Here is a 115343-nt window from a genome sequence, read left to right as displayed (position 1 = left end):
GGCCGAGGGTCAATTCTCCACCGTGCGCCGCGTCGCGTCGGCAACCACATCGGTGAAGGAACCCCCGCACTCGAGGATGCGACGTTGCCGGATCGCGCCGTTGCCTCGGTCCAGGGTCACCCCCAGCGCGTCGTGCACGGACGAATAGACGTCGAGTTCCTCGAGGACGGGCCGGAGCTGAACGAGCAGACGTCGGATCAGATCGACAGCCGGAACCAACTGCGCAGAGCCGAGATCGACACCGTGCCCGGCCAGACCGTCCCGGGCCGCTCTCCAGCACGCCGCGCGCAGCAGCTCCTGATCGACCGAAGGCGCCGACTCACCGCGTTCGATCGACGCCGTCGCCTGGGCGACCAATGCATACACCAAGGTGGCCAGCGTGACGGTCTCCTCGACGGTCGCGGGGACATCCGCGATGCGGATCTCGAGGGTCGGATGATGCGCGGAGAGCCGCACATCCCAATAGACCATTCGAGGGTCCAGGATCGTGCCGGTGGTGAGCAGCGATTCGACCGCCGCGTCGTAGTGCGCAGCCGAGGCACACTGCGGGGGCAGTCCCGCGCTCGGCCAGTGCCCCCATCGCAGGTATCGCCAGCTGGCATAACCGGTGTCCCGACCGTCGGCGATCGGGGAATTCGCGGTCAGCGCCAGCAGAGTGGGAAGCCACGGACGCAGATGGTTGATCAGCTGGGCCGCGCGGTCACGATCGTCGACACCGATATGCACGTGGCATCCGCAGATCACGCCGTCGGCGACGCCACCGTAGTGCTGGGCCATGCGTCGGTAGCGCGGCGTGGCAGTGACCGAGCCGCTCGGAGGTTCGAAGATCGGGGTTCCGACCGCGACGAGCCGGCATCCTGCGCGCGCTGCGGCGTCGGCGGCCGTCGCGCGGGAGCGGCGCAGCTGTTCGCGTAGATCCTGCGGGTGTGTACATACCGCAGTGGCGGTCTCGACCTGACATGGGGAGAGCTCGACCTCGAGCTCGATGCTGAGTGCGCGCCCGGCCTCGATCACGTCGAGACTGCGCAGGAGGGGACGACCGGTACGGGGATCGACCAGGACGAATTCCTCTTCGACGCCGATCGTTGCCGCCATCCCGCCGCGCACAGGAGAGGTGTTGATCGGTCCTGTGGCGGCCATGGCGTTCTCCCCACTCGAGGTCTTTCACTCTACGAAGGAAGTGCGGCCGGCGAGGGTGTACTGCAGCCGGGGATCTGACTTACCGGACGGTACGTGCGCGTTGCCGGTTGGCAGCGTGGCGGAGCTGCAAGATTCGCAGACCGCCGGCGAGTCCGACGATCACTGCTCCGGCGATCGCAGCAAACAGCAATGCCACCCCCAGCGGCAATGAGAAGTCCCACGCGAACAATTCGAGGGTGACGCTGTCCAGGTTCTGCAGGATGAACACCAACAGCAACAGCAGGATCAACATACCGACGATCAGAGCGGTCCACAACGCCCCGGTACGGGTGCCCCTGATGCCTTTCCCACGGGCGACGTCGGGATGCAGCCTGCTGGAAGCGTCCGGATCCGGTGTCACGCCGGATGGGGGGACCGGAGTATCGCTACGCCGCGCGGACGGAGAGAAGTCGGAGTTCGAATCACCGGGGCCCTTCGAGCTGGTCGTCATGCTCGGTGGAGTACCCCTATCCCGTTGCGGTTATCCCATCCGAACTGCATCACCTACAAGGCCGGCGTGGAATCGGCGACGCGGTGGTCGGAAGAACCCCTCCGACGAGGTGCAACAAAGAGCGGTCATCTACTCGATACGAGGTCGGCCGGATCGGTATTCGCTCCGCAAAGAACTGCGCCGGACGCGATCGTGACGCCGGCATCGGGCAGGGATCCCTGTTCACGGTGCGCCCGGATGAAGTCCTGCGCGCCGCGCGCTGTGAACGATCCGGTGTGCTGCATGACCTCCAGTGCGAAATACAGATCGTAGGAGGAACCTTCGGTATTCGTGTCCACAGTGATACGCGCGACCGTCGCACCCCACGCAAGTTTCGATGGCTTCAAACGGCGCGCAGATACGCGAGAGGTAGCTGTCGAAGACGGGACGTTGGGCTCTTCCTCGATCCGCAAAGTGCGCTTATCGTCGTGTAATGGACATCACCTCCGCTCTGGAGGGGAAGGTCGCACTGGTCACGGGAGCGGCCAGGGGAATCGGTGCGCATACGGCGCGCGCTCTGGCCCGCCAACGCGTCCACCTCGTACTGGTTGATCGCGATGCCGAACCGTTGCGCGAACTCGAAGCCGAACTCGGTGCGGAGAAGGTGGTCGCCGCGGTTGCCGACGTCTGCGATCTCGACGCTGTCGAGCGGGTGGTGTCCGCCGGCGTGGATCGCTTCGGGGGCATTGATCTGGTGTTGGCAAACGCCGGTATGACCAGTTACGGCTCGGTGGCCCAAATCGATCCGGCCACTTTCGCTCGCGTGATCGAGGTCAACCTGATCGGGGTCTTCAACACCATTCGCGCTGTGCTTCCATCGGTAGTCGAGCGTCGAGGCTACATCCTGGTCGTGTCGTCCGCCGCTGCTTTTCTGCCTGCTCCAGGAATGGCCGCGTACGACGCGAGCAAGGCCGGAAACGAGCACTTCGTCTCAGCGCTTCGTCTCGAGGTCGCGCCGTACGGTGTCGAGGTCGGCTCGGCACATATGGGGTGGATCGACACTCCGATGATCCAGGACATACGAGCAGACTTGCCGGTCTTCTCCTCGATGCTCGCGGGCTTGCCTGCTCTTCTTTCCAAGACTCTGCCCGTCGAAGTGTGTGCGGACGCGTTCGTGTCAGCGTTGGCGACACGCAAGCGGCGCGTGTACGTGCCGCGGTGGATCGCGACGATGCGTTGGCTCAAACCGATCGTGTCGTCCCGCCCCGCCGAGCGAGTGATGCTGGCAAGGTACGGATCGTTCCTGGCGACCATGGACCATCAGGTCTCCGAACTCGGTCGCAGCACCAGTGCTCGCACTACCCCGCCCGGATCCGCTTCTCCCGCCGGAGGCGAATCCCGGATGGACGGGACGCGCTGACCTTCGAATCGCCGTCGCGTCCTCGGGTGACACGACGTCACCGAATGTCCCACCACGGGCGCCGCTTCTGCAGGAACGCCGTCATCCCCTCCGCGGCTTCCTCGGAACCGAACATCCGTGCCGAACGTGCTGCCAGGTCGTCTCCGTAACGATCGAAGTCCTCGAGGATCCGCTGCGTGACCAGACGTTTCGATTCGGCCAGACCCTGCGGTGAGCATGCACGGATCTCCGCGAGCAACTCCACCAGGACAGCTCCGGTATCGGCCACCGACAGGGTGACGAGACCCTCGGAGCACGCCTCCTCGGGACCGAACCGTTCGCCGGTCAAGAAGTACCGTGCCGCCGCGCGCGGCGACAATCGCGGGAGCACGGTCAAAGAGATGATCGACGCGGCCAGACCGAGCCGTGCCTCGGTAAGTGCGAACGTCGACGCCGGCCCGGCGACGACGATGTCGCAGGCCCCGATCAGACCCATACCGCCGGCGCGGACGTGCCCGTCGATGCGGGCCAGGACCGGCTTGGGGAGCTCCAGGATCTGCCGGAGCAAGGCCGTCATGTCGCGGGTACGTGCGGCAGCCGTCTCCTGCGCGGATCCGGAAGATCCGCTCAGATCCGCTCCGGCGCAGAATGTTCCACCGGTATGGGTGAGGACGACCGCGCGGACGTCGGGATCGGCGGCCGCGTCGACGAGTCCGCGGCTCAGTTGGGTCAGCAGCGGTACCGATAGAGCGTTGCGGTTGTGCGGTGAGTCGAGGGTCAGTGTCGCAGCGCCGTGGTCGACGGCGTAGCGCACCACCACCGGATCGGGTTCGGTCATGACAACTCCTCGATGTGGTGTCCCCCTTTACCGTCGGGGCTCTCGACCGGTGCGGACTCGCCGTGGGGCATGACGACAGCGAGGACGGCACCGACGGCGACCTGATCGCCGACCTCGACGGCGAGCGTCGTGACGGTGCCGCCGGTGGGTGCGGTGACGGTGTGCTCCATCTTCATCGCTTCGAGCCATACGAGAGGTTGGCCCGCGTCCACCACATCGCCGACGGCAGCGCCGAGCCTGATCACCGATCCCGGCATGGGCGCGAGTAGTGATCCGGCAGCGATCCGGGCGGTGGGGTCGACGAAGCGCGGCGCCGCGGTCAGGCGCACCGGTCCGAGCGACGAGTCGACGTACACCGCGTCGCCGTACCGCGCCACAGCGAAATGCAGGCGGACACCGTCGACGTCCAGAACCACCCGGTCCGGTGTGAAGCCGACGACGCCGAGGTCGTCACCGCCGTCGACGTGGACACCGTCGCGCGTGATCCGGTAGCGCACCTCATGGTCGCCGTGCACGCCGGAGAATCGTTTGACCTGCGGCTGCGAGGGCAGATTCCGCCATCCCGAGGGCAGTCTCGCATTCACCGCGGCAGCGGCGCGGTTGGCAGCCGACTCCGCCAGAGCAGCGGCGATCGCAGACACCGCTTCCGCGTGCGCGGAGGCGAGCGGGGCCGACAGTTCCGCGAATCCGTGGGTGTCGAAGAAGGCGGTGTCGGTCTCCCCTGCACCGAAAGCGGGATGCCTGAGCACCGCGACGAGGAGATCGCGGTTGGTGACGATGCCGTGGATCTCGGTGCGCGTCAACGTCGACGCCAGCAGACGCACAGCGCGGTCGCGGGTCGGCGCGTACGAGATGACCTTGGCAAGCATGGCGTCGTAGTGGACCCCGACCTCCGATCCCGCGATGACACCGGAATCGACGCGCACACCGGTGTGCCGGAGCACGTCGAATTCACGTGCCTCTTGCGGCAGCGCGAAACGGTGCACGGTGCCGGACTGCGGTTGCCAATCCCGGGCCGGATCCTCGGCGTAGAGCCTGGCCTCGACGGAGTGACCGTGCACGGGTGGTGGTTCGGGGTCGAGAGGGTCACCGTCGGCGATTCGGAACTGGAGGTCGACGAGATCGAGCCCGGTCGTGCATTCGGTGACGGGATGTTCGACCTGCAGCCGCGTGTTCATCTCCAGGAAGTGGAACTTGCCCGAGCGGTCCGCGAGGAACTCGACGGTGCCGGCGCCTTCGTACCCGATGGCCTGAGCGGCGCGCCGCGCGGCGTCGAACAGGCGTGGACGCATCCCCTCGATCCTGTCGACGAGTGGCGAGGGTGCCTCCTCGATCACCTTCTGGTGGCGACGTTGGATCGAGCATTCGCGTTCGCCCACCGCCCACACCGTGCCGTAGCGGTCCGCGAGGATCTGGACCTCGATGTGCCGCCCGTTCTCGAGATACCGCTCGCAGAACACCGTCGGGTCGCCGAACGCCGACCCGGCTTCCCGGCGGGCCGCGTCGAGTTGCCTCTGCAGGTCGGCCAATGTCCGCACCACCCGCATTCCGCGCCCTCCACCACCTGCGGATGCCTTGACGAGCACCGGGAGGTCGGCGTCGGTGATGTCGGCGGGGTCGAGTTCGGCGAGAACAGGGACACCGGCGTCGGCCATGATCTTCTTGGCTTCGACCTTCGAGCCCATCCGTTCGATCGACTCGGGAAGCGGTCCGATCCAGATCAATCCCGCCTCGAGCACTGCGCGCGCGAATCGTGCGTTCTCGGAAAGGAATCCGTAACCCGGATGGACCGCGTCGGCACCCGTCGCCAACGCAGCGGCGACGATCTTCTTCCCGTCGAGGTAGGTCTCGGCGGGAGTGACTCCCGGAAGTCGCACGGCGGCATCGGCGTCGCCGACGTGCGGACTGTTGGCGTCGGCATCGGAGAACACGGCGATCGCCCCGAGTCCGGCCCGACGGCACGACGCGAACACGCGGCGGGCGATCTCGCCGCGATTCGCCACGAGCACCGTGGTGATGGTCGATTCGGTCACGGGAACCTCACATCCGGAAGACGCCGAAGGATTCGGCACCACTGATCGGGGCGGTGGCAACGACCGACAAGCACAGTCCCAGCACGGTGCGGGTATCGCGGGGGTCGATGATGCCGTCGTCGTAGAGACGACCGGACAGGAACATCGGCAGCGATTCGGCTTCGATCTGGTTCTCGACGGCCGCTCGCATCGCCTCGTCGGCGGCTTCGTCGAAGGCCTGGCCGCGCGCCTGCGCAGCTGCACGGCCCACGAGGGAGATGACCCCGGCCAATTGGGCACCGCCCATGACCGCAGATTTGGCGCTGGGCCACGCGAACAGGAACCGCGGATCGAAAGCCCGTCCGCACATGCCGTAGTGACCGGCACCGTAGGATGCGCCGATCAGTATGGAGATGTGCGGCACCGTCGAGTTGGCGACCGCGTTGATCATCATCGCCCCGTGCTTGATCATGCCGCGCTCCTCGTATTCTCGGCCCACCATGTATCCGGTGGTGTTGTGCAGGAACAACAGCGGCGTATCGGCACGGTTGGCGAGTTGGATGAACTGGGCTGCCTTCTGGGATTCCTCGTTGAACAGCACGCCGCGCGCGTTGGCGAGGATCCCGATCGGATAGCCGTGCACCTGTGCCCACCCGGTCACGAGCGACGACCCGTAGAGCGGTTTGAACTCGTCGAAGTCGGAATCGTCGACGACGCGAGCGATGACCTCCCGCGGATCGAAGGGCTGCCGAAGATCCTCGGGGACGATCCCGAGCAGCTCCTCGGCGTCGTACCGGGGTTCGCGTACGTCCGCCTGGGGCGCCGGGCCGGCCTTGCGGTGGTTGAGGCGTCGCACGATGCTGCGACCGATACGCACCGCGTCCTGTTCGTCGACCGCGAAGTGGTCGGCCAGACCCGAGATACGGGCGTGCATCTCGGCGCCGCCGAGTGACTCGTCGTCCGATTCTTCTCCGGTGGCCATCTTCACCAGCGGCGGACCGGCGAGGAACACCTTCGACCGCATCTCTATCATCACCACGTGGTCGGACATACCGGGGATGTATGCGCCGCCCGCGGTCGAATTGCCGAACACCACCGCGATGGTGGATATGCCTGCCGCCGACAACCGGGTCAGATCGCGGAAGAGCCGGCCACCGGGGATGAACACTTCCTTCTGCGTGGGCAGATCCGCGCCGCCGGATTCGACGAGGGAGATCAGCGGCATCCGGTTCTGCAGGGCGATGTCGTCGGCACGCAACGTCTTGCGGAGCGTCCACGGATTGCTGGTTCCCCCGCGCACGGTGGGGTCGGTGGCCACGATGACACATTCGACGCCTTCGACCACACCGATGCCTGTGACGACGCTGCCGCCGACGGGAAACTCGGTGCCCCAGGCCGCGAGCGGTGACAGTTCGAGGAACGGCGAGTCGGGGTCGAGGAGCAGTTCGATCCTCTCCCGCGCAAGCAGCTTGCCCCGGTCGTGGTGGCGCCGGACGTACTTCTCTCCCCCGCCGGCAAGGGCCTTGCCGTGTTCGATGTCGAGTTCGGCCAGACGAGCACGCATCGTCTCGGCGGCCGCGGCGTATTCGGTGGAGCCGGGATCGAGGGTCGAGATCAAGGTGCTCACGAATGCTTCTCCAGCAGGACGGTGGGGATGTCGATGTATCGGGCGCGCAACCATTCACCGAGGCCCTTGGCCTGCGGGTCGAAGCGGGCACGGGAGGCGACGCCACGACCGAGAATTCCCTCGATCACGAAGTTCACCGCCCACAGATTCGGAAGCAGATGACGCGTGACGGACAAAGGTTCGATTTCGGGGAGCAGTTCCTTCAGTGTGTCGACGGTGAGAGTGTTTGCAAGCCATTGCCATTCGTCGTCGGATCGGACCCACACCCCGATATTGGCGTCACCGCCCTTGTCGCCGCTTCGGGCACCGGCGATCGTGCCGAGCGGAACGCGGCGAGTCTGTCCGGGCGACAGCGGCGCGGGCACACTCGGGTCCGGCAATGGTTCGAGGGCCCGGGTGGTCGCCGCGGCCGGGATGTCGACGCGGGTGCCGTCGGACAGCACCGCGATGTGCGGCACACGCGTCGCCTCGACGTACTCGGCCGTGTAGACACCGTAGGCGGTGCCTGAGCCGGGCGGAGCGGTGACGAAGAACCCGGGGTAGCTTGCAAGGGCGAACTCGACCGCCGTGGAGGTGAATGCGCGTCCGACGACGTCGGGATCGGGATCGCGCGCAGTGCAGCGCAGCAGAGCACTCGCGGTTTCCTCCGTATCGGCATCGGCACGGTCGGTGCGAGCGAGAGCCCATTCGAGTTCGGCAGGCCGTCTCGGCAGACTCGATTCCATCTGAGATCGCACCAACTGGGCCTTTGCGTCGATATCCAGTCCGGTCAGGACGAAGACGACCTCGTTGTAGAACCCGGCAAGGGCGTTGAGACACACCTTCAGAGTCGGTGGGGGCGACTCGCCCTTCACACCGGTGATACGGACACGATCGAGTGCTTCCCGGCTCAGCGTGACGGTGTCGAGGCGCGCGGTGACGTCGGGGTTCGCGTAGCGTCCGCCCGTCACCTCGTACAGCAGTTGTGCGGTGACCGTACCGACGGTGACGGCTCCTCCGGTGCCCGTGTGCTTCGTGATCGTGGCCGCGCCATCGGCCTCGATCTCGGCGATGGGAAATCCCGGGCGGACGAGATCGTCGAGTTCGGTGAAGAACGCATAGTTTCCGCCGGTCGCCTGGGTACCGCATTCGATGACGTGCCCGGCGACAACAGCACCCGCGAGTGCATCGACGTCTTCAGGAGCCCAACCGAAGTGGGCGGCGGCGGGACCGACGATCACCGATGCGTCGGTGACTCGCCCGGTCACGACGATATCGGCTCCGGCGTCGAGGCACCGCGTAATGCCCCACGCACCGAGATACGCGTTGGCGGTCAGCGGGCGCGGGTCGGCCTCGAAACCGAACTCGTCGATGCGAGCGAGGAGATCGTCGCCTTCGACATGGGCGATGCGTGGTGACAGACCGAGCCGATCCGCAACCGTGCGCAGCGCCGCGGCCAGACCCGCAGGGTTGAGACCACCGGCGTTCGCGACGATCCGCACCCCCTTGTCGAGGGCGAGCCCCATGCAGTCCTCGGCCTGCCGCAGGAACGTCTTGGCGTAACCGAGTTCCGGATTCTTCAGACGGTCACGACCGAGGATGAGCATCGTCAGTTCGGCGAGGTAGTCGCCGGTCACATAGTCGAGTTCGCCGCCTTCGAGCATCTCGCGCATCGCCGACAGACGGTCGCCGTAGAAACCGGAGCAGTTGCCGATTCGCACGACGCGGTTCACGCGATCCCTTCCTGGACCGGTTTGCCTGCCCGTTGAGGAACGAGCGGAGAGAGACCGTCGAGAAGTGCACGCGACTCCACCATGTGGTCAGCGTCACATGCCGCTGCTCTCGGAGCAAGCACTCATGACTGTTTCGCGCGGCCCTGGCCGTAACCCGGCGGGCCAAGAGTGGAATCACCGTCGTGTGCGGTGACGACGCCTCCCATCCGGCACGTCGGATCGCCCGGCCGGCTCTGCGGCTCCTCGCCTGCTCCCGAACTCGACGGCATCTGCGTCCGCACATCGGCCGATCCGTGCCTGCACCACCATCTCGAGGTCGCGCAGCGTCACCTCATCGGCCAGCGAATGGTCTTCTTCATCTCGAACGGAACGGGCCATGACAACTCCTGACAGAAGAACCACCGACCGCACCGTCGACCGTCACAACACGAACAGAACCATCGCCCCACGAACCGGCACCGGCAAGGCACCGGGCCCGACATCATCGGCAGGCCTGCGACACCGCAAGTCCAAGCCCGCCCGGAGGTACTCTTCGCCGCGATCGGTCGCGCGCACGTAACTTGCCAGGACGACGAACCTCGAAATCGTCACGACTCCTCGTTCACGACTCCTGCCTACCTCGCGGCAGATACCGTGGATGCATACTTCACCGAGGTCAGGAGTTGCCGTGCCGAAGCTGGAGATCAAGCAGAAGGCCGAACTTTCCCGCAAGCAGGCGTCCGAGCGGTTGATCGCACTCGGCCGCGCCTTGGCGACGGGATCCGAAGTGGAACTGGACTCGGGCGGTGACACCATTTCGCTCGTCGTCGCCGACCGACTCGAATGGGAACTCGAGATCGAGGTGGACGGCGACCAGGTCGAGATTGAAGTCGAATTCAGTTGGCGCGACGCCCCATCCGACAGTCCACAAGCCGATGCGGACGAGGAGGAGGACGAGGAAGCGGACACCACCGAAGGTTCGGATGAGGACTCGGATGAGGATGAGGATGAGGGCGAGGACGAGGACGAGGACGAGCCTCAGCAAACCGAGCCGCGACGGAGAGCCCCGGTCAAGAAGACGGCGCGGCGTGGTCGGCCGCGTAAGCGCGCCGCCGACTGATCGATACCCCGAATGAGGGGCTTCCATATGGGTCACGTAGAAGTGGCAGGACTTGATGTCGGCCCTTCCTCAACACTCTGACATCGGCAGAGTTCCGTTAGTACCTTTCCTGTTTCAGAGAATGTCTCATTCGGCGAGTTTCTCGAAGCAGGTCGACGCCGCGGCGAGTCGGAGGAAGGCAGCGAAGTTCTCGCCGTGGTGCTCGTAGCGGATGGTCAGTCGGCAACGCCGCGGCGGGCGATGCGTGGGACGCGGCGGACCAGTCCAGGTCCCCGCCGGCACCGAGCCGATCGAGGACCCGGCGGTGCAGCTCGTCGAACACCCCATCCTTGACTCAGGGCGTGAACCGACTATGCGCGTTCGGAGCACTGCCCCCGAATGACGGCGGCAGGTGCCGCCAGGCACAGCCCCTGGTGAGCACGCAGACGATAGCGGTGAACAACGGCGAGATGTACAGATCCTTCGCCGCCGCCGGCACGTCCGGCTTCGACTTCACAGGTGATCAGCACCAGATCGACATCAGCGGCTTGCTCCGAGCGTTCGGTCACCGTCTTCAGTTCCGCTCTGCTGGGCACCTCGACCACAAGTCGCGCGTTCTTATCCGTGACGGCGCGAGAGAAGGTGACCGTCTCCCCCAACTGAAGCTCACTGAGGGTGAAGCCGGCCGCTCGCCACGCGTCGACTTGGGGCCGGTCTCCCGACCACCAGATGCCCACTCGAGACGGCTGAGGACGCCGGTAGCTCCGAGCACCGCACCAACCACGCCGAAAATCGCCAGTGCACATACCGCCGGGGACCTGTGGTGTCGCCGCGCCTTGGCGCAGTGGTCGGTATGGCCGGTCGAACTGTCGCTGGTTGCGAAATGCGGCGAGAAACCCGGCGACACCGAGCGTGCCAGACCACCCACACCCTCCCCGGTGAGCAAAACTGGGTGCCAACGATCGACCTTGCCCCGATTCGAAGGAGTCCGATGTCTCGCCATGTGCCAACCTGGATGACGATTGTGGTGCTGTCACTGTGCGGCATGGTCTCAGCGTTGCAGTTCACCCTGGTCATTCCGCTGCTGCCGGAGTTCCCCGGGCTACTGGACATCTCCACCTCGAACTCCTCGTGGCTGGTCACCGCCACCCTGCTCACCGCCGCCGTGAGTACCCCGGTCGTGGCCCGGATGGCCGACATGTACGGCAAGCGGCGGATGTTGTCGGTCGCATTGGGGGCGATGATCGTCGGCTCGGTGATCTGCGCCATGGAGGTCTCCTTCCTGACGATGATCGCCGGGAGAGCGCTGCAGGGCTTCGGTGCCTCGCTGATCGCAGTGGGGATCAGCCTGCTGCGCGACAAGCTCCCACCAGAGCGCATCGGCAGTGCGGTAGCGTTGATGAGCGCGACGATGGGCATCGGTTCGGCGCTCGGGCTCCCCCTGGCGGGCGTGTTGACCGACTGGCTGGGTTGGCACTCGATCTTCTGGTTCAGCGCCGTCATCGGAACGGTGCTGGTCGTGGCGTTGCTCGTGGTGGTCGAGGAGTCACCGGTGCGCACACCGGGCCGCTTCGACGCAGTCGGGGCGCTGGTGCTCTCGGCGGCACTGGTATGCCTGCTGCTGCCGATCTCCAAGGGCAACACCTGGGGATGGGGCCAGCCGCTGACCCTCGGCCTGTTTGCCTCCTCGGTGCTGCTGTTCGCAATCTGGACGCCGCTGGAGCTGCGCGTCAACGAGCCCCTGGTCGACCTGCGCACCAGTGCGCAACGACCGGTGCTGATGACCAACCTCGCCTCCATCTTCGCCGGGACAGCGATGTTCGTGAACATGCTGGTCACCGTCCAGGTTCTCCAGCAGCCCAGTGTCAGCGGCACCGGGTTCGACCTGGGCGTCAGCGCTGCCGGTCTGGCGATGGTGCCCTCGGGGTTGGCGATGGTGGCCATGTCACCGCTGTCCGGGTGGTTGCTGGGCCGATGGGGCGGCCGCCTGGTGCTCCTGTCCGGCGCGGCACTCATGGCACTGGCCTACGCCGGCCGCCTCGTCTACGCCGAGTCCGTGACCGCGGTCGTGATCGGCTCGACCCTGGTCGGAATCGGCACCGCGCTGGCCTTCGCCGCGATGCCGACACTGATCATGTCCTCGGTACCGATCACCAAGACCGCATCGGCCAACGGCCTGAACTCACTGGTGCGCTCGGTCGGCACCTCGTTGGCCAGCACCCTGGTCGCGGTCATCATGGCGACCCACCAGGTCGAGATCGCCGGTAACTTCTACGCCACCGACACGGCATTCCAGCTCGTACTCGGCCTCGGCGCCCTGGCAGCAGCGACCTGTGCCGCGGTGGCGGCCCTGATCCCCAGAGACCGCCGCACCCACCGCGAACTGGAACTCGCCCGCGCCCAAGGCCAGGAGAAACACGAAGCGGTCGTGCGGGGCCAGATCCGGCTGGCCCGCTCCGACAACAACGCCCGCGGGATGATGCTGGTATCAGTGCTCGACATGCACGGCGAACAGCTGGACTGGAGCCGGGCCGACAACGACGGCCGCTATGCGGTGGTGCTGCCCGGCCCGGGCACCTACGTGGTGGTCGCGAACACCCTCGGCTGGGCACCGTCCGCCACCGTGATCGACTTCGCCGGCGGCGAGATCGTCCAGGACATCACCCTCGACGACGAACTCACCGTCTCCGGCACCGTCACCTGCGACGGCCGACTCGCCCCCGGCGCACTGGTTGCGCTCAGCGAGGCGATGGGAAAACATATCGACTCCACCCACTGCGACGACCGCGGCCGCTACTCCTTCCAGCTGCCTCCGACCGGTCGCTATGTATTGATCGCGTACGACGCCCCCACCGGGCGCGCCCACGCCCGCAAAGTGTCGTTGACCATCGAGTCCGAGGTCGTCGACATCGCCATCCCACTCGCCGGCACCAACCGGTCGGCTGACCGTCGTGACTCCGACGCTGTCGCGGTGTTGCCCTGGGAGGCACCGGCAACGCACACATGAACAACCCGACTGCAGCTGAACTCAGCGCCGACAGGTGCGAGAGCATCTGAAAGCTCAGTGTCCGTCGGCTCGACATATAACGAACCCCGTAACAGCGATGCCAAGCACCACTGCGACCGCGAACCGAATCCGCGCTCGGCGTCCCCGCCCACTAGGCGGTCGGCGCGTAGGTCGAAAGCGACGATGTCCTCCTTGCCTTCACCGACACGCGGTACATCACAGGTGGCGTCTGCCGGTCGACCGCGGGATGATCGAAGTACTCCGACACTTCAACCGAGGTTCGACCTGACGCACAGAGGAGAGAACTGTGAGATTGAGTCATCTTCCCCTCCGTCTGACAACCGGCGCGTTCATTCTCAACTCGGGCCTTGGAAAGCGAGCATTGTCCTCCGAAGCTGCCGCCGGGTTACAGGGCATGGCCGCCAACGCTGTTCCCGCTGTACGCACGATGCGGCCGGAGACTTTCGGAAAGACGGTCTCTGCAGCCGAAACGACCCTCGGTGTAGCACTGCTCGCGCCGTTCGTGCCCTCTGCGCTTGTTGGGGCCGCACTCGCGGCCTTCAGCGGTGGATTGTTGACCATGTACTGGAAAACCCCGGGCATGCACGAGCACGGCTCGATCCGACCCACCCAGGATGGCACCGCCGTGGCCAAGGACGTGTGGATGTTCGGCATCGGTGCAGCCCTCGTGATCGACGCACTGGATCGCAGACGGCAGACAGCGGTCGTAACTCCGTAGAAACCTACATGGCGCGCGGGAACCGCGCCGCTTTTCGATGAAGTGATCGGCGTCGGCGGGTTCACCCGAGAGCGCAAAACCGCGCCGCCCTCGGCGCGCGGCACCGGGCCCGACGCCTTCTACGAACTCGCGCTCAGGTTGCGCGCCGCATTCGAAGATCTGAGGTACGAGATCCACCACGCCGTTACCGAGTGGAATCTCGTCACGGTGAACTCGACGATGCACGGACACCACACCGCACCGATCGCCTTCTACACCGAAGACGGCACGCTCGACACCGTCTTCCCTCCCACGGGTCGAACATTCGCGATCACTCGATCTCATCGGTGCCGAATCGAAAACGGCAAGATCGTCGAGCATTGGGCGAACCGGGACGATCTGGGGCTCGCCAAGCAACTCGGGTGAGTCCCGCCGACGCCGGCCTATCTGACCCGGATGGCGCGCGCCGAGCGCCACGCCCAGCGCATCCGCCGCCGGGTAGCGGGGGAATCCGAGATGTCGAGGCACACGACCGACCGCGCAATACCGTCGATGCGGTTCTCGCACCGCTGATCGCCTGCTCCCTCCGCAAGGACCTGAAGACGGTTGCGAGCCGTCGTCGACGTCGAGTATCTCGGATCGGAAATGCTCATCGGCATCCGCCTCGACGCCCCCGGTGGTGCAGTCCCCGAACGGGTCACCGTGCGCCGCTTCGGTGTCACCACTCTCGATCCGGGCGACCGCGTCGGCATCCGGGTACTCGGCGCCGGCGTGGCATACCCGGTTCAGTCCTTCGAAGCGTCCTCAGGCCCGAGGTAGCCACCGCCGCGCAAGGACAGTGGGCCGCCGAGTGGGGGTGAACGCGGAACACGCCCCACACGGGTTGCACGGCGATGACCGAAAGTCTTTCCCGATCCCTATACAGGTAGCGACTCGACGAAGCCGATTCGTACGAGGTGACGTGCAGCCGGCGATCAGAGAGCCGACATGCTCGCGGAGTCGGATTCCGCTGCTGCGGATTTCGGTTGGAGAACGACGACAGCATGCACTCGTTCGCCCTGAACGATGGTCGGGAACGCCGATGCCGATCAGCGGACGCTCACGACACCGTCTTCGAAGTAGATCGAGCCGCGCTCGAACGTACTCACCTTCACCCCGTCGACGTCGATCTCATCACTGACCGGGTAGCCCAATGCGCCCTGGCTACCGCCGAGCTCGTTCCACTTGTTGCGAATCTCCCCCACACGATGTACGGAGGATGACCGGTCTTCTGGATGACCACACCACCGACGAACCACCGATACCCGAGCACTCGTCAGCGGCGGACGTTCCCTGACCGGTGTCTGCCACGGGTGATCCCACTCGACGCTACCGCCCGCCTTCGTTCTCGGCGCAGTCACCTTGATGGCGTCTCCGTCGATCCGCCCCGTCGGCAGGGCTCCCCACTTCAGATGTAGTCGGTGCACCCATTCTCCGGGGCGTACCAGCGTTCCTACCGTGAACCGTCCGCCGTCGCGGATACATACCTCCGTCGACGAAAGAGTTCGGCATCGCCGTCGGCGCCGACAGAATGAATCAGGGGGTGAAATCGAAACACAGGTACCGACAGGGGCGTAACAGTAGCGAGCCGGACGGCAACCCACGATGCACTCCGCACCCCGACGGGGTTTCGAGTGGAAAAGCCCTCGTCCGACAACCTCATGCCATCAGGCCGGCCGCGAAACGCCGGGGATTTCGGCCGATTCATCCGGCGGCGTCTTCTCCCGTGGCTCGCGGGCGTAGACCACAGATGCCGGGAAGTCGGCTGAAATGTTCGGATACGCTCTCGATGCTGCTCCTCGGGGGGTCCGAAAGAGCAGCACGCGTCGATACGGTGGGGCACGCCGCTGCCGAGCGCGAGTGCTCGGGCGTGCCGTATGCAAGGAAAACGATGACGCACGAAATACATCATTTCGATTTGGGTCTGTGGGTGCTCTTCGTCGCCTACGGGACATCGATTGCCGGGTCCTATGTCGGGCTGTCCTGCGTCCGGCAGGCCCACACCCGTTCCTCACGGACGGCTCGGTGGGCGTGGTTGTTGTTGGGTGCGTTGTCCCTCGGAGGCGTCGGTATCTGGATTACGCATTTCATTGCCATGATGGGCTTCGCAGTGCCCGGTTCGTTGATCCGTTACGATCCCGTATTGACGGCGCTGTCCGCGGCAGTGGCAGTAGCTGCAACTTTGTTCGGGTTGTGGCTCATCGATATTCGGGCCTTGTCGGCGGGCCCCCTCGGACGGGCAATCGCATTGTCCGTAGGCGGAGTAGTGATGGGACTGGCGGTCAGTCTGATGCACTACAGCGGTATGGCCGCGATTCGGATCAGTGGCACACTCACCCATGATTCGCTCTTCGTCATGGTCTCGATACTCATCGGCATCGGCGCTTCCACAGCTGCATTGTGGCTGGCCCGCAGAGCTGCACGGCTTGCCACGCGCGTGCTGGGAGCGGTGATCATGGGCGGTGCCGTGGCAGCGTTGCATTACACCGGCATGGCCGGTCTGCACGTCGACATGTCCACGGAAGCACCGGTTCCTGACGGTGTGCCGATCATGACGCTGCTGCTCGCTGCCTTCGCCGTTGGCACGCTCGTGCTCAGCGCACCGTTGATTCTGTTGGTGTTCGCCTCACGAGCTGGCGAGGCGCACCTCGATGAGGCGGTCGAGCAGTGGGTGACCGATCGTCACGGTGACCCCGCTACGTCGTGGAGACATCTCGACGGAGAGGCCGGTGTTCGTCAAGGGCGGCGGGGTGGGCACTACCGCTTTCCCACCGCGCCACCGCGGATGCGCAGCACGCCCTCGTACTCCGAGGATCGCCACTAGAGCGACCCGCGGCAGCAGGACCGAAGGACAACCCTGTCCGTAGTAGACACCGTCGAGAGGACCGTAGCGGTCGACAAGGGTCTCGACGCCGGCGAGGTCACCGATGAACAGGCGACCTCGTGCACTGTCGACGACGGATCGCCAGAAAATCGGCGAGTCGGTGACGCCCACCCCGCGCGTTGCCGAAATATACTCTCGCACTTATTTCTTGCCGAGATCGATCGTCGATCTCGTCAACGTTCGTTCGTTGCAGATCGCACACGGTAGAGCTCCTGCTCACCGCTGAACCCCTTCAGCTGGTACGACCCCGCGAAATCGACCTCCAAGAGGGATGCATCCAGACGACTCATCGTCTCGCTGTCGGCCAGTATCTCCAGTGGCTCCGCAACCGCAACGATCCTGCTGGCGCGATTCAATGATTGCCCCACCCAGTCACCCGCACTGTGCACTACCGCACCCCATGCGATGCCGACATGAAGCGGCGGAAGTCCCTGGTGCCGAGCGGAATCCACAAGTCGCACAGCCGCCCGAGCGAGCGCGGTCGGATCGGGCGAGATCAACATGACCGCGTCACCGATCGTTTTCACGAACCGAACCGGTTCCTCCACCAGATCGGTGGTAAGACTGTCCAACCGGTCGGCCAAGCCTCCGAGCTCGGTCGGCGAGAGCTGTTCACCCAACGGGGTGAATCCGACGAGATCCGCGAAACACACGGCCACGTCGTAGACGTCCGGCGAAGGGCGATCGGTCCCGCTGATACGGACCTGATGGCTGAGATGCTGACGAAGCCGCGTCGTCACAGCCTGACTGAGCAGGCGGGACTGAACGGCAGCGAACTGCCTCAGGTCCTGAGCAAGCATCAGAGCAGCCTCGGGCCGCTCCCGATACACCTCCAACTGCTTCTCCAGGAACGGCCTGCTGACATCTGCGAACATCGAGGCATTTCTGCCGACCACCCGAGCAAACGCAAACAAGGTGGCATCGTCACTCCCGAGCGCACGGTACTCCGTCAACAACCGCGCCAGACGCAGATCATCTTCACTGTAATCTGCCGCCTCCGTCGTGGACACACCCCGACCCATCGACCGAAACCATCGCTCCACATCGGCCGACCGAACGCCGGTCTGCTGCGCAATCTGTTCCAAGGTGTACATCTCCCCGCGCGGCGCCAACGCATCATCGAACACCAGATAGGCCAATTGACCGGCGCTGGTCGCCCGACCCAACTCGGTCATGCTCACTCCATGATCGACAAGTTGGTGCAGGACCGCGATCCGGGAACGTCTGGCTGCCCCCGTCAAGCCGTCCAACAGTCCGGCCCGAGCGAACGCACGCACACGACGGGGACGCGAAAGTACACGGGTGAGCCGGGACACCAGCTGTTCGACGGTGGGAATCTGCACTCGGAAATTGTCGCAGGTACCCGAGCCACCCGAATTCGATCCAAGGCAAGCTCGCGAGGACTGTAGCGGTGATTGTCGGCACCGGGCGAGGCAGAAGGTGACATGATGCGGATGCCCCGAGAAGAGGCGCCGCTCGGATCGGGACACAACGGACCTCAACATGCGAAAGTCGAGAATGCCACCCGGTACCGTCTCGTGAATGACGAACTCGGATCATGGAAACCCCGGCGACGCCCCCACGGTGCCGCCGCCACTGACAGAGATCGTGAACGCGACACGACCCTCTGCCGCCGAAGAAGCACGGACGGTCGCAGCGTCGACGAACACCGGCACTCTCGCGACCCTCACCAAGGACGGAGACCCCTGGGCTTCCTTCGTGACGTACGGACTGGTCGGAGGCTCTCCGGTGTTGTGCGTGTCGCACATGGCAGAGCACGGCCGTAATCTTGCGCGCGATCCACGCGCGAGCATCGCGGTCGTCGCTCCTGCCCCGCAGTCCGACCCGCTCGCCAGCACCCGCATCACCCTCGCGGGATATGTCGAGCGGCCCGAGGGCGAGGAGTTGGCGGCGGCACGGGAAGCGCACTTGGCCGCTGTCCCCGCGGCACGCGTGTACATCGATTTCAGCGACTTCTCGCTCTGGATTCTGCGGGTGCAGCGCGTGCGCTGGGTCGGGGGGTACGGGCGGATGGATTCGGCCACCGCCGAGGACTACGCCGAAGCACTGCCGGATCCGGTTACCCCGTCGGCCGCTCGTGCGATCGCGCATCTCAACGACGATCACGCCGATTCGTTGCTGGCAATGGCCCGGAAGCTCGGCGGATTCCCGGATGCCACAGCAGCAACCTGTGTCGGAGCCGACCGCTACGGCCTGGACCTCGATGTCACCACGCCGCGCGGTCGAGCCATGACGCGCGCCGGTTATCTGTCGCCACTCGATTCGCCCGACGAATTACGAGCAGCAACAGTCGCTTTGGCTCGCATGGCACAATTACCGTAACCACGGTCCACGAAGACGAGGCACTCTGCCGACCCCGAACACCAGGTTGTTCGACCAGTGCGGACGCAGGACGAAGACATCATCGCTATCGGTACCATCCGAACCGTGAGCATCCGAACGGTGACCTCCGCGCTGGTCCTTGCTGCCGCCCTGACCGGCTGCTCGAGCACGGACACCGGAGCCGGCACCGACCCGCTCGACACGGCCACGAGCACGCCTGTACCGAGCGCACAATCACAGATCTATTCGGCTGCCCTGCACCACCTCATCCTCGTGGACAACCCCTTCGCGAAAGCACCGACTCCCGTCGGGTACATCTACATCGTCGACGGTCCCGCATCACGCAGCTCGGAAATGTCCATCGCCGCCGATGGACCGCAGTTCGACACCGATCTGAAGAACGAGATCACCGCACGAGCCGCCGATCTGCCGCCCGTCGAGTTCGTCGCAGACCCTCAGCTGCATACGGAGCCCGCACGACAGGGCTTGACCGGGGTCGACAACGACGGCGTCCTGGTCGGACTGTCCCCCCTCGGACGGCAGGACGACGGAACGGTCCACGTCGGCGCCGGACTGTGGTGCGGCAGGGACTGCGGACTCGGCCTCACCTACGTCCTCGATCATGTCGACGGACGGTGGGCAGTGACAGGAACAACTGGGCCGGTCGTCATTTCGTAACAGGACGACTCTGTAGGAGAAACTTCCAGGATCGGACCCCACCGCGATCCGGTGCGTCCCGCTACACGCGAGCCGACATCGGTGAAAGCGACCGTCGACGACGGATGGTGACCGATCTTTCTCGCCGACGCCGACGGCAGCGTGTCACAGCAGCTCACCGACCCCAACGGTCGACAGCACCGATGACCGATACAGCACCATCCTGGGCCCCTACTTCGACAACTTCGTGTACCCGGAGGGGTTGGTCGTGCACACGGTCGAGGTCTCGAATAGTCTGTGCTGTGCCCCCGTGCTCCCTGACGGAGGCACAGTTCGCGCGCTCTCCCCCCCAGCGCGTGGACGAAGGTCCGTCGGCGCCGTATGCCGACGGAACCTCGCAGGCCGGTGATGGTGAGCACCCCTCGTAACTCTCACCATCACCGGCCTGTCAGCAACTCGATGCACATCACCCGCCGATGCGTTCGAACACTCCCCATATTCATCCACATCGATGCCAGGCCGGGCAAACAATACCATTCGACCGGTATTGCAGCCGAATAGAGAGTACCTCATGTCCAGCGCACAGGGAACGTCTTACCGATACATACCCGCTGCACGGTCGGTACGCCCGGAGAACCCGGCGAACGCCATCCACTTCGGGACGTCCAGAGCACCCCTACGGTGAGTGGGGACTCAAGACCTCCGGCGAGGGATCGAGTGCAGTATCAGCCCAGACTCGGGTGCTGACGTAGTGATGATCGTGCCCGATCAGATCGATATGACGTGCGGACAGTCCCCGCTTCCGACCTATCCGCAGTGCCTCTTCGAAGTCGACGGAGTCGATCGGTGGGGTGAGAAGTCCTTCTGCGGCGGCGGCGTGCACGAGCTCGCGGACGGTCACCGCGTTCGGATGAGCGAGATGACGCATGCCCCCACGCCACGCAGTGTGTAGCGGCCGCGCCGCAACCGCGGCGGTAAGTCTGCCGACGTCCCCGCGCGAAATCACCGATTGCCGTGCGACGCCGTCGTCGATCCATACCCCGAGAGTCGCAACGAGGTGCGCCAACCCGGGTAGGAACCACCGGTCGCCGGGTCCGTGCACGAATCCGGAACGCAGCACCAGACCGCCATATCGGCGTACATGGTTTTCGGCGGTCAGCCGACTGGCGCTCAGCGCAGTCACCGGAGCCGGAGCAAGTTCACCCTCCATGACGTTGCGATGCGGTCCAGGTCCGTAGACGCCGATCGTGCTCAGATACACGATGGGCTCGATACGGTGGTGGGCAGCGGCCGTCACCAGATTCTCGGTACCGAGAGCGTTGACCTCCTCACATCGGGCTGTGTCGGAGCCCGTATACGAGGCCGCGTGCACAATCACGTCGACACCGGCCAGCGCGTCGGTCAACGATTCCACATCGAGTAGATCTGCCGCCACCACCCGCATCGCCGGTCTCGAGGATGCGAGCGGACGGCGCGCTATCGACGTGCATGCCACCCCCATGTTCCGGAGAGCGTCGAGCACCGCCCCGCCGAGGAAACCGCTCGAACCCACGACCGCGACGTGCAACGAGGATGTCGACGGCGCCGAGGCGTGGTCCGCAATGTCGTTCCGGTCCGGTGGTACGGTTCGCCTCAGAGGAGGCAGAGGGCCGAGATGCTCCACGACTCGCCTTTCGGTAGATCATCGAGTAAAGGACACGGGGTGTGGCCAAACAAGCTCGGGCAGTAGAGACCCGGCAGCAGATCGTGGCAGCAGCGGCCGCTACGTTCGATCGGCTGGGATTCGACGGTGCCAGCCTCGGGGCGATCGTCGACGCGAGCAGTGGGCTCACCAAAGGTGCCCTGTACTTCCACTTCAAATCGAAGGACGAACTCGCACACGCCGTCGTAGAACAACAACACGCCATCTCCATCGCCGCAGTCGGCGCGATCGCCGCCATACAGGCCTCGGCGCTCGAGCAGATCGTGATGCTCTGCCACGAGATGGGACGGCAGATCGTCGAGGATCCGATCGTCCGCGCCGGCATCCGGTTGACCCTCGAATTCAGCGCCGGCGCCGAACCGAACCAACCGGGACCGTACCAGGACTGGATCGAAGCCTGCCGGCACCTCGTCGAAACCGCGATCGACGAGGGCGACCTCCTCCCCACAATCGACCCCCCCGACCTGGCACGGTTCGTCATCTCTGCGTTCACCGGGGTCCAGATGGTCTCGAATGTCCTCGATCGGCGCATCGATCTCGAACAACGCATCGACCAGATGCTTCAGTTCCTGTTCAACGGCATCCTGACCTCCGACTGCCGCCCAGACAGCGACAGGATCCGCCACGCCCGCTGGAGCAACACACACCAACCGGCCTGACACGCCGCTACCCGCCGCATCCCGGTCCCGGCACACGAGTTGCACGAGCGGCCCACCTCAGCGTGGCGGTAGCCATTGCCCTCCCCTGCTGCTCGAGCACGACATGGGCACCTGCGCTCCCCTCTTCGAGTCCCGAGACCACCATCTCCGCCGGAACGTCGAGTTCGACGAATTGGTGAAACTGCACGCTCATCGACACCGGATCCCCCTCCGGGTCCCCGAGCTCCGCTCGTGCCGCCTGACGGGCAGCCTCGAGGACGAGCATGCCCGGCAAGTGATCGGACGGATGGTCGAACAACACCGGATGCGACAGGTCCGGCAGCACTCGCCAGCGACCCGGCCGTACCGTCGCACCCACCACCACATCCCCGACGACCGGCACCCCGATCACGTCCGGATCGACCGGCACCCCCCTCGGTACAGAGCCGAGCGCACGTGGCCCGCCCTCACCCCAACGAACGATGTCGTACTCCTCGGCCGCGAGAACCACGGTTCGGCCCCTTCCGGACCCGACACAGCGACCAGCGATCGCGAACTCGAGTGCGGCGCTCAAGGCGGTGACCTGCGAGCCACGACGTCGCACATCCGATACCACCGCAGTGACGGCGACCTCGGCGGCACCGGCACCGATCACCAGGCGCTCGAACTCGGCGCTGATGTCGATCTCCTGCATCACGAACCGTTGACCGAGAGAGACCCGATACCGGGTGTGTGCCAGATAGATCACGCATTGCCGCAGCGTCTCTGCGAGCAGCATCGGGTCGTAACGACCGGACCGGCTGCGATAAAAACCGTGCAGACGCGGCCACTGCGCACCCAGAACGAACCGGTCCGGTCCGGGACCGCGAACGCAATCGGTGAGGAAGACCTCGGATACCGCCTGGCGGTGGACATGCCTGCGCGGGACCGTCGACTCGAACGACAACACCGCGACATCATCCCCCGAACCGGACGAACCGTTCACTACCTCCATACCGCAAGTATCGCCTCACGGGTAGGACGTGACCGCACCCGCTGTCATCGAGACGTCAGATGTCGCTTGCAGGGCATGAGCGCAGCAGTCTGCGCTCACCCGCGCCGGCGAACACATTTCCGGAGGCGACAGGCACGAACCGCCCGGTGCCGGTCCACAAGACGACTGCTCGACTCCGAAAACGACTTCCGACAAGAGACTCGACGACAAAAGAACTCATCGACAGTGCGGCCTGCACACCGACCGGACCTCACGGGCCTGGCGGGGCAATCACGCTCCAGAACCGGTCGGACATCGGTGGCCATTTGTTGTTCCGTTGCCTGCTCTCGTCCGCTCGCACGTCCTCGAGCAGCGCCACCAGGTGCGGTCCACCGTCGAGCAGGACACGCACGATACCGAGCGCGACACACTGGACAGTGATCGTTGCGAGCAGCGCTTCGGCCTCGTCGGTGCGGTCGGCCGTGGCCAGGCTGTCTACCAGCAGACACCGTGCCTGCAACAACGCCCGCGGACGGCCGGCATCGACGAGGAGGTCCACCCATTCCTGCGCCCACCTGCACGCCGTTTCCAGCGAGTCCGGTGTGCCGTCGTCGAGGAGGGTCCGAATGCCGACGGACTCGTCGAATTGAGCAATGGTCGCGTCGATCCCGTGCACGGGTCGGCGCCGTTCCGCATACGTGGGCGGCAGGCGGACGGGAATGCCGATCGTCGCAGGTAGCCGCAGTCGCGCACGTTCGTCCTCGATCTGGGCTCGCAACCTGAGCAGCTTCAATGCGTGCGCCGCCCGGGCGCCCGCGTCGAGGCGTTGTGCGGCGGCGGCACGATTGCCGCGCGCCGCCTTGATTCGAACACCGGCCGTATACCGGACCGTCTTCGAGTCCACTGCACCGGCTTCATATCCCAACAGGAAGCTCTCGTCGAGAAGCCGATCTGCCTCATCGAGACGGTTCTGCTCGTAGAGCAACCCACCGAGCAATGCACCGACGAGTCGCACAGCGGTCGAGTTCCCATTGCTTCCGTTACGTGCCGTTCGCAAAGCTTGTCGGAACTGCTCTTCCGCAGTCGAGATCTCCAGTCGTTCGTGCGCGATGATGCCCAGGCAGCAAGAACTGTGCATCCGGGCATACGGTCCGCGATTTCGACTGTGGTAAGGAGCGGCCCATTCCTGAAGTTGCTCGGCGGCAGGGAAATCGAAGCGGTGGATTGCAGCCATACTCGCGAGGTTGGTCGCTGCCGACACGACCCACGGAGAAAGCGCATCGGCTCGAGCCAGAGCCGGACGAACGAGTTCGTCCGTCGAGTCGTAACGGTCGGAACGGGCTGCGACGAGGGCGCGGATCACACCGATCTCCGCGTTGACTTCCTCGGTGTCGTCGACAGTGACGGTCGCATCCGCCAGAAGAGCTTCGGCAGCGGCAAGGGCTCGTTCGGCGGGTCGAAGGCGATGGAGGAGAATGTTGCTCCACGCCACCATGAGCTGCAGGCGGGGCCGGCCGGCAAGCGCCGACTGCGGCAGCTTGTCGAGCAGTACCAGTGCCGAGGCGGCCTGAGAGAGCTCGAGCAAGTTCGTGCCGTGCCGTTCCACCAGGTCCACGGCCATCTCCTCGTCCCCTGCTGCCTCGGCATAGGTGACCGCCTCTCGGATGAACCCGTGGTCGGCGAACCATTGTGCTGCGATGCGATGCAACCGGCTCAGGCGTTCGGGGCTCTCGCGTTCGATCCAGCGATGGAGGAACTCGCGGAACAGATGGTGGTAGCGAAACCAGGTGCGGTCCTGATCCAGTCGACGAAGGAACAACCCTCGGTCTTCGATCTCCTCGAGCAGAGCCTGGCTTCGGGTCGTTCCGGTGAGCGCGCCGGCCAGGTCCGCGCAGATGTACTCGCAGATGCTGGTAGCGAGCAAGAAGTCCAGAGTCGGGGCTTCGATGGAACTGAGGACGTTCTCGGCGAGATAGTCCTCGATGGCGTGGTGGCGACCGGTGATTCCGCGGATCAACCCTGCGGGGTCGTCGCTGGCGCGTAGTGACAGTGAAACCAGGTGGAGCGCGGCCACCCAGCCTCCGGTCGCGCGGGTCAGCGCGGCGATGTCCTCCTCGGTCGGACGTAGCCCGGCGACATCGACCAGCAGTGCTCGCGCTTCCGAAAGGTCGAACCTCAGTGTGGCGGCGTCCACGTCGATCAATTCGTCGCGAACGCGCATACGGCTCAACGCCATTCCGGTGCGTGCCTGACTGGTGACGACAACTCTCAAGTTCGCTGCGTCGGCATTGTCCAACAGGAACGCCATCGCAGCGAGGGCGTCGGGGTGGGAGATCCGTGCCAGTCGTCGATGATCAGGACGACTTGTTCGGCGGATTGCTGAACGTCGTTGATCAGCGTGGCAAGCATGTAGTGCATGGCATCGTCGCCGTGCTCGTCGAGCACCGCGACGAGTTCGCGAGCCAACATCGGTCGCACCTGTCGAAGGGCCTGGATCAGATGCGACAGAAACCATACGATTTCATTGTCGTCGGTATCGACGGACAACCACGCCACATGGATGCCTGTCGCGGTCAACTCGCGCGACCATTGCGCGGCAAGGGTGGTCTTGCCGAAGCCCGGTGGAGCAGTGATCGCCGTCAGGATGCGCGGCCCGCCCTCTCGCAGTATCTGCAGGAGGCGCTCGCGCACCACCAATGGTCGGGTCGTCGTCGGCGGGCGTAACCGTGTGGCGGGTATCGGAAGGAGCAACCGACCGGATCCACTACGTCGTCGAGGGCCGAGATCACCGGTCGTGGTCCGGGCAGGCACGGCGGTGTCGGCGGTGTCGGCGGCGTCGGGCATCGGAAGTCGGTCCACCGGCAAGTCGTGGTATTCCGCGACGGCACGTAGTTGTTCACCGAATTCGACGGCGGTACCGGTACGCGAGACAGGGTCTCGGTTCATCGCGCGTTCGATCACTTCGCCGAGGTCGTCCGGTATGCGGGCATCCTCACAGAGGTCCGGCACCGGACCGCGGGTGATCCGCAGGAACTGTGCAACCACCGATTCACCGCGCTGTCGCTCGTACACCGCGTGTCCGGTGATTGCGCAGAACACGGTTGCACCGAGTCCGTACACGTCGGCCGAAGGGGTGGGGGCCTGCCCGGCGAGTACTTCGGGTGCGGTGAATGCCGGAGATCCCGTTACCTCGCCGCTGGTGGTTTCGAAGGCTCCGGCGACGCGCGCGATTCCGAAGTCGGTCAGTTGCGGCTCACCGTAATCGGTGAGCAGGATATTGGCCGGCTTGACGTCCCGGTGCAGCATGCCCATCCGGTGCGCGGTCTCCAGAGCGCCGGCAATCTTGACGCCGACTTCGAGTGCGTCCTCCCAACGCAGTGGGCCCTGCGTCCGAATCCGAACTTCGAGTGAGTTGCGTCGGTGATACTCCATCACGATGTAGGGCTGACCGGATGCAGTGGTACCGACCCCGTACACGGTGACGATGTTCGGGTGGCCGGAGAGACGACCCATCGCACGCTGTTCGCGCAGAAAACGCTCGACGTTGTCGGGATCCGGTCGCGCGGTCAACAGTTTGATCGCCACGGTGCGATCCAGCTCGGGCTGCCGACCTCGAAAGACGACGCCGAAACCACCGCTGCCGATCTCGTGGAGGTCCTCGAATCCCACCGCGCTCAATTCGGCCACAAGGTGGGACCGATCGTCCCGCTGTGTCGCCATCGGATCGATGTCAACCATCGGCGGCCTCGTCCATAGCCGGGTGGAGTCGAACACCTTGATCATATCTCCGTGGGAGCGGAGGCGGGGTGGGCACCGTAGGGATCGACCGCAACGGTCGTCCGACCCCGCGTCATCGTGTCCGACGTCGTGCGTCGGTCAGGTGCTCGCTTCCGGTCGTGTCTCGGCCTCTACCGCCCGGGCAGACCGGTCTTCTCGAGAATGGTGCGCACTTCGGCTTGCACGATTGTGTGGTCGCGCTGGGGGTGATCGGCGTGTGCCAGGTACAACATCGCCCCTTCGACTGCAGCCACCAGTAGACGGGCGAGTATCGACGTGCGAATCGACGGTCCTCGCTCAACCGTTTCGACCGGCTCGAGCATGGTCGCGATACTGTGCAGGAGCGGTTCCTGAGCTTTCCGGATATCGATCCACCCGAGGACGGCAGGTGCTTCGATCAGCAGCAATCGACGCGTCGCCGGGTCCTGAGCGGAGGCGAGAGCAGTGAGCACCCCACCGATGAACGCCTCCCACGAAGCATCGACCGGCTCTGGGGGCACAAGAGCTTCCGCGACCTCCCGTTGCGCGCGCTCGATCACGGCTCGGAACAATTCGTGCTTGTTCGCGAAGTGATGGTAGAGAGCTCCTCGGGTGACCCCCGCCAGTGCCACGATCTCCTCGGTCGTAGCTTTGCTGTACCCGTCTCTGAGAAAGACCTGGAGCGCTGCATCCAGCAACGCGGTCTGTGTCCGAGCCGCATTCCGAACGTGTCCGACTGTCTCTGTCGTTCTCTTCACCAGTGCCCCTCGGGATTACGATTGTATGCAGAAAAGTTCATGCGGTTCGAGATGTCCACGCTGCCGAGGCCCCACTCGATCCCGAGAGGGACAGCGCAGCTGGAGAATCCGGGAGCGGCTGCCTCTCTCTACCCCGGCTACGACGTACCGGGTCCATGGGCCGGCCGGATAACTCGGATACCGCACGAGGCATCCACGGTGTCACTTGTCGCACTACACAGCGCAGCCCTACGGGCGCGTTGTGCTTCACGGACCGGTGCACAGCGAAAGCTGTGCGGCGGTCAACGGTTCCGCCATAGGGGCGGTCGTTTCTCGGTGAATGCCGCGGCACCTTCCAACGCGTCCTCGCTGGCGCACACGGCATCGGACTCGGCTGAATTGACTTTCCAGACAACGTCTTCGAATCCGACTGCGTGTGCGTGCGACATGACCTTCTTGCTCGCGCGTACCGCGAGGGGTGCGTTGTCTGCGATGACGTGAGCCAGACGTAATGCTTCGGGCAGTACCTCCGAGGGCGGAACTACCGAATTGACCAGCCCCCAACGCAGGGCCACCTCGGCCGAAAGAGGTTCTCCGGTAAAGACCGCGTGCGCAGCGATTTTCGGTGGAATCTGCCCCGGAAGACGTACGAGACCCCCGCCTCCAGCGATGAGACCGCGTTTGACCTCCGGCAATCCGAGCGTGGCCTCGGAGCTGAGCACGGCGAGATCACATGCCAGCACGATCTCGGTGCCACCGCCGACCGCCACACCGTTGACAGCGGCGATGAGCGGCTTGGACACGTAGTGCTGGACCAGGCCGGCAAAACCCCACTCCGGATGGTTCGTCGGCAGAACGGATCCACCAGCGGCGAAGGCCCCGAGATCGGCGCCGGCGCAGAACGCCCGTCCCGCTCCCGTCAAGACACCGACCCGCAGATCGGGATCACGATCGATCTCGTCGAGGGCGGCGCCCAATGCATCGGACACAGCGGCGTCGACGGCGTTGAGAACGTGAGGCCGGTTGAGGGTGATCACTCCTACGGGCCCGTCTCGGTGGAGCAGTACGACCTTCTTCTCTTCGTCTTGCATCGTCGTGTGCGCACCTTCGGACGCAGGAGTTCGAGCACTGTCCCGCCCGACTCCGCGCCCAGCGCCGGTCACCGAAGCACCTGTGCCGTCCGCCGCACTCATCCGATCGTGTCCCTCCCTCGGCATCGAATCTCGTCACGACATCAGGGGGCACGTTCGGGTGGCAACCCCACTCTTGAAGACCGGGACCGACACGACCGCAGCACGGTCGCTGCAACGTTCTCCCCGGAACGGACAATTCCGGCGAGACTCGCTCGCTACGGGACCTGGGCACCTACGCGTCGCGATCCGTTCACATCCAGCTCGGCAGCACCCCAGGAGGCATGCGGCCGCATCCCCCGAGAGCGGCAGCCCTACCGCCTCACGTGTCCCGCTTCGGGTGGAAGTCGACTGGGCACGACAAACGGTCCGACATCGAGACCATGTGGATTGCCCGAGTCGGAAATGCTGCAAACCGGTAGGCATACCCCTCCGGCCCGGATACAGTGGACAGCGAAGACCCCGGAGCGGCCTCTGCACCCTCGGTGCACGTCCCCGGGGTTTTAGCATTCGTCGCCCGCACCTGCGCGCCCAGAACCGGCTCCGCGCCCATCTCGAAGCACACATCTCCGATACGTACGGTCCCGAACAACTCCTGTCGGCCCGACTCGTCCCCCACGCGAAGGAGGAGCGATGAGCGACCCTCGCGACTCGGATTCGGCGCGCCCCCTCTGTCCGGAGGCGCGGGGACGTCGAGGACCGCACCGACCGCGCTCGTTGTTGCCGACGGTCTCGGCCTGGATGGGCGTGCTGTCCCTTGCCTTCTTCTGGCTTTTCGAACTCGGCTTCATCCTCGGGATGATCGCGGCCGTCTGCGGGGCGCTGGCCGGCTCGCGGCCGACGGTCGCCGAGGACGAAGCCGCTTCCCTGCGAGCCCTGCTCGCAATCGTCACCGGAATCGCGGGAATCATCGCCGCCTGCGCGATCGCCGTGTTCCCTACCATCCAAGCTCTGTGACCCCGCCTCCCCCATTTCCCTCCATCTTCAATCCGGACCACTTTCCGGTGTCGTCGGCCGGGGAACCCACCTGCGGGTGCGGAAGGGCCGCGACGGGGTCGGCAGTCCCACCGAGTTCGACGACACTGCGATGAGCCTTTAGTTGACATTTCAACCATCTGCACTACAGTGGCAACTAGTTGACATCGCAACTAGTTGCGTGTTTCGGAAGAAGTCCCGACCGAGCGGGTCGCGACTCGACGAAGTGCGGTGTCCGCCGACGCGTGCGCGGGAGAACCGCCCAGATCCTGCCCTGCGCACAGGCACATGAGCATCGATCAGGAAAGGACCGATATGACCAATCTGTCGATCATCTACTACTCCGCCACCGGCCACGGCACCGCGATGGCCGAGCGACTGCGCAAGGCCGCCGAGGCCGCCGGCGCCGAGGTCCGGGTGCGCCACATCGCCGAGACCCGCGACCCGCGACCCGGCTACCTTCGCCGAAAACCCCGCCTGGACTGCAAACTACGAGGCCACCAAGAATCTGCCGGCCGCCACCGGTGAGGACATCGTGTGGGCCGACGCCGTCATCTTCGGCTCACCGACCCGCTTCGCCAGCACCGCCGCACCCTTCCAGACGTTCATCGACTCTCTCGGCGGTCTGTGGGCACAGGGCGAACTCGCCGACAAGGTCTACGCCGCCTACACCTCGAGCCAGACCGCGCACGGCGGACAAGAGACCACCCTCACCGGGCTGTACACCTCGTTGATGCACTTCGGCGGCATCATCGTGCCACCCGGCTACACTGATCCGCTCAAGTTCGCCGATGGCAACCCCTACGGAGTCGGGCACGTCACCGGACCGAACAACCAGAACGAACTCGACGACGCCACGATCGCGGCCCTCGACCACATGGCCCACCGCGTCGTGACCGTGGCCTCCAAATTCGCGAACTGACATCGCCCTTCCCACCACAGAGCGGAAGGACGACCGAACCTGGCGACGGGGGTCGTCCCGTCGAGATCGACTGCAGTCCTGACGAGTACATTCGGTTCTTCCCGCCGATCGGCAACGGAAGGACCTCACGGCTGCGGTCGATATCGGATCATCGCCTGGGATGCACACCACGATCGTGCAACAACACACGTCGAGGCGACACCCGAGACTCGAGGACGCGACCGCGCGAGTGCCCCGAGCCGGGCACACCACGTATATCGATGCTGCGCGGGCTTCTGGGCACGCTCCGCCTCCGCTCGGATCGGCGCTGCCGTTCGGACATCACAGAGAAACGTCAATCTTGTTGATTTGACAGTCAATACGGTATTCGCGCTTGCACGACGAAGGCGCACCGAAAACTGAAAGGTTGGAGGATCATGATCGGTAATTCGACTCGGTTCACCGGCTCCATCGGGACGGTATCCCAGAACGGCATCCCGCAGGAAGTGGACGTCGCGGTCGTCGGCTCCGGCGGAGCCGGCCTGATGGCAGCGCTCACCGCGGCCAAGGAGGGCGCACGAGTGCTCGTGGTCGAATCCCGCGAACTCGTCGGCGGCGCCACCGGCATCTCCGCAGGCGCCACATGGATACCCAATCACGGCTTCTCCACCGACGACCTGAAGATCGACGACGATCTCGACCAGGCCCGTCGTTACATCTACGGCGAGGGACGCGACAAGGTTCTCGACCACGACATGATCGAGAAGTTCCTGGAAAGCGGCCCCCACGTTGCCCGGTACATCGAAGAGCACACCTCGTTCGGGTGGATCCCGACGATCTGGCCCGACTACCGCTCGGACATCGACGGTGCGTCCGTCGGCCGCGCCTTGTTCCCCGGTCCGTATTCACCCCAGGGACTCGGCGAGGCTGCGAAGTACGTCCGGCCTGCCCTGACCACCGGCATGGCCAAGAACCCACTGCCCTTCTGGCTGCTGGGCGGCATCGGCATCGATGAGATCTGGCTCGCCGGCCCCGCCCTGATCGGCGCGCTACTCGAAGCGAACCTGCGCAACGGCGTCGACGTGCGCGTCGAAGCGCCCGCCACCCGGCTCGTGATCGAGGACTCCGCGGTCACGGGCGTCGTCGTGACGTCCGACGGGGTCGAACACACCGTCCGCGCCACCCAGGGTGTTCTGCTGGCCAGCGGCGGATACGAAAGCTCCCCCGAGCTGACGACGACCCATCTCGGCGCTCCGTTCGGCGTGCAGGTCTCCCCCAAGGGCCACGACGGCATCGCCGTGCAACTGGCCGAGGACGTCGGCGCAGACCTGACCGGCATGGAAGACGCCTGGTGGATGCCCGGCGTGCAACTGCCCGGCGAAGAGCTCGAAGGCCGACCCCTCAGCCGCGTCTTCCTCGGCGAGCGTGCACTGCCGCACAGCATCATGGTCAACAGCACGGGCCGGCGGTTCGCGAACGAAGCTCTGGCCTACGACCAGTTCGGGCAGATCATGCGTGAGGTGGACCCCCAGACCGGCACCATGCCCAACGCCACCGCCTGGCTGATCTTCGACCACCAGTACTGGACGAAGTTCGGCATCTTCGGCGTCACCCCCGGCGGTGAGGTTCCCGAATACCTCCACCAGGCCGAGACTCTCGCCGAGTTGGCGAACAAGATCGGGGTCGACGAGGTCGGATTGCTCCGCACCGTCGACCGGTTCAACCCCGACGCCGCCCGCGGCCGCGACCCGCAGTTCCACCGCGGCGACACCCTGTTCGACCGCTACTTCGGCGCGTACTACCCCCGACTGGGCAGATACTCCCCCGACAATCGCTTCCCCGCCGCCACCGCCAAGGCCCGCACGATCCTCGCCAAGGCCATCGGTCCGGTGGTCGACAAACTCGCAGGACGAGTCGCACGGAAGAACGATCCGGAACGTCTGCGTTCCCTGATCGTCGGCCCGCTGGCCAAGATCATCCGACCGGTATTGAACAGTCCGAAGTCGAGTGTTCTCGGCCCCATCGACACTGCGCCGTATTACGCACTGAAGGTCGAAGCCAGCGCACTCGGCACCGTCGGCGGCCCGAAGACCGACGCCGACGGGCGGGCACTGGACACCGAAGGCAAGGTCATCCCCGGCCTGTACGCGGCGGGCAATTCCGGTGGCGCGCCCACGAAGGGCTTCTACGGCGGCGCCGGCGGAACCATCTCGCTCGGACTCGTGTTCGGTTACCTGGCCGGACGTGCCGCTGCTACGCCGCAGAACAACGCATAAGTCCGGTCGTTCGACCGTGCCGCAGCCGAGCGCGACGTCTTCGACACCGACGCCCGATCCCCCTCCACGAGGTTCCGGCATTCGACCCGTCGGCTCCGCACGGTCGAACACCCGTGTCCCCGGCCCGGACCGCACACCGTGCGGCGTATGTGCACGTGCCGGGGCGCTGGACCGGGAACCGTGACCGCGGACGCGGTCGGTCTGAGACCCCTCCGGCCGGTAGTCGACGTGACGATGTCTCACACCCGAATTTTGACTGATCACCGCCAGTATTGAACACTGTTCAAGTGATCGACACCGAAGTACTCGTCGTCGGCGGCGGACTCGCCGGACTCGGCGCCGCCCACTACCTCACCCACCGCGGACGGACCGTCCACGTCCTCGAACGCAGCAGCGGCCCCGGTGGCACCTGGCGCGAGAACACCTATCCCGGTTGCGAATGCGACATCCACCCGGCTCTGTACTCCTACTCGTTCACCCGGCTTCCCAGCTGGATCAGTGGACAGGCCGATCATCACCAGATCCTCCGCCACAGCCGACTCCTGGCGGACCGGATACACCGCACCGCTCGCGTCGACTACGACACCGAGGTCACCGCCTGCCGTTGGAACGACACCGACGCGCGTTGGTACGTCCACACCCGCACCGGAGCACTCCACCGCGCCCGCTTCCTCCTCCTGGCGACCGGCGCACTGAACGTCCCACGCATCCCCCGTTTTGCCGGCTCCTTCGCCGGTCCGGTCCTGCACACCGCCCGCTGGAACCACGACCTCGACCTGAGGGGCGCCCGCGTCGGCGTCATCGGCACCGGCGCCAGCGCCGCCCAACTCGTCCCCGCCCTCACCGACCACGCCTGCAGGGTCACGGTGTTCCAACGCACCCCCGCCTGGGTCCTGCCCCGGCCACGCACCCGAGTGCCGCTGCCCTACCGTGCACGCCGGACCGTCGAATACTGGCGCAACGAAACACTTCTCCCCGCCCTGATCGGATCGCAGCGTCTCCGCACCGCCCTCGAGGCGCGGGCCCTGCGTCACCTGCACGCCCAGATACCCGACCCCGTCCTGCGCCGAGCACTGACACCCTCGTACCGGATCGGTTGCAAACGCATCATCTTCTCCGACACGTTCTATCCCGCCCTGCGCCGACCCACCACCATCCTCAAGACTTCCCCCATCACAGAACTCGCAGCAGACGCCGTGCACACCGCAGACGGCCGCCGGCACGAGATCGACGTGCTCGTCCACGCCACCGGATTCCACGTCTCCGCCGCCTTGATGCGCATGCCCGTCCACGGCCGAAACGGAATCAGCCTGCAGGAGATCTGGGCGCGTGACGGTGCCGCAGCGCACTTGGGAACCACCATGGCCGGCATACCCAACGCATTCGTTCTCGGAGGACCGAACACCGGCGTGGGACACACCTCGGTGCTGTTCATGCTCGAAAGCCAATTCCGCTACATCGCTGCCGCGCTCGAGGAAACCGACCGCATCGGCGCCGATGCACTCGTCGTCCGCGAACAAGCACAACACCGATTCACCACACGCATCCACCACGACTCGGCTGCGACGACCTGGACCCGAGGCGGCTGCCACAGTTGGTATCTCGACCGCGAAGGAATCAACCGCTCCCTGTGGCCTGGCCCCACATGGCGATATCGGTTACACACCCGCACATTCGATCTCCACAACTACACATCGATCCGGGCGTCCGCCGGGGGCAGCGACGGCGTCGATCCAGTCGAGCCCGGTCACCAAAGGACCGGAACATCGACGGCGACCACCTTCGACTGAGACGACGAGGTTCGGTATGTCTCGTCGATCAGAGTCGAGCACGAGGTCGTGCTCGAACACCACAAATGCCGGACCATCACCGAAAACATGCCAACCGGTCGCATTTACAGCAAGATCACATAGGTACTCCCTTCATTCGACTGTCAGGAACCTCGATGCGATCGATCATTCGTACTGCGGTACTCACCACCGCCGTTGCTGCCTTCACCGTGACCGCCCCTGCCCTCGGGTCGGCTGCCACCGCCGACGAAGTCGGTTACGCCTTCGGCGTCGACGGCACCAGCGTGACCAACACGATCATCAACACCACCGACGGCGTGCTGACATGTACGACCTCGCTCGCCACTGCGCCCGGCGGGGTGTTGCCTCCCATTTGGGAGGTCACCGGCCCCGGTCAGACGCTGTACGCCTCGGACCAGGTCCAGCCCGGGACCACCACGCAGACCATCACCGAAGTACCGGACGGCTCCTATGTGGCGCTGGCAACCTGCGTCAACGCCGACAACACCGCGATGTGGGCCTCGGACTACCCCGGGATCGGCGACATTCTTGCCTTGTTCCCCTTGACCGCCTTCGCGGTCCAGCAGTCCTCCACCGTCCTCACCGTGCCCACAGATGCTCCCGCTCCCCCGGTTCCGGGACTCGGACTTCCAGCCTTCGGCAGCAGCAACTGACGCACCCGATCGAGACGCAGCTCGTGGGCCTGCATCGCCATCGGTACAGGCCCTCGAGTCGGCCGACAATTCCTCGACGCCAACGGACCGGGCCTGCGGGGACAGTTCGTCAGGGGTAGGTGCACCGTTGGCAGGCGGCTGCCCGTGCGCGCAGAACGCAGGTGTAAACGTGCAGGTGAAGCACTCGAAGTGACATCCACCCGAGCGTCGGCGGTCTCGTCGCGGTCGAAAATCCTGGGGCGCACGTCAACGCCCCTCGGTAGTCGACCAGCTACGCGATCGCGCGCCACCATCGATCTTCTTCCTCCTGCTTCTCCAGTGCGACAGAATATTCTGCGGCACAGTCAGCCGAGCACAAGCCATCGTGCCCGCCAGCGGTGATGTACTGCCGACATACTGCACATCGGGGAAACGGATCACCAGCAGGAAATCGGGTGATTCTCAGCGTCGCTCCGACGACGATCAGCACTGCCCCAGCGCAGCCGAACGCGACGGCGACACTGTGATCCCGGAACAGGACGGCAGCCACTACACACATGACGGCCGCGAACACGACGGCGGCCGGCGCTTGGTGAAGGTTCACGAATCATGGGTCGAATCAGCGGTCCCGCCTGTTACCTGTAAGCAGATGGGACGCGAAGTCGGGGCGCACGGCGGGTGGTTCGACCCACGGATCCGGTTACGCACGGCGTATGTGCAGCTGTTCGCGGTGTCGCCGTCTTCGGTGTCGAGAGCTCGGCATTTCTGCCGGGACATCAACTTCAGAGACCCCCCGTCGGCGCGGCGACGGCCTCAGCCGCGCCGACAGAGGGGGGTCCGACGCGCCAGGGGCAGCATCGGGACCCATGCCGATGCGGGGCGGGCATCGACATATCCGCGCCCCGGCATGGTGTCGACGTCGGCCGGGAAATGGACCGGCGACACGGCGGGGCGCGCATTCGGGTGACTCGTGCACTCCCCTGCAGGAGACCACACCGAATGTTCAAGACATTACCTTGACTAGGCAAAGAACAGCAATAGGACTCGGGGTGCCGAGCGCGAGACCTCCACCAGCTCATCCCCGCGACCCGAAGGAACAGGGTCGGCGACATCTGATTCCATGAAAGATGCTGGTATCCAAGGTATTCGGAGTTCAGAGGATAGAATCGAACGACGTGCCCCTCCCCGCCCTGCGACCGTGCGTCGTATGCGCGGAGGGGCTCATCCCCCGTCGGTGATCGTCGAGAACTCGGCCGAGGATTCCCGCAAGAGTTGCGCCACTTTCCGACTGTTGCACCACACGAGCCTTGAACCCCGAGATAAAATGTGTATTGCGTTTTGCATTAGACAGATGGGTCTGTGCGGGTTGTCGGGGTCCTGCGCGCATCCACCGGACGGAAGTCGAGGTTCCCGACAGTGCTGGACAGCCACACGTCCCCGCGCGCTCGGTTGTTCGCCACCTTGTCGAGCACGACACTTCTGGTCGTCCTGCAAGACAACCGGTTCGCGGGAAAAACGGTTCTGGCACGGTCGTGGCTGCTCAACGGAGCAGAGCCCGACGCGATCGTCGTACCCATGACTGCTCCCGCGGGCACAAGCACCCCGGACGAGTACTGGACGGACGTCCTTTCGGCGGTACACGCCCGAACCGGCGCCACAAGACCGGAGCGCGGCCCGCCCCGTTCCAGACACTGTGCTCCCTCTTCTCCGCACTGCAGCACCAGATCGTGTTGATCCTCGACGCAGTCGATCGCATCCACGGCATCGAACCACACGTCGCCGCTCTGCTCGACCTCTGCCCCCACCTGCGGATCCTCGTCACCACCCGCACGACCGGAAAGTGGCAACAGGTGGCCGACACGGCCGCCGACCGCGCCATCCTCTCTGCGACCGAGCTTGCATGCACCGACGTCGAGACCGCCACCATCCTGAACGCAGAGCATCAACTCTCGCAGAACCGCCGATAGAGTTTGGCTAGAACTTGTTCCTCTGCAATGGAATACAGCGATTATGAACCAATCCGGCGGGCATCCCGAACCTCGGTCCGCCCACCGCGACGGGTGCGACGACAGCAGCGACCGCGTCGGGCACGACGTGGGTCACCAGGTAGTGCAGCGACAGCGTGTCGTTCTGGACGACGTGCTTGACCTGCCCGAAGTCGGGCGGTGAACCAGCCGAGCGGGACGGTCGACAGCGTGCCGAGCAGACGGAGGTCCACAACCGAAGAATGAGGCTCACAACCCTGGTGGTCGACCCTGTGGGTTGCGAGCCGCACTTCTGCGTTGTGAGCCCCTGCCGAACACGCTCTGCGCGGTCAGTCAGCGGAAGTGGTCTCGCACACCGACCCCGGCGACCGGCGACCTGCACCCTCCTCGCTACGCTCCAGCTCATGAGTGAGCCGACTTCGACCTACGCCAACGTGACGCTCGACCCGCGTGCCAACGTCTACTTCGACGGCAAGTGCGTCAGCCACAACTTCCATCTGGCGGATGGAACCCGCAAGTCGGCCGGCGTGATCCTGCCCGCGACCCTCAACTTCGGCACGGCCGCTCCGGAGGTCATGGAACTGCACAGCGGCGCGTGCCGCGTCCGGTTGGCCGGCGGCGAGGACTGGACCTCCTACGGTGCAGGCGACTCCTTCTCGGTGCCCGGCGACTCGTCGTTCGACATCGAGGTCACCGAAGCCGTCAGCTACGTCTGCCACTACGGCTGACCGCACTCCTGAGCGAACGAGAACGCTCCCACCGAGCCAAGCTCGGTGGGAGCGTTCTTTCGTTCGTGGCGACCAGGCCACTGACGCGAACCCGGCTCAGCTGGTGACCTCTGCGCGATCGGCCGAAGTGCCGGCCTGCGCCTTCCGCTGCGACGAGGCGTGGCCGACGAACATCGCCGACGCCACGATCCCGATGATCAGGACCGAGGCGGGCAAAAGCATCGATTGGCTCAGCGCGGTGCTGAACTTCTCGGCGATCTGCTCCGGGAGAGCGGTTCCCATTGCTGCTCCGCCGCCCTCGCCCGCCTGCACCTCACCGAGTCCCTGCGCGGCCATCAAGGACGAGATCAAGGCACCGATCGCGGCGCTGCCCAGCACCGAACCGACCTGCCGGGTCGTGTTGTAGATGCCGGCACCGGCGCCCGCCTGGCGGATGGGCAGGTTGTGCGTGGCGGTGGAGGCCAGCGGTGCCCAGATGCACGAATTGGACACGCCGGCGATACCGGCGATGAGCAGGAACAGCACGATGGGGCTGTCCGGCGTCATGAGCACCGCGAACCCGAAGATCGACGCGGAGAAGAGTGTGAAGCCGACGGTGGGCAGCACCCGGGGCGGCATCCGGTCGGAGAACTTGCCGATGAGCGGCGCCGTGAGACCGGTGACGATCGCCATCGGGGCGAAGATCAGGGCAGCGCGCGTGGGTGAGAATCCGCGGACCGTCTCGAGATAGAAGTAGGCCGGAACCATCAGTGCGGTCATGGCTGCGCCCATCGACGAGATCGCGATGTTCGACATCGAGAAGTTCCGGTCGCGGAACAGGGCCAATGGCACGAGGGGTTCACCTTTGTTACGCGCCTGGTTGAACACGAACAGCACCATCACCGCGATACCCGCGACGATCATCGTCCAGGTCCAGACGTCCCAGTCGCGGCTGGAACCTTCCTGGATTCCGAAGACCAGCAGGAACAATCCGACGCCACTGAGGATCACGCCGACGACGTCGAACTTGTGCGGTTGGGTCTCGAGGCTGGGCACGAGCCATGCCGCCAGCATGAAGGCGATGATGCCGACCGGGACGTTGATGTAGAAGATCCAGTTCCAGCCCTGCCAATCGACCAGTACACCGCCGACGAGAGGGCCGAGCAGCGAGGCCAGACCGGCGACGGCGCCCCACAGACCCATGGCCGCGCCTCGCTTGTCGGGCGCGAAGGTGCGGGTGATGATCGCCATCGTCTGCGGCGTCATCAGCGCCGCGCCGAGTCCCTGGACGGCGCGGGCGGCGATGAGCATCTCGATGGTGCCGGAGGTCGCGCACCACAGCGACGCCGCGGTGAACACCACCAGGCCCGCGAGATAGACGTGCTTGGGGCCGAACCGGTCGCCGAGACGACCGGTGAACAGCAGGGGCACCGCATAGGTGAGCAGATAGGCGCTGGTCACCCAGACGACCTGATTGATGTCGGCCTGCAGGTCGGCCATGATCGCCGGGTTGGCCACCGCGACGATGGTCAGATCCAGCAGGATCATGAAGAACCCGACCACCAGGGCCGACAGGCCCCACCACGGATTACGTTCAGTTTTCATCGATTTCGTTCCTGTTCGTACCGGTCGAGCGCGACCGGCGATCTATTGGGTCAAGGTGTCCCGGTTCGGTCGATGCACTACGGCCGACCGGGACCACTACTTCCCGCACCGCTCCTCCGCAGTTCGGCGAGAGTCTCGTCCGTCAGCGCAGCACCCCAGTCGCGACCGAGATCATGGGGCGGGTCCGGAAGTTGTCGATCGGCGGCATCGACGCTCTGCCACACCAAGGACCCGTCGCGGATCTCCTCGATCAGTCCACGAAGCCACTCCGCTTCGTGGGCGGTCCTGTCCCGGAGGAAGTCGACGGCCACCCAGTAGCGACGCGGCACGCCGTTGTCCGCGGCCCACGTGCGGATCGCGTCGAATTCGACGAGCTCTTCCTCGAGCCGGTCGATGCGTTCTCCGAGAAGGACGACGACCTCGTCTGCCGGAAGGTTGTGCGATTCGGCGAGACCGAGAGGGAAGATCGGATACTCACGGACGGGCCGTCGGATGATCTCGGCGAGGCGGGCCCGCACGGCCGCCTCGCCGGCCGCGGTGATGCTGTAGGTTGTCCGCTCGGGCCGATTACCTGCGCGTTCGGTGCCTTCCTGCCGGATCAGTCCGCTTTCCGCGAGGCGGGAAACGATGTGGTACAGCGAGCTCGGTCGCAGCTTGATGAGGTTGTCCTCGCGACGCTTGAGCAGAAGCTGGTGCATCTCCTAGGGATGCATCGGCCGTTCCTCGAGCAGCCCGAGTACCGCGACGGCCATAGGCGTCAGGACGGGGATGCGGGGCTGATCGGACACCGGTCTCGATTTCCTTCGATCGTCGGGAGGCGTTGCGATTCTGCGACTGGTTCGCTTCGAATAGTCGGCGCCGAATATACGGCGTCGAATAGCAGACGGACAAGCGCGTGAGGTCGCTCGACATCGCAGATCCGCACACTCGGGCATCCCCGGAATCGGTCCGTCCGGGTGGCAGACTCCCCTCGTGGATAGTTGCGTCGGATTCGGTGTCATCCGAAAGGAGGGTTTCGAGTGGTCGACTACGCATGATTCCGCAGCACCCGAGCGTGATGCTTCATTCGAAGCTGTTTCCGGCTCAGGAAAGGATCCGTCATGGCCGACCTGGACTCCCCGTCGACCCGCGAGGTCTGCGGAACGATGGCTGTGCACCACAAACTGCTGTTGCAGAGCCCCAGCTACAAGCAGCGCTGCGAGATGTTCGAGAACCGGGTGTTCGCCTACCGGACAGGACGGCGCGCACCGGCCCCGACAGGTGTCGTGACCGTTCCGGTCGTCGTTCACGTCGTGCACGATCCCGCGTCGCCCTCCCAGAACATCGGTGAAGACCAGATTCGGAGCCAGATCGACGCCCTCAACCGAGACTTCCGCGCCACCAACCCCGACCGCACGAAGGTGCCGGAGGTCTGGAAGGACCTCGTCGCCGACATCCACGTCGAGTTCCGACTGGCGACAGTCGATCCGGACGGCGCCCCGACCGACGGGATCACCAGGACCCCGACGACGAAGGAGTTCTTCACGGCGGACGAGGACGACATCAAGTCGTCCGACACGGGCGGCGCCGACCCCTGGCCGAGCGACGACTACCTCAACATCTGGCTGTGCAACGACCTTCGCGATTCGATCGGTCGCCAGATCCTCGGCTACGCCCAGTTCCCCGGCGGACCGGCAGCAACCGACGGTGTCGTCATCGTCCATTCGTGTTTCGGGACCACCGGCACGGCGCGACCTCCCTTCCATCTCGGTCGCACCGCGACACACGAGATCGGTCACTGGCTGAGCCTGCGCCACATCTGGGGCGACGACGGCGACGGATGCTCGGGCACCGATTTCGTCGACGACACCCCCAACCAGGCGGGCCACAACTTCGGCAAGCCGAGGTATCCACGAGTGACCTGCAACAACGGTCCACACGGCGACATGTTCATGAACTACATGGACTACACCGACGACGAGGCGATGTTCATGTTCACCGCCGGGCAGGCGCTCCGTATGCGGGCGTGCCTGGAGGGACCGCGGGCGTCGTTCCTGCTCGGGGCGCTGGAACCGGCCCGGACGGAATCGCTCGCACTCGGCCCGACCGGCAACGGTGAGACGCGAACCGACACCTCGGCGCTTGTGTCGCTCGACCGCGAGGTGGACGAGCTGCGACGTCAGATCGCGTCGCTCCGGTCGCTCCTCGACCGCATCGGCGGAATCCTGGACCGTGTCGGTTGACCACCCACCACGGACTCGTCAGGACGCACTGTGAACGACCCGTCTTCGATCATCGGTACCTGGTTCCATTCGTACGAGGAGGACACCGACACCGCGAGGGTCTACCGCCCTCGCGGGTTTCCGTTTCCTCGCTCGCGCGGACGACCCGGATTCGAGTTCCGGCAGGACGGCACCTACGTCGAATACGACGGCGGTCCCGACGATCGTGGTCGCGCGCGTGTCGGACAGTGGCAGGACCTGGGCCACGGTCGTGTCCGCACCGTCCTTCCCGAGACGGACCCGAATCCACATGTGCACACGGTGCTCTCCGTCGACGACGAGATCCTCACGTTCGAATCGGGGCAACCATGACTGACGTGACACGAGAAACAGGCGGCACGATGCCGCACCTCCTCGACACGGTCGTGTTCGAGGGCGCTACGAGCTCGAACGTGATCGCCGAGCGACCGGGTCGCGGCCCCTCGCCCAGGAGCGTCGTGGTGGTCACCGCTCACCTCGACTCCATCAACATCGCGGGCGGCCCCGCTGCTGCCGCCCCCGGAGCCGACGACAACGGTTCGGGCAGCGCGGGACTGCTGACGATCGCCGAGACGCTCGAACACCATGTGGCAGAGCACGATCTGCGTCTGATCCTGTTCGGAGGTGAAGAGCAGGGACTGGTCGGCAGCCTCGCCTACGTCGCCGGCCTGTCGACTGCAGAACGGGAGCGCATCCGAGGCGTCGTCAACATGGACATGATCGCCTCGCTCAATGCCCCGCAGCCCACCGTTCTTTTCGAAGGCGCGAGCCTGTCGCAGCACCTGATCGACGAACTTGCCCGGGCCGCCGCGACCTACACGACGCTGGCTGTGCAGACCAGCCTGCATCCGCTCAACAGCGATCACGTGCCGTTCCTCGAGAAGGGCATCCCCGCGGTGCTGACCATCGAAGGAGCCGACAGCACGAACGCGAACATCCATAGTGCGCGCGACACGCTCGATTCCATCGACTACGACCTCGCACTCGAGATCCTGCGCATGAACGTTGCTGCTACAGCACGCCTGCTGGGATCGGCATAGACGTGGATGAGGGGTTCCGGCCGGTGCGTCGCATCGGCCGGAACTCCTCGCTCGAGTACGGTCACGATCTGTGCAGCCACACTCCGGCGCTGCCGAACCCGATGATGTCGGCGCGACCGTCACCTGTGGTGTCCGCCAGGAACCGCGGATGCTGGTCGACCCGCCACCCACCGGCGTCGTAACCGAAGTTGGTGACGATCAATCCGGGCGCGTCGAACCCGCCGTTGCCCAGTGCCCGCGACACGTAGACGCCGGCATTGCCGAATCCGACGATGTCCGCCCGGCCGTCCCCGGTGGTGTCGGCCAGGAACCGCGGGTGCCGATCGATCCGCCATCCTCCGGCGCTGTAGGCGAAGTTGTCGACGACGCGCGTGACCGGCCCGTACGTCCCATCGGCTCGCGCCAGGGAGACATACACGCCCGCCTCGCCGAATCCGACGATGTCGGCCCGGCCGTCCCCGGTCGTGTCCGCGAGGAACCGTAGATGCCGCTCCACGCGCCATCCACCCGCGTTGTATCCGAAGTCGTCGACGACGCGCGTGACCGGCCCGAACGACCCGTCCGCCTGTGCCCGGGACACGTACACCCCCGCATCACCGAAACCGACGATGTCCGCACGACCGTCACCCGTGGTGTCGGCCAGGAACCGCGGATGCCGCTCCACCCGCCAACCACCCGCGACGTACCCGAAATCGGCGACCACCCGGGTCACCGGCCCGAACGACCCATCGGCCTGCGCTCGAGACACATACACCCCCGCATCACCGAAACCGACGATGTCCGCACGACCGTCACCCGTGGTGTCGGCCAGGAACCGCGGATGCCGCTCCACCCGCCAGCCACCGGCCTGGTACGCGAAGTCCTTGACGACGAGGCGCGGTGTCTCGAAGCGTCCGTTGGGCTGAGCGCGCGACACGTACACACCGGCATCACCGAATCCGACGATGTCGGCCCGGCGGTTGCCCGTGGTGTCGGCGAGGAACCGCGGATGCCGATCGGTGCGCCACGATCCGGCGTTGTACCCGAAATTGTTGACGGCGAGCTGCGGCGCCCATCCGAGGTGCCCGGGAGTGAAGCCGCAGACGGTGAACGTGTTGCCCTTCATCAGGCACGGGACGCCACCTTCGGCCGCGCAGTTCTCGCAGTTGCCGTTGGCGAGTCCGTATCGTCCGAAGGCACCGCCGCACGTGCATCTGCTGTCCGCGTACTCGTCCGGGCAGCCGAAGATGTGCCCGGTCTCGTGCGCGAACACCCGGTCGATGTTGTCCGGGCCCCAGCCGTCGTTGTTGTAGTCCATGACGACCCGTGGCGCACCCGCGTACGCGAAGTGACCGAGTGGATACTTCGTGAAGAAGGCGCAGTAGGTCCAGCGGGTTCCGTAACGGCTGCGGATGTCCTCGACATAAGCACCCACGCCGTTCCAGTCGGCACTGTATCCCAGCGCGCCCATCGCCGGATCACGCCAGTGCGCCTCGAGGTCGGCGGCGGACGGATCCGCCGGCACACTCAGGTTCACGTTCTGGATGTCGTACGAGAAGGAAATGCCCGCCAAGGGGTTTGCGGTGGCGAGCCAACCCAGACCGTTCTGGACCTCGGCGACCACCTTCACCACCTCGGCCTCGGAGAAGCTCAATGCCGCAGTCGGTCCCTGAACGATGACGATGCCGACCGCCACCGACCCCTCGAGATAGGAACTCGTCGGTCCCGCTTCCTGCTGACTGTCGCGCTCTGCCACCTGGGGCGGGACGGGCACAACCGACGTGCAATCCCCCATGTCCCACTCTTGACCGTCGCGGGGTCGGTTCTCCTTCGCACGACGGTAGTCGGCGGATTGGCGCAGCCGTTGCGCCGCGAGGCCCAGTGTCTCGACCTCGGTGGGGTCGTCGACGAGGTCCCGCATGTCTCCGATCTCCGGGACGGATTCCTCCGCGGACTCCCCCGGAGCGGCAAGGATGGCCATCCGCCCGTAGCGGTGGATCGTTCGTTCCTGTGCCTCGTCGCTCGGATCGGCTGCGCGTACGTCGTCTGCACGCACGACGCGTTCCGTGATGTTCAGGTCGCCGGCCATGTCATGCTCCTGATGTCGAAAATGGTGTGCAAACCGGTCCGGTAAGTCACCGGCCGGGGATATCCGGCGGTTCGAACCCGGGAGTGTCCCAGTTCGAGCCCTCGCCGGGGCGCGTCTTCGGCGCGCATCGGGCGACCCAGGCGTCCACGAACAACTGTTCCTCGGGCGACAAACCGAGTGGTTCCCTGTCGGGGGCGGTGCCGTAGACACCGAGGACGCCGGGGATTCTTCGAATGTTCTCCCTCGCATCGGGATCCGTGAGGACGAGGAGCAGCCGTGGCCGGAGCAATTGGGTCACCGGGGCCGCTGCCTCGATGCCGGCAAGGGCCGCCTCGGCCTGCGCGGAGGCAAGGACGACCAGGTGCTCTCGGGGTGTTTCCACCATGGATGTCTCCCCGTCCTCCGAGGTGCCCCCTCGTTGCGGATTCGTGGCGTCGTGCGAGCAGGCCGTCACCGACACCAGGACTACGACCGACAACACCGCCAGGACGACGGAGGCCTTGCGCATCGGGTACCGACTCACGGTGCGGTGGCCAACCCCGCGCCCGCATCGGTCTGCGGCAACGGCAGCACCTCGGCCCCGTCGACCAGCGTCTTCCAGAGTTCCTTCCCGGTCTTCGCTGTGCTCTGCACGATGAGCGCCGCCAATCCGGCCACGTGCGGCGTGGCCATGGACGTGCCGCTGATCGTGTTGTAGCGGTCCGGCATCGGCCACGACGAGTACACATCGACACCGGGTGCGGCGATGTCGATCGCGCCGCCCGGGACCACGGTGGCCCTGGCCGAGAACGCCGCCATCCTCAGGTCGGACGCCAGTGCCGCGACCGCCATGATCGACGGCGAGTTCGCGGGACTTCCGACGAATCCGGGGTCCGCCGGCCGACGAGCGTTGTTTCCCGCAGCAGCGATGATCAGCGTCCCGGCGGCCAGTGCGCGCTGGCCGACGGCCTCGTAGGCCATCACCGGTTGAGGAACGTTGGCGCCCAGCGACATCGAGACGACCTGGCATCCGTTGGCCAACGCCCACTCGATCCCGGCAAGGATCGTGGAGTCGGACCCACTGCCCTGATTGCTCAGCACCTTCCCGACGAAGATCGACGCCTTCGGCGCGACGCCGTAACCCCGCGCGTTCGGTAGATTCCTCGGTCCACAGGACGTGCCGACACAGTGGGTGCCGTGCCCGTTTCCGTCCTGGACCGCCTGGCCTGCAATGAACGATTTGCTGATGATCGTCCGGCCCGCGAAGTCGGGATGGTTCAGGTCGAATCCGGTGTCGAGCACGGCCACTCGAACACCGGAGCCGTCGAACTGCGACGCGAGCGCACGGGTGGCCTGCAGACCCCAGGTGTGCCTGCGGCCGTCCGCCAGATGTGTCTCCATGGCGAGTGGTGCCGCCAGGGTATGGATGACATGTTCGGGTTCCACGGCCACGATCGCCGGATCCTGCCGCGCGACTTCCTCGAGCGATTCGACCTGCGACCCGTCGACCGCGGCGACAGCCACCCCGAGTCGTTCGAAGATGGTCGCGTCGGCGGATTCGAGTTCGTCGGCGGGTACCGCTTCCGGTCCCGTCTCGTCGCTGGACGCGATCGAGGTCACGCCGCCGATCGATTCGAGTGCGGCCACCCGTTCCTCATGGGTGCTGTCCTCGGTGAAAGTGATGATCTGCCGGCCCGTGGTCTCGGCTTCGACGGGGCCGTCGACATCGTCCGTCATCATGATGGTTTCCTCTGATCCGAAGGGTGACAAGAGATGCGGGAGAACCCCGCGGGATCAGTATGGGAACCGGCCGATACCGGCGCCTGCGTAGACGACTACCCCATTTCGACGGGGTGGGCCGCGCCGGCCGTGCGTAGCCGTTCTCGATTTCGGTGTTCCCGACCGCGCTCAGCGATGTCGGAAACACCGAAGATTGCGTGCGCTCAACGTTTCAGGTGTTGCAGCCGTTCGTGTTCCGACAGTCCACCCCACACTCCGTGCGGTTCGCCGCTGAGCATCGCGTGGGTGCGGCACTCGACCAGCACCGGGCAGTTCGCGCAGATGCGTTTCGCGACGACCTCGCGCCGCCTGCGGATGCTCGGTGGCTCGCCCTCCGGGGCGAAGAAGAAGTACTCGTCAGAGGTCCGGCAGTTGGCATGCTGTTGCCATCCGAGTCGTGGCCGGACACGCTCGGTCAGCACGGTCATCCGATCATCACCACCTCCAGGGTGCGGGGGCCGTGCACGCCCTCGACGCGTTCGAGTTCGATGTCCGACGTCGCGGACGGTCCACTGATCATGGTGATAGGCCGTTCCGGGACGAGCCGGGCCAGCGCTTCGGGCACTCCCACCTCGACGTCGCTCATCGCCACGACGCACACGTGCAGGTCGGGCACCAGCGTGAGCGCGCGTCGCCCCTGGTCGGGGCTGCCGTCGAGGAAGATCGTGCCCGTCTCGGCGCAGGTGACGGCCGAAGCGGTGACGACCCCGTCGAGATCACCGAGGTCGGCTGCGGGCCGGTCGATGGAGTCGACCACCACCTCGCCACCGAATTCCGCCAGCCACGACCGATCCAGGCCCTCCGGGATCCCGACGCGGCGCACCCCACGAGCCGTGAGGATCTTCGCCAGCACAACATGCAGATCCTCCGGTGTGCTTTCGTGCACGTGGGCCTTGTAGTCGACCAGCCGGTCGACCAGCAGCTCACGGCGTTCGGCGTCCGGCAGGGTGCGTCCGAGACGGTAGTCACGCGGTACCTCGACCGGTGTCGGCGGTGCCAGAGTCTGCGCCGAACGGATCCGGCCGAGAATCGCGTCGCGGCTGCTCATCGCTGCTGTCCTTCCTCGCGTGCCTTCGCGAGTGCGGCACGTCCTTCGTCGGAGGCCCACCATTGCCGGAAGGTCTGTTTCGGCGGGGCCGGCATGTCGCGAGCGTCGGTCCAGCCGGCGAGCGGACCGGGCAGATTGGTGATTCTCCCCTTCTTGCCGGCGAGGACGCGGCCGAGTCCGGCGGCCTTCTGCGCGGCCGTCCAGCGTCGAGAGGACGACATGGCCAGCGACGCGGCCTTCATCGCCGCGGCCTCGGGTCCGAAGCGGGCGTGTTCGACCTTCTGGTGGCGCAGTTCCACCAGCAACGAGGGGATGTCGATCTTGACGGGACAGGCGTCGTAGCAGGCACCGCACAGGCTCGATGCGAACGGCAGGCTGGCGTTGGGGTCGTCGGGTTGGTCCATCCCGGCCAACTGCGGGCTGAGGACGGCGCCGATCGGGCCCGGATAGGTCGAGCCGTAGGCGTGGCCTCCGGTGCGCTCGTAGACCGGGCACACGTTCAGGCACGCCGAGCACCGGATGCAGTGCAGCGCTTCGCGTCCGATATCGTCGGCGAGCGCGGCGGTGCGGCCGTTGTCGAGCAGCACGAGGTGGAATTCCTGCGGGCCGTCGCCGGGGGTGACACCGGTCCACATCGAGGTGTAGGGGTTCATGCGCTCCCCAGTCGACGAGCGCGGCAGCAGCTGCAGGAACACCTCGAGGTCGCGGAAGATGGGCAGCAGCTTCTCGATGCCCATGACGGTGATGAGTGTCTGCGGCAGCGTCAGGCACATGCGGCCGTTGCCCTCGGATTCGACGACGGCGAGGGTGCCGGTCTCGGCGATGCCGAAGTTCGCGCCCGACACCGCCACCGGCACCGTCATGAACTTGTGTCGCAGGAACTTTCGTGCCGCGGCGGCGAGATGGCGGGGGTTGTCGTCGAGGTCGGGGTCGACGTCCGGCATCTCACGTAGGAAGATCTCGCGGATCTCGGCGCGGTTGCGGTGGATGGCGGGCACGAGGATGTGCGAGGGCTTGTCGTGGCCGAGTTGGACGATGAGCTCGGCGAGGTCGGTCTCGTAGGCCGCGATCCCCTGTTCCTCGAGGTACTCGTTGAGCCCGATCTCCTGGGTGGCCATCGATTTGACCTTGATGACCTCGTCGGATCCCGTCTTCCGGATCAGCTCGGTGACGATGGCGTTGGCCTCGGCGGCGTCGGCCGCCCAGTGCACCACGCCGCCCCGCGCGGTCACCGCCTCCTCGAGCTGGGTGAGCAGTTCCGGGAGGCGGTTGAGCACGTCGGTCTTGATGGCGGCGCCGGCGTCGCGCAGTTGTTCCCAGTCGGGCAGTTCCCCGGTGACGTTCAGTCGCTTGGCGCGGATGGTGTGGGTGGCCTTGCCGATGTTGCGCCGCAACTGGGGGTTCGCGAGTTCCTGGTGCGCCGCGTCGGGAAACGCCTTGATACCGCGCAGATTTCCGGATCCTCGTGGCGGGACGACGGGCATACCGAGTGCGGTCACGCGGGCACTCCCTTGGGGGCGACGGCCGGTTCCACGGAGGCGAGGATCTCGGCGAGGTGGATGGTGCGGGTACCGGTGCGCAGTCGTGTGAGACCGCCACCTATGTGCATCAGGCACGACGAGTCGCCGGCGCTGCAGTATTCGGCGCCGGTGGCGGCGACATTGCTCAGCTTGTCGGCGAGCATCGCGGTGGAGGTCTCGGCGTTCTTGATCGCGAAGGTGCCGCCGAAGCCGCAGCACGAGTCGGCCTCGGGCAGTTCGACGAGGTCGATCTCGCGCACGGCACGCAACAGCTGGAGCGGCTTCTCCCCCACCCGCAGCATCCGCAACGAGTGGCAGGTGGGGTGATAGGTCACCCGGTGAGGGAAATACGCACCGACGTCGGTGACGCCGAGGACGTCGACGAGGAATTCGGACAACTCGTACGTCTTGGCCTTGACGGTGTCGACCCGCCCGCACAACGACGCGGAACCGTAACGGGAGGCGACGATTTCGTGCTGGTGACGGACGGATCCGACGCACGATCCGGAAGGGGCGACGACGGCGTCGATGCTGCTGTCGTCGAAGGCGTCGACGTAGTTCTCGACGAGCGGCAGCGCGTCGGGTTGGTAGCCGGTGTTGACGTGCATCTGGCCGCAGCAGGTCTGGCGTTCGGGGAAGACGACGTCGTGCCCGAGCCGGGTGAGGAGCAGGGCGGTGGCCGAAACGGCCTTCGGGAACATCGTGTCGCCGAGGCACGTCGCGAACAGGGCGATTCGCATGGAGATCTCCGCATCGGGGGTGTGGTCTGACCACATTGAACCACACGTTCCGGAGATCCGCCGCACATTTTCGGACAGTGACCGCAAATTCCGTCACGGGTCGACTGTGACGCGGACCATGGTGTACTTTCACGTGGTCTGACCACATCGGTCGAAATCAGATCCGCCGCCAACAGCGGCGCAACCACAGGAGTTTCGTGTGGCAACCCGGATATCGGCGGTGACATTCACACCCGCCACTGACGCCATCGCAGGCAGCCTCACCGCATCGGCTCTCGTGGGCCTTGCGCCGCTGCTGACCTTCTTCGTCCTGCTCGCCGGCTTCAAACTCAAGGCCTGGTATTCCGGACTCGGCGCCCTCGTCGTCGCTCTCGTCGTCGCGATCATCGGCTTCGACATGCCCGCGCCGCTGGCCGGCCTGTCCGCCCTGCAGGGTATTACCTTCGGGCTCTTCCCGGTGATGTGGATCGTGATCACTGCGATCTGGTTCTACGAACTCACCGTCGTCAGCGGCCGGTTCGAGGATCTGCGGCGCATCTTCAACTCGATCGGTCACGGCGACATGCGGATCCAGGCGATGCTCATCGCCTTCTGCTTCGGCGGCATGCTCGAAGCACTCGCCGGATTCGGCGCGCCCGTCGCTATCACCGGCGCCATGCTCGTCACCCTCGGCATGCCCGCCCTGCGGGCCGCGGTCACGGTCCTGATCGCCAACACCGCACCGGTCGCCTTCGGCGCCATGGCCATCCCGATCACCACCGCCGGCGCCCTGACCGACATCCCCGCCACCGAGATCGCCGCCGTCGTCGGCCGTCAGACACCGATCCTGGCTCTCTTCGTGCCGTTGTTGCTGCTCTTCCTCGTCGACGGTCGTCGCGGTGTCCGGCAGGCCTGGCCGATCGCACTGGTCACCGGCACGACCTTCGCGCTCGCCCAGTTCTGGTGCTCGAGCCACTTCTCGTACGAACTCACCGATGTCGTCGCCTCGCTCGCCGGTCTCACCGCCGCCGTACTGATGCTGCAGGTCTGGAAGCCGCGGACCCCCGAGGGCCAGCTCTCGCGCACCCGCACCGATACCATCGCGGTCCAGGCCGGCAAGGAGGGCCCCGGAGCCGCTCGTGCTCCGCAGCGTCCCGTCGCCGACGAGTCGCTGACCACCTCGCGCGTCGTCATGGCCCTGTTCCCGTACCTGCTGGTCATCACCGTGTTCGGTATTGCGAAGCTGTGGACCGTCGGTGTCGATCTGCCGGAGCGTCTCGCCGCCACCGATGTCAAGATCGAGTGGCCCGGCCTGTACGGCAATCTGCTCACAGGCAACGGCGACGCGTCGAGCAGCGCGGTCTACACCTTCTCGTGGTTGTCGTCGCCGGGAACACTGCTGCTGCTCAGCGGCGCGATCGTCACCCTCGTCTACGCGCGGTGGGACAGCGGCGGCATGTTCCCGCTGACCGTCCGCCAGGCCGTGGCCACCTTCGGCACCACCGTCGTGCGGATGAAGCTCGCCATCGCCACGGTGGCCACCGTCCTGGGCCTGAGCTACGTGATGAACCAGTCCGGCCAGACCGTCGCGATCGGCACGTGGCTCGCCGGCACCGGCGCGATCTTCGCCCTGTTCTCCCCGATCCTCGGCTGGCTCGGCACCGCCGTCACCGGCTCGGACACATCCGCCAACGCCCTGTTCGCCCGCCTGCAGCAGGCCGCCGGGCAGACCGCCGGCATCGACCCGACCCTGCTGGTCGCGGCGAACACCTCCGGTGGTGTGGTCGGCAAGCTGATCAGCCCGCAGAACCTCACCATCGCCGCCACCGCCGTCGATCAGCCGGGCAGCGAATCGGTGTTGTTGCGCAAGGTGATCGGCTACAGCGTCGCGATGCTCGTCATCCTCTGTGTGCTGGTCTACCTGCAGTCCACGCTGGTGTTGTCCTGGATGCTCCCCTGATCCGGAATCGACTAGGCTCTGAAGTCATGTCGTCGTCCGAGGGTCGTGCGTGGGAGCAGGTACTGAACCACTTGGAGCAGATGCTGGTCTCGGGAGAACTCGGCCCGGGCCAGCGTCTGCCCCCGGAGCGCACGCTCGCCGCACAACTCGGCGTCGGCCGGTCTTCGGTTCGTGAGGCACTGCGGGTGATGGAGGCCCTCGGGCTGCTCAGCACCCACACGGGGTCCGGGCCGAACGCCGGCGCGATGATCGTCTCGCGACCCACCGGCGGGATGTCTATGCTCATGCGTCTGCAGGTCGCGGCGCAGAACTTCCCGGTCTCCGACATCGTCCGCACACGTCTGGTACTCGAGACGGAAGTGATGCAGACGCTGGCCAACCGGACCCCGGCACCGGAACTCACCCCGGCCGAGGAACTGCTGGACGCGATGGACGATCCGGAGTTGGCTGCACCCGAGTTCCTCGTTCTCGACGCCCAGTTCCATGTCGCGATGGCCGACGCGGCGGGCAACCTCGTCGTCGCGGCGATGATGGCCGGTCTGCGCGACTCCATCGAGAGCTACGTCCTCGCGGGCGCACCACACACCGATTGGCCCGCGACCTGCGTGCGGCTGCGTCACGAGCACCGCGGTCTCGTCGACGCGGTCCGCGCCGGCGATGCCACGCTCGCCCGCAAGCGCATCGTCGAGCACATCCGCGGTTACTATGCTCAGAGTTTCGGCGCCGACGCGTTCTGACGCCCTGTCCGAGCGATGTCCACCGAAGGGTCTGTGACCGGTTCGGGGACGCGTGCGGATCGTCGGCGATCGACCAGCACCGCGAATATCACGATGAGCAGCAGCGACCAGCCCAGTGTCGGGCGCATGTACTCGGCGTACCGGCCCGCCTGCACCCATCTGCCCGAATACCATTCGTCGGCGCTGAGGAAGCCGTACACCGCCAGCCATGCCGGCCAGTTCCGCATCACGGACTGCGGCAGGACCACGCTCATGAGCAACGGGAACAGCAGCATCGAGTAGTACATCTGCCCGAGCGAACCGAGCAGAAACGATGCGGTCATCAGCACACCGGCACCGGTGACGACGAAGAACACCTCCTCGTGCCGGTGGTAGCGGTGGAGCAGATACAGCGTGGCCGCGGCGAGGAACGCGAAACCGATGCGCAACGCGAGGATCAGGGGTTCGGGCAGACCGTAAAGGTGCCGTTGCCGGTGATCGAACTGTTGAAGTAGTCGCGGGACTGCAACAGATACGGAACGGTGCGTTCGACGAACTGCCACGGATCCGCAGCCCACGGCCACGCGAGTGCGGTGAGCCCGACCGGCACCGCTGCGGCGGTCAGGAGAGTCTTGCTCTGGCGGCGCAGCACGGGAAGCAACAGCAACGGCGCGAGAATCGGTTTGATCGCGAAGGTCACCCCGATCGCGGCGCCGGCCCAGAGGTCCCGCCGCGCCAGCAACAACGTCAGGAACGCCATCTGACCGAGTAGGACCACACCGTTGATGTTGGTGAACACCAGGGTGTTGATCACCGATTCGGACGCGAAGGCGACCGCCACCGCGATCGGGAACGCCGCCGATCGTGCCATGTACCCGAACATCCGCACGACCAGGTACACGGCAACGAGGACGGCCGCCGCGTTGACCCCGATGAACGCCCATCGTGAGACTTCGTGTTCGAGGGCCGCGAACGGTGCGATCAGCAGCGAACCCGACGGCGGGTAGAGGTAGTGCGGGTCGACGTGTTCGTACGTCGCTGTGTAGACCGGTTCACGGTTCCAGAAGGCGACGGCTGCGCGGTAGACACCGGTGAAGTCGTCCGTGCGTGCACCGTCGACAGCGAGGATCACCGTGCGATGGACGACGAGCATCACGGCGACCGGCCAGAAGACGCACTTCAGCAGGGCCTGCGGTGACCGCACGGTCGGCTGGACCCACCACGGCCGACCGTCCCGACCGCGATCCGAGGTATCGATCATCGCTGATAGACGTCGGGAATCCCGTCGCCGTCCTCGTCGACCTGCTCGGCCGCCCTGATCGTGCGGTAGGCACGGTTACGGGCGACGAGAACAGTCGAGGCCAGAGCGGCGCTGAGCAACGATCCGCACAGCACGGCGACCTTCACGTGATCGGCCGCGACGGTTCCTGCACCGTAGGCGAGATCGCCGATGAGCAGGGACACCGTGAAGCCGATACCGCCGAGCAGGGACACACCCAGCACGTCCACCCAACTCAGCTCGTCGTCGAGATGTGCTCGGGTGAAGCGCGCCACCAGGTAGCTGACCCCGAAGATCCCGACGACCTTGCCGACGACCAGACCGGCGATCACCCCGGCGGAGATGGGATCGGTGAGGGCGTTCGCCAGGCCGGTGAATCCTCCGACGGTGACGCCGGCGGCGAAGAAGGCGAAGACCGGCACGGCAATACCGGCGGACAGCGGCCGGATCCGGTGTTCGACGTGCTCGGCGACCGGAATCGTGCGGTCCCCCACCTGCCGGGCGACGGGAACCGCGAAGCCGAGCAGTACACCGGCGATGGTCGCGTGCACACCGGATTCGTGGACCAGCCACCAGGTCACTGCAGCCAACGGCACCAGGAGCCACCAGGAACCGAAGCCGCGTCGGAGCGCGATGCCGAACAGCGCCAACGGGATCAGCGCCCCGCCCAGGTAGAGCAGGTTCACCTCGTCGGTGTAGAAGACCGCGATCACGGTCACGGCGAGCAGGTCGTCGACCACGGCGAGGGTGAGCAGGAACGTTCGCAGCGCCGACGGGAGATGACTACCGATGACGGCGAGAATCGCTACGGCGAACGCGATGTCGGTCGCCGTCGGGACCGCCCATCCGTTCAACGCGTCGGCGCCACCACGAAGATTGATGACGGCGAAGATCACGGCCGGGACGATCATGCCGCCCAGGGCGGCGGTCACCGGCATGGCGGCACGCCGCAGATCCCGCAGACTGCCTTCGACGAATTCCCGTTTGAGTTCGACGCCGACGACGAAGAAGAACACGGCGAGCAGGCCGTCGGCCGCCCAGGTGCCCAGGGTCAGGTCCAGGTGCCACGATGCCGGACCGATCCGGGTCTCCCGCAGGGCATGGTAGGAATCCGACCATCCTGTGTTCGCCCATATCAATGCGATGACGGCGCCGATGAGCAGCAGGACACCGCCGACGGTCTCCTTGCGGAGGATCTCCGTCACACGGCGTGTGTCCTGCCATGTTCCGCGCGAGAGGAAGGGGACTCCGGAGAAGATGTTCGGCATCACAGGTCCTCGGAATTCTCGACGGCACGCGGTGCGCGAACGGGGACCGGCCGGGGCGGATGCAGCCGATCCGCATGGGCGGCAGGACGTTCCGATCCCCGGAGTGGGATCGGGTACCGAAAACTATGGCATCCCTGCGATTTCGGTGTCGGACGCCGACACGCGGCCGGGAGGCCGATGCGACCTTCGGCGCTGCGGTGGACGTGCTCCGCGAGGGTGCCGGTCACTGCGCCGGCTGCAGGGCTCGGGCGGGACGGGTGGCGACGGGACATATGGGTACAGACACGGGTCCTCCGGTTCGACGACGTAATTACTTCTGCCGACCAGACTTCCCGGCGCACCGAGATCGACCATACCGTATCGGGTCAGGTCGACGCGGTGCCCGTCACATTCTCCTCGGGAGCGACCCGAACTGCGACCGTGGGTTCGTTCGCACCCGCGTCCGGCGAGACGACGGTGGGATCGACGACGAGCACAGGCACATGAGAGTGTCCGATGAGGTATTCGGCGACGCTACCGAGCATTCGGGAGGACATGCCTCGTCCGCGGCGTCCCACGACGAGAACGTCGGCGTGGTGTTCCTCGGCGAACCAACCCAGGCATCGACCGGCCGGGCCGGCGAGGACGGCATATCCCACCGAAATATCACCCATCGATTCGACGGCCTGCTCGAGTCGTCGTCGCACCGTGGCGAGGAGCTCGGAGTCGGGATCGCCGGCGTCGTCGTAGGAGATCACGACAACGAGTTCGAGCACTCCTCCGGCCGGGCCGAACAGTCGTCGCGCCGCGTCCAGCGCATGCTTGGCCTCGGTGGATCCGTCGTAGCCGACCATCACGCGGAGTCCGCCTTCATCGGCCTCTCCGGCGTGCTGCCGGGCCACCGTCGTCACTTCGACGGGCCGGGGAACACGCTCGATGCGCTCGAAGGCGATGGGGACGAACAGCGGTCCGAGGATGACGGCGATGATCGTCCAGCGAGGGTCGTGGCCTCGACGTGCCATCCACAGACCGGTCACGAGTCCTGACAGCACCCATACGACGAGGAAGGCAACGAAGACGGCCCAGTTCATGGCGTACCCCCAGGTGCGTGGGCCGAGAAGAGGTGTACCGCTGCGTTCATGTCCCCTCCGGGGTCGTCGAAGAAAGCTGTTCCCGCCGACCAGACTTCCCGGCACACCAGGGGAGACGATACCCGACCCGGCCGCGTGATCTCACCTGTTCCGAGAGGTCTGCGCGCGGAGGACGTCGCCGCGAGATGGCCCCGTCAGCGTCGTTCCGGGCCCCCTGCGGCATCCGGCCGATCACCGTCCTGCAACTGCCGGATGGCGTCGACCAGCGGCGCGAGGACGGGTTCGGCCGCGGCTTCGTCGAGCGCCTCCCGCAAGGCGGCGTTGCGGGTGGGCCGGGCCTCCTCGAGCAGGCGCCGGCCGGCGTCGGTGACGTCGGTGTAGATGCCGCGGCGATCGGTGGGACACAGATAGCGCGACAGCAACCCGCGGTCCTTGCAGAAGCACGTCCTCGACCATGCGCACGGCGCCCCGACCCTGGCGTCCGCCGCCAACATCGGTGCCTTCAATCTCGGCAACGCTCTGGCCGCCTGGCTCGGCGGCATGGTGATATCCGCCGGATTCGGGTACACGGCACCCAACGCCGTCGGGGCCGTCCTGGCCGCGTCCGCTCTGATCCCGAACTACGCGAACACCCCCGAAGGAGCACCACCTCGTGACATCGTCCACGATCCCCACCGTCACCCTGAACAACGGCGTCGAGATCCCCCAGCTCGGCTTCGGCGTCTTCCAGATCCCCGAGGACGAGACCACCGCGGCCGTCAGCGCCGCACTCGAGACCGGTTATCGCCACATCGACACCGCCGCGGCCTACGGCAACGAGGCCGGCGTCGGCCGCGCGCTGGCGGATTCCGGACTGTCCCGCGACGAGCTGTTCATCACGACGAAGGTGTGGAACTCCGATCAGGGTTACGACGCCACCCTCCGCGCCTTCGACACCAGCCTTGCCGCGCTCGGCCTCGATCGTCTCGACCTCTACCTGATCCACTGGCCGACTCCGGCCCGCGATCTCTATGCCGACACCTGGCGTGCGCTCGAACGCCTCGTCGTGGAAGGACGCCTCCGCGCTGCGGGCGTGTCGAACTTCCAGCCCGCCCATCTCCAGCGCCTGCTGGACGGCAGCTCGCTCGTCCCGACGATCAACCAGATCGAACTGCACCCCGGTCTGCAGCAGAGCGAACTGCGCGCCTTCCACGCCGAGCACGGCATCGCCACCGAGGCATGGAGCCCGCTCGCCCAGGGCGCCGTGCTGGACGACGAGGCGATCACGTCGATCGCCGGACGCACCGGCAAGTCGCCGGCCCAGGTGGTGCTGCGCTGGCATCTGCAGCTCGGCAACGTCGTCATCCCCAAGTCCGTCACGCCGTCCCGGATCCGGGAGAACTTCGAGGTCTTCGACTTCGAGCTGACCGACGAGGACATGTCGACCATCGCCGGTGCCGATCGCGATCTGCGCACCGGACCTCATCCGGACGAGTTCAACTGACAGACCTCGCGGCTCCGGGCGGATCCACCGCCCGGAGTCGGTAAGGCGCTCGAAGAGCTGCGTTCAGGTGTATTCGACGGTCATCCTGTCGATGCTCCCGTCGAACGGGAACGGTGCGCGGTCGAAGTAGTCGAGCGAGACCGGTGAACCCAGGCAGGTGCCGATGTCCAGGCAGTCGTTCGCCGTGAACAGCAACGGCGCACTGACCGGTACGACGGTCTCCCCCACCGACTGCCCGTCGACGGACATCCGGACGTTCAACGGACCACCGGGGCGCGCTTCGGCGTACTTGGTGACCACCTCGACGAGGTGGTGTCCGGGCGCGACGCGGCTCTCCGAGCGCATCTTCGTCCGCATCAGGATGAACAGGTTGTACTCGTAGCAGAGGTAACCGTCGTCCGCGAAGCACGTCAGACCACCACCGTTGGCCCCCAGCGCGTACAGGACGCCGTGCGCCCGCTCCGGGAAGGTCACCTCGATGCAGACCCGGTTGTTCTTGTTTCCCAGTGCAGGAGCACAGAATTCGGGCATACGGGTGACGTCGCCGGTGAAATCCCAACTCGTGTACGGCGTGGTGATGCGTTGCTCCGGATGGATCGCCGCGACCCAGAGCCCCCCACCGATGGGAAGAGCGTTGTTCTTGGCTGCTTCGATCGCGAACATCTCCCGCATCTGGGCCAACTTCTCGGGGTACTGCTCGGCGAGGTCGCGGTTCTGCGTCCAGTCCTCGTCGAGGTTGTAGAGCTCCCAGGTGTCGTCGTCCGGGCTCCAATCGCGGATCCCGCCGGGCAGACCGGGCAACCACGGTGCGCGGGGACCGAAAGCCGACGCCATCCATCCGTCGTGGTAGATCGCTCGGCTGCCCATGACCTCGAAGTACTGGGTGAGTTTACCCGCCGGCGCGTCACGGTCCACGAAGGTCCGGGCGAAACCCGCGCCGTCGATCGGATCCTGCGGAATCCCGTCGACGATCCGCGGCGGTGCGATGCCCAGCAGCTCGTAGAAGGTAGGCACCAGGTCGTTGCAGTGCAGGAACTGGGTGCGAGGGGCGCGATCCGGCGTGATGCGCGCAGGCCAGCGCACCACCATGGGATTGCGGGTTCCCCCGAGATGGGACGCGAGAAGCTTCATGCCCTTGTAGGGCGTGCTGCCCGCCCAGGCCCACCCTGCGTGATACATGTTGTCGGTCTTCGGCGAGCCGAGAACATCGAGTCCGCCGAGCTCGTCGAGCGCCGCGATGTGCTGGGCCGTGGTCGTGGGGATCCCGTTCTGCGCGAGCAGTTCGCTGATGGTGCCGTTCTGGCCTTCACCGGACGACCCGTTGTCGCCCCAGATGTAGAAGACCAGGGTGTTGTCGCGGTAGCCCAGCCGGTCGAGTTCGTCGAACAGCCGCCCCACCTGGACGTCGCAGTGTTCGGCGTATCCGGCCGCGACCTCCATGAGACGACGCTGGAAGGGCTTCTCGTCGTCGGGGATGTCGTCCCACGCCGTCATGGTGGGGTGCCGCTCGGTGAGTTCGGCCTCCGGCGGGATCCAGCCCTTCTCCTTGGCCCGCTCGAACACGCGCTCGCGGTAGGCGTCCCATCCGTCGTCGAATTTGCCCGCATACCGGTCGGCCCACGGCTTCATGATGTGGTGCGGCCCGTGCAGGCACCCGCTGGCCCAGTACATGAAGAACGGCCGGGACGGATCGAGTGCCTTGTGGCGGCGCAACCAGCCGATCGCGTCGTCGGCGAGGTCCTCACTGAGGTGGTAGCCCTCCTCGGGACTCTTCGGGGGCAGGACGACGGTGGTGTTGCGGACGAGATTCGGCTCGTACTGCGACGCCTCGCCGGCGAGGAAACCGTAGAAGTAGTCGAAACCGACTCCGGTGGGCCAGTTGTCGAAGGGACCCGCTGCGGTGGTCTCCTCCGCAGGAGTGTTGTGCCACTTGCCGAAAGCCGCTGTGGTGTAACCGTAGTGGCGCAGCACCTCGGCCCCGGTGGCGCTCGATTTCGGGATGTGCCCGGAATATCCGTCCCAGTCGTTGGCGAGTTCGGCGATCTGCCCGTTTCCGACGCGGTGATGATTGCGTCCGGTCAACAACGATGCGCGGGTGGGCGAGCACATCGCCGTGGTGTGGAAGCGGTTGTAGCTGATGCCTTCGTCGAGCAGGCGATCGAGGGTCGGTGTGCTCACCTCGCCGCCGAATGCGCTCGGCAGACCGGGGCCCGCGTCGTCGATGAGGACGACCAGGATATTCGGGGCGTCGTCGGGAAGGCGACGGTGTTGTGCGCGTGGGCTGTAGACCGATTCCTGCATGGTCCGTCCTGCGATGCTTCCTGACGGCACCGGTGGGAACGGCAGAGTTTCTCCGCCCGGGATCGGATCCGGACGCAGATCCTGGCTCATGGTGGATGCCTCTTCTCACCCCATCCGTTCCCAGTACACCACCGGTATCGGGCCGCACACACCCCTGATCAGGGTGAAACCTGCCCTGTTACGGGCGAATGATGCAGCGGAATCCGATATGGCACGTCGCGGTCTCCTCGGTGTCACCCTGGCGGGCCGCGGGTCGGTACCGCAGGCAGTAGTTCGGGGCGCACAGATGCGATCCGCCCTTGATGACACGGCGCGGATACGCCTCGCGCGGATCGTGTTCGGCCTTGTCGACACGGGGATTCGTCGGGATGCAGCACGACGACGCCGGCGCGACGTTCTTACTGCTCGAAGCATGGTTCGCGGTGAAGTAGTCGGCGGTCCACTCCCACACGTTGCCCGCCATGTCGTGGAGCCCGTATCCGTTCGGCCGGAAGTGTCCGACAGGTGAGGTTCCGGCGAATCCGTCCGTTTCGAGGTTCTGCCACGGGAACTCGCCCTGCCAGACGTTCCCGCCGGGTCGGCCTTTCGGTTCGTGTTCGTCCCCCCATGTGAAGGCCGTGCGGTCGAGTCCGCCGCGGGCGGCGAACTCCCATTCCGCCTCCGTCGGCAGCTCCTTGCCGGCCCACTCGGCGTAGGCGCGGGCATCGAACCACGAGACGTGGGTGACGGGATGGCGTTCCCGCCCGCCGACGGTGCTGCCCGGCCCCTCGGGATGGCGCCAGTCGGCACCCGGGACGAACGACCACCAGCGCGTGTAATCGTCGAGCGGTACCGGTCCCGGCGGAGGCGTGAACACGAGCGATCCGGGCACGAGCAGGGACGGATCGGCGCCCGGATAATCGGCGGGGTCCGGCGCGACTTCCGCGGTGGTGACGTATCCGGTGTCCTTCACGAAGCGCCGGAACTCGGCGACGGTCACCGGGTGCGTGTCCATCCAGAACCCGTCGACCGTCACCTGGTGGACCGGTCGCTCCTCCGGATAGAAGTCCTCGGACCCCATCCAGAACGTGCCTCCGGGAACGAGGGTCATGTTCTGCGTCGCGGCACGCGTCATGACGTCAGCCTCGCACGGCCCGGGTCGCGGCGCGAGGGACGCACCGACGGACGAGACCGCGCATTCTCCGGTCCCGTCCCGGCCCCGTACCGCAGACTCGGGACATGCCCTCCACGACGACGGAACTGTCCCCGATGCTGGCGACCCTCGGTCCGCCGCCGACCGGGAACTGGGCGTTCGAGATGAAATGGGACGGCCAGCGCACCCTCGCCACGGTGGCCGACGGGCAGTGCCGGCTGACCAGCCGCACCGGCAACGACATCACCCGGAGCTTCCCCGAACTCCCCCGCCCGCTCACCACTGCGACGGACGGCCGGGACTGCATCGTCGACGGTGAGATCGTCACCCTCGACGCCGAGGGTCGGCCCTCCTTCGCCCGGTTGCAGCGCCGCATGCACGTCCACCGCCCCACCGAGGAGCTACGTGCCGAGCTACCGGTCCTGATCTACCTGTTCGACGTCCTCGCTCTCGACGGACAACCCACGACGGAGTTGTCCTATCTGGAGCGCCGCGCCGTCCTCGAAGATCTGATCGTCCCCGGACCGCGGGTTCAGCTGTCGCCTTACTGGACCGATGTCGACGCACCGACCATGCTCACGGTCGCGCGCGAACACGGCCTCGAAGGGATCGTCGCCAAGGACCCGGACGCACCGTATCTACCCGGGACCCGCAGCGACGGCTGGATCAAGACGCCGCTGCGTCGGAACACCGAGGTGGTCGTCGTCGGGTGGCTCCCCGGTTCCGGCAAGGCCGCCGGCGGTATCGGTTCACTGCTGCTCGGCGCCCACGACGACGAGGAACGGTTGGTGTTCATCGGCCGGGTCGGGACGGGATTCACCGCCGCGACCCGACGTGAGCTGCGATCGCAGCTGCGTCCCTTGGAGCGGCCCACCACCCCACTGGCGGTTGCGCCGCCGGCACGGGAGACCCACGGCGCCCACTGGGTGGAGCCCATCCTCGTCGGAGAGGTCGAGTACCGGGAGTACGCAGGCGGAAGCCTCCGGCATCCGAGCTGGCGAGGACTACGCACCGACAAGACGGTGCCGGAGGTCGATCTGCCCGGCCGACACTGACCGTCCGGTTACCGTGAGGCGCATGGATGTCCGTCGCAGTGTCGCCGATGCCCGAGTGGCCCGCCTCGCCACCGCCGACGGGTCCGGCGAGCCGCATCTCGTCCCGATCGTGTTCGCCCTCGACGGCGACGTGATCCACACCTGCGTCGACGACAAGCCGAAATCCACCCGGCGCCTCCGTCGACTCGCCGATATCGCCGAGAACCCGCGGGTGTGCGTGCTCGTCGACCACTACAGCGACGACTGGTCGCAGCTGTGGTGGGTCCGCATCGAGGGCATCGCCACGGTCCACGACGCCGATACTCCCGAGGGAACTGCGGGCATCGACGCGCTCGTCCGTAAATACTCGCAGTACCAGGCGAAACGACCACCGGGACCGGTGATCACCATCGACAGGCTGCGCTGGCGGTCCTGGTCCGCCTGAGCAACTACCGATCCAGCGTGAGCATCGCCTCGGCGATCCCGTCGACCGCCGCCACGGGGACCGCGGTGCCGGCATCGCCCAGGACGAGCAACCGCGCTCCCGGGATCTCGCGTGCGATGGCTTCTCCGTTGCCGACGGGGAAGAACGCATCCCGGCGACCGTGCACGACGAGGGCCGGGATACCGACCTCGGGCAAGCGTTCTCGCCAACGGGGCGTGCAATCGAGCCTGGAGAAGACCATCCCGAGCTGATTCGCGGAGTGGGCCGACGGTTGATCGTTCGGGGTGCGGTCCCAGATGCGCTCGGCGACCGCGCGCGCGGCGACCGGATCGTCGCCGAGGATTGCTGCGCGGGCAGCGGCGAACTCTGCCACGGCCGTGCGATCGGCCCACTCGGGCATCGGAAGTGCGAACATGCGCTTCATCGTCGCTGCGTCGTGATCGGGAAGGTCGCGGTCGCACGGGCCCGGGGCGACCGGACGCGTCCCGACCAGAGTCAGGGCCCGGAACGTGGCGGGATGGTCGAGCGCAGCGACCTGGGCGACCATGCCGCCGACACCGATGCCCGCGATATGCGCCGGCCTGCCATCGAGCGCATCGACGAGGGCTGCCGCGTCGTCGGCGAGGTCGCGCAGGGTGTAGCCGGGCGCGTCCGGGTCCTTCGTCGTCGACTCTCCGCAATCCCGCAGGTCGTACCGCACGACATGACGCCCACCCGCCGCGAGCCGCTCACACAGTTCGTCGGGCCACGAGAGCATCGTCGTCCCGCCGACGAGCAGGACGAGTGGAGCGTCGTCGTCGCCGAAGAACTCGACGCCGAGGTCGACCCCGTTGGCGCTGACGGTGGTCACTGCCGCTCAACCTCCAGTGCGGCGACGGTCGGTGCGGTCTTCGAGTAGCGGAACGCCCGGTCGAACCGGTCGATCACGTCCTCGGTGGCCCTTGTGGTGTGTTGTGCCTGTCCCATGATCTCGGCTCCTTCTCGATCGGGATTCGGTCCCGGCCGCTTCGGTGACGCGGATCGGTGTTACTCGGACAGACCGGTGCAACTCCCCGATCTCATCGGTCCCGACTGTTGACCTCGAGTCGACTCGAGGTGCTGTGCTGTCCGCACAACGACACTCGCGGAGGGAACCATGATCGCTTTCGGACCCCAGCTCATCGGCCGCACCGAGAAGGCTCTCAACGCCCTGCTGGCCGTAGCTCTTACTGACGAGGACCTGGTCGAGACACAGTGGGTCGCACTGCGTATCGCCGAACGTTCCGACGGTTCGCGGGCGCTCGCCGCGCTGCTCCACGACACCACCTACGCACCGGACACTGCGGAGGTCGTCGATTCCCTGATCGCTCGCGGGCTGGTCCGCGACGACCGGCTCAGCGCATCTGGACGAGATACCGTGTGGCGAGGATCGAACATCACATCGAGGTGCTGACGTCCGGTATCTGGGATGCTGTCGACCCGGCCGATCGTGCCGCCGCCGAACGCGCCTTGAACATCGTGCTGGCCCGCGCTCGATCGGTCCTCACGACTCGGTAGTTGCCGGCGCATCCGTACTGGCGGCCGCGTGACGCTGATCGGTAAGGCCGTCGGCGCACTGGGCTGACGTCCGCGACGGATTCCGATACCGCTTTCCTCGAAGGATGATTCACCCTGGCACCGTACTTACCTTAGCGCTAAGATAAATGACACCGTGCCCCGCAACCAGGAGTGATCACGATGTCCCTGACCACCGTCAGCGCCCACCATCCCTACAGCCCCGCCTTCGTCGCCGGCGATCTCGTCTTCGTCTCCGGCGCCCTGTCCGTCGACCCCGAAGGCGTGGCGGTCGAGGGGCGCGACGAAGCCCTCGACGCCGCGATCGACCGCATGACCGACCGGCTCGCCGTGGTCGGCGGCAAGCTGGAGGACGTCGCCAAGCTCACCTACTACGTCACCGACCTGTCGCTGCGCGAGGAGGCGAACCGCCAGTTCGAGCGACTGTTCGCCGAGCCGCGACCGGCCCGCACCTTCGTCGAGGTCAGCGCCCTGCCCTACGGTGCGACCGTCGAGATCGACGCGATCGCCACCGCGACGCGCTGAGACCCGAACTCCCCACACGCCCCGCGTTGCCCGTATCGTGAAGGATGTCTTGGCGCTCAACCACTGAGCCCGGATATTTCCGACAGCACGAGGAGGGCAACGTGGGGCGCGACAGGGTTCCCGACCGTGACGCCGTCGACGACATCGTCGACCAGTGGGCCCGCGAGTGGCCCGGACTGGACGTCACTCCCCTCGAAGTGCTCGGACGCCTCCACCGCACATATCTGCGGTATCAGAGCGCGATCGGCCGCGTCTTCGACGAATACGGCATCAACATGGCCTCGTTCGACGTCCTGGCCGCACTGCGCCGCGCCGGAAAGCCGTACCGCATGACCTCGGGACAGCTCGCGGAGAGTTCACTGGTCACCACCGGCGGGATCACGCTGCGCATCGATCGCCTCGAGAAGGCCGGACTGGTGCGGCGCGAACGCGACGCGGAGGATCGGCGCATCGTCTACGCCGAACTCACTCCTGCCGGAAAGAAACTCATCGACGAGATCGCTGTCGCGCACTTCGAGAACGAGACGCGCATGCTCGCCGAGCTGTCGAAGAACGATCAGGCCGAACTCGTGCAGTTGCTGCGCAAGCTCGAGCACTCCCTCGTCCGGCACCAGGGCAGCTGACCACGGATCGTCGATACCGTTGCATGCCAACGGATCACACACCCCACATATGCGAGAGCGGCGGAGACCGAAGTCTCCGCCGCTCTTCCGTTCGTCAGCCGGCCATCTCCTTGGCGAGTTCGTCGGCACGGGAACGGTACAGGCGACGCAGGCGCATCACCCCGAGGTCGTGCTGGTAGAGGTTCTCGGCCTGATCGGCGTCGGGAGCCATGCCCTCGAGCATGATGCGGTCCTGTTCGAGGACCTCCCAGTGACGTTCCTCGAGCACCGTGCGGTACAAGAACCGCCACACGTCGCGTTCCCAACCCTGCACCCGGCGGTAACGCCAGAAGAAGACCGCGGTGGTCTCGGCGTCGATGGGGGTTCCCATGCCGACGATTCCGAACGGTCCGCCCGGGCCGGCCGTGGGCGGATACGGGATCTCGAGGTCCACCCAGTCGACTCCGGTGCGGCAGTACTCGACCCAGTCGAAGTTGACGCCGCGCTGATCGGTTTTCTCGAAGAAGAAACCGCGATCGGTCTCGCGGATACGGAACCGCGCGGAGGTCTCGCCACCGAACATCGAGTGCGATTCGTGGTGCAGGAACGCACCGTGCATGGGGTCGAGGAGGTTCTCGAGGGCGAACCGCCACGGTGCTTCCCATTCGGCGTAGCAGAGGAATGCCGAGACATCCTCGTCCACCAGTGGATCCGGAAGCTCCAGCGGTGCGGGTTCGACGTCGGGGTCGGTGCCGAACCACGCGAGGATCGCGCCACCCACCTCGCGCACGGGCAGGGAGGTCACCAGCTTCTTGCCTTCGAGGTTGCAGCCGGGCATACCCGGAACCTTCGCGACGGTACCGGTGCCGTCGACCTCGACGCCGTGGTACTTGCAGGCGATGCGGTCGCCGAGGTGCACACCCTGCGAGAGCGGTGCGCCGCGGTGCGGGCATCGGTCTGCGAGCATGCGGACGGTGCCGTCGGAGCCGCGGTAGAGGACCCAGTCCTCTCCCAACCGGCGCAGCTTGCGGATGCTACCGCGTTCCACGAAGTCGGAGGGGCACACGGCGTGCCACTGCTTGCGCATGCCGGTCGCGAAGATCTCGTCGGCGGTGAGGGTGCGGTGCAGTCGATTGACCATGGTCAGGCTCCGATCCGGCGCATCTCGGCGGTGAACGATTGGGCGGTCCATTCCTGCGCGTCGGGCGCGTGGATACCGGAGGCGTTGAGTCCGCGGACGAGTCCGTCGAGGTCGTGGACGCCGGATCCGAAAACGGCTTCGATGGCCTTGGCGAGTTTGATCTCGTAGGGGGTGGGGTCGGCCGTGCGGGCCTGATTGATCACCAGGTACCGATCCATCGGGAGGTCCTTTCTACAGATCCAGCACCAGCTCGGCGGAGCGGGCGCGGGAGACACAGATCATCATGGTGGCGCCGGACTCCTGTTCGGCGGCCGAGAGCAGCGAGTCGCGGTGGTCGGGGGTCCCACACAGGACGCGGGTCTCACAGGTGCCGCAGATTCCTTCGCGGCACGAGTTCGGTACGTCCACACCGGCTTCCTCGAGGGTGTCGAGGACGGTCTTCTCGGGTGTGACGGTGGCGGAGATTCCGGAGCGTTCGCACACCACTGTGAACGACGCGTCGGCGGCAGCGTCGGTCTCGCGTTCTTTTGCTTTGAACCGTTCGAGCCGGACGGCCTCGGCCGGCCAGCGGTCCGCGAACGACTCGACGGCGGTGAGCAACCCGTCGGGTCCGCAGGCGTAGACGAGGGTGTCGGGCTGGGCGTCGCCGAGGATCGACGGCAGGTCGAGCATTCCGTCGGCGTCCTCGGCGACGAGGTGCACCCGGTCGCCGTAGGGGGCGAGTTCGTCGAGGAAGGCCATCGTCTCCTTCGAGCGGCCGCCGTAGTGCAGCTCCCAGTCGGCGCCGGCGCGGTCGGCTTCGCGGACCATCGCAAGGATGGGGGTGATACCGATGCCGCCGGCGAGGAAGATGTAGCGCGGCGAGGACAGCAGTTCGAAGTTGTTGCGCGGGGCGCTGACGGTGACGACATCGCCCGGCCGGATGGTTTCGTGGACACGACGGGATCCGCCGCGGCCGGCCTTCTCGTGCAGTACGGCGACGCGGTAGCCGGTCTTGTCGTCGGGGTCGCCGCACAGGGAGTACTGCCGGATGTGACCACCGCCGAGGTGCAGGTCGAGGTGGGCGCCGGGGGTCCAGTGGTCCACGGCCGCTCCGTCGGGTCGCTCCAGGCGGAGCGAGAGGACTCCGGTGGATTCGACCCGCATCTGACGGACCATGAGGTCGACGGTCTCAGCAGTCATGATCACCCTCCGAGTAATTGATTCAGTGCTCATTATCTTAGCGCTAAGATATGACTCGCGCCACAGTCGAGCCGAGATTTCTTTTCCGGCTCGGCTACATGCCCGGCACCGTCACCGGCGGCGTGAACGGCGCCGGCATCTCCCCGTACGAGGCCAGGTCGACCTCGACGATCACCGGGGCCTGCAGCGACACTGCGCCGTCGAGCACCGGGTGCGCCTCCGCCGCCGATCCGATGCGGCGGTATTCGACCCCGATGGCCCGCGCGAGCAGCGCGAAGTCCGGGGTGGTCAGGTCGACGGCGTATGGCTGTTGCCCCGAGCCGGTCTGCATGTTGCGCAGCACCCCGTAGCCGCCATCGTTACAGACGAGCAGCACCAGCCACGGCTTCTCCTGCGCCATCGTCAGGACTTCACCGAGGTGCACCGCCAGTCCCCCGTCTCCGACGAGCGCCAGGGTCGGCCGGGTCTCGTCGGCCAGGGCCGCGCCGATCGCCATGCCGAGGCCCTGCCCGATGCCGCCGCCGCGCGGGAAGATGTTGCTACGCGGGTCGTAGACGGACAGGAGTCGGTTGCCCCACGAACTCGACGCGATCGTCACGTCCCGGGCTATGACGGCATCGTCGGGCAGCACGGCGCGCACCGCGTCGCACAACGCGGCATGGTCACCGAGACCGGTGCGCTGATTCTCCCGCACACGCTCGCGGGTTTCGCGCGCACGTTCCGTCCACGCCGCCTCGACGACATCGCCGAGTCCATCGAGTTCCAGTGCTGCCGCGAGGAATTCACCGACCTCACCGACGACCGGCAGATCCGCGGCGAACACGCGGCCGGGCGCGGCCGGATCCAGGTCCACCTGCACGTGCCGCGGAGGCATCGGGATCGAATAGTCGCCGGTCTCGTTGGAGCGGAAGTGGGTGCCCAGCGAGACCACGAGGTCGGCGTCGGCGAGCAGTGCCCGGCCGAGCGGCGAGGAGCCGTAGTTACCGATGCACAGCGGATGACTCTCCGGCACGGCGCCGCGACCGGAGTTGCTGGTCAGCAGCGGCACACCCCAGCGGTCGACGAGGGCGGTCAGCGCGTCCCCTGCCCGCGCTGCTCCGCCGCCCGCCCAGATCACCGGACGCCGAGCCTGCGCGATCGCAGCGAGCGCCGCCTCCACCTGGGTGCGGTCCGCGCTGCGCGGCGTCCCAAGCGTCACCGGTGCCGGTTCGAGGGTGTAGTCGTCTGCGTACTGCAGGTCGATCGGCCATTCGATGCTGGCCGGTCCACCGGGCGTCGACAACGCGTGGGCGACGGCTTCGCGCAGTACTTTTCCGGCGCTGCCGGTGTCGAGGATCGTCGCGGCGTGCGCCGAGACCGCCTCGAGCATGCCGAGCTGATCCTTCGTCTCGTGGATGAACCCGCGGCCCGAGCCGAGGAAGCGCGACTCGATCTGGCCCGTCACGTGGAGCACCGACGTTCCGGCACTGAGGGATTCGATGAGGGAGCCAGCGGCGTTGCCGGCCCCCGTGCCGGTGCTGGTGAGGGCACAGCCGAGTCCTCCGGTGGCACGGGCATATCCGTCGGCGGCGTTGACGGCGGTCGCCTCGTGCCGCACGGGCACGAACCGCAGGTGGCGGCTCACCGCTTCCACGAGCGGCTGGTTGTGCACGCTGACGATGCCGAAGACGGTGTCGACACCGGCCTCGCGCAGCACCTGGACCAGCAGATCCCCACCGTTACCCGAGCGTGCGGTCATGACATTCCTTTCAGACATAGCGCGCGACACCGCCGCACACGTCGATGCTGGTGCCCGTCACGTACGACGAGCGGGGCGAGAGCAGGCCGACGATGTGGAAGGCCACCTCGTCGGCGGTGCCGAAGCGTCCGAGTCCGATACCGCGGTCGGTGGCGATCTCGGCCTCCCACTCGTCGAAACTCCCGGCGTAGCCGGAGTTCTCGTAGCGTTGACGCCACTGTCCCGTATCCACGAGACCGAGGGCGACCGAATTGACGCGGATCCCGTCGCGGGCCAGTTCCAGCGACAGCGACTTGCTCAGGTTCAGCAGTCCGGCCCGTGCGGCGCTGGTGGTGACCAGTCGGGTCTCGGGCTGACGCGCGAGCACCGCGGAGATGTTGACGATCGACGGCGCATCCGATTTCCGCAGCAGCGGCAGCGCCGCGTCGACGGTGTTGAGCACGCTCGAGAACTTCAGGTCGAACTCGTCGCGCCAGTCGTCGAGGGTGGTGTCGGCGCGGGCCTTCATCCGCGAGTTGCCGGCGTTGTTGACCAGGCCGTCGAGTCCGCCGAACCGCTCGTATCCGCCCTGGACGAGGGCCCCCACCGCGGCGGGGTCGCGGACGTCGCAGGCCGCGGCGTGCACCCGGTCGCGGCCGGGCAACGCGTCGAGCGCGGTGTTCAGTCGCTCGAGGTCGCGGGCGCAGGTGACGACATTGGCACCTTCCGCGAGCAACATGGCGACAGTCGCGAGGCCGATACCGGAGCTTCCGCCGGTGATGAGGTAGGTGCGGTTGTTCAGAAGCAGGTCCACGACCCGGTCCTTCCGTGAGATCAGTGCAGGACTCGAAGAGTCAGTGCAGGACGAAGCCGCCGTCGACGACCAGTTCCTGCCCGGTGATGTACGACGCCTCGTCGCCCATGAGGAAGGCGACGGCGCCGACGAGATCGGCGGGTTGCTGCGGCCGGGTCAGCGCCCGGTTCAGCCGGTACAGATCGTGCCGGTGTTGCGGAACGAACTGTGCCGATTCGCTTTCCGTCAGGCCGGGCGAGACGGTGTTGACGGTGACCCCGTACGGGCCGAGGTCGCGGGCCATGGTGCGGGTCAGCGCCGACACTCCGCCCTTGGAGGCGATGTAGTGCGTCAGGCGCGGCGATCCGTATAGCGCGGCGTCGGAACCGATGGCAACGACCCGGCCGGTGCCGTGCTGCTCGGCGTAGTCGAGGATCGACGGGACGAGGGCGCGGCTGACGAGGAAGGTGCCCCGCAGGTTCACGTTCAGTACCCGGTCCCAGTCCTCGACGGCCAGTTCGTGCACGGCCTTGCCGCCGACGCCGTCGGCGAGTGCGGCGTTGTTGACCAGTCCGTAGATCGGCCCGTCGGCGGTGACCCGCGCAGCGAAGGTGTCGACGGAGTCGGCGTCGGCGAGGTCGACGTGCACGAACCGCGCGGAGATGCCGTCGGCGCGCAGTTTCGCGGCGGCGTCCTCACCGTGGGGGTTGATGTCGGCGATCCAGACCGCGGCGCCGGCGTCGCCGAGGCGGCGCGCGATGGCCAGTCCGAGGCCGCGCGCCGCTCCGGTGACGACGATCGTGCGGTCGTCGAGGGTGCCCACGCTCAGTCCCGGGAGATGCCGAAGACGGCGGAGGTCTCCGGGTAGGTCGGGACCTGCGGCTTCTGCGTGCCGATGATGACGCAGAACAGGGCGTCGGTGGTGCCGGTGTTCTTCAGGCTGCGCGGCACCCCGGCGGGGACGACGATCATGTCGCGGTAGCCGAGAGTGCGCTTCTCGACGACGCCGTCGCGGTGGATGCCGACCTCGACCTCGCCTTCGAGGACGAAGAACGCTTCCTCGGCGTCGTGGTGGGTGTGCTCGGGGCCTTCGGCGCCGGCGGGCAACAGCATGTTGGAGAAGGTGAAGCCGCGCGACGGGATGGTGCGGTTGTCGTTCTCGTGGTTGCCGGTGGCGCCGGAGCCGACGTAGCGGATCTGGGCGCGGCGGAACCGGTCGCCGGCCTTGGCCTGGAATCCGAGGGTGTCCCAGTCCTCGTGGCGGGTGCCGCGGGTGAGGATGAGCGAGTCGGTGAATTCCTTCAGGTCCGAGGTGGTGTAGTCGAGTGCCATGGTGATGCTCCGTTCCGGAATCGATGCGGGTGGGGTCAGACGTGCGCGGGGGTGTGTTCGCGCAGGCGTTCGGTGATGTAGACGAAGGATTCGGTCCACGCGTTGAAGGCGTCGGGGCGTTCCTGGTTGGCGAGGTGCCCGGCGCCGCGGAGGGTTACGAAGACCGCGCCGGGGATGCCGCCGGCGAGTACCTGACTCGCGGGGACACCGGTGACGGTGTCGGCGTCGCCGCACAACACGAGAGTGGGGACGTCGATGTTCGCGAGGTCGCCGGTGTGGTCGGTCGCGGCCATCGACGCGGCGGCGTGGCCGTAGCCGGGCAGCCGGATCGAGCCGGCCATGATGGTCGTTGCGCGGTCGACGAGGTCGGCGGGTGCCTCGGGTGAGAGCAGGCGCGGTGCGCGCCGCGCAGCAAAGTCGGTAGGGCCGTTCGCTGCGAGGTCGGTGGCCCGGGATCGCATCGCCGACGCGGTGTCGGCGTCCGTGCCCGAACCGACGGTGGAGTCTCCGAGGATCAGGCTGCGCACGAGGTCCGGATGGCGCAGGGCCAGGCGGGTCGCAACGACGCCTCCCCACGACATGCCGAGGACATGGGCGCCGTCGTCGCCGCAGTGTGCGCGGATGACGTCGGCGGCGGCGTCGGCGTAGTCGTCGAGGTCGAGCGGGCGATCGGGATCGTCGCTGCGGGCGTAACCGGGCGCGTCCCAGGCCAGGATGCGCAGGGAGTCCCCGAGGCCGGAGAACTGCGGGGCGAAGCTGTCGGAGCTGCCGCCGATGCCGTGCAGCATCAGCACGGCCGGTCCGGTGCCGTAGTCCGCGACGTGGATCATGACGCCTGCCCGAGGTCGTAGCGTTCGAAGGCACCGGGGTCGGGGATGCCGGCCATGTGCTCACGCACTTGACGCGAGGGCGGTCCGGCGGTGCCCCACAGGTCGGACAGTTCCGGGACGCGTCGCCACACCCGGCACAGCCAGCGGTCCTCGTCGACCTGCGCGATGCCGGAGGTGTACTCGCACACCAGGCCGGCGGGGTCGGCGAAATAGGAGAAGGTGTTGTCACCGGGGCCGTGCTTGCCCGGTCCCCACAAGGGCAGTTGGCCGTGGTGGCGCAGCCGGCCGATGCCGCGCATGAAGTGGTCGACGGTGGGCATCTCGTAGGCAACATGATTGACCGAGGTCCACTGCGCCTGGTTGAAGGCGATGCTGTGGTGGTCGGAGTTGCAGCGCAGGAACGCCATCTGGTGTTCGGACCAGTCGGAGACCCGCATGCCGAGCACGTCGCAGTAGAAGCGGACGGCGGCGTCGATGTCGACGGTGTTGAGCACGACGTGAGTGACACCGACCGGGACGGCGTCCTCACGCCCGAGGGCGGGGACGGCGAGGGTGTCGGCGACGAGCTCGAGGACGCGTCCCTCGGGGTCGACGATGCGCAGTCCGTATCCCCCGCCGACGTCGTCCAGGGGTCCGGGACCGAAGACGACGGGGATGCCGCGGGCGGCGACGCGTCGTGCGGCCTCGTCGACCTCGGCGGGAGTGGAAACCGCGAAGCTGATACGGCCCAGCCCGTTCCGCTCGGCCTGGGTGAGCTGCAGGGCGTGGTGCTGGTCGCCGGTGCCGCGCAGCCAAGCGCCTTCGCGGCCCTGTTCGACGACACGCAGGCCCCACACCTGGGAGTAGAAGTCGGTGGATTCGGCGGCGGCGTGGGTGCGGAGCTCGACGGAGCGTAGGCGCCGCAGTCGGGCGATCGGTTCGTTCATGACGATCCCTCCAATGTCTTACAGGTCACTATCTTAGCGCTAAGATATTTAGGTGTACAGAGGCGATTCCGGCCGGGTGGCCGGGGATCAGTCCGCCCAGGCGTCGGGGCCGTCGTCGAGACCGAAATACACGCTCTTGCATCGCGAATAGGCGGCGATGCCGTCGCGGCCCTTCTCGACACCGAGACCGCTCTCCTTCACCCCACCGAAGGGGGTGGAGATGCTGAACCGCTTGTAGGTGTTGATCCACACCGTGCCGGCGTCGAGGCGCCGCGCGAGCCGCCACGCACGGCGGTAGTCGCGGGTCCAGATCCCGGCGGCCAGGCCGAACACCGAATCGTTGGCCTGCGCGACGAGATCGTCCACACCGTCGAACGGCAGGGCCACGAGCACCGGGCCGAAGATCTCCTCGCGGCACACGCGGGCGTCGTTGTTCAACCCGTCGACGATCGTCGGGAGATAGTAGGCGCCGTCCGCGAGGGTAGGATCGTCGGGAGCCGCTCCCCCGCACAGGACGCGTCCACCTTCACCGCGGGCCAGGTCGACATACGAGGCGACCGAATCGCGGTGGGCGTGGTGCACGAGCGGGCCGACCTGGGTGCGCGGATCGCGCCCGTTGCCGATGCGCAGGGCGCGGGTGCGGTCGACGAGCCGCGCGACGAACGGTTCGTACAGGGACCGATCGACGAACAGCCGCGACCCGGCGATGCAGCTCTGTCCGCTCGACGAGAAGATCCCGTACATCACGCCCGCGACGGCCTGGTCGATGTCGGCGTCGTCGAGCACGATCGTCGGCGACTTGCCACCGAGTTCGAGGGAGACGGGCATGAGCTTATCGGCCGCGGCGTGGGCGATCGTGCGTCCGGTGCGGGTGCCGCCGGTGAAGGTGACCTTGCCGATGCCCGGGTGCTGCACGATCGCATCGCCGACGATCGAGCCCTTGCCCGGCAGCACCGACAGCAATCCTGGGGGCAGACCGCTGTCGTCGATGATCCGTCCCAGCGCAAGCGATACGAGTGGTGTCCATTCGGCCGGCTTGAGGACGACGGCGTTGCCGGCGGCAAGAGCGGGTGCGATCTTTTGGGCGTCGCTCGCGACGGGCGAGTTCCACGGGGCGATCGCCCCGATCACACCGATCGGTTCGTGCACGCTCATCGACAGGTAGTTGCCGCGCGGCACGGTCAGGTCGTCGTCGCCGGATTCGAGGACGGCCGCGAAGTACCGGAAGGTTCCCGCCGCACTGCCGACGAGGGCGGTGGTCTCGGCGAGCGTCTTGCCGGTGTTGTAGCTCTGCAGCAGTGCCAGTCGCGCGGAGTCCTCTTCGATGCCGTCGGCGATGCGGTGCAGGTAGCGGGCGCGCTGGTGCGGAAGCAGTCCGCGCCAGGCCGGATCCTCGGAGGCGACCTTCCCGGCCGCGACGGCGTCGTCGACGTCGCCGGCGACGGCCTGGTGCACGGTCTGCAGGACGCGTCCGGTGGCGGGGTCGGTGACCTCGAATGCCGGGCCGGTGGCGCGGCGCCAGGTACCGGCGACGAGCATCTCGTCGGGGACGGGCACGAAGTCGAGATCGGTGTCCGTGAGGGCGGGGTGGAGTGCGGTGGTCACTGGGAGATCTCCTCGAGGGTCTTCTCACGGGTTTCGGTCGCGAACAGGCCCACGACGATCGCGCCGACGAGAGCGACGAGTCCGAACAGCCCGAAGACCAGGGTCAGGGTGCCGCCGGCGTCGAGGATGCCGCCCAGGACGAGCGGGCCGACGATGATGCCGAGGCGGCCGGCGGCGCCGCCGATCGCGCAACCGATAGCGCGCATCCGGGTCGGGTACAGCTCGGCGGTGTAGACGTACAGGGCCATGTTCACGGCGAAGACGAACAGTGCCGCGCCGGCCGACCACAGCAGCACCGTCACGGCCGAACCGGTGCCGGTACCGGCGAGCAGGAACAGCAGCGCCGCGCACAGAACCATCGACGACGTGATGCAGATGCGACGGCCGAGATTGTCGATGAGGAACGCGACGGCCAGGCAGCCGACGAGACCGGCGACGGTCGTGAAGATCGAGTAGTGCAGCGCGGTGTCGACGCTGACCTCGAAGACGGTGCGGTAGAGGGTGGGCAGCCAGGAGGCGATGCCGTAATTGACGAAGTAGGCGCTGCCCCAGATCGCGGCGAGCATGAGGGTGCGGCGCAGGTACACACCTTGGAACGCCTCGATGAAGCGGCCGCGGGAGGTGTCGACGGCGACGGCGGAGACGATCGGGCGGGGTTCGGGCAGTTCACCGTGGCGACCGGAGATCTCGGTCTCGATCCGGCGCATCGCGGCGTCGGCATCGTCGAGGCGTCCGCGCGCGGCGAGCCAGCGGGGCGACTCGGGCAGCCGGAACAGGGCCGGCAGCAGCAGGATCGGGATGGCGCCGAGGGCGAAGAGGATCTGGTAGCCGAAGCGCGGGACCACCCAGGCGGAGACGATCGCGGAGGCCACGAGGCCGACGGGGAAGATCACCTCGTAGAGCAGCACGAAGCGTCCGCGCTTGTGGGCCTTGGTGATCTCGCCGATATAGGTGGCGGCGACGGGGACTTCGGCGCCGAGTCCGATGCCCTGGACGAAGCGGAAGACCAGGAAGAGCATCAGCGAGTCGGTGAACGCCATGCCCAGGCTCATCACCGCATAGAGCGCGAGCGAGGCGATGATGACGTTGAGGCGGCCCATGCGGTCGGCGAGCCAGCCGCCACCGAGTGCGCCGACGAGCATGCCGATGCCGCCGATGGCGATCACCCACGCGACGGAGGCGGGGGTGAGATTCCATTTGGGGATCAGGACGGGGAGGGAGTACGCGATCATCAGCTGGTCGAAGCCGTCGAAGAAGGTCACGGCGCCGACGGCGACCCGCGCCTTGATGTGCCACCGGCTCATCGGCAGCCGTTCGAGGCGTGCACTGATCATTTCCGCACTACTGGACATGGTGGTCGATACCGGTGTCATGGGGTCCTCGGTTTCGTGTTCCAGTTACTTAAGCCCTAAATGGCTTACCGCTAAGATGTAACCTGCAGCACTCGACATCCGTCAACCGTTGACTTTCCGTCCCGCATGACCTATGCGGGCACAGGCACCGTCGGGTCACCTCCTCCGTTCGAGCGTCGGGCCCTTCGAGGGTGCCTTCCACCTTGGCACGCCCGCACTACCCGCAGGGCAGATACCAGGGCGCGGCAGCGGTCAGTTCACATGGGCGCGCAGCACATCCACCACCCGCCGGACCGCCGGTGCCGGGTTGTCGCAGCGCCACGCGAGCGCGATCGGCAGCACCGGACTGTTCCGCAGCGGGACGTATCGCACGCCCGTCACGGTGATGTCGGTGGTCGACGCGACGACGACCGCTACCCCCACCCCGGCTCCGACGAGGGCCAGCAGGCTGTAGGGATCCGGCGCCTCCCGGGCGATCACCGGGGTGAATCCGGCGGAGTGACACACCGTGAAGGTCATCTCCCGCACGCTCGACCCGTGGGCGGCGGGATACACGACGAACCGCTCGCCGATCAGATCGGCGGCATCGAGTTCCTCCCGCGTTGCCAGCCGATGGTCGGCCGGCAGCGCGACCATGAGCGATTCCTGCCGCACCGTCACCAGTGAGGCGATGGAGATCCGGTGTGGCAGCGGCTACATCGAGGACCGCGTGTTCGCCCGCCTCGTCCGCGACTCGCATCTCGGATCGCTCTGGGAGGGTTCGAGCAACGTCATCGCGCTCGACGTGCTGCGGTCCATGCGCAAGAGCGGCGCACACCGGGTCCTCGCCGACGCGCAGCGCACACTGCTCGACGTGGCGCATCCGGAATGCGCCCCGGTCGTCGCGGCACTGCGGGAACGGTGGGACGTGCTCGAGGCGCGCGGCGAAGACCTGCTCGCCGGCGACGACACGCACGCGCAGACCCGCTGCGCCGCCTACACCGACGATCTCGCGCGGACGGTGATGGCCACCCTGCTCGTGGACCTGGCGTCGCACCGCATCGAACACGGTTTCGGCCACCGGTCGTTGCTCGTCGCCCACGCCTACCTGAACAGCCTGGCCGTTGAGCCGAACGCCGTCGCTCTCGACCACCTCGCCGCGATCGCCGACAGCACCGACGTCGACCCGTCCGTCGCCGCCGAGGCGGCACCGACGGCACTGACAGGAGTTCACTTATGAGCACGAATCCCACCGGTCCGGCCCCGCTCGCCGGCGTCAAGGTCCCCGACCTGTCGAAGATCCTCGCCGGACCGTACGCGACCATGTCGTTCGCCGACCTCGGCGCCGATGTCACCAAGGTCGAGCACCCCGACGGTGGCGACCCTGCAGAAGACCTTCGACTACCGCGCCCTGTCCGAGCAGTATCCGCACCTGATCGTGCTGCACATCTCGGCCTTCGGTGACGAGGGTCCGCTGACCGACCAGCCCGGCTACGACATGGTCGCCCAGGCATCCGGTGGTCTGATGTCAGTGACCGGGAACCGAACGGCGCGCCGATGAAGGCCGGGTACGCGATTGGCGATCTCGGTGCGGCATTGTTCGGGGTGATCGGGTGCTCGCCGCGCTGGTCGAACGCGCTCGCACCGGTCGCGGCCAGTACGTCACCACGTCGTTGTTCGAATGCCGGCTGGCGATGCACGTCAACTGGGCCACGAACTATTTGCCACCCGGGAGCGCCCGCACGCTCTGGGCTCCGCGCACCCCAATCTCGCGCTTTACCAGTCGTATCCGGCGAGCGACGGTTACTTCGTCGTCGCGGTCGGGAGCGACGGACTGTGGGAGAAGCTGTGCGCGGCACGGGAAAGACCGGAACTTGCGACCGATCCGCGGTTCCTCCGCAATCGTGATCGCATCGAGCATCGCAGCGAACTCGACGAGGTCCTCACCGCGGCGTTCGCGACCGGGACGGTGCAGCACTGGTGCCGCGTCCTGGAGGACCACGGCGTGCCGGTCTCCCCCTCCGGCACCTCGACGAGATCTACAGCGATCCGCACACCGCCGCGATCGGCATGGTCGGCGCCGCCGCTGCTCGGGGAACACACCGACGAGATCCTTGCGGGATATGAGGAGGTCTCCGTTCCGTCCTAGCGACGAACGTCTCGAATATCGCTGACCTGCGGCCGTTTCCGATCGATCGGAAACGACCGCAGCGCTGTGCGGGCCCGAACCGCAGCGGAGACATCTCGGTCCGGGGGTTGTCGCGTTCACTCAGTGCGGCAGCACTTCTGAGGTCGACGCGGCCGGATTTCTCCGCGATACGCGGGAGTAACGTCCGCGAAACAAGAGCCGCGCATGATCGGCATCGATTGCACGACCGCCGACTCGCACGAAAGAACGACATATGCAGCTGACTCCCGCCGACACCGAGAAACTCCTTCTGGCCGTCGCCGGCATGGTGGCGCGCGACCGGCGGGACCGCGGCGTCCGACTGAACTATCCCGAAGCCGTTGCCCTGTTGTCCACCTGGGTGATCGAACGGGCACGCGAAGGCGCCGACGTCGCCGACCTCATGGTGAAGGGCCGCGAGGTCCTCGCCCGCGACGAGGTCATGGACGGTGTCGCCGAGATGTTGACCGACGTGCAGGTCGAGGCCACTTTCCCGGACGGACGCAAGCTCGTCACGATCCACCACCCGATTTCCTGAAAGGAGCTCCGACATGGCATCCGGACCGACTTCGGGACCCGGAGCGATTCGCGTCGCCGAAGGCTCCCTCACCCTCAACGCGGACCGCTCCGACGACGAGCGCATCACCCTCGTCTTCCTCAACACCGGTGACCGTCCCATCCAGATCGGCTCGCATATCCACCTGCCGGACGCGAACGCGGCCCTCGAATTCGACCGCGAACGCGCGCAGGGCTTCCGACTGGACATCCCGTCGGGGACCTCGCAGCGCTTCGAACCCGGCAGCAGCCGCGAGCTGGGTGCCGTCGCCCTGCGCGGGCGACGCGTCGTGCCCGGCATCCAGGTGCGGAATCAGGAGGACTGAGAACGTGGAGATCACACGCGCCGAGTACGCGGCACTGTACGGACCGACGGTCGGCGACCAGATACGCCTGGGCGACACCGACCTGTGGATCCAGATCGAGGAGGACCGCACCTTCGGGGGTGAGGAAGCCGTCTTCGGGGGCGGCAAGTCCATCCGCGAATCGATGGCCCAGGGCGTGACGACCCGGGCCGAGGGTGCTCCCGACACCGTCATCACCAATGTGATCGTGCTGGACTGGTGGGGCATCGTGCGCGCCGACGTGGGCATCCGCGACGGTCGCATCGTCGCCCTCGGCCGCGCCGGCAACCCGGACATCGCCGACGGCGTGCACCCGAAGCTGCAGATCGGCCCGTCCACCGACGTCATCTCCGGTGAAGGTCGCATCCTCACCGCGGGCGCCTTCGACTCGCACGTGCACCTGCTGTCGCCGTCGCAGATCGTTGAGGCGCTTGCCACCGGCATCACCACCATCGCCGGCGGTGGGACCGGTCCGTCCGAGGGATCGAAGGCCACCACCGTCACGCCGGGTCCGTGGCACCTGATGCAGATGCACCGCGCGCTCGACGTGCTGCCGGTGAACGTGCTGCTGCTCGGCAAGGGCAACACCGTCTCTGCGGAGGGGCTGCGCGAGCAGGCCCTCGCCGGTGCCGCCGGGTACAAGGTGCACGAGGACTGGGGCTCCACACCGGCCGCGATCGATGCGGCGTTGCGCGCGGCCGACGATCACGGACTGCAGGTCGCGCTGCATTCGGACTCGCTCAACGAGGCGGGCTTCGTGGAGAGCACCCTCGCCGCGATCGGTGGTCGCTCGATCCACGCCTTCCACGTCGAAGGCGCCGGTGGCGGGCACGCCCCGGACATCCTGAGCATTGCCGGATTGCCGCACATCATCCCGGGCTCGACCAACCCGACGTTGCCGCACACGATCAACACCGTCGACGAGCACCTCGACATGCTGATGGTCTGTCATCACCTCAACCCCGCCGTCCCGGAGGACCTCGCGTTCGCCGAGTCCCGGATCCGGGCCACCACCATCGCGGCCGAGGACATCCTGCACGACATGGGCGCCCTGTCGATCACCTCGTCCGACGCCCAGGCGATGGGCCGCATCGGTGAGGTCATCACCCGCACCTGGCAGGTCGCGCACGTGATGAAGAACCGGCGCGGGGCGCTCGACGGCGGCATGCCCGCCGACAACGAACGGGCTCGTCGCTACGTCGCGAAGTACACGATCAACCCCGCGATCGCGCACGGCGTCGACCACGAACTCGGTTCGATCGAGGAGGGCAAGCTCGCCGACCTCGTGCTGTGGGATCCGAAGTTCTTCGGTATCCGGCCGTCGCTGGTCATCAAGGGCGGATCGATCGCCTGGGCCGCGCTCGGCGACCCCAACGCGTCGATCCCGACTCCGCAGCCGGTGCTGCAGCGACCCGCCTTCGGCGATGCGCTCGCCCCGCACACATCGGTGTCGTTCGTCTCCCCCGCCGCCCTCGACGAGGGCCTGGCAGAACGGCTCGGGTTGCGCCGCAGACTGCTGCCGCTGCGGCCGACCCGGCACATCGGCAAGGCCGACATGAAGCAGAACGACGTGTTGCCGCGCATCGAGATCCGTCCCGACACCTTCGACATCGACATCGACGGCGAGCGGGTCGTTCCGGCGCCGGCCACCGAACTGCCGCTCGCGCAGCTGTATTCGATGTTCTGATGTTGCCCGACACTCTGTCCCCTACCACGGTGCTGCTCCTCCTCGCGGACGGGCGCGCGCCGGTCGGCGGGAACGTCAACTCGGGTGGGCTCGAGCCCGCGCTCCAGGGTGGGATGTCACCGACCGAGGTGCGCCGCTTCCTCGTCGCACGGTTGCGCACCTCGGCGGCGGTCGAGGCCGGTGTCGCCGTGGTGACCCGGCACGCGGTGGACTCCGCCGCCGGAGCGGCCCTGGCGCTACGGATCGACGAGATCGAGGACCACTGGGCGGCGCGCACTCCGGGCCCGGCCCAGCGCGACGCGTCCCGGTTGCTGGCCCGCGGCTATCTGCGACTGGCCCGGAACCTGTGGCCCTCCACCGTTCTCGACGATCTCGACGCCCGGACCCCGCGGCCCTCGCGGGGACTGGTCGTCGGGGCCATCGCGGCGCTCGCGCGCATCCCGGCGATCGACACCGCACGACTGGTGCTGTACGAGGAGGCGCAGGCGATCGTCGCGGCCTTCCTCAAACTGCACCCCACCGACCCGGCCACCGGTTCGCGATGGGCGCTCGAGGCATGCGCTCATCTCGAACCGCTCATCGCCGAGCTATCCGCTCTCACCGATCCGGCGGACATCCCGGCCACCGGTGGTCCCCAGACCGAACTGTGGGCCGAAGCCCACGCATCCGCTCCAGAAAGGCTGTTCCGTGCCTGAACACACCACCACCCGTTCGCTCCGTCTCGGCGTCGCCGGTCCCGTCGGCACGGGCAAGAGTTCGCTGATCGCGACGATCTGCCGCACCCTCGCGTCCGAGCTGCAGCTCGGCGTGATCACCAACGACATCTACACCGACGAGGACGCCCGCTTCCTCCGCTCGGCGGGCGTGCTCGATCCCGAGCGCATCCGCGCGGTGGAGACCGGTGCGTGCCCGCACACCGCGATCCGTGACGACGTGACCATGAACCTGCTGGCCGTCGAGGATCTCGAACGCGACTTCGCGCCGCTCGATGTCGTCCTGGTGGAGAGCGGCGGCGACAACCTCACCGCGACCTTCTCCCCCGCGCTCGTCGACGCGCAGATCTTCGTGCTCGATGTCGCGGGCGGTGGCGACGTCGCCCGCAAGGGCGGTCCCGGCATCAGCCGCGCCGACCTGCTCGTGGTGAACAAGACCGATCTGTCCCCCTATGTGGGTGTCGACGTGCCGCAGATGGTCGCCGACGCCGAGAAGGCCCGCGAGGGCGGACCGGTGTTGGCGCTGTCCCGGACCGACGCCTCATCCGTGCAGGCGCTCGGCGACTGGGTGCGCGAGATGCTGGCAGCCCACCGCGCCGGGTCGCACACCCCGGTCGATCCCGGTCCGATGGCTCCGCACTTCCACGCCGACGAGGACGATCACAATCACGGCCATGGGCACGGCTACGGTCACGGGCACGGGCACGGGCACGGGCACGGGCACGGGCACAGCCACGATCACGCCGTCGCACACACGCACGACTGATCATGTCCCGCACCACGATCCGTGTCGACCGCGCACCGGGCCGGGCACGCCTGACTCTGCGGGCGGGCATGCTCGTCCCCCGCACTGTCGAGGTCGGTCCGGACCACGCGCGGGTCGCCCTCGTCGCTGCCGGCGCGTTGTTGCTCGGTGGTGACGCGGTGACCGTCGACGTCCACGTCGACGTCGGGTGCACACTCGAACTGCAGGACATCGGGGGCACCGTCGCCTACGACGCCGACAACCGGCTGTCCCGGTGGGACGTGCGGATCACCGTCGCCGAGGGCGGCACCCTCGTCTGGGACACCTACCCGTTCGTGATCGCCACCGGCGCCCGCGTGCACCGCGACACCCGGATCGAACTCGCCTCCGACGCCGCCGCGAGCATGCGGGAGACCCTCGTTCTCGGGCGCCACGGAGAAAGCGGGGGTGCGATCCGCAGCCGTACCTCGGTCACTCTCGATCGTCGTCCCCTCTTCGTCGAGGAGTTGTACGCGCACGGCGCGTTCCCCGAGCCCGGGATCCTCGGTTCCGCCCGGGTGCACGACGTCATCGCAACCTACGGGCGACGCGCCGAGGGCGACGGCGTCGTCCAGCTCGAAGGGCCCGGCAGCCTGCTGCGGTTCCTCGGTGCCGACGCCCACTCCTCGCCGCTCGAGTCGACCTGGCGCTCCTGGCGCTCCGCACACGTTCACCCGTCCACCCTCGAAGGGAGTCTCACCCATGCACGTCCCTGACCATTTCCTCCCCATGAGCGCCACCGCGCCCGCCGCGGCGATCGCCACCGGTGCGGTCGTCCTCGCCGCCACCGCCGGGCGGCCGCGCATCACGAGCCGGGACACCCTTCTCGCCGGAACGACCGCAGCGATGATCTTCGGCGCTCAGATGGTCAACTACCCCATTGCCGTCGGCATCAGCGGCCATCTCATCGGCGGCGCTCTCGCGACCGCGCTTCTCGGGCCCCGGCTCGCGCTTCTCGCGATGACCGCCGTCGTCGGTGTGCAGGCATTGCTGTTCGGGGACGGCGGGATCAACGCCCTCGGGGTGAACGTGCTGCTGATGGCGGTGCTGCCCGTCCTCGTCACCGCCGGTGTCCGTACCGGCGCCGAGCGACTGGGCCTCGGGAAGCTGACGCGGACCACCGCCGCCGTCGGCGCCGGTCTGTCCGTGCCGGTGAGTGCCGCGGTTCTCGGCGTCGCGTACTCGGTGACCGCCGGAACCGGCGCCGCAGCAGCGTTCATCGGCGATCTGACGGCGGTCCACCTCGCCATCGGTCTAGGTGAAGCTCTCATCACCGCCGCTGTGCTGAGCGCCGTGATGGCGTTCGCGCCAGGCGTCGCCGCGTGGGACGCACGGTCCTCCGTCACTCCTGTTGCCGTCCGACGTGGTCTCGCCGCGATCGGCGGTCTGGGCGTGGTCAGCGCCTGTGCGCTGGCGCTCGTCGCGTCCGGAAGCCCGGACGGTCTCGAGCACATCGTCGGTGCCTATTCGCTGCCGGTCGGTGACGCCACTTTCGCCGGCCTTCCCGGACTCGCCGACTACGGCACGCTCAGCGGCACCGAATTCCTCGCGGCACTGGTCGGGCTCGCCGCCACCGCGCTGCTCGGCGCCGCCCTCGCCGCGATGGGTCGTCACACGCCGGTCCGTCAGAGCGCGTAACGGTCCTCTCGGAACCCCTTCGAACGGTGCGGTCGCTGATGCGGCCGCACCGTTCGGCGTTTCGCGACCGATACGATCACCGACCGTTGCAGCTCCGTGACCTGGCGTTTCCACCGCCGATCAGGAATCTCGGAATTTCTTTCGATTCGGCGGGAACCTTTCCGCCTCCACGTCCCTCTTACCTGTGTCAGCCACCGAGACACCGAAAAGAGGCACCGACCATGGCTACCAACTTCATCCCCGGCAGCAGCTCCTCGAACGCCGAGCGGGCCGCATCGCAGTCCACCGCCAGCGACCGTGCGGACTCGTCGTACGGCTCGCAGTCTTCCTACGACGGCAACTCCTCCTACGGTTCGTCCTCGGCCGACCAGTCGGGATCGACGAGCTACGAGTCCTACGAGCGGTACGAGCGGTACGACAGCTCCGGCTCCTCGAGCTCGGACTCGTCCTACGGCTCGGCGAGCAACTCGGGCGCGTCGAGCTCCGCCGGATCGGCCTCCTCGGCTTCCGATCGCGCCGCCGCGGAGAACGCCGAGTCCACCTCGAACGTGACCTCCGGCTCCGCCTCCACCGAGCCGGTCGTGCTCGACGAGTACACCCTCGGTGACGGCAGCCGCGTCGCCGACGTCGACGTGGACGGCGACGGTCAGGTCGACCTGTCGCTGGTGGACTACGACGGCGACGGCCGGACCGACGCGCAGATCAGCGACTCCGACGGCGACGGCAACGCCGACCTGATCGAGTTCGACCGCGACGGCGACGGCTACATCGACGCCGCCGCCGGTGACCTCGACGGTGACGGCCGGCTCGATCTGGCCGTCTTCGACGAGGACGGTGACGGCGAGGTCGATGTGGTGGTGGACCTGCACTCCGGTGCGGTGGACTACGACGGCGACGGCATCGCCGACGACTACGTCGACGGCTCGGCTTTCGACAACGGCTCCGAGTCGACCGACGCCGGTTCCGATCTGGTCTGACACCCACTCCGACCGATCCGAGATGAAGGGCAAGCAGGTGATGTCACCGCAGATCCGTGAGCGGATCGATGAACTGATCGCGGCGGCGGACGTCGCAGCGGACGGGAGCGAGCGCGCCGCCGCGACCGCACGACTCGCCGAGCTGGGCGTCGAACGTCTGGCCGTCGAGCCCGGGACACGGTTCGATCCGAGCCGTCACCGCGCAGTGGCGGTGACGCCGGCAGCGGCACCGGCGGAGGAGAACCTGGTCGCCGCGATGATCCGGCCCGGCTGGTGTCACGAGGGGCAGATCCTGCGCTATGTCGAGGTGCGGGTGCAGGTTCCGCCGGCGCGGTGCCCGGCTCCGGGGGCGTCGTGACACCCGCCACCGGGCGACGACCGGTCGCCGCTATAGAGTCCGCGACGGTCATCGCACCGTCCATGCAGGTTTTATGGGTTCGCATTCGAGAGGCACGATCGAGATGAGCTGGGTTCTGGCGGTCGATTTCGGCACGTCCAACACGTCGGCGGCGCACCGGATCGGCCCGGACCGGGTCGAATCACTGCCGCTGACCCACACGTCCAACCTCATGCCGTCCTCGGTGTACGTCGACCACACCGGGGCGATCACCACCGGCGACGTGGCCATCAATCAGGCCACCGTGGATCCGGCCGGCTTCGTCGCCTACCCCAAGACCCACGTGGCCGTCGGGTCGGTGATGGTCCGCGGCCAGGACGTCCCCGTCGCCCACACCATCGCCTCGGTCCTGCGCACCGTCTACAACCAGGCGCTGCCCCGGCACAACAACCGCCCTCCGGCGGAGGTCGTGCTCACCCACCCCGAGGCCTGGTCCCAGCGCGAACTCGACGTGCTGCGGCACGCCGCGTCCCTGGCCGGTCTCGGCGGCAGCGTCTCGCTGATCTCCGAACCCCGCGCCGCCGCGTTCTACTATTCACGTCAGCACGACGCGAAGATCGTCAAGGGCTCGACGATCGCGGTGTTCGACTTCGGCGGCGGCACCCTCGACATCGCCGTACTCACCGCGACGAGCGAATGGACCTTCGAGGTGATCCGGGCCGGCGGCGACAACACCCTCGGCGGCAAGAACCTCGACGCCACCGTCGCCCGCTGGGTCGACGAACGCCTGCGCGACGACGATCCGGATCTGGCGGCGTGGTTGCGCACCCCGGACGGGCTCGATGCCCGTCGCACCCTCGACGATCAGATCCGCCGCGCCAAGGAACTTCTCTCCGAGCATCCCTCGGCGACGATCCGGGTCACCGGCAACGGCGCGGATCTGACCTTCACCATCACCCGCGACGAGTTCGAGCAGCTCATCGAACCGCAGGTCACCCGAGGCGTGCAGCTCGCCGCCCAGGTGCTGCGCGATGCCGGGGTGGACCGGTCGGGTCTGCAGGCGCTGTATCTGACCGGCGGCTCCTCACGGATTCCGTACGTGCATCGGCGGCTGTCCGAACTCGGATCCATCGCCACCCTCGACGACCCGAAGACCGTCGTGGCCAAGGGCGCGGCAGGGTTCGTCGCCGGCGGACGCTCCACCGAACCCGCCGCCGACCTCGACACCGAGGTGCTACGGCCGGACACTCCCCGCCCGGCAGCACCGCGACCCGGCGCTCCCCGTCCGGGTACCCCTGCAGCACAATCGAACCCGGCACCGACAAGCGACATCGAGCGGTCACGACCGTCTCGGCCCCTGCTCATCGCCGGGGCCGCCGTGCTGGCGGTGCTCGTCGCCGCAGGGGCGGTCTTCGGACTCACCCGTGGGGACGCGGACGACGGAGCGACGGCCGGCGCCGCAGCCGCCCCCGCTGTGGCCAAGGACAGGTCGGACACCGGAGCACCGCCCCCGGCGACGTCGGATTCGGTCTATCGCAGCGAGAGCACCGACGAGGTGGTCGAACTGCTGCCGACCAAGTTGCTCACCGGGTCGAGTTCGTGCGAGAAGTCCGGCTTCTCCTCGGAAGGTGCCATGCAGGTGCGGTGCCAGATCAGCCCCAACTCCAACCTCGGCAAGGCGCTGGGCATGGAACCCAGCGACTACGAATCCGTGTCGGCGTACCGGGACGATCAGTACGCACGCTCGAACTTCATCCGGCTCCGCGACGCCAAGAACGACAACACCAGGATCGTCTCGGCGGACGGCACGCGTATCGCCGACTACGACCACCCACCGGGCGGCAACTCGTACTTCACCGTCATCGACAAGTCCACCGGACTCGTCGCGCAGTTCTCGACGACGACGGAGCGCGGCGAAGCACTGCTCACCGAACTCGGTTGGAACGCCTGACCTGCCTTACCTCCCATACCTTCCTCTTCAGGAGTCCTCTTCTCATGCACATCCCTCGAACCGGCCGTCTCGCCCTGGCCCTGGCGGCCGTCACCGTCGTCACCGTAGCCGGCTGCTCGTCCGACAGCGACGCCGCCGCCGTCGACGACACCACGACCGAACAGACCTCTGCCGGTGTAGATCTCGACTCGCTCGATACCGGTGACTACAACACCCAACCGCGCGATTTCGTTGCGCTGGGCATGGCGGCCGAGGATTTCGGTCCGGCGGTGGAAGGCCAGCGACTCGCCGAGTTCGTCGTCCACCCGCACACCGTCGACCCGGCTCTCTCCGTCGGCGGATCGACCAACGGCGTGTTCCTCGGCGGCACGGGCAACATCTTCTCCGGCAGCGAGAACGAGATCCTGAAAGAATTCTCGATCATCAACGCCTTCACCAGCTTCCGGAGCACCGACGACGACAGCCGCGAGTTCGGTGTCAGCGTCTGGCGATTCCCCACCCCCGAGGACGCCGCCGGCGCCGCGCAGGCCCTGTACGAGTACAAGCTCGGGCCCGCGGACGGTCCGTTCGTCACCGGTCCGGAGACCCCGACGACGCTGCCGGAACTGCCCGACACACTGGCCACCACCTACTCCTGGCCGGAACTGGCCACCACCTCCCTGAGCACGCTCACCACACGCGGCATGTTCGTCGTCTACACCTACAGCGGCGACGACAGTGGTGGGACCGAGTGGATCACCGATACCGCGACGCGCGGTGTGCAGCAGCAGATCGCGCTGCTCGACCGGTTCCCGGCCACCCCCACCGACGAGATCGCCTCGCTGCCCATCGATCTGGACAAGGTGATGGCCCGGGCCGTGGGATTCGTCGACAGCGAGTACTCACGTAACTCCGACTCGGCGGTCTACGGACCGGACGGCTGGTTGCACTACGACTCCGCTCCGGCCGACACCGAGGTGGTGTTCGAGCAGACCGGCACCGATCGTGTCGCGAAGGTCAACAGCGTCGTCTATCGCACCGCGGGCCCGGACGAGGCCGAGGTCCTGAAGGACGCGTTCGCTGCACACACGGCCGAGACGTATCCGGACCTGGTCGAGGACCCCTCGCTGACACAAGGTCTTCCGAACACCACCTGTTGGTCGGGCGACGTCGCCGACGGCCGAGCCGCCGCGTGCCTGATGACCTACGGCCGCTACGTGGCCGAACTGTCCGGCTTCCGCTCGATCGGCAACGAGAATCCCGACTCCGACACGCTGCGCACCGTGCCGCAGCGCGTGGCCACTCAGTACGTAAAGTTCGTCCGCGCCGAGGAGATGGGCCTCGGCGAGAACTGACCTCCTCGCGGTCCGGTGACCGTCGGTGCACGACACCTAGGGCGGTCACCGGACCGCTGCGCGACGCGGCCGGGTAGGTTACTCCGCGTACAGATGGGGGTGCCATGCACGAGACGGAGTTGATCGAACGGTGCCGGTCCGGCGACCGGGCCGCGTTCGCCGCACTGGTGGAACCGTCGCGCACCCAGGTGTGGGCGGTATGTGTGCAGACCACCGGCAACCGCCACGACGCCGAGGACGCCCTGCAGGACGCGTTGATCGCCGCCTGGCAGAACCTGGACAAATTCCGGGGCACCTCCCGCTTCGGTTCCTGGCTCTATCGCATCGCGAGTAATGCCGCGCTGGCGATCGTGCGCAAGCGCCGTGAGATCCCCGACGACGAGATCGACCTCGGTCGGGCCTCCACGGTGCCGGGACCGGCCGATCGCGTCGTCGACACCGACGCGGTGCGTCACGCGCTTGCCCAACTCCCGGAACAGTTCCGCGTCGCGGTGGTGCTCCGCGAATACGCCCAGATGAGTTACGCCGAGATCGCCGAGCATCAGAACGTGCCGGTCGCGACGGTCAAGACCCGCATCAACCGGGGGCGAGCACAACTCGTCGAACTGCTCGATCCCACCCGCCTCGATCCCGCCGGTCTCGATCCCTGACCGGTAGATTGGGACGTGGCAGGAACATTCCGGGGCCCACACGACTCCAACCTGAAGACGACGGACAACGGGGGAAGAAGGAAGAGCCCATGACAAGCGATGAGACCGATCCGCTGCCCTCCCTGGGGGAGCTGCTCGGTATCGATGTGCTCGCCGGCCTACCGGAACTGCCCGATCAGGTCTGGGAGCGCGCGCTCGACATCGCCACCGACCCCGGCACTGCCGCGGTCGACATCTCACTGATCCCGGACGACGACGAGATCGACCCCGAGGTGGTCACCGTCGGCTCTCTCGACCTCGATCCTGTCCTCGACTCCGACTCCGACGCCGACCTCGCCAGCGCAGGTGGAACCGATCCCGCCCTCGACGACGACAACAGCGAGCCTTCCTCGGACGACGAGGCCGCCCCGTCCGACTTCACCGACAGCGTCGACGAGCCCGATCTCAACGCGTAGACGCGTAACACGCAGGCCGGGTCAGTAACCGCGGGCGATCACCGTATAGACGTGCGTAAGCGCTGTCAGGGCCGTGTCCTCCGCCGCAGACCGCGTCGACACGCTCTGTGCCTGCACCGCGACAAGCTTCTGTTGCGCCATCGCTCGGATCTGCTCGGGTGACGCCGTCGGCTCCAGCCTCAGGGCCTCGGCGATCGTGACCCCGCGCAGCACCTGGACCAGTTCGTCGACCACCGGCGCGCTCGGGTCGGCCTGCAGCAGAGATCGTAACGCCCGCAACAACTCCACCGGCACCAACGCCGGATCCGTGCGCAGCGCCGAGACGATCTGCCGGATGGCGTCGCGCGCCGGATGCGAATAGACGAGGGCGTCGAGTTCGGCGAGGATCCGGCCGGCGCGATGCAACACCGCGAACCGGCGCAGCGACTCTTCGAGCACCGTGCGCAGCGGATGGATGCCGGACACCCCGGACAGCCACTGGTTGACCTGGTGCGCCCCACCCGTTGCCTGCGCGCGGGCGTGCACGAGCCCGTACTCCCCGATCAGCTCCAGCAGGCGCCACACCTGTTCGCGCGGCACCGGCAGCGCGGCGGGATCGGCGTCGAGCAGATCGAACAACTCCAGCGGCGCCAGCGGGGCGAGCGCCGCGAGTGCGCGGGCGTCGGCGTCGGTGAACGCACCGGTATGGGAGGTCTGCGCGAGCAACCCGGCGACCGGCACCACCGTGCCGACTTGTCCCGCCAACCGCCGCGCGAGCACGTTCGCGTGTTCGGCGGCGTGTCCGAGCGGATCGCGGTTGCCGAGCACCCCGCGCCCGAAACCGTCTGCGCGCGAAAGCACTCCGAGTGTGTTCAGCGGCGTGAAGCCGAGGCGCTGCAGGAATTCGACCTCGTCGGTGCGCGGCATCGAGTCGAACAGGAACGCCGCCGCGTCGGCGTCGACGGACGCCGAGCGGGTCTGCTCGAATCCGTCGATCAGGGCGCGCTCAGTCGCGGCGGCGTTGGTGACGGTCAGCGTCGCCAGGCCGGGGGTGTCGACGAGTGTGATGGTACTCAGCGCGTGCGAGGGCAGATACCGGTGCACGTACGCGACCTGTGCCGGCGGTACCCCGACGTCGACCGTGGTCCCGAGGGCCAGCGGCACGGGCCGGCGTGTGCCGTCGGTGAGCACGACGTCGGCGCGGGAGGGGGCGCCGTTCTCGTAGACGGTGACGACATTGGTGGCCTCGAGCGCCGCGGTCTCGGCGACCGGCGCACCGATCAGCGCGTTGACCAGGGTGGATTTGCCGGCCTTGAGCCGTCCGACGACGACGATGCGCGGCGGTGACCACAGGATCGCGCCGATGCGGTTGGCGTGCGCAACGAGATCGCCGCCGAGCGCGGCAAGTTGGTGCAGGGACGCGTCGATGCGCTGGTGTACCGGATCCGGTGCTCCGGCCTGCAGTGGGGAGTGCGGGGCGCTCATGCGGCACCTCCCGTGAGAGCCGTCTCGATCGGGGTGATGCGGGCGCGTGTGATGCGCAGGTTCTTCTCCAGTCGTTCGGTGTTCGCGGAGCGCGTCGCGGCGTCCGCCTGCGCGGCGCGCTTGGCCTCGTCGATGCGCTTCTGCAACTCGGTGATCCGGTCCTGCAGGTGCTTGCGGCGGCGCAGCACGATCTCCGGGCGGGTGGTGGCCATCGCGGCCTCGAGCATGCGGGTGGTGACGGTCCGCACGGTCGCGAGGGTCTCGCGCAGCCAGGTCGACAGGTTCGTCTTGCCGGTGCGCATCGCCTTGAACCCGAGATTGATCGCCACCCACGCGACGCCGGCGATGGCACCGGCCCCGATCACCGCGCCGAGCATGGTGGTGCCGATCATGCCCATCGTCAGCACGCTCGGATCCAGCAGCCCTTGGCGTTTCGAGCCCACTTCCCCGGTCACCAATGGATCGGTCTGCAGCGCCTCGAGGGTGATCTCGCGGATGTGCTCCCACTGCTGCGGGTCGTCGAACAGGTCGGTGACGATCTTCTCGAGGTCGTCGAGGAAGACCTGCGCGGTGGTGGCCATCGCGTCGAGCAGGTCGGCCTGGATCTGGGCGGTGAACACCTGCGGGGAGCGCCGCAGCACCTGCATCGACGACTTGTTGATGCGCGTCGTCCAGTCCTCGCGCACGCGGGCGAGCTCCTCGTCGAGGCGGGTGATCGCCCGTTGCCGCGCGAGAGTGAGGTCGCGCTGCAGATGCTGTTCCCACTGCTGCGCCTCGTCCTTGAGACCCTCGAGCCGTTCCATCTCGGCGGTCAGGTCCGGGATCGCGGATTCGCCGTCGCGCACGACGGAGAGTTCGTCGCTGATTCCGGTTTCGATGCGGCGCAACCCGTCGAGGGCGACGCGCAGCGCGTCGGCTTCGGGGCGGTGCCGTGCGGCGGCGACCCGCTCGTCGAGCATGCCCCACAGCTCGGGGATCCCGGAGCAGGCGAGGCTGCGCTCGCGCACCGGGGAGGGTGGTAGGGCGGTCGCGGCCAGGGCACGCACACTCGAGACGGCGACGACGGGGATGTCGCGGCCGACGTGTTCCGCGACGGCGCGGCGGTTCTCCGCGACGATCTGTTCCCAGCGGGTGAGGTTCTTGTCGGTCTTGGTGACCACCACCAGCACGTTCTCCACCCCGGCGGCGCTCTCGCGCAGGAACCGCATCTCCGGTTCGGTCAACGGGGTCGACGCATCGCACACCAGCACGAGCACGGCGGCCCGATCGGCGGAGCGGGCGGCCATCGCGGCATGCCGGGGGTCGAGGCCGCCGATGCCGGGAGTGTCGACGACCGACGCGTTCGCGAGCTTCTCGGACGCGATCGGCACGAGCGCCGCGACCGGCAGCACCTCGACGGTCGGGTCCTGGACGTAGCGGCCGCCGGTGGTGATCCACTCCCCCAGCTCGGCGCGGTCGATGCGGCGGCGCCCGTCGGGGAACACCAATTCGGCGGTGCCCTCCCGGAAATCGTCGGTGGCGGTGACGAAACGGGTTGCGACAGCGGTCGAGCGCTCGACGTCGTCGAGAGCGGCGCCGTCGCGGCCGATGAGCGCACTGACCAGCAGACTCTTGCCGCGCTTGATCTCCCCCACCACCACGATCGACGTCGGCCGGCCGGTGTCGGCGAGTTTGCGTTCGGCGCGGTCGGCGACCTCGTCGTGCTTGTAGGCGCGCAGCACCTTGCACGCGCCGTCGATCAGGTCGGCCACAGACGGATCAGGAGACACGCGACGACACTACATACCGGCCGGTACGGGACCGTGCTCCACTCCGGCGTTCGCATTCGTGGCCGCGTCCACGATGATTTCCGGCTCCTGCCCCGGTCAACATTCGTGAACGGATCCGTCCGACTCCGGGAGACGTCATGACCCAGCAGACCACCCGCGCCCTTCCTCCGATCGTCGACGAGCAGACATGGCGGTCGGCGCTCGACGACCTACGGCGACGGGAGAAGGCCGCCACTCGCGAACTCGACGCCATCGCAGCGCAGCGCCGCCGGCTGCCGATGATCGAACTGCCCGACCACACGCTGATCGGCGCCGACGGCCCGATCCGGCTCGTCGATGTGTTCCAGGGCCGCTCGCAGCTCATCACCTATCACCACATGTGGTCCGACGGTGCCGAATGGCAGTGCGGCGGATGCACGAGTCTCACGACACAGTGGACCCGGCTCGGCATCCTCGACAACTACGACGCCCGCATGGTCATCGTCACCAACGGGCCGATCGACGAAGCCCTTGACTACAAGGCGAAGGTGGGCAACACGATGGAGTGGTACTCGTCGTCGGAGAGTTCGTTCGGCGCCGACGTCGACGCACCTCCCGGCGGAGGGTTCGCGGTCAACGTGTTCCTGCGCGACGGCGATAAGGTCTACCGCACCTGGCACACCACCGGTCGCGGCACCGAACAGCTCAGCTACACCTTCGCCCTGATCGACCTTCTTCCGTGGGGTCGTCAGGAGGAATGGCAGGATTCGCCCGAGGGCTGGCCGCAGTCGCCGACCTATTCGGGGTGGCTCGATTCCCCCGATGTGGCGCGGCTCTACGGTCCCGGCACCGGCGCGCAGTGAGGGCCGGGTGACATGGCGGACTCGACACCCTCGCGCAGCGGACATCTGCCCATCAACGGTCTGAGCCTGTAATTCGAGGTGCACGGCGAACTCGACGGGTCCGCTCCGCTGCCCCTGCTGTTGATTCCCGGCGCGTTCATGAGCACCGAGTCGATGCCGTCCTGGGTGACCGCCTTCGCCCGACGACGCCCGGTGATCGTCTTCGATCAGCAGGGGCACGGTCACACCCCGGACACCGATCGTCCGATGTCCTACGAACAGTTCGGCGACGATGCGGCGGAGTTGCTGCGGGCTCTCGAGGTCGAGCGCGCGGACGTGATGGGTTATTCGCAGGGCGGCGGGGTGGCGTTGCAGTTGGTGCTCCGGCATCCGGACCTCGTCGGAAAGCTCGTCACACTGTCGGCCACCTACCGGCAGGACGGTTGGTACCCGTCGATGCTCGAGGGCATCGAACATCTCGATGTCGAGGTGTTCGCCGGTACCTCCGTCGAGAAGGCGTTCACGCAGCACACGCCCGACCCCGCGGCGTTCACCACCTACGTCGACAAGATGAAGGTCCTCAACATCGAGGACCAGCAGATCACCGACGAACAGATGCGGTCGATCACCGCGAACGCGATGGTGATCGTCGGCGACGCGGACGGCGTGAAACCGGAACATGCGGTGACGATGTTCCGGTTGCTCGGTGGTGGGGACGAGGAAGCAGCGACGACGGGGATGCTGCAGAAGGTTCCCCGGGCACGCCTCGTGATCCTCCCGGCGATGTCACACCTCGGCATCTCCGGAGAGGCGGACGTGCTGGTGCCAATGGTGACGGCGTTCCTCGACGACGTGCCGCCGGTGACGCCGGAGCTCTTCTGAGCGGCGGCCGGCGGACTTTCAGTCGGCGAGATAGCGGAGCATCACGGCGGTCGTGAACTGTCGTGTCTCGACCAGGCGCAGATCCACGCGCTTCTCGAGGGGCGGGAACATCGGTGTCCCTCCACCGAGCAGGACGGGTGAGACGAACACCTGGTACTCGTCGATGAGACCGTGCGGGATCAGCGACGCGGCGAGGTTCGCCCCACCGACCTCCATGACGCCGTCTCCCTCGGCCTTGAGCCTGCGCACCTCCTCCACCGCGTCGTCGCCGACGAGACGACTGTTCCAGTGGACCTCGGTGAGGGTGCGGGAGAAGACGACCTTCGGCGTGGTCGTCCACAGTTCGGCAAAGTCGCGTTCGATGGGCGAGGCGTCCTCGGGCAGGTGAGGCCAGTACTCGGCCATCAGCTCGTACATCCGCCGGCCGTGCAGCGAAAGCTCGAGCTGACGGAACCGGTCGTTGTGGAACTGGTGCAGTTCGTCGTCGGGGTCGGTCCAGTCGATATTGCCGTCGCGGTCGTTGATGTAGCCGTCGAGGGACACGCCGAAGTCGTAGATCAGTTTTCTCATGCTCCGATAGACCGCCGGCGCACCCCGAACTCATCGGCCCGGTGCGACCGTGCCGGGCTTACGGCTGGAGCAGCACGTCCAGACCACGCTTGAAGTCGTCGATGCGGCGACCGAGGGCGTGGTGACCGCCGTTGACGAGCTCGGACACCCGGACGATTCCTGCGGTATCCGCGACCTCGTTGAGGTTGCGCGACGTCCAGTACCAGGCAGCGGTGGTGAAGGCGTTCTCCGGCGCAGCGAGCAGCTCGGGGTGCGCGACGAAGTCGACGCCGATGTGCTCGCTGACCTTCTCGTAGTTGTGGCGGCCCGTGATCTGGATCGCGCCGCGACCCTTGTAGCGCTCACCGTCGCCGGGATGGGTGTTGCCGAGATCGGCACGCCCCTCGTAGGCGCGACCGGACGCGTACTCCTCGAAGGTGCGGAAGGAGTCCGATTCGACGGCCAGCTGGGCGATGAACGCCGCCTGACGGACCGGGTTGTCGATGCCGCTGCGCGCCATCGCGTCGTTCAGCGGTGCGATGAACTGCTCGACCTTCTCCGCCGGGATGCCCGGCACGATGCGAGCCAGCTCCTCGGGTGTGACGGCGGGGGGCGGCGCGGGAGTCGTCTCGGCGACGAGTTCGACCACCTCGGTCGTCTCTGCGGATTCGGCCTCTTCCTCGTCGTCGGTCACGGTCCAGCCGTCGGCGGCCAGGGCGTCGAAGTCGAGCGCCCGGAGCAGGTCGCGGGGCTCCTGGAAACGGGTCTGGGTGGGGGTGGTGGGTGCGGTGTCGGCGTGGGCGGCGGAGGTGCCGACGCCGAGCGCGGCGGTGAGGACGGCCGCGGTGGCGACCGCGGCACGGAAACGGCGCAATGATGAAACGGACAAGGGTCGTGCTCCAAGATTCGCCGAAGCTGGGTTCGGCCTTCGAACGGGGCCGCGGGCATCACCGGCGGGATCGTTACCACCGCACGGAGGGCCAACACGCGACCATCAGGTCACAACCAGGTAACGTCGCAGGTCGAGAGGTTTTCAAGCGATCGTGGCCGACGCCATCTGAACCGAAGCAAGTGAGCCACGCCATACTCGAAAGTCGATCATTGCGGCCCTCGCATTCGGCCGGCCCAGCGAGAACCTTCCGCAACGGCACCTGGCCGATCCTGTCCCTCGTCCACGGAGGATCGACGTGCTCTCACCGAATTCCCTGCGTAGCAACACCTTCGATGACACGACCGCACGCGCCGAAGGTTCGCCCCACAGATGATCGAATCGAGGCCGCGATGGGTCGCCCCCTCGAGAACAGACCAGTTCGATTCGACCGAGAAGGTGTACACCCCCGAGCCGGGTCGTAATCATTTCGTGTCCGACGACACACCTCGATAACGCGCTGCCGTGAGCAGAAGAGTCCATCCGCCTTCACGGTGCAACGGACCCGAATCGGAAGTACCGACCGGTATGTTCGCGCAGGTCGAAGACCCGACCGTTCGGTCAGGGGCGTCCATGATCAGCGCGCCGAAACGGGGTCGACGCGGCGTGTTGCGGTAGCAAGCCCCGGTTCATCGCGCGAACTGCACTGACTGGTACCGACCGCCCTGTACGCCGCGCCGAGAACTTCAGCGGTCGCGGTAATACGCCCGGATCGCGCGGCTCATCACCTTGATCTCGCGGGTCCGCTCGTGCCGCAACCGGGCATCGGACCGGGCCGCGATCCATTCGTTCTCACGCCGCAGTTTGCGATGACTCTCCACTCGCCGGGCATCGAGGTCGCCACAGTCGACGGCGGCGTGGACCGCACATCCCGGCTCGGTCTCGTGCGAACAGTCCGTAAAGCGGCAGTACTGAGCGAGCTCGTCGATCTCGGGGGAAGGCGGAACGGTGTCGACGTTCGCGGGGAGAACCTGCTCTCCCGAACGTCCCGACGCGTCGGCACGACGAATCGCGCCGGTACGCGGCAGCACCGCACAGACGGTGACCGACCCGCACGATCCGGCCGGGAGTTCCCTGGATATCGTTGTTCGCGAACCGTTCCGCGATCTGCTCGGACCAGCCGTACTCGACCAGCGGATCGGTTCCGGGTGGGACATCCGGGTGCACGGTGACTCCTGGATCATGACGAGGCACGGGTGGTCCGCTCCGACAGATCCGATGGTGAACTTCGCACCCCGGCAATGCAATCGAATTTCCGCGTGCATCCTCAACCGCGGTGGGCCGACAGCAACCAGGCCGGGAGCATCGAGCGACCCTTGTCGTCCCGCGGCCACGCGGCAGCATCCTCGTCGCCGAGAAACGCGTGGATGAACGCCGGCCGCACGTCGTCGACGGTCCAGAACTCGGCAACCGCGTCGCGCAACTCGTCGTACGTCACCGGATTGGGGCCCTGCCCCTCTTCCGGAAAGGCGTCCTTCGAGAAGGCAAGGACGAAGAAGGACGCACTCGGAGCAGCGGCACGGGTGACGGCGCTCAGGTAAGCGCGACGCCGGTCCACGGGCAGCGAATGGAACAAGGTGCTGTCGACGATCGTCGCGAACCGGCCGTCGAACCCCGTGAACGAAGTGATATCGGCGACCTTGAAGGTCGCGGTAGTCAGACCCCGCTCCGACGCCGCGGCCCGAGCTGCCTCGATGGCGGTCGGCGACAGATCGAGACCCACCACCGTGTACCCCCGTGCCGCCAGATGGAGGGAGGTCTCGGCATGTCCGCAGCCCGCGTCGAGCACGTCGCTGCGGAATCCGCCCTCGTCGATCAATCGGGCGATCTCGGGCTGGGGTTCGCCGATGTTCCACGGTACGGGTCCCGAAAACCCTTCGGCGACGCCCCGGTAGATGTCGTCCCACGGTGCAACCTGGCCGTCCTCGGTCATGGATCCGACGGCACGCCCGCCGCCGGATCCACCGCACCGATTCCGAATTCGACACCCGTAACCGGTTCACTCGACCGGGTTCGTGAGGAAGGATCGACAAGCGCCACCGCTCGAGAGGGGAACTCACTCGTGATCGAAACTGCTGCATCTGCACCCGCCGGTCCCGGCCGGGAACGTCAGGGGGTCGTGTACCGCAACGGAGCGCTGGGCCGGCGTCCGGCCGTTCCGACGTCCTTCGGCGACCTCGAACGCGCCGCGCGGCGTGCGAGTTCGAAGCGGGCCTGGGCGTATGTCGCGGGCGGTGCCGGCGAGGGACGCACGATGCGCAACAATCGGCGCGCGTTCGATCGATGGGCGATCGTCCCGCGCATGGCCCACGGTGTCACCGAACGCGACCTGCATACGACCGTGGCGGGCACGTCGCTCTCCTCGCCGCTGCTGCTGGCCCCGATCGGGGCGGGAGCGTTGATGGCCGCCGACAGCGACCTGGCGATCGCGCGGGCGGCCGCCGCGACCGGCGTGCCGTACATCTTCTCCAATCAGGGCTGCAATTCCATGGAGGACTGCGCTGCCGCAATGAGCTCTGCGTCCCGCTGGTTCCAGCTGTACTGGAGTTCCGACGAGGATCTCGTCGACAGCCTGCTGCGACGCGCCGAAGCAGCCGGCGCCGAGGCCGTCGTCGTCACCCTCGACACGACGATGCTGGGATGGCGTCCGCAAGACCTGAATCTCGGGTCGCTGCCGTTCGCGCGCGGCGAGGGCATCGCCCAGTACACCTCGGATCCCCGCTTCCTCGACATCGTCCGGCAGCGGATCGACGCCGCCCGCGAGATGGTGACGGAGCGACCCGACGTCACGCTCGGCGCGCTCCGCACATTGCTGTCGATGACCCGCAACCATCCGGGTCGATTCCTCGACAACCTCCGCTCCCCCGTGCCGCGCGCCGCCGCGGAGACCTTCCTCGACATCTACTCCAATCCGGGACTGAGCTGGGAGCATCTGGCGACGTTGCGGGATCGGACGCGACTTCCCATTGTGCTCAAGGGAATTCTGCATCCCGACGATGCGCGTCGCGCCGTGGACCTCGGAATCGACGCGATCGTCGTGTCGAACCACGGTGGACGCCAGGTCGACGGATCGATCGCCTCGCTCGATGCCCTGCTCGACATCCGTGCCGCGATCGGCCGGGAGCTTACCGTGCTGCTGGACAGCGGGATCCGAAGCGGTGCCGACGTCTTCGTCGCGCTCGCGCTCGGCGCGGACGCCGTGCTGCTCGGCCGGCCCTACATGTACGGATTGGCGATCGCAGGTCGACAGGGTGTCGAGGAGGTGATCCGCAACGTGATCGCCGAGTTCGACCTCACCATGGCATTGACCGGCGCCCGATCGATCGCCGACATCGACGAACGGTTCGTCCGGCCGAATCCCTCCTTCTGAGACAGGGTCAGGCCTTGCGCGCACGCACCTTGCGGTAGGGAGTCTCGTCGATGCGCGTGGTGATCTCGGCGACCATCTTGTCGTACGACTCGTTCTTACGAGCGATGCCGATGAGCCGCTTGGTGGTGCGTGCCGCGGCGCGCAGATTCATCGGGCGCCCCTCGATTCCGTACATCAGGCGCGCCCACTCCGGCAGCAGCGACAGCATGCCGTCCTGCACGACGACGAAGGTGAACACCTTCACCGGATTGCCCCACAGGTTCGGCTTGCGGAGCGCGTGCGTCACCTCGGCGGCCGCGAGCGACAGCGACAGCCAGTGACGCTGCTCGTCGACGTACGCCTCGAGGTCGGCCCGGGTAGCGGGCAGGCGGGCCGGGTCCGCACCGACGAGTTCTGCGGCGATGTGCTGTTCGACGACGAACTTGTCCTGCTCGGCCGGGGTCAGGTCGAGGCCGAAGGATTCCGCACCGCGCAGCAGCGCGAACGCGAGGGCGTTGTGCGTCCAGTCGATCCACGCGGGCTCGTCGGCGCGCAGTGTGGTGCCGGTGTGCGGGTCGTCCCAGACGGCGTGCGCGTGCATGCGGCGCACCGAGGCTGCGGCGGCATCCGCATGGGCCTTGTCACCGAACATGACCGTGTCGAGATAGCGGCCGGTGCGCTCGTCCCGCCCCTTCGGATCGACGTACGCGGCCGACGCGTGCTCGAACAGCCGCATCATCCCGGGGTTGAGTGCCTGCAGCAGCAGACCCGCCATGCCCGCGACGCGGGAGGACGGGTCGGCGTACACCTTCCACGAGACGGAGCCGGGGCCGAAGTAGCCGTCGTCTTCACGCGGCGCGTTCCGGGCAGGGTGGGGGGTGGTTGCGGTCACGGGTGAGGGCTCCTTCAGCACCGGGGGGAGTGCATGTCGGGAGGATGTTATTTCCGTATGCGAAGTTTCGCGGCGCCGCGCGCGCCCGTCACCGCACATTCACCCCGGAAGATCACCTCATGTCTTCAGGTACGCCAGCGCCGACCGGGCGGCGTGGTAGCCGCACATGCCGTGCGCCCCGGCACCCGGCGGAGTCGCCGCCGAGCACAGGTACACGCCGGGAACGCCGGTCGCGTACGGGTCCAGTGCCGGGCGGGGCCGGAGCACGAGCTGCACCGCACTGTTGGCTCCGGTGACGATGTCGCCGCCCACGTAGTTCGCGTTGTGGACGGACATCTCCGTCGTCGTCCGCACGTGCACGGCACGAATCGTGTCGCGGAAGCCCGGGGCGAACCGTTCGATCTGAGTGGTGATCGGCTCGGTCGCGTCGCCGGTGTATCCGTGCGGGACGTGCGCGTAGGCGTAGAGCGGGTTCAGGTTCCCTGCGGAGCGCGACGGGTCGGCGAGGAACTGCTGGCCGACCAGGACGTAGGGGCGATCGGGCATGATCCCCCGGTTCACCTGGCGTTCGGCTGCCGCCGTCTCGGCGTACGAACCGCAGACGTGGACGGTGCCGGCGCGGCGGGACGGTTCGTGCTGCCAGGGCACGGTGCCCTCGACGGCGTACTCGACCTTAAACGCCCCCGGACCGTGCTTGTACCGACGGTAGGCACGGGCGGTGCGGCGGGGCAGCCTGTCGCCGACGATCCGCACGGCGTCGGCGGGTGAGGTGTCGAGGAGCACCAGGTCGGGGTTGCCGAGTTCGTCGAGGGACTCCACGCGTACCCCGGTTTCGACGGTGCCGCCGTTCTTCTCGATCAGTGACGCCATCGCTGCGGCGATGGCGCGCGATCCGCCCTGCGCGACCGGCCACCCGTAGGCGTGCGCGGCCGTGCCCAGCGCGACGCCGATGGCCGAGGACATCGGCGAGCCGAAGGGCCGCAGGGCGTGGGCCGCCACCCCACCGAAGAGGGCGCGCGCCTCGGGTGTGGACCAGGCGCGTGCGAGCACGTCGGCGGGCATCGCGGCGAACATCCCGAATCTGGCGAGTAACACCGGATGGACGGGCACGTGCAGCATCGGGCGCAGGAAGTCCTCGGTGATGCCGCCGAATCGTTCGGTCAGTGCGCCGAAGATCCGGTGCCACCTGGCCCCGTCGGTCCCGAGTTCCGCGGCGGTGTCGGCCACGGATCGATAGGCCGCGCCGCCACGTCCGCCGTCGAGCGGGTGGGTGTACTGCACCTCGGGCCACGACCAGCTCAGCCCGTGTTCCGCGAGGTCGTACTCCCGGCTGAAGGGTGTGTCCACGGCCAGCGGGTGGAAGCCGCTGCATTCGTCGTGGAGCAGGCTCGGCAGGGTCAGTTCGCTGCTGCGCGTACCGCCACCGATCGTCTCTGCTGCCTCGAGCACTCGTACCCGTACGCCCTCGGAGGAGAGGACGACGGCGGCAGCGAGCCCGTTGGGCCCGCTGCCGACTATCACCGCGTCGGTCATGCTCCAACCTTGACACGATCGGGCCGGACCTGCGGGTGGAGGTAGGCCGTCCCGGCCGGTTCGTAGCCGGCCATCCGCCAGGTGACGGTGTGCGGGATCGGGCCGTCGGGCAGCCACGGCTGCGCAGAGACCGCGTCCTCGATGTGATAGTGACCGCGCTCGACGACACCGAGCGCCGCGTCGATCACCTTGTAGTCCAGCGTCTTCCGATGGATCGGCTGGGACTCGATCCACACGATGACGCATTCTCCCGGTTCGAACCGGCACCGTTCCTGCACCGCGCTGATGGTCTGCTCGTTGTGCAGGTGACCGTCGCCGAACTGCCAGCCCACCAGGGTCGTGCAGGTGAACTCGCCTTCGCGGATGCGGTAGTTCTCGAGCTTGTCGAGGTGCCGCATCATCAGCGACATCAGGCCGCGACCCTGGCTGTGCATGGTGCGCCATGCGACTGCCTTCTGCATGAAGATCTCGGCGACCTCCTTGCCGAACGCCCCACTCAGCTGGTCGATCTGGTTGTCGTTGAACTTGGTGAGGTTCTCGTTGAGCTTGTTCTCCGCCTCGTCACCGCGGAAGGCCCACAGGGCCGACGCCCAGTTGCCGGCGTACTGACGCATCGACGGCAGGAAGGAGACGAGGTCGGGGCGCAGGTTGCCGAGGATCGGGAACAGCAGGAAGGCAACGAGGATCGGCGCGAGGATCCAGACGGAGCTTACATCGCCCACCCCGTAGCCGGCGCCGGCGGGGAATCCACCGAAGAGCCAGACGGCGGCGAACATGTAGAAGACGTTCCACTCGAGCGGGACCGCCAGCGGGAAGGTCGAGGTGATGAAGATGTGGAACATGACCATGCCGATGATGGCGAGCCAGGTGATCGTCGTGTTCGTCGAGAACAGCAGCACCAGCGGGACGACGAGTTCGACGACGGTGCCGCAGACGTGGGCAAGGAACCAGCTGACCTTCGACGGACGAAGATCCTGCGGGAAGTTGCGGTAGAGCGAGCGCTTGAACCGCTTCGAAGTGATCCACGGGGTGTTGCTGAGCATCGGCGGGATCACATTGGTGAAGTGGTGACCGAATTTGGAGACACCTGCGCCGAACCACACGGTGACCAGCGCGATCTTGGCGGCCAGGATCATGTCGACGTGGTTGCTGAAGATGCCGAAGAAGAACATGACGGCGACGTACTGTTCCGAGCGTGCGGCCAGGAAGACCACGCGGTCGCGCAGACCCATGACGACGATGAGGCCGACATAGGTCAGCAGCGCCCACTGCGGGAGCAACCCGACCTCGCTTCCCGGCAGGGCAGCGGTCGTGACGCCGGGTCCGAGCAGTAGGAACAGCAGCGTGGCCAGGAGCGCGAAGTAGATCGCGACATCGACGACGGTGCGATGGTCACCGCGGGTGAACGGCACCACCTTCGGCCAGGGTGGGAGCCGCAGGGTGCCGCGGCGGGTCCAGTAACGCCAGCCACCCGTGAACGGCTTGAACTTGAACGCCAGCGGGCCGGAGGACGACGCGTAGCCGGTGATCTCGAACAGGATCGTCCACACCATCAGCTTCTGGTAGACGATCGGCTCGCCCCACCAGTCGGCGAGATCGGCGAAACCCAGTCCGGGCGTGGTGAGTCCGACGACCGCCACCCCACCGAGAACGTAGAAGATCAGCTTGTACACGTAGAGCATGTGCATCTGTTTGGGGCTGCCGAAACCGTATTCGGCCCAGTGGGTCGCCAGCACCCGCATGCGCTCCATGAAGGGCATGTCGTCGTAGGTGGCCGGGTCGACCGGTGGCATGTCTGCCGTCTTGAATCCCATTGTGACTCCTGAAGGTGGGCAGGGCTCATCACCGCGAGGGGCACTCGCGTCGAGGTAGGACGAGGGATGAGGGTCAGGCGTGTTGCAATGCGCGCCTGAGTGAGGGTTTGTCGATCTTGCCGACGGGGTTCTTCGGTAGCGCGTCGAGGATGTCGATCCGCTCGGGCACCTTCGCGCGCATCAGGTGCCGCCGGCAGTGCTCGAGGAGGTCCTCGGCGGTCGTCGTCGCATCCGGGTACAGCACCACGTAGGCGACGGGAACCTCGCCGAGGACCGGGTCGGGCCGCCCGACGACCGCGGCTTCGAGAACGTCGTCGACCGAGGTCAGGACGGTTTCGATCTCCTTGGGATAGATGTTCTCGCCTCCGCGGATGATCATGTCCTTGACGCGGTCGACGATGCGCAGATAACCGTCCTCGTCCAGGATCCCGATGTCCCCGGTGTGCAGCCAACCGTCGCGGACGGTCTCGGCGGTCGCATCGGGGCGATCGAGGTAGCCACGCATGACCGTCGGTCCCGCGATGACCACCTCCCCTGTCTCGCCGGGTGCCAGCAGCTCACCCTCCGGGGACATGATCCCGATCCGCTGTCCGGGCAGTGCAGGTCCGACCGTTCCGAGTTTGCGGACACCGTCGACGGGATTGCAGGCGGACGCACAGGTCGCTTCGGTGAGTCCGTACCCCTCGACCATGACGAAGCCGAAGCGGTCGTGGCACCGCTGCAGCAGTTCCTTCGATACCGGCGCGGCGCCGCACACCACGAACCGCAGCGACGAGGTGTCGGGGCTCACGGTGTCGGGCAGCGCCGCGAGCATCGCGTAGATCGCGGGTACAGCGGAAAAGTATGTGGGACGGAGCTTTTCCACGTGGTCGAAGAACCGGGTCGCGGAGAACGACCCGACGACACTGAGCTGTCCGTGCGAACGCCAGACCGCCAGTGCACTCACCATGATCGCGTTGACATGGAACAATGGCAGGACGAGCATGCAGTGGTCGTCGGCGGTGAGACGGAAATGCTGCGCCATCGTCGACGACATCGCCTCGGCGTTGTCGTGATCGAGCATCACCCCCTTCGGCCGTCCGGTGGACCCGCTGGTGTAGATGACCAGGCTCGATTCGTCGCCGCGCAGGGCCACAGGGTCGGGGCCGTCGCCCTCGTCGGCGAGATCGTCCACTGCGATGCTGGGTCGGCCGCCGGCCGGTGCGTCGACCGAGTGGTTGACCACCAGGACAGCGCGGGAGTCCGAGATCTGATACGCCGCTTCCGATTCCGTGAACGCCGGATTGACAGGTGTCGCAGCAGCACCGAGACGCCACGCCGCGAGCATCGCGACGAGCAGTTCGACCCGGTTCGGCAGCATGATCGCGACGATGTCGCCCGCGCCGACGCCGTGCCGCGCGAACTGTGCTGCGACAGCGCGGGTTCGGTCGTCGAGCTGAGCGTAGGTGAGTTCGAGCCTGTCGTCCCGGACCGCCGTACGAGAGCGATCCTCGGCGGGGACGTTCCAGGGGAGGAAGGGAAAGCGGGAGAAGGGCATCTACAGCTCCTCGGTCCGACGAGCACGTATCGGTTGTGATGCACGACACTATGCTGCCGGCGTGATCCAGGACACGTCCCCGCGAGACCAACTTCGACGCTTCTCTTGTCGATTCTGCACAAAAATCGGGTCAGCGGCCGGACGAACGCTTCTCCTTGGGAATCAGCACGGGTCGTCCGAGCACGTGACAGACGTGCAGAGCCAGCTCGAGATCCAGTCGATTGTCGGAGATCGGCCGTCCCCGTTCGTCCTCCGCCTTCTGCAGCCGGTACTTCACGGTGTTCCGGTGGAGGATCAGTTCCTCGGAGGTCTGCACATAGCTTCCGCCGGTCCGCAGGAACACTCGCGTCGTGTCCCGCAACCGCTCCGCGGCCGGGCTGTCGATCGCGAGCCGCCCCAGCGTATCGGCGACGAAACGCCTGGTCGTCGCGAGATCGCGCGCCAGCACCGCCGTCGCGGACATGCCGTCCTCGCCGTAGTACACCGCTCGGCTGTGCCGAACGGTCGCGGTGCTCGCGACGATCCGCACCGCCTCGGCCTGCTCGTGACTCCGCCGGAATCCCGCGACCCCGACCGCCGGCTTCCCGAACGCCACGCGCAACCCGGGGACGGCCTGCACAGCCGTCCGAAGGCGTGACACGTCGACGACGGTGCCACCGGCCGTCGTCGTCCACAACCAGGCCGTGCGCCGATCCACTGGTACGAACAGGGGTGAGCCTCCCCCACCGGCCGCGACGGTGAGAGTCTCTGCCGCCACCGCGAGCGCGGGTGTCTGGTCCGCGCCCTGGGCCGGGCCTTCGATCCACGCGATCGCACCGAGGTGGGTTCCGTCGAGCCGGTAACCGGTCTTCGTCGCGAACTCCTCGGTATCGAATGCACCGCCGCTCAACACCTGCTCCACCAGCGCCGACGTCACGTTCTCGGACTGCTGGACCAGCACCCGCTGCTCCTCTTCGTGCGCGTCGAGCACGACGCGCGTCATCCAGTCCACGTACTTGTGCATCCACCCGGCGAAATGATGGAGCAGCTCGAGTTTCAGGTCGGGTGCACAATCGAGCTGCTGGATCTCGGCGAACACCTGGTTGAGCAGGTCGTCGGAGCCGATGTGGTACGCCCGCCGCAGCGCCGCCGCAGGAACGCCGTGCCGCGCGAGCCTCACCGCATACTCCGTGGCCGCGGTGATCGGCTGAATGCGATCGAGCGGGATGTCGTGGCTGATCATGTGCAGGATCGTGGCGACATTGCCCTCCACACTCGCCCGCAGCATGTCCGTCAGTTCGGACTCGCCGAGATCCTCGACGACCGACTCGATCGCCGCGTCCATGCTCGCAACGATCTCGTCGGACCGCCGTTGCAGCCGCTCACCGACCACCACGACGAGTTCCTGCACCTCGACGGCACGCGCATCCTTCGGCGGAGTCCCGCCTCGGGCGTCATCGTCCATTGCACTCGTCTACCAGAAAACTCGATCTGCAGGTCGTGCTTGCGCCGAACGGCATCGCCGCCGGGAACGGTCAGAAGGCGTATGCCGCCGGCACCACCAGCACGGACAACGCCAGCATGCCCAGACAATTGACCCAGAACGACCGTCCCAGGAACCCGGCCCGCACGTGCGCAACCGCAGCGCACACGAAATAACCGACCACGGCGACCGCGGCTGCGGCTCCGATTCCCGGATATGCCGGCCCCACCAGCAACCCGGCAGCCGCCAGCAGCTTCACCACTACGAGAGCCCACCACCAGTCCCGGGGGAATCCCACCCCGTCCAGGCACTCGCTGATGAATCGTGGCGGGTGGATCGACAACAGCGCATCCCCCACCAGAATCGCCGCCAACACCACCGACAGCCACCACCACGCGGTTGTCGCGATCATTCCTGTCCCCCTTTGTCATCCGTTGGATCGGTCGAGCACGAGCTCGATGACCTCACGCAGTTGGTCCACTTCGGATCCGCCGACGGTTGCACTGTTGCCCGCGGTCAGGAGCAGACCGAGGTACGCGAAGTACACGATGCGTGCGCCACGTCCGGCGTCGGGCGCGTCCAGTCCGGCGCGACGGAAGGTGTCTTCCAGCTCCGAGACGAGTGCCACTGCCAGCCCCTCGAAGATCTCCGATTCGTGTCTACCGCGCACGATCACCGCCGCGTATTCACGTGAAAGATCCTGGTCCTGAACGAAGTACGCGACGAAGGGCGCGAACAACTCCAGAACGGCCGTGACCGCGGAGGGCGCATCGAGTTCGTCCTGCGTCGAGGCCTCCCGCCGTTCCCGGTGCACCCCGGCGATCCACTCGTCGAACACTGCGACCAGCAACGCATCCTTGTCGCCGACGGCCATCACGGTTCCGACGCTCACCCTTGCCGCGGATGCGATCTGCCGAACGGTCGTCGCGGCGAAACCCTGTTCACGGAACAGTGTCTCTGCGGCGGCGAGTACCACCCGCCGGGTGACGTCCCGTTTCTCGGCACGAGACTGAACACGTTCAGTGAACATGTTCACGATCATGTACGGCGGTGCGCTTCACGTCAACAGGTACGTGAAACGGAATCCGGCGAAAGTCGTCGCGTCAGCCGGTGGCTTCGTCCCGGCATGCCGCATAGCCTCCGGCGACGAAGGTCGTCGCGGAGCAGTACACGGCCTCGGGATAGTACGGACCCATCACCGTCGCGGGATCGGTGCCGGTCGCCTGCGAGGCCTGGATCGACTGCGGGTAGAAGGCCGACGACGGCAGCATGTAGCGCAGGAACAGCACCTTCTTCGGCACAGTGGCATCGCCCCACGGCAGCACGGTCACGGTCGGGTCGGCGACCGAGGGAAGATCGGCGGGCGCAGCGATCACGTACGTGTAGTAGCCCGACGCGTCGAGCGCGGTCTCGAAGTCGCCGGCACACGCCACCACCGGATACGGCGAGACCAGATCGTTCTGACACATCGACCAGTACCGCACCTGCTGATCGGGAACCGTGACCGGCACTCCCGCACGGGTGTCGGGGAACAGTGGCGCCTTGGCCCGCACCACGACGATCCGCCCCGGCTGGTAGGTCAGCGCCGTTCCGAGATACTTGTTGTCGCCGTTGGGGAACAGGCCCGACGAACTCGCCGGGTTCACGAACACCGTCTCGGGTGCGCCACCGGGGAACGCACCGCTCGCCGCACCGGCGATGACCTGGTCGAAACCTGCCTGCGCGAACTGTGCGACGGGTCCGGTGTAGGAGTTCGGGTCGAACGGTTGCTCGCACGGCTGCCTGAGCATCGTCGCCCCACCGAGGCGCATGGTCACCTCGGGCAACGGCACGCCGCCGCTGACAGATGTGGCGTCGTCGGGCACGTACACGCGGATGATCAGGAAACCCACCGGGGTGCTCTGCCCCTCTGGAACCCCGCGGATCTCGTTGCGCGCGTGGTCCGCCGGACCGGGTACCACGGTGGCATGCCACTTCTGCTGTGACGGAGGAAGATTCCGCGCCGCCGCATCCGCGAACGGGTTCCCGCTGCCCGGATCCGGCACGATCATGTCGTCACGCAGCGTGTCGACGGTGTCGAAGTTCGTGCCGTAGGTGTTGAGCGAGAAGTATCGTGCGGCCGGATAGGTTCCGGACACCTCGATCGAGTCGCCCGGCCCCAGCGCATAGGGCAGCACCCAGTAGGTGGCGTTGACGTCGGGGAACGCCACGTTGAGCACCGTCTCGTTCGACATGAACCGCCACGCGCACAAGGCCGGTTCGGCGCCGGCGGCCGGGGGCACGGTGACCGTGATGCTCGCGCACAGGAACGCGATCGCGGCGACGAGGCGAGCGCGGAGGGCTCGGGACGAATTGCGGGACACGGAGGCTCCGTTCGTCGCATCCACGATAAACGCAGGTCACCGCCTGTGGAACGGATTCGGTGGACGAGATCGTCGATTTCCCCCTCGCCGCGTCAGGCGAGGAGCGCGGCGTCGAGCACTCGGCGCGCCGCTGCGGCATCGTCGATGTGGATCGCGAACCGGCTCACGAGCGCCGGACGGCGGCGATGTTCGAAGAATGCCGGCAGCAGGGCCTCGACGGGTTCCGCGAGGACGAGGTCGAGATTGGTGCCGTCGGGACCGGGCAGGAACAGCACCTCGCCGTCCACGCCCGTCTCCGTCGGCTGGAAGCGATGGCGCGGGATGCATCGCTGCAGGTTGTCGGCATCGATATGGGCCACGACCTGATGCCCGGAGCGCAGGACCAGGCCGTCCCGCGTCAGAAGATGCGGGTTGACGACACGATCCGCGAGCCACCCCACGAGAGGAAGAAGCGAGTACACCGACACGATCAACAAGGTCCAGCGCAGCCATTCCCAGGGCACGAGTATGTGGACCACCGCGATCTCGATGACCGACGCCACAAGCCACGCGATCGGCACGCTCATCGTGCCGCGGGTGTAGCCGATCGTCGTCACCCCGGGGCCGGCGCCGACGCGACGTCCTCGTATCAGGAACCACAGTGCGCGGTAGCTTCTCAACTCCGCGCGCATCAGGGTCGCGGGCACGCGGCCGACGAGCTCGTCGAGCACCCCCGCCCACGGTATTCCGGATCGGCGTAGAACTCGGACGCGCAGTGCGCCGACGATCAGCACCAGGATCCCGAGAGGTAACTCGAAGCCGAGCCAGACCTTCACTGCTGTCGCCGGTGTGAAGACGCCCAGCGCAGCGAGGACGGCGTTCGTACAAGCCACCGCCACGGTGAGGACGAGGGCGGCTCGGTGGGCGAGCCGGACGGTGCGCCCGGTCATGCCCGCGTTCCGTCCTGCTGCCGTCTCGACTGTGCGGCGACGCGCCGGACGAACCCGATCGCGACGGCCTGCTGGGCCGGGTCCGGAAGGAACTCGGCGAGCACCTCGGTGTTCGATTCGAGGGCAGTTGCCGCCTCGGCCGCCCACGAGCCGAGCACCTCCGCCATGATCGGGATGTCGTCGAGCAGCGCGGTCATGCCGTCGATGACGGCGGTGATCTCGTCGGCTGCCGCGGTGGGATCCTGTCCGGCGAGCGCTCCGAAGCGTCGGTAGACGGCGACCATCGCGTGCCGTTGTTCGGGGTCGTCGAGCAGGGTTCGCATGGCGTCGAGATACTCCGGCGATGCCTGCCCGGTGAGTGCGAGCATCTCCCAGCTGTCGCGTTCGCGGACGAACAGCGACCGGGTGTGCGGGTCGTCCTCGCCGTCGATGAGTTCGTCGAACGCGTCGACGATCGGTGACGGCAAGGGCGAGAGCCGGTCGCCGGCGCGGTGGCGTTCGAGGATCGCGGCGAGAGCATCACGCTTGACCTGCAGGGTCCGGATCTGAACATCCGCCGCCTCGAGCAGCGATTCGAGGTCTGCGGTGAGGTCGGACTCGGCATCGCGGTCGGCGCCGTCGGTGAAGTGGCCGCCGAGGACGGTCGCCACCGAACCCAGTGGAACACCCGACTGGGCCAACCATCGGATGCGCAGCAGGCGCACCAGGTCGGCGAGTTCGTAGTCGCGGTATCCGTTGGGTGTCCGTAGGGGTTCGGGCATGAGCCCGAGCCGGTGGTAGTGCCGGACGGCGCGAACGGTGGTTCCTGCGGCCTGGGCCAAGTCGCTGATCCTCATGGCTTCAGCATCGACCCTGACGCTACGTCAGGGTCAAGTCGTGGATGCGGCGCGCCTCGGCTGGGAACAACCCGAGGAGGACGGAGGTTGAGTGCAGTAAGGTAGTTGACAAATCAACTACATGCCTGAGAGGGGTTACCGTGCCTGCCGTAACTGTCGACAACGTTCTCACTCTTCCCCGCGTGGAAGAGCCCGCACCCGACGCGCTCTCGCGTCCCGTCCTGTCCGTGACCACCGCACCGCGCGGCTTCGAAGGCGAAGGCTTCCCGGTTCGCCGTGCGTTCGCGGGCATCGAGACGAAGTACCTCGATCCGTTCATCCACATGGATCAGATGGGCGAGGTGAACTACGCGCCCGGCGAACCGAAAGGCACACCCTGGCATCCGCACCGCGGCTTCGAGACCGTCACCTACATGATCGACGGCATCATGCAGCACCGCGACTCCCACGGAGGCGGCGGCACCATCGGTGGCGGCGATACCCAGTGGATGACCGCCGGCAGTGGCATCCTGCACATCGAAGCCCCACCGGAACATCTCGTGGTCAGCGGTGGACTGTTCCACGGCGTGCAACTGTGGGTGAACCTGCCCAAGGCCGAGAAGTTCGTCGCCCCGCGGTACCAGGACATCGGCGGCGGCGAGGTCGCCCTGCTGTCCTCGGCCGACGGTGGCGCGCTCATCCGCGTGATCGCCGGAGAACTCGACGGGCGCCGCGGCCCCGGTTCGACGTACACGCCGATCACCCTGCTGCACGCGACCGTGGCACCGGGAGCGAGCGTCACCCTGCCGTGGAACCCTGAGTTCAACGCCCTGGCATACGTGCTCGCCGGTGATGGCGCGGTCGGACCGGAACACCGTCCGATCCGGACCGGACAGACCGCCGTCTTCGGCAGGGGTGAGAGCCTGACCATCTCTGCTGCCGCGACGCAGGATTCGCGCACCGACGCCCTCGAGGTGTTCGTGCTCGGAGGCAAGCCGATTCGTGAACGCGTCGTCATGGCCGGTCCGTTCGTCATGAACACCCGCGCCGAGATCATCGAGGCGATGGAGGACTTCCAGGCCGGGCGATTCGGTTCCATTCCCGCCGTGCGCGGCTCGAACGAGAAAGGCCTGGACCGATAGTTGTGATTCGGGTGGTTTCGACCCCGGAAGCGAGGTCGAAACCACCCGAATCGTCTATCCACTGTGGTCCACGAAGCGATCGCCGACGAGCACGGGCACGGTCGCACTCTGATCGACCTCCGCCGCCACGGCGACATCGGATTCGTATCCCATGTCGATCAGCTCCCGACCGGATGCGCATGCTTCCAACGACGAGTTCACATTGCCTCGAACTGCATGCCAGGCGGCCACTGCCATCTCGGCCTCGGTCGACGCGGCCAGTTCCGGACGCCGAACCAACACGTCGGCAAGCACCGCGCCCGCACCCCACAGATCTTCGACGCACGGTCGCAGAGACCCGTCGGGCCACTTCTCGCCGGCGGCGATCACTGCCACGGTCGCACCCTCCGACAGCACGTCCGCGATCCATGCTGCCACCGCAGTGGCATTTCGCAGGCACGCTCCGACGACGACAGTCGACGACGTAGCCGGCAAGTATGCGATCGACGACCCGTTCGGCGAGGGCAGAACGAGGCGATGCAGGTTGTCGGCGTCGCGAACGGTGCGCGGAGACAGACTCACCTCCCCCGCCTCCGCTCGGCTACGCCCGACCGCCAGGACGGCATCATGTCTCGCGGCGTACTAGGTGGCCGAATCGTCTCTCGCCCAGTACGGCAACACCTCGATTCCACGATCCGCAGCGACCGACAGCGTCGTGGTGAACGACAGCACGTCCACCACGACCGAGATGTCGGAGGCCCCGAGAGCAACCGCTCCGGACAGGCCCCACTCGAAGCGAACAGAAGCATGCGACTGCTGGTGCGCGGGGTTCACGCCCCTACCCTCACACATGCCACGAATCCGGTGTTCCCGACCGCGCTGAGCGCGGTCGAGAACACCAAATTGTCGGCCGCGCCGCTTCTACGCCAGTGCCAGCGTCACGAGCGCGACCAGCGACGGCACGCTCTGGCACAGCGACCCGACGACCCCGGCCCCGCGTGGACGGCTCATGGCCACCCGGTCCGAGGCGAACAGTGCGATGCCGGCCAGGAACATGAACGAGCACGTGTAGACGACGAGGGTGCGGCCCGGCGTCTCGTGGCCGGTCCACCACAGGATCACGCCGGCGAGCGCTCCGGATCCGAGGAAGAGGTTGTAGAAGCCGACGTTGAACGCCCACATCCGCACCGGCTGGACGTCCTCGGTCGGGATGCGGAACACGTCTCGGTGGATGCTCGGACGGCGGAACAGGATCGTCTCCCACACGAAGACCAGCAGATGCACCGCGGCAGCGACCAGGGCCGCGAGTTGCGCAACGACGATCATGGCGAGACCCCCTCGGCGAATCGGATGCCGTAACGGGCGGCGATCTGCCCGAACCTGCTCATCAGTGCGTCCTCGGGCAGGTGCTCCTCCCCCAGCGCGTCGAGGTCGGTGAAGAAACCGCTCATCCCGGTCCCGTGGCAGACGAGGAGAAAAACCGCGTCGTCGGTGAGGACCGAGAAGCTGTTCGTCGTTCCCGCCGCGATGGTGAGCGTGTCACCGGCGGCGAGTTCGCAGCCCTCGCCGCCGAGGAGGACGAGGATCCGGCCGCGCAGCAGGTGGTAGGTCTTGGGCCAGGGCTCGGTGTGCAGCGGCGGTGGGCTGCCGCAGGGCGCCTCCACCAGCATGAGCTCGTAGGCGTCACCGGTGTGTTCACCGGACGACAGCACGGTGACGACGGCATCCGGCACCGACAATCGCCTGCCCGTACCGGCACATTGGAGATGAATCGTGGACACAACTGCGACGCTATGGATCCGGAAGCAGCCGGACCATCCCCTGAATCGGGGATGCTCCCGTCTTCCGGATCCGGCGCATACTGGGTTCATGCTCGAAGTGCGGGCGGAGCGGCTACGCCGCGAGATCCTGGAGTTCGCGGGCACCGGTGCCGGCGTCACCGCACTGCACCAGCGTGCCATCGAACTGGTCGATCGCACTGTACGCAGCGACCTGACGTGCTGGGCACTGTTCGATCCCCTGACCCCGGCATTCGGTTCGATGACCAGTGGGCGCAACCGCATTCCCTCCGAATACGAGCCATTACTCGCCGAATCGGAATGCGGTGGACACGATCCCGCGACCTTCGCAGACATCGCCCGCAGTGGACGAACGGTGGTGCGGGCCTCGGATCTACCGTCGACCGAAGTCGCCCACAGCCTTCGGCACGCTGCGGTATGGGGCCCGCTCGGACTCGACCGTGAGGTGCGGGTCGTCTTCACAGCGGACGGGTTCTGTTGGGGAGCAGCGGGTTTCGTCCGTTCGGGACCGGACTTCACGGAGCGGGAGCTGGAGTTCCTGACGATGGTCGCGCCGGCGGTGGCGGTCGCGACCCGGGCGGCCGCCGTCCACACCCTGCACGCGCGCCCCGGAGCCGATCCGGGACCGGCGGTGATCGTGACGGATCCAGCGGGTGAGCCGGTCTCATCGACGGTCGCGGCGCGGGCATGGGAGGAATGGCTCGCCGGTCCCCTGCGATTGGCACTGCTGTTGCGGGCGGCAACGTTCGGGGCTCGGGCGAGTCCGACCGGAGTGTTCCGGGCGCGTATCCGCAACGACGGTGGAGGCTGGATCGTCGTCCGTGCGGCGCCGTTGAGCACCGACGGCGACGAATCCCGCACCGCGGTCACGATCGAACCCGCGGCCGGCAGCGAGCTCACAGACATGCTGTTCGCTGCGTACGCGCTGACCGCCCGCGAGTGCGAGGTGTGCACCGACGTGCTGAGCGGACTGTCGACGGCCGAGATCGCTCGGCACCGGGGCATCACGCCGAACACGGTGCACGACCACCTCAAATCCGTCTATGCGAAGACGGGAGCGGGTAGTCGCGCGGAACTCGTCGCTCGGTTGGCCGGCCGGCAGGTGCCCCGGCCGTCGCTGTCGTCCCCTATCTAGCGCAGCACCACCGGGATCAGTTCGGTGGGCGCGTCGGACCCCGTGAACGCCGCGATTCGGGGCTGAGAATCCATGTCCTCGAGGATGGCGTGCTGGGCGGCCGGGGGCAGAGTGTGCAGGATCGAGCGCACCCGCTCCTGCCGACGCGCCACCGCCTGCCGCTCCGGCATCCCCGGCGTGGCCTGCATCTGCGGCACGATCCCCTCGACATCATCGACA

At 66.9% G+C, this 115343-nt stretch carries 108 protein-coding genes and 8 pseudogenes; 52 read left to right on the top strand and 64 right to left on the bottom strand.

Translation table 11 applies throughout. The features are described 5' to 3' along the window. Positions 1 to 9 precede the first annotated feature (9 nt). From ACWPOC_RS18035 to ACWPOC_RS18025, 3 genes are all read right to left on the bottom strand, one after another. On the bottom strand, positions 10 to 1140 hold the full coding sequence (locus ACWPOC_RS18035) for a glutamate--cysteine ligase (protein ID WP_120282687.1): 1131 nt from the start codon (positions 1138 to 1140) through the stop codon (positions 10 to 12). Between the two features lie 79 nt (positions 1141 to 1219). Further along, positions 1220 to 1630 (bottom strand): LapA family protein, encoded by a 411-nt coding sequence (locus tag ACWPOC_RS18030; protein WP_455409103.1) that lies wholly within the window; start codon positions 1628 to 1630, stop codon positions 1220 to 1222. 125 nt (positions 1631 to 1755) lie between these two features. Next, entirely contained in the window at positions 1756 to 1968 is a 213-nt protein-coding gene (locus tag ACWPOC_RS18025; protein WP_455409102.1) for a hypothetical protein, read from the bottom strand. A gap of 134 nt (positions 1969 to 2102) precedes the next feature. On the opposite strand from ACWPOC_RS18025, the gene ACWPOC_RS18020 reads away from it, so the two are divergent. Continuing rightward, entirely contained in the window at positions 2103 to 3029 is a 927-nt protein-coding gene (locus ACWPOC_RS18020) for an SDR family oxidoreductase (protein WP_120282685.1), read from the top strand. A 37-nt stretch (positions 3030 to 3066) separates the two neighbouring features. Here ACWPOC_RS18020 and ACWPOC_RS18015 read toward each other — a convergent pair whose 3' ends face one another. Genes ACWPOC_RS18015 through ACWPOC_RS18000 form a run of 4 tightly spaced genes read right to left on the bottom strand, consistent with a single transcriptional unit; the run spans position 3067 to position 9137 of the window. Next, positions 3067 to 3846, bottom strand: coding sequence for an enoyl-CoA hydratase family protein (locus ACWPOC_RS18015; protein ID WP_120282684.1), 780 nt, complete (start codon positions 3844 to 3846; stop codon positions 3067 to 3069). Beyond that, positions 3843 to 5879 (bottom strand): ATP-binding protein, encoded by a 2037-nt coding sequence (locus ACWPOC_RS18010; protein ID WP_455409101.1) that lies wholly within the window; start codon positions 5877 to 5879, stop codon positions 3843 to 3845. Before ACWPOC_RS18010 ends, ACWPOC_RS18015 begins: the two co-directional genes overlap by 4 nt. A 7-nt stretch (positions 5880 to 5886) precedes the next feature. After that, on the bottom strand, positions 5887 to 7485 hold the full coding sequence (locus ACWPOC_RS18005) for a carboxyl transferase domain-containing protein (RefSeq protein WP_120282682.1): 1599 nt from the start codon (positions 7483 to 7485) through the stop codon (positions 5887 to 5889). Beyond that, complete coding sequence (locus tag ACWPOC_RS18000; protein ID WP_455409181.1) at positions 7482 to 9137, bottom strand: acyclic terpene utilization AtuA family protein; 1656 nt, start codon at positions 9135 to 9137, stop codon at positions 7482 to 7484. Before ACWPOC_RS18000 ends, ACWPOC_RS18005 begins: the two co-directional genes overlap by 4 nt. Before the next feature lie 249 nt (positions 9138 to 9386). Here ACWPOC_RS18000 and ACWPOC_RS17995 point away from each other — a divergent pair, with 249 nt between their 5' ends. Both ACWPOC_RS17995 and ACWPOC_RS17990 read left to right on the top strand, forming a co-directional pair. Continuing rightward, entirely contained in the window at positions 9387 to 9587 is a 201-nt protein-coding gene (locus tag ACWPOC_RS17995) for a hypothetical protein (RefSeq protein ID WP_455409100.1), read from the top strand. A 277-nt stretch (positions 9588 to 9864) separates the two neighbouring features. After that, entirely contained in the window at positions 9865 to 10296 is a 432-nt protein-coding gene (locus ACWPOC_RS17990) for an amphi-Trp domain-containing protein (protein ID WP_455409099.1), read from the top strand. A gap of 250 nt (positions 10297 to 10546) precedes the next feature. On the opposite strand, the pseudogene ACWPOC_RS17985 reads toward ACWPOC_RS17990, so the two are convergent. Then, positions 10547 to 10738 (bottom strand): annotated as a pseudogene (locus tag ACWPOC_RS17985) (transposase); the annotation flags it as partial. Further along, entirely contained in the window at positions 10647 to 11081 is a 435-nt protein-coding gene (locus tag ACWPOC_RS17980) for a DUF7662 domain-containing protein (protein WP_455409098.1), read from the bottom strand. The pseudogene ACWPOC_RS17985 and the gene ACWPOC_RS17980, both read right to left, overlap by 92 nt. A gap of 209 nt (positions 11082 to 11290) precedes the next feature. Between ACWPOC_RS17980 and ACWPOC_RS17975 the strand changes: the two genes are divergently transcribed. The 4 genes and pseudogenes from ACWPOC_RS17975 to ACWPOC_RS17960 form a co-directional block, all read left to right on the top strand. Then, the gene (locus ACWPOC_RS17975) at positions 11291 to 13282 is read left to right on the top strand and encodes an MFS transporter (protein ID WP_216850652.1); all 1992 of its coding nucleotides are present in this window, start codon (positions 11291 to 11293) and stop codon (positions 13280 to 13282) included. 307 nt (positions 13283 to 13589) lie between these two features. Beyond that, positions 13590 to 14021 carry a hypothetical protein gene (locus ACWPOC_RS17970; RefSeq protein ID WP_120282676.1) on the top strand — a complete coding sequence of 144 codons (432 nt, stop codon included), beginning with the start codon at positions 13590 to 13592 and terminating at the stop codon, positions 14019 to 14021. 42 nt (positions 14022 to 14063) lie between these two features. After that, positions 14064 to 14426, top strand: a complete 363-nt coding sequence (locus ACWPOC_RS17965) for an ester cyclase (protein ID WP_455409097.1) — start codon at positions 14064 to 14066, stop codon at positions 14424 to 14426. A gap of 189 nt (positions 14427 to 14615) precedes the next feature. Continuing rightward, positions 14616 to 14819, top strand: a pseudogene (locus ACWPOC_RS17960) (ABC transporter ATP-binding protein); the annotation flags it as partial. A gap of 269 nt (positions 14820 to 15088) precedes the next feature. Here the strand turns inward: ACWPOC_RS17960 and ACWPOC_RS17955 are convergent. Continuing rightward, a complete protein-coding gene (locus ACWPOC_RS17955; RefSeq protein WP_225623553.1) occupies positions 15089 to 15244 on the bottom strand; it encodes an LGFP repeat-containing protein in 156 nt (51 codons plus the stop codon). 686 nt (positions 15245 to 15930) lie between these two features. Between ACWPOC_RS17955 and ACWPOC_RS17950 the strand changes: the two genes are divergently transcribed. Further along, on the top strand, positions 15931 to 16863 hold the full coding sequence (locus tag ACWPOC_RS17950) for an MHYT domain-containing protein (RefSeq protein WP_455409096.1): 933 nt from the start codon (positions 15931 to 15933) through the stop codon (positions 16861 to 16863). 233 nt (positions 16864 to 17096) lie between these two features. Here the strand turns inward: ACWPOC_RS17950 and ACWPOC_RS17945 are convergent, their stop codons facing one another. Continuing rightward, entirely contained in the window at positions 17097 to 18200 is a 1104-nt protein-coding gene (locus ACWPOC_RS17945) for an adenylate/guanylate cyclase domain-containing protein (protein ID WP_455409180.1), read from the bottom strand. A 265-nt stretch (positions 18201 to 18465) separates the two neighbouring features. Between ACWPOC_RS17945 and ACWPOC_RS17940 the strand changes: the two genes are divergently transcribed. Beyond that, positions 18466 to 19266 carry a HugZ family pyridoxamine 5'-phosphate oxidase gene (locus ACWPOC_RS17940; RefSeq protein WP_455409095.1) on the top strand — a complete coding sequence of 267 codons (801 nt, stop codon included), beginning with the start codon at positions 18466 to 18468 and terminating at the stop codon, positions 19264 to 19266. A 105-nt stretch (positions 19267 to 19371) separates the two neighbouring features. After that, positions 19372 to 19944 carry a hypothetical protein gene (locus tag ACWPOC_RS17935; protein ID WP_147414425.1) on the top strand — a complete coding sequence of 191 codons (573 nt, stop codon included), beginning with the start codon at positions 19372 to 19374 and terminating at the stop codon, positions 19942 to 19944. A 655-nt stretch (positions 19945 to 20599) separates the two neighbouring features. Here the strand turns inward: ACWPOC_RS17935 and ACWPOC_RS17930 are convergent. Then, a complete protein-coding gene (locus ACWPOC_RS17930; protein ID WP_120284279.1) occupies positions 20600 to 21475 on the bottom strand; it encodes an NAD-dependent epimerase/dehydratase family protein in 876 nt (291 codons plus the stop codon). A 152-nt stretch (positions 21476 to 21627) separates the two neighbouring features. On the opposite strand from ACWPOC_RS17930, the gene ACWPOC_RS17925 reads away from it, so the two are divergent. After that, positions 21628 to 22284 (top strand): ScbR family autoregulator-binding transcription factor, encoded by a 657-nt coding sequence (locus tag ACWPOC_RS17925; RefSeq protein WP_455409094.1) that lies wholly within the window; start codon positions 21628 to 21630, stop codon positions 22282 to 22284. A gap of 7 nt (positions 22285 to 22291) precedes the next feature. On the opposite strand, the gene ACWPOC_RS17920 is transcribed toward ACWPOC_RS17925, so the two are convergent. The 5 genes from ACWPOC_RS17920 to ACWPOC_RS17900 all read right to left on the bottom strand — a co-directional run bounded on the left by ACWPOC_RS17920 (position 22292) and on the right by ACWPOC_RS17900 (position 28820). Next, positions 22292 to 23257, bottom strand: a complete 966-nt coding sequence (locus ACWPOC_RS17920) for a ScbA/BarX family gamma-butyrolactone biosynthesis protein (RefSeq protein WP_120282670.1) — start codon at positions 23255 to 23257, stop codon at positions 22292 to 22294. A 250-nt stretch (positions 23258 to 23507) separates the two neighbouring features. Then, positions 23508 to 24731, bottom strand: coding sequence for a hypothetical protein (locus ACWPOC_RS17915; RefSeq protein ID WP_455409179.1), 1224 nt, complete (start codon positions 24729 to 24731; stop codon positions 23508 to 23510). Positions 24732 to 25504: 773 nt separating this feature from the next. Continuing rightward, entirely contained in the window at positions 25505 to 27019 is a 1515-nt protein-coding gene (locus tag ACWPOC_RS17910) for a protein kinase domain-containing protein (protein WP_455409093.1), read from the bottom strand. 125 nt (positions 27020 to 27144) lie between these two features. Continuing rightward, entirely contained in the window at positions 27145 to 27750 is a 606-nt protein-coding gene (locus tag ACWPOC_RS17905; RefSeq protein ID WP_455409092.1) for a TetR/AcrR family transcriptional regulator, read from the bottom strand. A gap of 281 nt (positions 27751 to 28031) precedes the next feature. Beyond that, the gene (locus tag ACWPOC_RS17900; protein ID WP_455409091.1) at positions 28032 to 28820 is read right to left on the bottom strand and encodes a crotonase/enoyl-CoA hydratase family protein; all 789 of its coding nucleotides are present in this window, start codon (positions 28818 to 28820) and stop codon (positions 28032 to 28034) included. Positions 28821 to 29492: 672 nt separating this feature from the next. On the opposite strand from ACWPOC_RS17900, the gene ACWPOC_RS17895 reads away from it, so the two are divergent. The 7 genes and pseudogenes from ACWPOC_RS17895 to ppnP all read left to right on the top strand — a co-directional run bounded on the left by ACWPOC_RS17895 (position 29493) and on the right by ppnP (position 38167). Beyond that, positions 29493 to 29816 carry a hypothetical protein gene (locus ACWPOC_RS17895; protein ID WP_455409090.1) on the top strand — a complete coding sequence of 108 codons (324 nt, stop codon included), beginning with the start codon at positions 29493 to 29495 and terminating at the stop codon, positions 29814 to 29816. 333 nt (positions 29817 to 30149) lie between these two features. Beyond that, positions 30150 to 30756, top strand: a pseudogene (locus ACWPOC_RS17890) (NAD(P)H-dependent oxidoreductase). Between the two features lie 416 nt (positions 30757 to 31172). Further along, positions 31173 to 33011 (top strand): FAD-dependent oxidoreductase, encoded by a 1839-nt coding sequence (locus tag ACWPOC_RS17885; protein WP_455409089.1) that lies wholly within the window; start codon positions 31173 to 31175, stop codon positions 33009 to 33011. A gap of 287 nt (positions 33012 to 33298) precedes the next feature. Continuing rightward, complete coding sequence (locus tag ACWPOC_RS17880) at positions 33299 to 34801, top strand: flavin-containing monooxygenase (protein WP_455409088.1); 1503 nt, start codon at positions 33299 to 33301, stop codon at positions 34799 to 34801. Between the two features lie 155 nt (positions 34802 to 34956). Continuing rightward, on the top strand, positions 34957 to 35475 hold the full coding sequence (locus tag ACWPOC_RS17875) for a hypothetical protein (RefSeq protein WP_230791613.1): 519 nt from the start codon (positions 34957 to 34959) through the stop codon (positions 35473 to 35475). 1706 nt (positions 35476 to 37181) lie between these two features. Continuing rightward, positions 37182 to 37421, top strand: a complete 240-nt coding sequence (locus tag ACWPOC_RS17870; protein WP_230791733.1) for a hypothetical protein — start codon at positions 37182 to 37184, stop codon at positions 37419 to 37421. 422 nt (positions 37422 to 37843) lie between these two features. Then, complete coding sequence (gene ppnP / locus ACWPOC_RS17865; protein ID WP_230791614.1) at positions 37844 to 38167, top strand: pyrimidine/purine nucleoside phosphorylase; 324 nt, start codon at positions 37844 to 37846, stop codon at positions 38165 to 38167. A gap of 96 nt (positions 38168 to 38263) precedes the next feature. On the opposite strand, the gene ACWPOC_RS17860 is transcribed toward ppnP, so the two are convergent. Together ACWPOC_RS17860 and ACWPOC_RS17855 are read right to left on the bottom strand one after the other, a co-directional pair. After that, positions 38264 to 39751 carry a DHA2 family efflux MFS transporter permease subunit gene (locus ACWPOC_RS17860; protein WP_455409087.1) on the bottom strand — a complete coding sequence of 496 codons (1488 nt, stop codon included), beginning with the start codon at positions 39749 to 39751 and terminating at the stop codon, positions 38264 to 38266. Between the two features lie 77 nt (positions 39752 to 39828). After that, complete coding sequence (locus tag ACWPOC_RS17855) at positions 39829 to 40449, bottom strand: PadR family transcriptional regulator (protein WP_455409086.1); 621 nt, start codon at positions 40447 to 40449, stop codon at positions 39829 to 39831. 402 nt (positions 40450 to 40851) lie between these two features. On the opposite strand from ACWPOC_RS17855, the gene ACWPOC_RS17850 reads away from it, so the two are divergent. The 3 genes from ACWPOC_RS17850 to ACWPOC_RS17840 are packed head-to-tail and all read left to right on the top strand — an operon-like array spanning position 40852 to position 43031. After that, positions 40852 to 41973 carry a zinc metalloprotease gene (locus tag ACWPOC_RS17850; RefSeq protein ID WP_455409085.1) on the top strand — a complete coding sequence of 374 codons (1122 nt, stop codon included), beginning with the start codon at positions 40852 to 40854 and terminating at the stop codon, positions 41971 to 41973. A 30-nt stretch (positions 41974 to 42003) separates the two neighbouring features. Continuing rightward, positions 42004 to 42324, top strand: a complete 321-nt coding sequence (locus ACWPOC_RS17845) for a hypothetical protein (protein WP_455409084.1) — start codon at positions 42004 to 42006, stop codon at positions 42322 to 42324. Between the two features lie 5 nt (positions 42325 to 42329). After that, complete coding sequence (locus ACWPOC_RS17840; protein ID WP_455409083.1) at positions 42330 to 43031, top strand: M28 family metallopeptidase; 702 nt, start codon at positions 42330 to 42332, stop codon at positions 43029 to 43031. A gap of 61 nt (positions 43032 to 43092) precedes the next feature. Here the strand turns inward: ACWPOC_RS17840 and ACWPOC_RS17835 are convergent, their stop codons facing one another. From ACWPOC_RS17835 to ACWPOC_RS17805, 7 genes are all read right to left on the bottom strand, one after another. Then, positions 43093 to 45099 (bottom strand): FG-GAP repeat domain-containing protein, encoded by a 2007-nt coding sequence (locus ACWPOC_RS17835; RefSeq protein WP_192378455.1) that lies wholly within the window; start codon positions 45097 to 45099, stop codon positions 43093 to 43095. 46 nt (positions 45100 to 45145) lie between these two features. Continuing rightward, a complete protein-coding gene (locus ACWPOC_RS17830; RefSeq protein WP_271038299.1) occupies positions 45146 to 45607 on the bottom strand; it encodes a hypothetical protein in 462 nt (153 codons plus the stop codon). An 11-nt stretch (positions 45608 to 45618) separates the two neighbouring features. After that, positions 45619 to 46818 carry a S8 family peptidase gene (locus ACWPOC_RS17825; protein WP_159418280.1) on the bottom strand — a complete coding sequence of 400 codons (1200 nt, stop codon included), beginning with the start codon at positions 46816 to 46818 and terminating at the stop codon, positions 45619 to 45621. 203 nt (positions 46819 to 47021) lie between these two features. Beyond that, positions 47022 to 47285, bottom strand: coding sequence for a WhiB family transcriptional regulator (locus tag ACWPOC_RS17820; protein WP_159418281.1), 264 nt, complete (start codon positions 47283 to 47285; stop codon positions 47022 to 47024). Further along, positions 47282 to 47905, bottom strand: coding sequence for a LutC/YkgG family protein (locus ACWPOC_RS17815; protein WP_059383450.1), 624 nt, complete (start codon positions 47903 to 47905; stop codon positions 47282 to 47284). The genes ACWPOC_RS17820 and ACWPOC_RS17815 overlap by 4 nt, the downstream gene beginning before the upstream one ends. Then, complete coding sequence (locus ACWPOC_RS17810) at positions 47902 to 49404, bottom strand: LutB/LldF family L-lactate oxidation iron-sulfur protein (RefSeq protein ID WP_455409082.1); 1503 nt, start codon at positions 49402 to 49404, stop codon at positions 47902 to 47904. The genes ACWPOC_RS17815 and ACWPOC_RS17810 overlap by 4 nt, the downstream gene beginning before the upstream one ends. Next, complete coding sequence (locus ACWPOC_RS17805; RefSeq protein ID WP_026060979.1) at positions 49401 to 50165, bottom strand: (Fe-S)-binding protein; 765 nt, start codon at positions 50163 to 50165, stop codon at positions 49401 to 49403. Before ACWPOC_RS17805 ends, ACWPOC_RS17810 begins: the two co-directional genes overlap by 4 nt. 220 nt (positions 50166 to 50385) lie before the next feature. On the opposite strand from ACWPOC_RS17805, the gene ACWPOC_RS17800 reads away from it, so the two are divergent. Both ACWPOC_RS17800 and ACWPOC_RS17795 read left to right on the top strand, forming a co-directional pair. Further along, on the top strand, positions 50386 to 52104 hold the full coding sequence (locus tag ACWPOC_RS17800; protein ID WP_455409081.1) for an L-lactate permease: 1719 nt from the start codon (positions 50386 to 50388) through the stop codon (positions 52102 to 52104). Between the two features lie 26 nt (positions 52105 to 52130). After that, on the top strand, positions 52131 to 52841 hold the full coding sequence (locus ACWPOC_RS17795; RefSeq protein ID WP_085468243.1) for a FadR/GntR family transcriptional regulator: 711 nt from the start codon (positions 52131 to 52133) through the stop codon (positions 52839 to 52841). On the opposite strand, the pseudogene ACWPOC_RS17790 reads toward ACWPOC_RS17795, so the two are convergent. From ACWPOC_RS17790 to ACWPOC_RS17780, 3 genes and pseudogenes are all read right to left on the bottom strand, one after another. After that, positions 52814 to 54081: pseudogene (locus ACWPOC_RS17790) on the bottom strand (glycosyltransferase family 87 protein). The gene ACWPOC_RS17795 and the pseudogene ACWPOC_RS17790 overlap by 28 nt on opposite strands. Next, positions 54078 to 55304 carry a Na+/H+ antiporter NhaA gene (gene nhaA / locus ACWPOC_RS17785; RefSeq protein WP_455409080.1) on the bottom strand — a complete coding sequence of 409 codons (1227 nt, stop codon included), beginning with the start codon at positions 55302 to 55304 and terminating at the stop codon, positions 54078 to 54080. The pseudogene ACWPOC_RS17790 and the gene nhaA overlap by 4 nt, the downstream one beginning before the upstream one ends. A 428-nt stretch (positions 55305 to 55732) precedes the next feature. Next, positions 55733 to 56437, bottom strand: coding sequence for a universal stress protein (locus ACWPOC_RS17780; RefSeq protein WP_059383455.1), 705 nt, complete (start codon positions 56435 to 56437; stop codon positions 55733 to 55735). A gap of 432 nt (positions 56438 to 56869) precedes the next feature. Here ACWPOC_RS17780 and ACWPOC_RS17775 point away from each other — a divergent pair. Both ACWPOC_RS17775 and ACWPOC_RS17770 read left to right on the top strand, forming a co-directional pair. Continuing rightward, positions 56870 to 57052, top strand: a pseudogene (locus tag ACWPOC_RS17775) (MFS transporter); the annotation flags it as partial. A gap of 37 nt (positions 57053 to 57089) precedes the next feature. Further along, positions 57090 to 57920 carry an aldo/keto reductase gene (locus ACWPOC_RS17770; RefSeq protein ID WP_159418285.1) on the top strand — a complete coding sequence of 277 codons (831 nt, stop codon included), beginning with the start codon at positions 57090 to 57092 and terminating at the stop codon, positions 57918 to 57920. A 63-nt stretch (positions 57921 to 57983) separates the two neighbouring features. Here ACWPOC_RS17770 and ACWPOC_RS17765 read toward each other — a convergent pair whose 3' ends face one another. Then, positions 57984 to 60311 carry an arylsulfatase gene (locus ACWPOC_RS17765; RefSeq protein ID WP_159418286.1) on the bottom strand — a complete coding sequence of 776 codons (2328 nt, stop codon included), beginning with the start codon at positions 60309 to 60311 and terminating at the stop codon, positions 57984 to 57986. An 88-nt stretch (positions 60312 to 60399) separates the two neighbouring features. After that, a complete protein-coding gene (locus ACWPOC_RS17760) occupies positions 60400 to 61335 on the bottom strand; it encodes a formylglycine-generating enzyme family protein (RefSeq protein WP_230791628.1) in 936 nt (311 codons plus the stop codon). Between the two features lie 104 nt (positions 61336 to 61439). On the opposite strand from ACWPOC_RS17760, the gene ligD reads away from it, so the two are divergent. Together ligD and ACWPOC_RS17750 are read left to right on the top strand one after the other, a co-directional pair. Continuing rightward, positions 61440 to 62408, top strand: coding sequence for a non-homologous end-joining DNA ligase (ligD, locus tag ACWPOC_RS17755; RefSeq protein ID WP_455409079.1), 969 nt, complete (start codon positions 61440 to 61442; stop codon positions 62406 to 62408). 22 nt (positions 62409 to 62430) lie between these two features. Further along, entirely contained in the window at positions 62431 to 62832 is a 402-nt protein-coding gene (locus tag ACWPOC_RS17750) for a TIGR03668 family PPOX class F420-dependent oxidoreductase (protein WP_455409078.1), read from the top strand. A gap of 4 nt (positions 62833 to 62836) precedes the next feature. Here the strand turns inward: ACWPOC_RS17750 and ACWPOC_RS17745 are convergent, their stop codons facing one another. Next, positions 62837 to 63682, bottom strand: a complete 846-nt coding sequence (locus ACWPOC_RS17745) for an alpha/beta fold hydrolase (RefSeq protein ID WP_455409077.1) — start codon at positions 63680 to 63682, stop codon at positions 62837 to 62839. A 285-nt stretch (positions 63683 to 63967) separates the two neighbouring features. Between ACWPOC_RS17745 and ACWPOC_RS17740 the strand changes: the two genes are divergently transcribed. The 3 genes from ACWPOC_RS17740 to ACWPOC_RS17730 all read left to right on the top strand — a co-directional run bounded on the left by ACWPOC_RS17740 (position 63968) and on the right by ACWPOC_RS17730 (position 65534). After that, complete coding sequence (locus ACWPOC_RS17740) at positions 63968 to 64264, top strand: hypothetical protein (RefSeq protein ID WP_455409076.1); 297 nt, start codon at positions 63968 to 63970, stop codon at positions 64262 to 64264. Between the two features lie 284 nt (positions 64265 to 64548). After that, positions 64549 to 64911: a RidA family protein gene (locus tag ACWPOC_RS17735; protein WP_026061146.1), complete on the top strand. Its 363-nt coding sequence runs from the start codon at positions 64549 to 64551 to the stop codon at positions 64909 to 64911. A gap of 101 nt (positions 64912 to 65012) precedes the next feature. Further along, positions 65013 to 65534 (top strand): MarR family winged helix-turn-helix transcriptional regulator, encoded by a 522-nt coding sequence (locus ACWPOC_RS17730; protein WP_016692236.1) that lies wholly within the window; start codon positions 65013 to 65015, stop codon positions 65532 to 65534. Between the two features lie 94 nt (positions 65535 to 65628). Here the strand turns inward: ACWPOC_RS17730 and ACWPOC_RS17725 are convergent, their stop codons facing one another. The 12 genes from ACWPOC_RS17725 to ACWPOC_RS17670 form a co-directional block, all read right to left on the bottom strand. After that, a complete protein-coding gene (locus tag ACWPOC_RS17725; protein ID WP_455409075.1) occupies positions 65629 to 66654 on the bottom strand; it encodes a Rieske 2Fe-2S domain-containing protein in 1026 nt (341 codons plus the stop codon). Positions 66655 to 66656: 2 nt separating this feature from the next. Continuing rightward, positions 66657 to 66872, bottom strand: coding sequence for a recombinase-like helix-turn-helix domain-containing protein (locus ACWPOC_RS17720; RefSeq protein ID WP_059383465.1), 216 nt, complete (start codon positions 66870 to 66872; stop codon positions 66657 to 66659). A 13-nt stretch (positions 66873 to 66885) separates the two neighbouring features. Beyond that, positions 66886 to 67836, bottom strand: a complete 951-nt coding sequence (locus ACWPOC_RS17715) for a PDR/VanB family oxidoreductase (protein ID WP_455409074.1) — start codon at positions 67834 to 67836, stop codon at positions 66886 to 66888. 94 nt (positions 67837 to 67930) lie between these two features. After that, the gene (locus ACWPOC_RS17710) at positions 67931 to 69592 is read right to left on the bottom strand and encodes a thiamine pyrophosphate-binding protein (RefSeq protein WP_455409073.1); all 1662 of its coding nucleotides are present in this window, start codon (positions 69590 to 69592) and stop codon (positions 67931 to 67933) included. Next, positions 69585 to 70367: an SDR family oxidoreductase gene (locus ACWPOC_RS17705; RefSeq protein ID WP_455409072.1), complete on the bottom strand. Its 783-nt coding sequence runs from the start codon at positions 70365 to 70367 to the stop codon at positions 69585 to 69587. The genes ACWPOC_RS17710 and ACWPOC_RS17705 overlap by 8 nt, the downstream gene beginning before the upstream one ends. Before the next feature lie 40 nt (positions 70368 to 70407). Further along, positions 70408 to 71169, bottom strand: coding sequence for a 3-oxoacyl-ACP reductase family protein (locus tag ACWPOC_RS17700; RefSeq protein ID WP_455409071.1), 762 nt, complete (start codon positions 71167 to 71169; stop codon positions 70408 to 70410). A gap of 2 nt (positions 71170 to 71171) precedes the next feature. Next, positions 71172 to 71678, bottom strand: coding sequence for a cupin domain-containing protein (locus ACWPOC_RS17695; RefSeq protein ID WP_106199710.1), 507 nt, complete (start codon positions 71676 to 71678; stop codon positions 71172 to 71174). A 35-nt stretch (positions 71679 to 71713) separates the two neighbouring features. Next, on the bottom strand, positions 71714 to 72508 hold the full coding sequence (locus ACWPOC_RS17690; protein WP_455409070.1) for an alpha/beta fold hydrolase: 795 nt from the start codon (positions 72506 to 72508) through the stop codon (positions 71714 to 71716). Then, a complete protein-coding gene (locus tag ACWPOC_RS17685) occupies positions 72505 to 73434 on the bottom strand; it encodes a VOC family protein (protein WP_455409069.1) in 930 nt (309 codons plus the stop codon). Before ACWPOC_RS17685 ends, ACWPOC_RS17690 begins: the two co-directional genes overlap by 4 nt. An 87-nt stretch (positions 73435 to 73521) precedes the next feature. Next, positions 73522 to 74973: an aldehyde dehydrogenase gene (locus ACWPOC_RS17680; protein WP_455409178.1), complete on the bottom strand. Its 1452-nt coding sequence runs from the start codon at positions 74971 to 74973 to the stop codon at positions 73522 to 73524. Positions 74974 to 75035: 62 nt separating this feature from the next. Next, the gene (locus ACWPOC_RS17675) at positions 75036 to 76412 is read right to left on the bottom strand and encodes an MFS transporter (protein WP_120282635.1); all 1377 of its coding nucleotides are present in this window, start codon (positions 76410 to 76412) and stop codon (positions 75036 to 75038) included. Between the two features lie 231 nt (positions 76413 to 76643). After that, positions 76644 to 77027 (bottom strand): LysR family substrate-binding domain-containing protein, encoded by a 384-nt coding sequence (locus tag ACWPOC_RS17670; RefSeq protein ID WP_455409068.1) that lies wholly within the window; start codon positions 77025 to 77027, stop codon positions 76644 to 76646. On the opposite strand from ACWPOC_RS17670, the gene ACWPOC_RS17665 reads away from it, so the two are divergent. From ACWPOC_RS17665 to ACWPOC_RS17585, 17 genes and pseudogenes are all read left to right on the top strand, one after another. Then, complete coding sequence (locus ACWPOC_RS17665; protein WP_455409067.1) at positions 77026 to 77610, top strand: acyl-CoA dehydrogenase family protein; 585 nt, start codon at positions 77026 to 77028, stop codon at positions 77608 to 77610. The two genes, ACWPOC_RS17670 and ACWPOC_RS17665, sit on opposite strands and share 2 nt — an antisense overlap. Next, positions 77607 to 77834 (top strand): CoA transferase, encoded by a 228-nt coding sequence (locus tag ACWPOC_RS17660; RefSeq protein ID WP_455409066.1) that lies wholly within the window; start codon positions 77607 to 77609, stop codon positions 77832 to 77834. The genes ACWPOC_RS17665 and ACWPOC_RS17660 overlap by 4 nt, the downstream gene beginning before the upstream one ends. Then, a complete protein-coding gene (locus ACWPOC_RS17655) occupies positions 77746 to 77931 on the top strand; it encodes a CoA transferase (protein ID WP_455409065.1) in 186 nt (61 codons plus the stop codon). The genes ACWPOC_RS17660 and ACWPOC_RS17655 overlap by 89 nt, the downstream gene beginning before the upstream one ends. Positions 77932 to 77983: 52 nt before the next feature. Further along, positions 77984 to 78519 (top strand): annotated as a pseudogene (locus tag ACWPOC_RS17650) (CoA transferase). A gap of 253 nt (positions 78520 to 78772) precedes the next feature. Further along, positions 78773 to 79075 carry an urease subunit gamma gene (locus ACWPOC_RS17645; RefSeq protein ID WP_016692255.1) on the top strand — a complete coding sequence of 101 codons (303 nt, stop codon included), beginning with the start codon at positions 78773 to 78775 and terminating at the stop codon, positions 79073 to 79075. Between the two features lie 13 nt (positions 79076 to 79088). Further along, positions 79089 to 79418 carry an urease subunit beta gene (gene ureB, locus ACWPOC_RS17640; RefSeq protein WP_455409064.1) on the top strand — a complete coding sequence of 110 codons (330 nt, stop codon included), beginning with the start codon at positions 79089 to 79091 and terminating at the stop codon, positions 79416 to 79418. A 4-nt stretch (positions 79419 to 79422) separates the two neighbouring features. Then, entirely contained in the window at positions 79423 to 81123 is a 1701-nt protein-coding gene (locus ACWPOC_RS17635; RefSeq protein WP_455409063.1) for an urease subunit alpha, read from the top strand. Further along, on the top strand, positions 81123 to 81818 hold the full coding sequence (locus ACWPOC_RS17630) for an urease accessory protein UreF (protein ID WP_455409062.1): 696 nt from the start codon (positions 81123 to 81125) through the stop codon (positions 81816 to 81818). The genes ACWPOC_RS17635 and ACWPOC_RS17630 overlap by 1 nt, the downstream gene beginning before the upstream one ends. Next, positions 81811 to 82602 (top strand): urease accessory protein UreG, encoded by a 792-nt coding sequence (gene ureG / locus ACWPOC_RS17625; RefSeq protein WP_455409061.1) that lies wholly within the window; start codon positions 81811 to 81813, stop codon positions 82600 to 82602. Before ACWPOC_RS17630 ends, ureG begins: the two co-directional genes overlap by 8 nt. 2 nt (positions 82603 to 82604) lie before the next feature. Continuing rightward, positions 82605 to 83336, top strand: a complete 732-nt coding sequence (locus tag ACWPOC_RS17620) for an urease accessory protein UreD (protein WP_455409060.1) — start codon at positions 82605 to 82607, stop codon at positions 83334 to 83336. Next, positions 83323 to 84258, top strand: a complete 936-nt coding sequence (locus tag ACWPOC_RS17615; protein ID WP_455409059.1) for an energy-coupling factor ABC transporter permease — start codon at positions 83323 to 83325, stop codon at positions 84256 to 84258. The genes ACWPOC_RS17620 and ACWPOC_RS17615 overlap by 14 nt, the downstream gene beginning before the upstream one ends. Before the next feature lie 221 nt (positions 84259 to 84479). Beyond that, positions 84480 to 85235 (top strand): FG-GAP repeat domain-containing protein, encoded by a 756-nt coding sequence (locus tag ACWPOC_RS17610; RefSeq protein ID WP_455409058.1) that lies wholly within the window; start codon positions 84480 to 84482, stop codon positions 85233 to 85235. A 22-nt stretch (positions 85236 to 85257) separates the two neighbouring features. Then, entirely contained in the window at positions 85258 to 85593 is a 336-nt protein-coding gene (grpE, locus tag ACWPOC_RS17605) for a nucleotide exchange factor GrpE (protein WP_455409057.1), read from the top strand. A 103-nt stretch (positions 85594 to 85696) separates the two neighbouring features. Further along, positions 85697 to 87523, top strand: coding sequence for an Hsp70 family protein (locus ACWPOC_RS17600; RefSeq protein ID WP_455409056.1), 1827 nt, complete (start codon positions 85697 to 85699; stop codon positions 87521 to 87523). A gap of 44 nt (positions 87524 to 87567) precedes the next feature. After that, a complete protein-coding gene (locus tag ACWPOC_RS17595) occupies positions 87568 to 88857 on the top strand; it encodes a DUF7373 family lipoprotein (RefSeq protein ID WP_455409055.1) in 1290 nt (429 codons plus the stop codon). A 104-nt stretch (positions 88858 to 88961) separates the two neighbouring features. Next, entirely contained in the window at positions 88962 to 89507 is a 546-nt protein-coding gene (locus tag ACWPOC_RS17590) for an RNA polymerase sigma factor (protein WP_455409054.1), read from the top strand. An 89-nt stretch (positions 89508 to 89596) separates the two neighbouring features. Next, positions 89597 to 89962, top strand: coding sequence for a hypothetical protein (locus tag ACWPOC_RS17585; protein ID WP_120282618.1), 366 nt, complete (start codon positions 89597 to 89599; stop codon positions 89960 to 89962). Positions 89963 to 89983: 21 nt separating this feature from the next. Here the strand turns inward: ACWPOC_RS17585 and ACWPOC_RS17580 are convergent, their stop codons facing one another. After that, positions 89984 to 91426, bottom strand: a complete 1443-nt coding sequence (locus ACWPOC_RS17580; RefSeq protein WP_120282617.1) for a GTPase — start codon at positions 91424 to 91426, stop codon at positions 89984 to 89986. Then, on the bottom strand, positions 91423 to 93195 hold the full coding sequence (locus ACWPOC_RS17575; RefSeq protein WP_455409053.1) for a dynamin family protein: 1773 nt from the start codon (positions 93193 to 93195) through the stop codon (positions 91423 to 91425). The genes ACWPOC_RS17580 and ACWPOC_RS17575 overlap by 4 nt, the downstream gene beginning before the upstream one ends. A gap of 137 nt (positions 93196 to 93332) precedes the next feature. Between ACWPOC_RS17575 and ACWPOC_RS17570 the strand changes: the two genes are divergently transcribed. Both ACWPOC_RS17570 and ACWPOC_RS17565 read left to right on the top strand, forming a co-directional pair. After that, positions 93333 to 94037: a DUF899 family protein gene (locus ACWPOC_RS17570; protein WP_120282615.1), complete on the top strand. Its 705-nt coding sequence runs from the start codon at positions 93333 to 93335 to the stop codon at positions 94035 to 94037. 78 nt (positions 94038 to 94115) lie between these two features. After that, a complete protein-coding gene (locus ACWPOC_RS17565) occupies positions 94116 to 94898 on the top strand; it encodes an alpha/beta fold hydrolase (protein ID WP_455409052.1) in 783 nt (260 codons plus the stop codon). 18 nt (positions 94899 to 94916) lie between these two features. Here ACWPOC_RS17565 and ACWPOC_RS17560 read toward each other — a convergent pair whose 3' ends face one another. The 4 genes from ACWPOC_RS17560 to ACWPOC_RS17545 form a co-directional block, all read right to left on the bottom strand. Next, on the bottom strand, positions 94917 to 95468 hold the full coding sequence (locus ACWPOC_RS17560) for a dihydrofolate reductase family protein (RefSeq protein WP_120282613.1): 552 nt from the start codon (positions 95466 to 95468) through the stop codon (positions 94917 to 94919). Between the two features lie 58 nt (positions 95469 to 95526). Further along, positions 95527 to 96336, bottom strand: coding sequence for a glycoside hydrolase family 19 protein (locus tag ACWPOC_RS17555; protein ID WP_225623545.1), 810 nt, complete (start codon positions 96334 to 96336; stop codon positions 95527 to 95529). 725 nt (positions 96337 to 97061) lie between these two features. After that, on the bottom strand, positions 97062 to 97406 hold the full coding sequence (locus ACWPOC_RS17550; RefSeq protein ID WP_147414417.1) for a ribosome small subunit-dependent GTPase A: 345 nt from the start codon (positions 97404 to 97406) through the stop codon (positions 97062 to 97064). 236 nt (positions 97407 to 97642) lie between these two features. Further along, the gene (locus tag ACWPOC_RS17545; RefSeq protein ID WP_455409051.1) at positions 97643 to 98308 is read right to left on the bottom strand and encodes a class I SAM-dependent methyltransferase; all 666 of its coding nucleotides are present in this window, start codon (positions 98306 to 98308) and stop codon (positions 97643 to 97645) included. Between the two features lie 129 nt (positions 98309 to 98437). Here ACWPOC_RS17545 and ACWPOC_RS17540 point away from each other — a divergent pair, with 129 nt between their 5' ends. Continuing rightward, a complete protein-coding gene (locus tag ACWPOC_RS17540) occupies positions 98438 to 99745 on the top strand; it encodes an alpha-hydroxy-acid oxidizing protein (protein WP_455409050.1) in 1308 nt (435 codons plus the stop codon). Between the two features lie 7 nt (positions 99746 to 99752). Here the strand turns inward: ACWPOC_RS17540 and ACWPOC_RS17535 are convergent, their stop codons facing one another. From ACWPOC_RS17535 to ACWPOC_RS17490, 10 genes are all read right to left on the bottom strand, one after another. Next, entirely contained in the window at positions 99753 to 100616 is an 864-nt protein-coding gene (locus ACWPOC_RS17535; RefSeq protein ID WP_229568132.1) for an oxygenase MpaB family protein, read from the bottom strand. 117 nt (positions 100617 to 100733) lie between these two features. Next, complete coding sequence (locus tag ACWPOC_RS17530; protein WP_455409049.1) at positions 100734 to 102149, bottom strand: phytoene desaturase family protein; 1416 nt, start codon at positions 102147 to 102149, stop codon at positions 100734 to 100736. Then, on the bottom strand, positions 102146 to 103963 hold the full coding sequence (locus tag ACWPOC_RS17525; RefSeq protein WP_455409048.1) for a DUF3556 domain-containing protein: 1818 nt from the start codon (positions 103961 to 103963) through the stop codon (positions 102146 to 102148). The genes ACWPOC_RS17530 and ACWPOC_RS17525 overlap by 4 nt, the downstream gene beginning before the upstream one ends. Before the next feature lie 73 nt (positions 103964 to 104036). Next, entirely contained in the window at positions 104037 to 105500 is a 1464-nt protein-coding gene (locus ACWPOC_RS17520; protein ID WP_230791662.1) for a class I adenylate-forming enzyme family protein, read from the bottom strand. 130 nt (positions 105501 to 105630) lie between these two features. Further along, the gene (locus ACWPOC_RS17515; RefSeq protein ID WP_455409047.1) at positions 105631 to 106944 is read right to left on the bottom strand and encodes a PucR family transcriptional regulator; all 1314 of its coding nucleotides are present in this window, start codon (positions 106942 to 106944) and stop codon (positions 105631 to 105633) included. Positions 106945 to 107014: 70 nt separating this feature from the next. Then, the gene (locus ACWPOC_RS17510; RefSeq protein ID WP_455409046.1) at positions 107015 to 107374 is read right to left on the bottom strand and encodes a DoxX family protein; all 360 of its coding nucleotides are present in this window, start codon (positions 107372 to 107374) and stop codon (positions 107015 to 107017) included. A gap of 15 nt (positions 107375 to 107389) precedes the next feature. Then, positions 107390 to 107992: a TetR/AcrR family transcriptional regulator gene (locus ACWPOC_RS17505; protein WP_455409045.1), complete on the bottom strand. Its 603-nt coding sequence runs from the start codon at positions 107990 to 107992 to the stop codon at positions 107390 to 107392. Positions 107993 to 108065: 73 nt separating this feature from the next. After that, a complete protein-coding gene (locus tag ACWPOC_RS17500; RefSeq protein ID WP_455409044.1) occupies positions 108066 to 109325 on the bottom strand; it encodes a hypothetical protein in 1260 nt (419 codons plus the stop codon). 92 nt (positions 109326 to 109417) lie between these two features. Next, positions 109418 to 110254 carry a hypothetical protein gene (locus tag ACWPOC_RS17495; protein WP_455409043.1) on the bottom strand — a complete coding sequence of 279 codons (837 nt, stop codon included), beginning with the start codon at positions 110252 to 110254 and terminating at the stop codon, positions 109418 to 109420. Continuing rightward, complete coding sequence (locus ACWPOC_RS17490) at positions 110251 to 111090, bottom strand: MerR family DNA-binding transcriptional regulator (RefSeq protein ID WP_455409042.1); 840 nt, start codon at positions 111088 to 111090, stop codon at positions 110251 to 110253. Before ACWPOC_RS17490 ends, ACWPOC_RS17495 begins: the two co-directional genes overlap by 4 nt. A gap of 140 nt (positions 111091 to 111230) precedes the next feature. On the opposite strand from ACWPOC_RS17490, the gene ACWPOC_RS17485 reads away from it, so the two are divergent. Beyond that, positions 111231 to 112211 carry a pirin family protein gene (locus tag ACWPOC_RS17485; RefSeq protein WP_455409041.1) on the top strand — a complete coding sequence of 327 codons (981 nt, stop codon included), beginning with the start codon at positions 111231 to 111233 and terminating at the stop codon, positions 112209 to 112211. 54 nt (positions 112212 to 112265) lie between these two features. Here ACWPOC_RS17485 and ACWPOC_RS17480 read toward each other — a convergent pair. From ACWPOC_RS17480 to ACWPOC_RS17470, 3 genes and pseudogenes are all read right to left on the bottom strand, one after another. Beyond that, positions 112266 to 113024 (bottom strand): annotated as a pseudogene (locus ACWPOC_RS17480) (2-phosphosulfolactate phosphatase). 87 nt (positions 113025 to 113111) lie between these two features. Then, a complete protein-coding gene (locus ACWPOC_RS17475; RefSeq protein ID WP_455409040.1) occupies positions 113112 to 113516 on the bottom strand; it encodes a DUF1304 domain-containing protein in 405 nt (134 codons plus the stop codon). Beyond that, positions 113513 to 113971, bottom strand: coding sequence for a hypothetical protein (locus ACWPOC_RS17470; protein WP_455409039.1), 459 nt, complete (start codon positions 113969 to 113971; stop codon positions 113513 to 113515). Before ACWPOC_RS17470 ends, ACWPOC_RS17475 begins: the two co-directional genes overlap by 4 nt. An 88-nt stretch (positions 113972 to 114059) precedes the next feature. Here ACWPOC_RS17470 and ACWPOC_RS17465 point away from each other — a divergent pair, with 88 nt between their 5' ends. Continuing rightward, positions 114060 to 115124 carry a helix-turn-helix transcriptional regulator gene (locus ACWPOC_RS17465; RefSeq protein WP_455409038.1) on the top strand — a complete coding sequence of 355 codons (1065 nt, stop codon included), beginning with the start codon at positions 114060 to 114062 and terminating at the stop codon, positions 115122 to 115124. Here ACWPOC_RS17465 and ACWPOC_RS17460 read toward each other — a convergent pair. Beyond that, positions 115121 to 115343 (bottom strand): annotated as a pseudogene (locus tag ACWPOC_RS17460) (ABC transporter ATP-binding protein); the annotation flags it as partial. The gene ACWPOC_RS17465 and the pseudogene ACWPOC_RS17460 overlap by 4 nt on opposite strands.

The sequence above is a fragment of the Rhodococcus sp. 5G237 genome (assembly GCF_053764735.1).
This window is presented reverse-complemented; position numbering and strand designations above follow the sequence as displayed.

Bases quoted from the DNA above. Each gene is read 5' to 3' on its own strand.
- ACWPOC_RS17740 (WP_455409076.1), top strand. From the start codon at position 63,968: ATGATCGCTTTCGGACCCCAGCTCATCGGCCGCACCGAGAAGGCTCTC.
- ACWPOC_RS17715 (WP_455409074.1), bottom strand. From the start codon at position 67,836: ATGACTGCTGAGACCGTCGACCTCATGGTCCGTCAGATGCGGGTCGAA.
- ACWPOC_RS17645 (WP_016692255.1), top strand. From the start codon at position 78,773: ATGCAGCTGACTCCCGCCGACACCGAGAAACTCCTTCTGGCCGTCGCC.
- ACWPOC_RS17475 (WP_455409040.1), bottom strand. From the start codon at position 113,516: ATGATCGTCGTTGCGCAACTCGCGGCCCTGGTCGCTGCCGCGGTGCAT.
- ACWPOC_RS17760 (WP_230791628.1), bottom strand. From the start codon at position 61,335: ATGACGCGTGCCGCGACGCAGAACATGACCCTCGTTCCCGGAGGCACG.
- ACWPOC_RS17505 (WP_455409045.1), bottom strand. From the start codon at position 107,992: ATGTTCACTGAACGTGTTCAGTCTCGTGCCGAGAAACGGGACGTCACC.
- ACWPOC_RS18000 (WP_455409181.1), bottom strand. From the start codon at position 9,137: ATGCGCGAGATGCTCGAAGGCGGCGAACTCGACTATGTGACCGGCGAC.
- grpE (WP_455409057.1), top strand. From the start codon at position 85,258: ATGAAGGGCAAGCAGGTGATGTCACCGCAGATCCGTGAGCGGATCGAT.
- ACWPOC_RS17490 (WP_455409042.1), bottom strand. From the start codon at position 111,090: ATGAGGATCAGCGACTTGGCCCAGGCCGCAGGAACCACCGTTCGCGCC.
- ACWPOC_RS17805 (WP_026060979.1), bottom strand. From the start codon at position 50,165: ATGCGAATCGCCCTGTTCGCGACGTGCCTCGGCGACACGATGTTCCCG.
- ACWPOC_RS17900 (WP_455409091.1), bottom strand. From the start codon at position 28,820: ATGCAAGACGAAGAGAAGAAGGTCGTACTGCTCCACCGAGACGGGCCC.
- ACWPOC_RS17975 (WP_216850652.1), top strand. From the start codon at position 11,291: ATGACGATTGTGGTGCTGTCACTGTGCGGCATGGTCTCAGCGTTGCAG.
- ACWPOC_RS17600 (WP_455409056.1), top strand. From the start codon at position 85,697: ATGAGCTGGGTTCTGGCGGTCGATTTCGGCACGTCCAACACGTCGGCG.
- ACWPOC_RS18030 (WP_455409103.1), bottom strand. From the start codon at position 1,630: ATGACGACCAGCTCGAAGGGCCCCGGTGATTCGAACTCCGACTTCTCT.
- ACWPOC_RS17850 (WP_455409085.1), top strand. From the start codon at position 40,852: ATGGCCGACCTGGACTCCCCGTCGACCCGCGAGGTCTGCGGAACGATG.
- ACWPOC_RS17465 (WP_455409038.1), top strand. From the start codon at position 114,060: ATGCTCGAAGTGCGGGCGGAGCGGCTACGCCGCGAGATCCTGGAGTTC.
- ACWPOC_RS17525 (WP_455409048.1), bottom strand. From the start codon at position 103,963: ATGGGATTCAAGACGGCAGACATGCCACCGGTCGACCCGGCCACCTAC.
- ACWPOC_RS18035 (WP_120282687.1), bottom strand. From the start codon at position 1,140: ATGGCCGCCACAGGACCGATCAACACCTCTCCTGTGCGCGGCGGGATG.
- ACWPOC_RS17670 (WP_455409068.1), bottom strand. From the start codon at position 77,027: ATGGTCGCGCTGCCGGCCGACCATCGGCTGGCAACGCGGGAGGAACTC.
- ACWPOC_RS17510 (WP_455409046.1), bottom strand. From the start codon at position 107,374: ATGATCGCGACAACCGCGTGGTGGTGGCTGTCGGTGGTGTTGGCGGCG.
- ACWPOC_RS17825 (WP_159418280.1), bottom strand. From the start codon at position 46,818: ATGATGACGGACGATGTCGACGGCCCCGTCGAAGCCGAGACCACGGGC.
- ACWPOC_RS17665 (WP_455409067.1), top strand. From the start codon at position 77,026: ATGAGCGATTCCTGCCGCACCGTCACCAGTGAGGCGATGGAGATCCGG.
- ACWPOC_RS17560 (WP_120282613.1), bottom strand. From the start codon at position 95,468: ATGAGAAAACTGATCTACGACTTCGGCGTGTCCCTCGACGGCTACATC.
- ACWPOC_RS17835 (WP_192378455.1), bottom strand. From the start codon at position 45,099: ATGGCCGGCGACCTGAACATCACGGAACGCGTCGTGCGTGCAGACGAC.
- ACWPOC_RS18015 (WP_120282684.1), bottom strand. From the start codon at position 3,846: ATGACCGAACCCGATCCGGTGGTGGTGCGCTACGCCGTCGACCACGGC.
- ACWPOC_RS17750 (WP_455409078.1), top strand. From the start codon at position 62,431: ATGGATGTCCGTCGCAGTGTCGCCGATGCCCGAGTGGCCCGCCTCGCC.
- ACWPOC_RS17795 (WP_085468243.1), top strand. From the start codon at position 52,131: ATGTCGTCGTCCGAGGGTCGTGCGTGGGAGCAGGTACTGAACCACTTG.
- ACWPOC_RS17895 (WP_455409090.1), top strand. From the start codon at position 29,493: ATGAGCGACCCTCGCGACTCGGATTCGGCGCGCCCCCTCTGTCCGGAG.
- ACWPOC_RS17920 (WP_120282670.1), bottom strand. From the start codon at position 23,257: ATGGAGGTAGTGAACGGTTCGTCCGGTTCGGGGGATGATGTCGCGGTG.
- ACWPOC_RS17585 (WP_120282618.1), top strand. From the start codon at position 89,597: ATGACAAGCGATGAGACCGATCCGCTGCCCTCCCTGGGGGAGCTGCTC.
- ACWPOC_RS17590 (WP_455409054.1), top strand. From the start codon at position 88,962: ATGCACGAGACGGAGTTGATCGAACGGTGCCGGTCCGGCGACCGGGCC.
- ACWPOC_RS17780 (WP_059383455.1), bottom strand. From the start codon at position 56,437: ATGAACTGGGCCGTCTTCGTTGCCTTCCTCGTCGTATGGGTGCTGTCA.
- ACWPOC_RS17915 (WP_455409179.1), bottom strand. From the start codon at position 24,731: ATGGTGGCGTGGAGCAACATTCTCCTCCATCGCCTTCGACCCGCCGAA.
- ACWPOC_RS17830 (WP_271038299.1), bottom strand. From the start codon at position 45,607: ATGCGCAAGGCCTCCGTCGTCCTGGCGGTGTTGTCGGTCGTAGTCCTG.
- ACWPOC_RS17980 (WP_455409098.1), bottom strand. From the start codon at position 11,081: ATGTGCACTGGCGATTTTCGGCGTGGTTGGTGCGGTGCTCGGAGCTAC.
- ACWPOC_RS17940 (WP_455409095.1), top strand. From the start codon at position 18,466: ATGACGAACTCGGATCATGGAAACCCCGGCGACGCCCCCACGGTGCCG.
- ACWPOC_RS17765 (WP_159418286.1), bottom strand. From the start codon at position 60,311: ATGAGCCAGGATCTGCGTCCGGATCCGATCCCGGGCGGAGAAACTCTG.
- ACWPOC_RS17735 (WP_026061146.1), top strand. From the start codon at position 64,549: ATGTCCCTGACCACCGTCAGCGCCCACCATCCCTACAGCCCCGCCTTC.
- ACWPOC_RS17675 (WP_120282635.1), bottom strand. From the start codon at position 76,412: ATGACACCGGTATCGACCACCATGTCCAGTAGTGCGGAAATGATCAGT.
- ACWPOC_RS17860 (WP_455409087.1), bottom strand. From the start codon at position 39,751: ATGAAAACTGAACGTAATCCGTGGTGGGGCCTGTCGGCCCTGGTGGTC.
- ACWPOC_RS17855 (WP_455409086.1), bottom strand. From the start codon at position 40,449: ATGCACCAGCTTCTGCTCAAGCGTCGCGAGGACAACCTCATCAAGCTG.
- ACWPOC_RS17515 (WP_455409047.1), bottom strand. From the start codon at position 106,944: ATGGACGATGACGCCCGAGGCGGGACTCCGCCGAAGGATGCGCGTGCC.
- ACWPOC_RS17610 (WP_455409058.1), top strand. From the start codon at position 84,480: ATGGCTACCAACTTCATCCCCGGCAGCAGCTCCTCGAACGCCGAGCGG.
- ligD (WP_455409079.1), top strand. From the start codon at position 61,440: ATGCCCTCCACGACGACGGAACTGTCCCCGATGCTGGCGACCCTCGGT.
- ACWPOC_RS17910 (WP_455409093.1), bottom strand. From the start codon at position 27,019: ATGATCAAGGTGTTCGACTCCACCCGGCTATGGACGAGGCCGCCGATG.
- ACWPOC_RS17815 (WP_059383450.1), bottom strand. From the start codon at position 47,905: ATGAGCAGCCGCGACGCGATTCTCGGCCGGATCCGTTCGGCGCAGACT.
- ACWPOC_RS17595 (WP_455409055.1), top strand. From the start codon at position 87,568: ATGCACATCCCTCGAACCGGCCGTCTCGCCCTGGCCCTGGCGGCCGTC.
- ACWPOC_RS17545 (WP_455409051.1), bottom strand. From the start codon at position 98,308: ATGACCGAGGACGGCCAGGTTGCACCGTGGGACGACATCTACCGGGGC.
- ACWPOC_RS17695 (WP_106199710.1), bottom strand. From the start codon at position 71,678: ATGGCACTCGACTACACCACCTCGGACCTGAAGGAATTCACCGACTCG.
- ureB (WP_455409064.1), top strand. From the start codon at position 79,089: ATGGCATCCGGACCGACTTCGGGACCCGGAGCGATTCGCGTCGCCGAA.
- ACWPOC_RS18020 (WP_120282685.1), top strand. From the start codon at position 2,103: ATGGACATCACCTCCGCTCTGGAGGGGAAGGTCGCACTGGTCACGGGA.
- ACWPOC_RS17630 (WP_455409062.1), top strand. From the start codon at position 81,123: ATGTTGCCCGACACTCTGTCCCCTACCACGGTGCTGCTCCTCCTCGCG.
- ACWPOC_RS17720 (WP_059383465.1), bottom strand. From the start codon at position 66,872: ATGGATCGGTACCTGGTGATCAATCAGGCCCGCACGGCCGACCCCACC.
- ACWPOC_RS17725 (WP_455409075.1), bottom strand. From the start codon at position 66,654: ATGGTCAATCGACTGCACCGCACCCTCACCGCCGACGAGATCTTCGCG.
- ACWPOC_RS17875 (WP_230791613.1), top strand. From the start codon at position 34,957: ATGCGATCGATCATTCGTACTGCGGTACTCACCACCGCCGTTGCTGCC.
- ACWPOC_RS17685 (WP_455409069.1), bottom strand. From the start codon at position 73,434: ATGAACGAACCGATCGCCCGACTGCGGCGCCTACGCTCCGTCGAGCTC.
- ACWPOC_RS17690 (WP_455409070.1), bottom strand. From the start codon at position 72,508: ATGATCCACGTCGCGGACTACGGCACCGGACCGGCCGTGCTGATGCTG.
- ACWPOC_RS17950 (WP_455409096.1), top strand. From the start codon at position 15,931: ATGACGCACGAAATACATCATTTCGATTTGGGTCTGTGGGTGCTCTTC.
- ACWPOC_RS17580 (WP_120282617.1), bottom strand. From the start codon at position 91,426: ATGAGCGCCCCGCACTCCCCACTGCAGGCCGGAGCACCGGATCCGGTA.
- ACWPOC_RS17495 (WP_455409043.1), bottom strand. From the start codon at position 110,254: ATGACCGGGCGCACCGTCCGGCTCGCCCACCGAGCCGCCCTCGTCCTC.
- ACWPOC_RS17660 (WP_455409066.1), top strand. From the start codon at position 77,607: ATGAGCACGAATCCCACCGGTCCGGCCCCGCTCGCCGGCGTCAAGGTC.
- ACWPOC_RS17680 (WP_455409178.1), bottom strand. From the start codon at position 74,973: ATGCTCGTCGCCGGTACCTGGCGCCGCGCCACCGGCCCGGCATTCGAG.
- ACWPOC_RS17520 (WP_230791662.1), bottom strand. From the start codon at position 105,500: ATGCCCTTCTCCCGCTTTCCCTTCCTCCCCTGGAACGTCCCCGCCGAG.
- ACWPOC_RS17885 (WP_455409089.1), top strand. From the start codon at position 31,173: ATGATCGGTAATTCGACTCGGTTCACCGGCTCCATCGGGACGGTATCC.
- ACWPOC_RS17530 (WP_455409049.1), bottom strand. From the start codon at position 102,149: ATGACCGACGCGGTGATAGTCGGCAGCGGGCCCAACGGGCTCGCTGCC.
- ACWPOC_RS17710 (WP_455409073.1), bottom strand. From the start codon at position 69,592: ATGTCTGAAAGGAATGTCATGACCGCACGCTCGGGTAACGGTGGGGAT.
- ppnP (WP_230791614.1), top strand. From the start codon at position 37,844: ATGAGTGAGCCGACTTCGACCTACGCCAACGTGACGCTCGACCCGCGT.
- ACWPOC_RS17615 (WP_455409059.1), top strand. From the start codon at position 83,323: ATGCACGTCCCTGACCATTTCCTCCCCATGAGCGCCACCGCGCCCGCC.
- ACWPOC_RS17570 (WP_120282615.1), top strand. From the start codon at position 93,333: ATGACCCAGCAGACCACCCGCGCCCTTCCTCCGATCGTCGACGAGCAG.
- ACWPOC_RS17820 (WP_159418281.1), bottom strand. From the start codon at position 47,285: ATGACCGTGCTGACCGAGCGTGTCCGGCCACGACTCGGATGGCAACAG.
- ACWPOC_RS17620 (WP_455409060.1), top strand. From the start codon at position 82,605: ATGTCCCGCACCACGATCCGTGTCGACCGCGCACCGGGCCGGGCACGC.